Below are 112,928 nucleotides of genomic sequence, written 5' to 3'. Positions count from 1 at the left end.
CCTACAGTCACCGGCATTCGGTCACTGCGCGGGTTAGGGCGTTGCTAGAGTTCATCCAGGCGCGGCTGCAGGGGTTCGAAAGCAGTTCAAAGTGAGTGCCAAATCCAGGCGAGTCCTCGAACGGCCAGTACCTGCCTCTCGGTACGGTCGGGGCTTGGTCCGCGTGCCCCGCCGTGTCCCTTCAGCTAGTTGAGATCCTTGGGCAAGTGCGCCCTCATGGCGGCAATGGACCCAACAGGCCGCCAAGGGCGGCCTTTTCGTTGCATCGCACCGCAATCAGCGTTCGACGATGGCCACCACGCCCATGCCGCCGGCGGTGCAGATCGAGACCAGCGCGCGGCCGCCGCCGCGTTCGGCCAGCTGCTTGGCGGCGGTGGCGATCACCCGCGCACCGGTGGCGGCAAACGGGTGGCCGGCGGCCAGCGACGAACCCAGCGGGTTGATTTTGGCCGGGTCGATCCTGCCCAGCGGCGCATCCAGGCCCAGCCGGTTGCGGCAGTAGTCTTCGCTTTCCCACGCGCGCAGCGTGCACAGCACCTGCGCGGCGAAGGCTTCGTGGATTTCGTAGATGTCGAAATCCTGCAGGGTCAGGCCATTGCGCTTGAGCATTTCCGGCACCGCGATGGTGGGGGCCATCAGCAGGCCTTCGCCATGCACGAAATCGACCGCGGCCACCTGCGAGTCGCGCAGGTAGGCCAGCGGCGCATGGCCGTGCGCACGCGCCCACTCCTCGCTGGCCAGCAGCACCGCCGAGGCGCCGTCGGTGAGCGGGGTGGAGTTGGCGGCGGTCAGCGTGCCGCGGCCGGAGACCTTGTCGAAGGCCGGCTTGAGCGTGGCCAGTTTCTCCAGCGAGGTGTCCGCGCGCAGGATGTTGTCGCGTTCCACGCCACGGAACGGAGCGATCAGGTCGGTGAAGAAGCCGCGCTCATAGGCGGCGGCCAGCTTCTTGTGCGACGACACCGCCCATTCGTCCTGCGAATCGCGCGAGATGTTCCATTCCTTGGCCATGTCCTCGCAGTGGTCGCCCATGCTCTTGCCGGTGCGCGGTTCGGCCACGCCGGGGAACTCGGGCTTGAGTTCGCTGAGCTTGAAGCCGCGGGTCAGCGCCTTGAGCTTGTCGCCGGTGGTCTTGGCCCGGTTGGCCGCCAGCAGGCGCGCGCGCAGCTTCTTGCCGTACACGATCGGCACATCGGAGGTGGTGTCCGACCCGCCGCCGATGCCCGATTCGATCTGGCCCAGCGCGATCTTGTTGGCCACCGCGATGATGGTATCCAGCGAGGTGCCGCAGGCGCGCTGCATGGTGATGCCCGGGGTCAGCGCGGACAGCCCGGAGGACAGCGTGGCTTCGCGGCCCAGGTTCCAGTCGCTGGAATGCTTGATCACCGCGCCCATCGCCACTTCGCCCAGCTGCTGGCCGTGCAGGCCGAAGCGTTCGACCAGCGCACCGAGGGTGCGCACCGACATGCCGAGGTTGCCGACGTCCGAATAGGCGGTGTTCTGCCGGCAGAACGGGATGCGGACGCCACCGAGGATGGCGACGGGACGGGCGTTGGGCATGGAGATACCTGGCATGGAAGGGGTGTCTGCAACATGGCCTGCACGAAGGAGCAGGCATAATGGCGGCAAGTGTAGCTGCCGCCCTGTGATGGGCCAACCGTGAAACCATGAGCAAACCCGACCACGGCATGAACGCCCTTGGTGTATTGGCATTGGAACTGGCCGGCGGCGACGCCCCGCGCCACGCCGCCCTGTCCAGCGAACAGGCCGGTGAGCTGGCCGAACGCGTCGGCCGCGACCTGGCCAAGCTGGTCCCGGGGGTCAGCGGACTGGACTTCGTGTTCGCCGCGGCCCATTTCGACCCCGCCGAAGTCCTGCGCCCGGGCTGGCCGATCCACCGGCGCCTGGAAGAACTGCAGATGCGCGCGCCCGGCCGCAGCCAGGGCCCGCGCCTGCTGGCATTCGGCGCCGGGGCCGACGGCGATGTGCCGCTGCCGTTCCAGGCCGATGCTGGGCTGACCGGCGGTGGCCTGCGGGTGGTGCCGTTCCTGCTGACCGGCACCGACGTGGCGCAGACCCAGGCGGTGGCCGAGGCGCTGGAAGAGGTGCTGCTGGCCCAGGGCATGGCCCAGGCCGATACCGCGTTGCAGGCGCAGAACGCGTTTGGCGCGCAGATCGAACACGCGCGCTACTTCACCCTGAACGACCTGGCCGCGATGATGTCGATGCAGTACGACAACCAGGGCCTGGCCGTGCTGTGGCCGCTGATCGAAACCGCCCTGATGGCGCCGCAGGCCGAACAATGGCTGGATGCGGCACCGGAACCGCTGCTTCGATACGCTGACAGCGAAGTGCGTATGGCGCTGTTCGATCCGGCCGGCTGGTGCGCGTTCTACAACCACGGCAGCGGCGACTGCGACCGCCTGCAGGGCATCTACGAGCAGTACCTGATGCGCCAGCGGCAGATGGCCGCGGTGCTGGAAGCCCATGGCCTGCCGGTGCTGTTCGTGCATTGCGAGGCCGGGCAGGATGCGCGCGAGCTGCTGACCCGGTAACGGTAGTGCCGGCCGCTGGCCGGCTCCCCGGGACATCGATATGGCCCATTGCAGCCACGCATGGCGTGGCTCCACCAACGCTCAAAAAAACGCCGGCATTCGCCGGCGTTTTTCGTCCTGCATCGCGTCGGTTACGGGGCGGCCTTGATCACCGCGCACGCCAGGCGTGCGCCGGCGTTGCCGGTCGGCTGGGTCTTGTAGTCGTCCGCGTCGGCGTGGACGATCAGGCCGCGGCCGATGATGTCGAAGTCATCGCCCTTGCCGATGTTGACGTTGGTGGACACATCGGCATCGACCACCGCATTGCCCTGGGCGTCGGCCTTGAGGTTGGGAATATCGCCACCGTGGTGCGGGGTGGTCGCCACGTTGCCATGGTCTTCCTTGGACGGATTGAAGTGGCCGCCGGCGCTGGCGCCGTCCGGCGCGCTGCAGTCGCCCTTCTCGTGGATGTGGAAGCCGTGTTCGCTGTTGGGCTTCAGGCCGCTGACCTGGCCGTTCACATGGACCTTGCCGTCGACCAGGCTGAAGGTGACGTTGCCCTTGACCGCATTGCCCTGGGTGGCGGCCAGTTCGGCCACCGCGCTGGTGTTGGCGTGGGCATCGCTGCTCATCATCGCCGGCGGCGCATCGGCGGCCGGGGCGGTGTCGGCAACCGGCGCGGTATCGGCGGCCGGGGTGGCCGGCGCGGTGGTGTCGGCCGGCTTGTTGCAGGCACTCAGGCCAAGCGCGGCCATGGCGGCAAACAATGTGGTGTGGATCAGACGCATGTGGATCTCCTTGCGGTAGCGGTGGAAGTAGCGGCGTCGGCGTGGCACGCGCTCAGCGCGTGACCCGGATGACGCCGCAGGCGATACGGGCGCCGGCGTTGCCGGCCGGTTGGCTGCGGTAATCGTCGGCGTTGGCATGCACCACCAGGGCACGCCCGGCGATATCGGTGGCTGCGCCGCCGCCCAGGGTAACCCCTGGCAGCCGCACATCGACATTGACCCGGCCCTGCGCATCGGCACGCAGGTTGTCCATGTCGCCGGCATGGTGCGCGCCGGCGCTGGTGCGGCCATGCGGCTGCGCGCCGGGATTGAAGTGCGCACCGGCGCTGCTGGCATCCACCGCGCCGCAGTCGCCGCGCTCATGCACGTGGAAGGCGGCGGTCTGCAGCGGCTGCAGGCCACCGATCATTCCGGTGATATGCACCCCGCGCGCATCGGGCACCAACGCCAGGCGGCCGCTGACGATACTGGCCGAGGCCGAGGCCAGATTGGCTTCGGCCAGCTTGGCGGTACTCACCAGGGCGACCACCGGGGTAGCCGGCCGCGGCGGCGGCGTGGTGCCGCAGGCCGCCAGGGCAAGTGCGGCGGTGGCGGCCAGGACGATATGGGAACTGCGCATGCAAAACTCCTTGGTTGCAAACTAGCGGTGCGGCCGTCCACAGGCCATGAAAACGGCGCGGACAAGGCACACACGCGGTGTGGACGCGCGCTTCATCCGCCGCGACGGCGCCCGGCGCCGAGCTTGCGGGTCAATGTGTTGCGGCCCATGCCCAGCCGTGCGGCGGCTTCGGCGCGGCGGCCGTGGGTGATCTGCAGCGCCGCTTCGAGCAGGGCCTGGTCGACCCGGTCGCGCACCTGCGCATGCAGGCCTTCGGCCCCTTCGGCCAGGCGCTGCCTGGCCCAGGCCGACAGCAGGGTTTCCCATTGGCCCGGGTCGCCGGCCGCGCGCGTGCGCGGGCCACCGCCACGGTGCAGCGCGCCGTCGACATCGGCCACGCCGATGGTGTCCGACGCGGCCAGCGCGGCGATGCGCCAGCACACGTTTTCCAGTTCGCGTACATTGCCCGGCCAGTCGTGTTCGCGCAGCGCCTGCAGGGCCGCCGCGGTCGGCCGCTTGGGCGGCGTATCCAGCTTGCGCGCCGCAGCGGCCAGGAAGGTCTCGGCCAGCTGGGCGATATCGTCGCGGCGTTCGCGCAGCGGCGGCAGGCGCAGCCGCACCACGTCCAGCCGGTGCAGCAGATCGGCACGGAAGCGGCCTTGCGCCACCAGCGACTCCAGGTCCTGGTGGGTGGCGGCGATCACCCGCACATCGACCCGGATCAGCTCGCGCCCACCGACCCGGAAGAATTCGCCTTCGGCCAGCACGCGCAGCAGGCGGGTCTGCAGCGGCAACGGCATGTCGCCGATTTCATCGAGGAACAAGGTACCGCCATGGGCCTGCTCGAAGCGGCCGACGTGGCGGCGCTGGGCGCCGGTGAACGCGCCTGCCTCATGGCCGAACAACTCGCTTTCCAGCAATTCGGACGGAATGGCGGCCGTGTTGAGCGCCACGAACGGGCCCTGCACGCGCGGCGATTCATGGTGCAGCGCATGCGCCACCAGTTCCTTGCCGGTACCGGTTTCGCCATTGATCAGCACCGACAGCGGCGCCTGCGCCAGCCGCCCGATGGCGCGGAACAACGCGCGCATCGCCGGGGTGTCGCCCACCAGCTGCGGGCGCTGGTCCAGGCTGGGTTCGGCGGCCACCGGGGCCGGTGCGCCGGCCAGCGCATCGGCGGCGGGCAGTACCCGCTGCGCCAGGGCCACCGCATCGTCCAGGTCGAACGGCTTGGACAGGAATTCCTGCGCACCGCCGCGGAACGCCCCGGCGGTGCTGGCCACGTCGGTGTAGGCCGACATCACGATCACCGGCAACTGCGGGTGCGCGGCCTTGAGCTTGTCCAGCAGCACCAGGCCATCGTCGCCGGGCATGCGTACATCGGTGAACAGCAGGTCCGGCGGCGCCTGTTCGGCCAGCATCGCCAGTGCCGCCGCTGCCCCGTCGAAACCCTCCACGCGGTAGCCGGCATCGCGCAGCGCGGTGCACAGCACAAAGCGCACCGCACGGTCGTCATCGACCACCCAGACGCGCTGGGCGCCGCGTTCGCTGTCATCGTGCATGGGCGGTCTCCTCGGCAGGCGTGCCGTGGCCGATCGGCACCAGCACCGTGAACACGGTATGCCCCGGGCGCGAACGGTAGGTGAGCGTGCCACGGTGTTCGCGCGCCACCTGCTGGGCCAGCGCCAGGCCCAGCCCGGTGCCTTCGGCGCGGCCGCTGACCAGCGGCAGGAACAGGTGCTCGGCCAGTTCCTCGGGCACGCCGCGGCCGTCGTCGGCGATTTCCAGGCGCAGCGCCAGCGGATGCAGCGCATCGCCGATGCGCACGCCGTGCTCCACCCGGGTGCGCAGGGTGACCATGCCGGCGCCGGCCTGGATCGCATTGCGCACCAGGTTCCACACCGCCTGGGTAAGCCGGTCGGCATCGCCATCGAATTCGGGAATGCTGGGATCGTAATCGCGCTGCAGCCGCACCGCCCAGCCGCCTTCGCTCTCGGCCAGGCGCAGCACGCGCTCCAGCGAGGCGTGGATGTTCAGCGGCGCGTGCGGGGCGGCCGGCGCCGGCGACAGCAGTTGTTCGAGCAGGCCGTTGAGGCGTTCGATCTCCGAGCCGATCAGTTCGATCAGCTCATGTTCGTCCGGATCGCGCGCCTCCGGCCCGCGCTGCGCGCTGCGCCGGGCCAGCAGCTGGGCCGCGCCCTTGAGCCCGGCCAGCGGATTGCGCAGCTCATGGGCCAAGCCCTTGAGCGCGGCACTGAGCGCGCTGGGCAGGGCCTGAGTCGGGTCCAGTCCGGGGAATTCATCGACCGGATGCGCCTCCAGCAGCCAACCGCCGTCGTCCCAGCGGCTCAGCCAGCCCTCGGCGAAGCGCGGCGCATCGCCCGGCAGGGCCAGCGCCAGCCGGTGCAGGCGCAGGGTGTCGCGCTCATCGCGGGCCAGGAAGTGGGCCAACGCGTCGCCCTGTGCCTCCAGCGAGGCCAGCGGCTGGCCCAGCAGGCGGCGCACGCTCACGCCCAACCAGCGGGCGAAAGCGGGATTGCAGCCCACCACACGGCCGCTGGCGTCGGCCCAAGCGACCGGGGTGCCGAGGGCGTCGAGGGCGGGGGGCAGGAGCGCAGTGGTCATTGCACCAATGTAGTGCAAAACGGGGGTGGGTTGAGCGTGGGAACACGGTGAACGGAGGCCATCGCCGAAAGACTCGGGTCCGATCAAACGGTGCTGGAGTGCTGCTTCAGCGCGTCCACCAGTGCCGCATCCATCCCGGCAACTGTTCCGTAGATCCCATTGGCCAAGAGCACCAACTCGTCATCGAGGCCATCGAACGCGTAGTAGACGTCCTCCGGGAGCTGAGTGGCACGCGCCACCTGCATGGCAGAGCGGGTCGTGTCCAGCGCCGAGCGTTGACCGGACTGGAACTGCGCCAGTAACTCCTCCAGAAGCCAGCGGCCGGCGGCTTGCCAATCCGCATGGGCCGTGACGGCCTGCAGTGCTTCCAGAGCTGCATTGCGGTCACGCGCGGTGGCGATCTCGATGATCTCGATGGCCGGCGTATCGCGCGCTTCGATCCTGGCGTACGCCCACTCCCTGCTGGCGTCCTCTCGCAGCACGCCCACCGCCAGTCCGACCCAGAAAAAAGCGCAGGCCGTTGCGTCGTCTGCGATATCCAGGGATGTTGTGTGCATGGTGACCTCTGTACCTAAACGTGCTGCAGGATGTTAACCATCCGCCCCAAGGGATCGCGGACATAGAACCGCCGCACGCCCCATGGTTCGCTGGCTGGGCCATACGCGATCGGTAAGTTGGCCGCCTGCACCCGTCGGAGCGCCTCGTCCAGATCGTCGACCTCGATGGAGAGATGGGGCACCTCGGTGCCGGACCCACCTTCGGCCGCGACACTCACCTGGACGTTCATTTCGGCTGACCCGGCGTACGTACGGATCCAGCCGTGATCCATGACCAGCTCCAGGCCAAGAATGTCCAGGTAGAAGCTGTCCGCGGAGGCAGGATCGGGCGCGGCGATGTTGGCGATGATGCATTTGACTTTCATGAGTCCTCCCGGCAATCGATCGCTATTGCCGACCTTCAGCCCAGTTGAGAAATATGCCCAACAACTCGGTCAAGTTCCCGGCGCCACCGCACGCTACAAACTGCGACTGCTCAAGCTTGCAGTTGATCCAATCCTCATCGTCTTCCGAGTGTCCACGGCTGACCGGTGCAAAAGGTCTGTGCTCAAGCTCGGTCTCGATGAGATCGATGCTGACGTGCCAGCCGGGGTTATCAAGGGTCTCGATAGTGATCCCAAACGTATGCTCCCAGTCCTCGTTGCACTGCATTCGATACCACTGCTGGAGTCGCTGAAGTTCATCCATCGGTGTCACTCACTCTTGTCGGGCGCCTTCGGCAATGCCACGCCCTTGGGCCACAGCATCCAGATGTTGCCCTTCTGCTTCATGTCCCCGGCCAGCTTGCCGGCGGCATCGCCGGTGCCCCAGAACAGGTCGGCGCGCACTTCGCCGGCGATGGCGCCACCGGTATCCTGCGCGGCCACCGGGCGCACCACCGCAGTGCCGTCCGGGCGCGTGGTGGACAGCCACAGCAGGCTGCCCAGCGGCACCACGGTGCGGTCCACCGCGACGCTGTAGCCGGCGGTGAGCGGCACGTTCAACGACCCGCGGGGGCCTTCGTCGCCGTCCGGGCCCTTGGCGAAGAACACGTAGCTGGGGTTGCTGGCCAGCAGCTCGGGGATGCGCGCCGGATGCGCGTTGGCCCAGGCGCGGATGGCGTCCATGGTGACGTCTTCCTTCTTCAATTCGCCCTGCGCCACCAACCAGCGCCCGATCGGGCGGTAGGGGTGGCCGTTCTGGTCGGCATAGGCGATGCGCAGGTGGCGGCCATCGGCCAGCGCGATGCGGCCCGAGCCCTGGATCTGCAGGAACTGCAGGTCCATCGGGTGGGTCAGCCAGGCCAGCACGGGCGCTTTGACGCCGCGGGCGGCAATGGTGGCGGCATCGTCGTAGGGCCTGAGCACGCGGCCGTCGACACGGCCCCGCAGGCGCTTGCCCTTGAGTTCGGGATAGAGGCTGTCCAGCTGCACGCTGACCATGTCGCCGGGCACGCCGTACACCGGCACGGTTGCCGTGGCGGTGCGGGTCAGGCTGCCGGGGTAGATGGGTTCGTAGTAGCCGGTGATCAGGCCGTCGGCGCGGTTGCCGGCCGCGCGCAGTGCGTAGACGTCGAGGCTGTTCTGCAGGAACTGCCGGATCGCATTGGGTGTGGCGGCGACATTGGCCGCGGCACTGCAGGTGGGCGCCCAGTTGGCGTCGGTCTTCAGGCGCGGGCAGGCGCTGCGCCAGGCGGCGAAGCCGGCCTGCAGGTCGGCGTCAGTGACGGCCGGGAGAGCCTTCCAGTCGGCTTTGAGGTAAGGGTTGACCGGCGCCGCGCTAGGGCGCTTGGGGGCGACGGCGCAGCCGCTCAGCAGGGCCAGCCCGAGCAGGAGCAGCGCGTGAGATGGGCGGGCGGCGGTGGGACGCGTGACCTTCATGGGCAATGTTCTGGTGGCGGCTGCAATGCTTGATTGTAGGGCCGGCGGCGTAACGTCGACTGTCAGCCCTCTGCAGGCATGCCGCGTGATGCTCCACGGCGAATGCCGCCAAGCAACGCCGCCGAGCATGGCTCGGCTCTACCGGGTCATGGGGCTTGCGCCGCTTACCTGGCCTGCTGCAGCAACGAATGCAGGATGCGCGCGTCTTCGGCGTCCAGCGTGGCCGGCAGGTCGTCGCGGCCGCGGAAGCGGCGGTGGAAGGCGCCGACGGCGGCATCGCGGTCGTCCAAGGGGTAGCCGAAGGCCTGCAGGGCCAGCCACGGGTCGAAGCCGGCCGGCGGGAGGCCGTCGCTGTCGCGCGGCCATACGCCGAACCCGGCCTGGGCCAGTTGCCGCCATGGGAAGAAGCGGCTGGGGTCCTGCTTGCGGGTGGGCGCCAGGTCGGCATGGCCGATGATCTGGCTGCGCGGGATGCCCAGGCGGGTGCAGAGGTCGTCGAGCAGGCGGATCAGCGCGTCGATCTGCGCCGGTGCGAACGGGGTATCGCCGTCGTTGTCGATCTCGATGCCGATCGAGGCCGAGTTGAGATCGGTGATGCGGCCCCAGCGGCCGGGGCCGGCGTGCCAGGCGCGGCGGTCGTCGCCGACCAGCTGGTAGATGTGCCCATCGGCACCGACCAGGTAGTGCGAGCTGACCTTGCCCCCGCTGTTGGCGCTGCGCAGGGTGTCCAGGCTCTGCTGGACGCTGTGCTGGTCGGTGTGGTGCAGCACGATGATCACCGGGCCGCGCGCGTTGTGGTTGGGCGAGGGCACCCAGGTGGCCAGCGGGCTGCGGATCGTGGTGCTGGCGCAGGCGGCGAGCATGAGGACGGCAAACAGCAGGGGCAGGCGGAAGAGGCGCATGCCGGGATTGTGCTTCATCGCGGTGGCTGGCGCGATGGCAGCAAAAAGGCCGGCGGCCCTTTCAAGGCCGCCGACCAAGCGTGTTGCGCTCTCTCTCTCGTTTCTTATCTCTGTCGTTGCCGGGCCACGCCCGGCGCTAGGCAGTTGCGGCGGTCAGGCCTCGTACGCAGATTCGCCGTGCGAGGTAACGTCCAGGCCGGTACGTTCGGCTTCTTCGGTGACCCGCAGGCCGAACACCAGGCGCACCACCAGCAGGATCGCCACGGTGACCACGGCGCACCAGACGATGGTGAAGCCGACACTGACCAGCTGAACCCAGACCTGGTGGCCGATGTCCAGATCGGCCTTGGTGCCACCCAGCGACTGGGCACTGAACACGCCGGTGAGGATGGCACCGACGATGCCACCGATGCCATGCACGCCGAACACGTCGGCGGTGTCGTCCACGCGCAACAGGCGCTTGAGCCCGGTGACGCCCCACACGCAGACCACGCCGGCGACCAGGCCGATCACGATCGCACCGAGCGGGCCGACGGTGCCGCAGGCCGGGGTGATGCCGACCAGGCCGGCGACCGCGCCGGAGGCGGCGCCCAGGGCGGACGGCTTGCCCTTGCTGACCGCTTCGACCAGGGTCCAGCCCAGTACTGCCGCGGCGGTGGCCAACAGGGTGTTGATGAAGGCCAGCGAGGCCACCGTATCGGCAGCGGCGGCCGAGCCGGCGTTGAAGCCGAACCAGCCCACCCACAGCAGCATCGCGCCGATATAGGTGAACGGTACGTTGTGCGGCTTCAGTGCGGTCTGGCCGTAACCGATGCGCTTGCCGACGAAGTACGCCCCGACCAGGCCGGCCACGCCGGCATTGATATGCACCACGGTGCCGCCGGCGAAATCGATCGCGCCGAGCGTGCCGAGGTAGCCACCACCCCAGACGATGTGCGCCATCGGGATGTAGCTCAGGGTGAACCACAGCGCCGAGAACAGCAGCACCGCCTTGAACTTGATGCGCTCGGCGAACGCGCCGACGATCAGCGCGGTGGTGATGCCGGCGAAGGTGGACTGGAAGGCGACGAACAGATAATCGGGCAGGCCGGCGATCGGGGTGTTGCCGACCGAATCGGGCGCAAAGCCCTTGAGGAAGGCGAACTGGGTGAACGAGCCGAAGAAGGCGTTGCCTTCACTGAACACCGCGCTGTAGCCGTAGGCCACCCACAGGATCAGGACCAGCGAGAACACCACCAGGATCTGGCTGAGGATGGACAGCACGTTCTTGGAGCGCACCAGGCCGCCGTAGAACAGGGCCAGGCCGGGTACCACCATCAACAGCACCAGCAGGGTGGAGGTGAGCATCCAGGCCACGTCGCCATGGTCGAAGCTGGGTGCGGCCGCAGCTTCGGCGACCGGTGCAGCCGCCGTTGCCGGCAGCGGTTCGACCGCGACCGTTTCCGAGCTTACCGGAGTGACCTGGGCCTGCGCCCGGGCCGTGTTGGAGAACGCACCGACGGCCAGCGCACTGAACAGCATCAACAGGCACACGGCATGGAACCGGGCTTGCCACCCGGTGAACAAAGAGGTCTTCATTGTGGGCTCCGAGTGGGGTTAGAGCGCGTCGGCGCCGATTTCGCCGGTGCGGATGCGGACGACCTGCTCGACCGCGGTGACGAAGATCTTGCCGTCGCCGATCTTGCCGGTGCCGGCCGCGTTCTGGATCGCTTCGACCACCGCGTCCAGGCGGTCGTCGGTGACCACGGTTTCGATCTTGATCTTGGGCAGGAAATCCACGACGTACTCCGCGCCGCGATACAACTCGGTATGGCCCTTCTGGCGGCCGAAGCCTTTCACTTCGGTCACGGTGATGCCCGATACGCCCGCATCGGAGAGGGCCTCGCGGACCTCGTCGAGCTTGAACGGCCGGATGATGGCGGAGATCAATTTCATGCGCATGTCCCGATGGTGGATGGAACCGGCTCGTGCGTGCTGGCCGGTGTCAGGTCAGTACGCGGCCACTTGCACATGGCCACGCACTGGTGCGCCGAACGTTGCATGGGCCTCGCCATTACCGTGGCCTTGCGGGCAACGGCAGTGGTGACGCGGGAGGGAGGAAGGGCCCATGGCGCGCGTCCGGTCTCTCTTGCCCCTGGTGTTGCAGGTATTGCCTTGCGCCCTGGCGGCTCCCCAGCCGACAAAGCGGTGACGATGACGAAGGTGGGAGGGGTTGCCTTCGTCATCGTCACCTGTTGCTCAGTTGGCGTAGTACATCTGGTACTCGAGCGGATGGGTGGCGGCACGGAAGCGGGTCACTTCCTGCATCTTCAGCGCGATGTAGCCGTCGATGAAGTCGTCGGTCATCACGCCACCGGCCTTGAGGAACTCGCGGTCCTTGTCCAGCGCTTCCAGCGCCTGGTCCAGCGAGGAGCAGACCTGCGGGATCAGCTTCTCTTCTTCCGGCGGCAGGTCGTACAGGTCCTTGTCGCTCGGCGCGCCCGGGTCGATCTGGTTCTTGATGCCGTCCAGGCCGGCCATCATCAGCACGGTGAAGGTCAGGTAGCCGGACTGGATCGGGTCGGGGAAGCGCATTTCGATGCGGCGCGCCTTGGGGTTGGACACCCACGGAATGCGGCACGAGGCCGAGCGGTTGCGCGCCGAATAGGCCAGCATCACCGGCGCTTCGAAGCCCGGGACCAGGCGCTTGTAGCTGTTGGTGCCGGAGTTGGCGAAGGCGTTGATCGCCTTGGCGTGCTTGAAGATGCCGCCGATGTACCACAGCGCCATCTGGCTCAGGCCGCCGTAGCCGTCGCCGGAGAACAGGTTGACCCCGCCCTTGGACAGCGACTGGTGCACGTGCATGCCGCTGCCGTTGTCGCCGACGATCGGCTTGGGCATGAAGGTGGCGGTCTTGCCGTTGCGGTGGGCGACGTTCTTGATCACGTGCTTCATGCGCAGCAGTTCATCGGCCTTCTGCACCAGGGTGCTGAACTTGGTGCCGATTTCGCACTGGCCGGCGGTGGCCACTTCGTGGTGCTGCACTTCCACTTCGATGCCGACCTGTTCCAGGGTCTTGCACATTTCCGCGCGCAGGTCGTGCAGCGAATCGGTCGGCGGGACCGGGAAGTAGCCGCCCTTGACCGCCGGACGGTAGCCGCTGTTGGCGCCGTCGTACTTGTCGCCGGTGCTCCAGGCCGCCTCTTCCGAATCGATCTTGAAGAAGGTGTGGCCCATGTCGTTGGAGAAGCGGACCGAATCGAAGATGAAGAACTCCGGCTCCGGGCCGAAGAACGCCTGCTCGGCGATGCCGGAGGACTTCAGGTAGGCCTCGGCGCGCTTGGCGATGCCGCGCGGGCAGCGGCCGTAGGGCTGCATGGTGGCCGGGTCGAGGATGTCGCAGCTGATCACCAGGGTCGGGTCGGCGTAGAACGGGTCGACGTAGGCGCTGGCCGGGTCGGGAAGCAGCACCATGTCCGATTCGTTGATGCCCTTCCAGCCGGCGATCGAACTGCCATCGAACATCTTGCCTTCTTCGAACAGGGCCGGCTCGATGATGCTCGCCGGGAAGGTGACGTGCTGTTCGATACCGCGCATGTCGACGAAACGCAGGTCGATGAACTCGATCTGGTTGTCCTTGATCAGCTTCTCAACGTTTTCCACGGACATCGGTGAAACCCTCGGATGGAATGATTGCGTGAGTAGCTAGAGCAATCCCCGTGCCAACTTTCCGGACTTCACAAGTCCTTGATTCCACTGACCGTGCACCCGACTGGATGCTGAACCGCGCGCACCAAAGCGGTGCATCGGCCGCACCATGCACACATTTGGTGCGGCGTTTGATGTTTTATGCTTGACCCGCGTTCACCCTCTGCCGAGCCCCGATCCCCCGATGTCCGACCTGCTCTCCGCCCTCCTGCTGGGCATCCTCGAAGGCCTCACCGAATTCCTCCCGATCTCCAGCACCGGCCACCTGCTGATCGCCCAGCACTGGCTGGGCGCGCGCTCGGACTTCTTCAACATCGTGATCCAGGCCGGCGCGATCCTGGCCATCACCCTGGTGTTCCGGCAGCGGCTGTGGACGCTGGCCACCGGCCTGCACGAGCGCGCCAACCGCGACTACGTGCTCAAGCTGGGCACGGCCTTCCTGGTCACCGCGGTAGTCGGCCTGCCGGTGCGGCTGGCCGGCTGGGAGCTGCCCGAAACGGTCACGCCGGTGGCCTGGGCGCTGATCATCGGCGGTATCTGGATGATCCTGGTGGAGGCCTACAGCGCGCGCCTGCCCGACCGCGACGAGGTGACCTGGAAGGTGGCCATCCTGGTCGGCCTGGCGCAGGTGGTGGCCGGGGTGTTCCCGGGCACCTCGCGCTCGGCGGCGGCGATCTTCATCGCCATGCTGTTCGGCCTGAGCCGGCGCGCGGCGGCCACCGAGTTCGTGTTCCTGGTCGGCATCCCGACCATGTTCGCCGCCAGCGGCTATGCCTTCCTGGAGCTGGCCAAGGACGGCCGGCTGGCCAGCGAGAACTGGACCGATGTGGCCGTGGCCTTCGTTGCCGCGGTCGTCACCGGCTTCGTCGTAGTGAAGTGGCTGCTGGGCTATATCAAGGCGCATAAGTTCACCGCGTTCGCGTTCTACCGGATCGCGCTGGGCGCGGCACTGCTGCTGTGGTTGCCGGCCGGCAACTGAAGCGCGTTGCCGCGCACCAACCCCGTTTGCGCCGCTCAGGCGTTTTTCCCCGGGTTCCCAAGGAGATGTGCATGAACCGCACCCGCAATCTGATGCTGATCCTGCCGCTGGCCCTGCTGGCCGCGTGCAGCAACCCCACCACCAGCACGGCCCCGGCCGGCACCGGCACCGATGAGCTGGCCCCCGCCGCGACCGCCGCAGCCGACCAGAAGGCCGTCGCGCAGCTGGACCTGCTGCGCCTGCAGGGCCACCACTGGCTGCTGGACACGGCCACCGACGCGGCCGGCAAGCGCGTGGACGCGCTGTTCGCCCGCGCCGACAAGCCGGTCACGCTGGACTTCAAGGACGGCCGGCTGTCGGTGGGCAACACCTGCAACCGCATGGGCGGCAGCTACACGCTCGACGCCGGCACGCTGACCGTCTCGCCGATGGCCTCGACCATGATGGCCTGCACCGACAAGGCGCTGATGGCGCTGGACCAGGCCGTGGGCGCGCGCCTGGAAGGCGCGCTCAAGGCCGAACTGGCCGACCAGGGCCCGCTGACCCTGCGCACCGCCACCGGCGATGTGCTGGTGTTCAAGCCCGAGCCGACCGCAGAGACCCGCTACGGCGGCGAAGGCGAAACGGTGTTCATCGAAGTGGCCGCGCAGACCAAGCCGTGCTCGCACCCGCTGATCCCGAACATGCAGTGCCTGCAGACCCGCGAAGTGAAGTACGACGACAAGGGCCTCAAGCAGGGCACGCCGGGCGCGTTCGAAAACTTCTACGGCAGCATCGAGGGCTACACCCACGAAGCAGGCGTGCGCAACGTGGTGCGCGTGAAGCGCTACAAGATCGCCAACCCGCCGGCCGACGCGCCGTCCAGCGCCTACGTGCTGGACATGGTGGTGGAATCGGCGGTGGAGAAGAAATAGCCCGCAGCAGGGCGGCCAATGGCCGCCCTGCTTCGTTCTGGTAGGTACCCGCCGTTGGCGGGTACGCAACCCGCACGGATTCCAACGCCAAGGAGAACGGCATGAAGATTGCGCGCATCCTCGCCCTGCTGCTGGCATGGCTGACCTTTCCCTACCTGGCGCAGGCGCACCAGGCGCCCAGCCAGATGCACCTGGAAGCCCATTTCTGGCACCTGTCGACGGCCACCGATGCCGGCGGCAAACGCATGGAGGCTCTGTTCGTCCCGGGCCGGCGCCCGATCGGCCTGCAGTTCTCGCACGGATACTTCAATCTGTTGAACCTGTGCAATGCCGTCAGCTCACGCTACCGCCTGCTGGGCAACCAGCTCATCATCGGCGATGGGCAGCAGACACTGATCGGCTGCATGGGGGCAGTGGCGGAGCAGGAAGCACTGGCGACCCGGGCGTTGGCCGGCACAGCGACACTGGAGTTGACCGCTGATGGCACGCTGGTCGTGCGCAATGCCAGCGGCGCGGAGCTGGCGTTCACCCCCGAACCCACCCCGGAAACGCGCTATGGCAGCCCGGGCGAGGTGCTATATCTGGAAATCGCATCGCGCACGGTGCCGTGCCCGCAATCTGCGCCGACGGCCACACCCTGCCTGCAGGTCCGGGAGGTGCACTACGACGATCATGGCATCCAACAGGGACTGCCGGGCCCCTACGTGCCGTTCCAGGGCGCCATCGAAGGATTCACCCACCAGCCGGGCATGCGCAGCGTGCTGAGGGTGAAGCGGTTCCGCATTCCCCCCACGCGCGCCGACGCCGCCGCATGGGCCTACGTTTCGCAGGGAGCGATCCGCACCGAAGCGGTTGCAGAGTGAGAGGACGGCTGGGGCCGCCTTCTCATTGACCGGCAGCGCGCGACCACGCGCGATCAGGCGCGACCACCAACGGTGGCCGCCTACCAGGGGGTGCCGGCCGGAGGCCGGCACGCGCGGTCAAGCCAGCGCCGGGTTCAACGTGTAGGTGCCGTGCAATGCCGCTTCGGCCAGCACGTGGCCTTGCATGGCGCGCAGCACATCGGCGGCGGTGAACGGCGTGGGCAGGTCCAGCTGCGCCACGTCCAGGGCGAACACCCGGAAGAAGTAGCGGTGCACGCGTTCGTCGTTGAACGGCGGGTACGGGCCGTCGTAGCCCAGGTACTGGCCGGCCATGTCCGGATTGCCGGCGAACCAGCCGGTGAAGTCGTTCAGGCCCTGGCGCGCGCCGGCCGGGCCGGCCGGTGCGGTCTTGCCCTTTACGCTGAAGCCATCGCTGCAGCTGCCGGCGGCGATGGCCTGCACGTCGGCCGGGATATCGGCCATCGCCCAATGGGTGAAGTCGCCACGCGGCTGGTCGCGCGGCACCGTGCAGTCGCTGCGGCCGACCGTTGCGGCAACGGTCGGCACGTCCGGGTCGATGCACAGCAGGGCGAACGAACGGGTGCCGGCGGGCACCTCGCTCCAGGCCAGCTGCGGGTTGCGGTTGGGGGCGAAGCCGGCGGTATCGCCGGCGGCGAATTCGGCCGGCATCGGCTGGCCGTTGTGGAAGCTGGTACTGGTCAGACGCATGGGGGGGTCCTCACTCTTCCGGATAGCCAAGCCGCGCCGCGACCGGAGCCAGCAGCGCGAACGCCGGACCCATCACCTCGCGGTACTGGCGCCAGTGCCCGGCCGGCATGCGCGCCGGGCCCAGCGAGGGCGCCGGCGGGAAACGCATGCCGAACAGGCGGCCAAGGTGCTCGGCCATCACCGCCGGGTCGTTGCCGATGCCGTCGATGTTCACCAGCGCGTGCGGGTACAGGTCCTGCTCGTGCAGGGTGGCCACCTGCGCCAGCGAGCGCGCCAGCCATTCGGCGGCCTCGTTGACCGAGGTCACCGCGAACGGGGCCGGCGCGCCGTAGGCCAGCCAGTGCAGCAGCATGTCGCGCGGGTCGCGCAGCACCACCAGCAGGCGGCCTTCGGGCAGCTGCGGGCGCAGCGCCCACAACAGCGCGTTGTCCCACCACAGCAGCCAGTCGATCACGTTGGCATCGGCCAGGCCCCGTGCCGGCAGCTGCGCGCGCCATTGCGCCACCAGCTGTTCGGGGCTGAGCGTGCCGTTGGAGAGGTTCTGCAGGGTGTGGTAGCTCTGGAACGCATCGTCGGGCGGGGTGGGGCCGAAACGGTCGCCGCGTAGCACCGTGCTGGCCGCGGCGATCGCGGCGATCACCCGCTCCACGCCCGAACCCGGCGGGCCCCAGACGAACATCGGGCGGGCGGTGCTGTCCTCGCCGATGGCGGCCATCTCCGGCCAGCTCGGCGGCGCCTTGGCCTGCGGCGGCAGCGGCAGGCGCTGCGGGGCCTGGGCAATGTGCAGGTCAACCCAGGTGTGCAGCGCATCGGCGCGCAGGCCGGCCTGGTCCTGGACCGAGCCCAGCCAGGCGCGCAGCTCCGGCTTGGCGGCGTCCTCGGCCTGGTCGTGGATGCCGTGCACATGCGCGACCGCGGCGGCCGGGTCGCGCACCAGCAGGGCCTCCACGATGCGGGTCTCGGCGCTGGCGCGGCCCGGCTCGATGGCGGCGATGCGGCGCGCCACCGCTTCGGCGGCATCGCCTTCCTCGGCCATGTCATGCAGGCGCATGCGCGCTTCCAGCGCGGGCAGGTAGTCCGGCATGGCCAGCAGCCAGCGCTCGACCACGGCCACCGCCTCGGCACTGCCTACGGCTTCGACCGACAGCCGCGCCATCCACAGGTCGTGCACCTGCGGGTGGGTTTCCAGGGCGGCATCGAGGGTATCGCGGGCCTGCTGCTCGCGGCCCAGGCGCTGCCAGGCCATCAGCAGCAGTTGCAGGGTCTGGCGGTCGGCCGGCCACTGCTCCAGCACCGGCAGCAGCTGTTCCAGCGCCTGCAGCGGTTGCCCGGACTGCAGTTCCAGCTCGCCGGCCAGGCGGCGCATGGCCGGGGTATCGCCGTCCGGGCGGGCCAGCACCTGGCGCATCGTCGCCGCGGCGCCTTCGGTATCGCCCTGGCGCAGGGCCAGTTGCACCAGCAGGCCCTGCAGCGAGACCACCGCCGGGCTGAGCTCGAGCACGCGGCGCAATGCCTGTTCGGCGAAGGCCAGCATGTTCTTGCCCAGGTAGGCAAAGCCCAGCGCGTAGAGCACGCGCGGGTCGTCGGGCAGCGCCTGCGCGGCGGCCGACAGCAGCGCCAGCGCCCGATCGCCGTCGCCACGGCGCAGCGCGATCATGCCGTTCAACGCGGCCAGCTCGGGGTGGTCTTCGGCCACGCGGCTGGCGATACGGGTGACCCGCTCGGCCTCGTCGACGTCGTTGCGGGCCAGCGCCATGTGCGCCTGCATCAGGTAGGCCGACAGTTCGTTGGGATTGAGCGCGGCGGTGCGGCCCAGCGCCGAATCGGCGGCCTCGAACTGGCGCAGCGCCAACAGCAGGCCGGCATGCTGCAGGTGCAGGTCGGCATTGTCCGGGGCCAGCACCAGGGCCTGCTGCAGGCTGTCCAGCGCAGCCTCGTACTGGCCCTGCTGCTGCAGCGACAGGGCCAGCCAGCGGTGCGCCTGCGGCTGCTCCGGCTCGGCGCTGGTCCATTGGCGGGCGAGCTGCACCGCATCGTCGGCCGCGTTGCGGCGCAGGGCTTGGAGAATGTTGTCTTGCATGACGGTCCAGCGTGGGATCAAACCCCGATTGTAGGGTTGTGCGGGGCGGGATGCAGGAATCGGCCACGATGGCAGGCCAACCGCAGGGCGGCGCGGGCCCTGCCCTGGTCGAGGCGGGGCGGCGACGGCCGTCGACCCGGACGGGGTCAGCGCAGCGCTTCGATCCGCAGGCGCTGGGCGACCCAGCGTTCGGAGAAGCCGTCGCCACGCCAGTTCTCCAGGAAGCCGCAGTGGCCGCCCCAGGGCGCGATTTCCAGGTGGGCGTGGGCCGGCAGCCGCCAGCCGTCGAAGGTGGCGAACGGGATCACCGGGTCGTCCTTGGCCATCAGGATATCGGCCGGCACCTGCAGCCCGGCCAGGCGGTCGCCGGCGATCGAATAGCCGTCGAAGTAGGCCTGCAGCGAGCCGAAATCGGTGTGGTGCTCGACCAGCCAGGCGGTCAGCGCGCGGATGTCCAGCTTCAGCACGTGGTCATCCCAGTCGCTCAGCTCGGGGAACAGGTCGCGCTTGCGGCGCAGCGAAACCGCCCATTTGCGCCGGAAGTACCAGTCGTACATGGCCGGGCCGTTCTCGATGCTCTCCATGGTGACCGCCGGATCCAGCACCGGGCACACCGAGGCGACCCGGCACAGCGGCACCCCGGCGGCGGGCGCGCACAGCGCCAGGCGCAGCACGAAGTTGCCGCCCAGCGAGTAGCCGGCCGCCACCAGCGGCAGCTGCGGCCAGCGCCGCGCGATATCGCCGGCGGCCTGCACCACTTCGTCGATGCGGTTGGAGTGGAAGATGCCCGGATTGAGGTGGTGGGTATTGCCGTGGTCGCGGAAATTCAGCCGCACCACATCGAAGCCTTCGTCGAGCATGCGCGCGGCGGTCATGCGCATGTAGCTCGATTCGGCGCTGCCTTCCCAGCCATGCAACAGCAACGCCATGCCGATCGGCGCACGGCCCTGGACATGGCTGTGCCAGCCCTGCAGACGCACGCCCTGGCCCCCGTCCAAGATCAGCTCTTCGGTGACCGCGCCGGTGGCGGCCAGCAGGGTCAGCCCGCGCTGCATGCGCATGCGGCTGGAGCTGAGCATCGACTGCAGGTGCGGATTGCGCAGCCAACGCGGCGGCTGGTAGTCGGCAGCGGTCAACATGGGCCGCAGCCTGCTCCGGCCACCGACGCTGGCGCGTGAAGGGACGCCATCGACCTACTCGGCCGTCATGGCCGCCAGGATGCGCGCACGCGAGGTTTCGGCGATGCGGCGACGGCCTTCCAGATCGTGGGTGCCAATGGGTTCGAGGAAGTGCACCTCGGCCCGTCGTGCCGGTTCTCCCAGCAGGCGCAGGAAGTTGGCGAAGAAGCTTTCCCCCGGGCCGAACGCCACGATGGTCTGCGCGTCGCCGCGGCAGCCGTAGCGCAGCGCCACCGGCTGCACCGGCACCTGGGTTTCGACCGCGGCCTGGAAGATGCGTGCATGGAACGGGCCGACCTCGTGGCCGCCGCGGGTGCGGCCTTCGGGGAACACCCCGACCGCCTTGCCCTCGCGCAGCCGCTGCACCATCACCTGCATGACCCCGCCGAGCGACTCGGTGTTGCCACGCTGGTGGAAGATGGTCTGGCCACGCCCGGCCAGCCAGCCCACCACCGGCCAGCTGGCGATCTCGCGCTTGGCCACAAAGCCCATCATGCGCTGGCTGTGCAGCATGTTGATATCGACCCAGCTGACGTGATTGGCAACGAACAGCACCGCGCCCGGCAGCGGCGTGCCGATGCGGTGCAGGCGGAAACCGAAGATCCACATCAGTCCGGCCGACCAGGTATTCACCGCGGCGTGTTCGAACAGACGCTCGCCCACGCGCATGCGTCCCCACGGCGGCAACATGGCGATCAGCAACATCGGCAGGAACAGCAGCAGGTGGACCAGCAGCAGCGGTACGCGGTACAGATAACGGCACACACGCGCCACGCCGCCACGGGAGGCCGGAATGGGGGAAGTCATCCGCGAACGATACCCGAGCGCCGCGGGGTCTGCCAGCGTGAACCGGTCAAATCGATGGCATGGGCGGGCCAGCCGCCGCAAGCGGTCAGGCCGATGCACCGCCCGGGCACAATGCCGCCGCCTTCAATGCGCCGGCGCACTGTGCCGGCCGGTGCAACACAGCATCCATGCACCGGGCCGGACGCGGGCATCACTCCGCCCTGCACCCGCCCGGGCGCCACTCGCGGCAATGCGACGGCACCAGCTGCAGGTCGGGCATGCGCGCATGGATATCGCGCAGATGCGCCAGCGTCTGCCGGTACACCCGCGTGTTGCCGAGCAGGGAGGTGACCAGCGAAGGCGGCGGCACGCCGTCGCGGATCGCCTGGCTCGACCAGACCGCGTCGGCCAGCAGGAACACCGGCCGGCCGTCGCTGCCATGGAACAGCAGGCCGTACTGCCCGATGGCGTGACCGGGCAGGGCGACGGCCAGCAGGCTGCCATCGCCCAGCACGTCACCGCCGCTGCCAAGCGCTTCCATGCCGGCGGGCAACGCGGCCGCCGGCAATTCCTCGATCCAGCGCATCCGGGCCTGCGCCGCGCGCGTCAACGCCGGCAACATGCCCATCCGCAACGCCCCCAGCCGGCTGCGGCCGGCCTGGTCGTCCCAGGCTGCGCGCGAACAGAGCAGCCGGGTATCGGGGAAGTCGACGACCCCGCCGACGTGGTCGCCGTGCAGGTGCGACAGGAAGATCAGCGCGATGTCGCTGGGCTGCAGGCCGCGCTGCCGCAACTGCTGGCGCAGGCTGGCGCCCGCGGGCAGGTGGACCGGCGTGAGCAGCCGGTACAGGCGCTCGGGAAAGCGCGCGGTGGCCGCGAAGAAGGCCTCGGCGTAGCCGGTATCGAACAGGATCGGGCCGTGCCGGGGGTGGTGGAGCAAACCGACCAGGGCCGGGAACTGGCACGGCGACAGGCGCCCGCCACGGCGCACCGCGCGCTCGGGATGGGAGCAATGCCCGACCTCCAGCAGTTCCCACTGCAAGGTGATCATGATGACCGTCCGGCATGCCAGGCCTGGGCGAAGCGGGCCAGCGCCGCGTCGATGGAGAGCGCCGGCGCATAGCCCAGGTCGCGTCGGGCGGCACGGATGTCCAGTGTCTGCGAATAGCCCAGCACGCCTACGCCGTAGCGGGTCAGGCGCGGTTCGGGCCGGCCCGGCCTGCAGTGCGCGGCCAGTTCGGCGGCACCGGCCAGGGCGACTGCCAAGGCGCGCGGCACCGGAACCAGGCGGACCTGCATCTGCAACTGCTCAAACAGCGACTGGACCAGCGCACGTACCTGCACCGGCGTGCCGTTGCTGATGTTGTAGGCCCGCCCCCGACTGGCCGGGCCGGCCTGCAATGCCTGGCCGATGGCGTGCACCACACTTTCCACCGGGGTGATGTCGATACGCGCGCGGCCGGCGTGGATCAACGGGAACCGACCGGACCCGGCAACGGCCAGCAGCCGCGGCAGGATCGCCTGGTCGCCGTCGCCGAACACCGCGCGCGGACGCAGGATCACCGTGTGCAGGCGTCCGCCATCTGCGCCGCGCACCAACTGTTCGGACTGCCATTTGCTGCGTGCGTAGGCGGTTATCCAGCGCCGCGGCGACTGGAAGCTTTCGTCCAGGTCGTATTGGTCGGCAAAACGGAAATAGATGCTCGGCGAGCCCAGGTGCACGAAACGCGCCGCGCCGGTCCGCGCGGCCGCCGCCAGCAGGCGCGCGGTGGCCTCCACGTTGGCCAGCGCGAATGCCTCCGCCCTGCCCCACGGGCTGGACAGCGCCGCGCAATGGACTACCGCCGTGCAACCGTCGACCAGCGCATCCAGCGGATCGGTGGCCAGATCCGCGCGCACGGTCTGCGCATACCGGCCCAGCACCGCCAGCCGGCCGGCATCGCGGCCGGTGGCGCGCACCGCATACCCGTCGCGGGACAGCTGCATGACCACGTGCCGGCCGATGAACCCGGACGCGCCGGTGACAAGGACGCGGGCCATGTCAGTAGCGCAGCACCATGCCGCCGAAGGACATGCCCGCCCCGGAGCCGATCAGCAGCACGGTGTCGCCACGGGCAAGGCCCTGATGCTGGATGGCATGGTGCAGGGCGGCGGGGATCGAGGCGGCCATCTGGTTGCCATGGTCGTGCAGGATGCCGGTCATGCGCGCGGCTGGCAGCGCCAGCGCGCGTTGCAGGTGGGCCAGCGCCTTGCCGCTGGCCTGGTGCGGAACGATGCGGTCGATCGCCGCCAACGGCAGGCCGGCCAGGCCGAGCAGGCGGTCGAGGAAGCCGGGCAGGCGCGCCGCGGCCTGCCGATACACCGCCTTGCCGTCCATCTCGAAGCGGGTACCGGCGATGAAGGCATCGGCCCCATCCTCGATGCGCAGGCGGGTACCGCAGGCGCGTACCTGGCAGGCCGCGGCGGCCTCGGCATAGGTTTCCATGCGCGCGGCCAGCACGCTGGAGCCGCTGTGAGGGTCGGCCGGCTCCACCAGGACCGCGGCCGCGCCATCGCCGAACAGCGGGGCGGTGGCCGGGTCGTCCGGGTTGACCCCGGCGGAGGGAAGCTCGCTGGACACGATCAACACGCATCGATAGCGCCCGCTGGCCAGCAACGTGGAGACCAGGTCCAGCGCCACCACGAAACTCAGGCAGGTGGCATTGACGTCGAACGCGGGCACACCGCTTGCACCCAGGCCCAGCTCGCGTTGCAGCAGCGCGGCCGAACAGGGAATGGGCTGCTCCATGACGCTGCAGGCCGAGATGATGCAGTCGATGTCCGCCAGGCTGCGGCCTGCGGCAGCCAGGGCCGCCCGCGCCGCGGCCGCCCCCATCGCCGAGGCGTACTCGTCGGCACCGGCAACCGCGCGCCAGGCCACGCCGCTGTGCCGCTCGGTCCAGCCTTGCGGCTTGTTCCAGCGCGCATCGAACGCGCTGGAGGGCACCTTCCGGCGCGGGCAGTACTCGCCGGTGCCGACGATGCGAAGCGGTAGGGCGGGTGGAGGGGCAACCTGCATATCATCGGCTCGCTGGGAACAGGGGTGGAACGCACGCGTGGACAACCATTCGGGGCAGCAAGAATGGGTGCCCGGCCGGGGCGCGGCAAGGCCGACGCCGACGCCGACACCGGGGCGGGCCTGCGGCCATCCCTGCCGCGCGAACCCGTGCTCAGCCCGGGCGGACGGCCGGCACTACCGCCAGGGTCAGCCGCGAGGTGCAGACCAGGCGGCCGGCGTCGTCTTCGATGCGGATGTCCCAGACGTGGGTGCTGCGGCCGACGTGCACCGCGCGCGCGGTGCCGGTGACCTGGCCGCCGCGCGTGGCGCGGATATGGTTGGCGTTGATCTCCAGCCCCACGCAGACCTGCGCGCTGGTATCCACGCACAGGTTGCCGGCGCTGCTGCCGAGGGTTTCGGCCAGCACCACCGAAGCGCCGCCGTGCAGGATGCCGTAAGGCTGGCGGGTGCGCTCGTCGACCGGCATGGTGGCGCTGATCCAGTCATCGCCGGCTGCGGTGAACACGATGCCCAGGTGCTCGATCAGGGTGTTGCGGCTCATTGCGTTGAGTGCCTCGATCGACACCGCATCGCGGAATACCTGGGACATGCAGCGTCTCCGTCAGCGCAGAAGAATCAAAGAATGGGCACCAGCCCCGCGCCGAAGGCGGTGAGCATGCGCACCAGCAGCCACTTCGGCCCGACGTTGACTTCGGGGAAGTCGCCCACGGCGGTATAGCAGTGGTGGAAGTTCTCGTCCTGCCGGCGCAGCGGCGCCGGGCAGTCCGGACCGGGCTGGAATTCGTAATCGGTGGCGTAGCGCCAGGGCCAGAAATCCAGCACCGGCAGCGCCTCGGAGGCCTTGCCCACGCTGTAGTTCAGGCCCGACAGCACCGGCGGCTTGATCCGCGGCGCCACCACCCAGGAATTCTGCGGGTGGATGTCGCGCAGGATGCTCTGGGCCAGGGCCTCGGCGAACACCGGGTCGTCGATGATCACCGCGCCTTCGGTGTTGTAGTTTTCGCTGCGCGGATCGAAGTTGTGGGTACCGATCACGCCGATGCGGCGGTCGACCACCAGTGACTTGGCATGCAGGCCCATGCGCGCGCCGGTGCGGGTGACCGGCAGCGGCTTGTTGACCGCCTTGGTGCCCAGGAACGAGGGCCGGGTTTCGGCACGCAGCAGGCGGCGCTCGACCACGCTGCCGTCGGTCCGGCGGCGTGCGGCCGGGCCCGGGCTGGGCGTGCGCGGGGCGGGGCCGTCGGTGGCGTCGCCATCGCCGCGGTTGCCGCCGCTGCCGCTGCCGCGCGCGTTGCTGCCTGCCGCGCTGCCGCCGAGCAGGCTGTTGCGCTTGCCCGGCGAAGGGTCGGCGGTACCGAGCGGGGCCGGCAGCAGGTTGCGGTAGTCCACCGGTGCATCCAGCGGGAACGGTTTGAACTCGTAGACGTTGAACCCCAGTTCGCGCAGGTTGCGGCGCTTGTACTTGTAGGACAGCGCATACACCACCGGGTTGTCGGTGGCGGCCAGGCTGTTGCTGGACACCACCACGCGCGGCGGCTGCGCGCGCCTGCGCAGGTCGCGGAACAGCTTGCGGGCCGGCTTGGACAGCACCAGGTACGGGGTCTGCAGCAGCACTTCGGTCTGCGCGCCGCTGATCAGCCCGTCCAGCTGCGGTTCGGTGACGTGCTGGCCGTTGGCCGGGCGGTTGGCGCGTTCGCGGCGGTGCTTGCGCGGCAGGTCGGCCACGTAGCGCACCGAGGCCACCGACAGCGCGGTGTCGACGAAGGTGCGTTCGATGTAGGCCGGGTCATCGGCTTCGGCGCTGACCCGCTCGACCCGCTCCGGGCGCCGGTAGGCCGCCGCCGGCATCGCCGGTGCGCCCTGCCTGAGCAGGGTCCGCCCGACATCGTTGAGGCGTTCGGCCGGTACGCTGCGCGGGGCGTTCCAGAACGCATCGAAATTGACGGCCATTTCCCGCACTTCCGGGCCGGCGATCAGCACGTCGCGGTCGCGGAAGTTGTATTCGCTGTCCCAGTCGTAATAGTCGTCCTGGTAGTTGCGCCCGCCGACCACGCCCAGCGCGTCGTCGATCACCAGCAGCTTGTTGTGCATGCGCTGGTTCAGGCGGCGGAAGCAGCACAGCACGCTGGCGGCGTAGTCGTAGTAGTTCAGCCGCGCCTTGCCGAAGGTGGGGTTGTACACGCGCAGCTCGAAGTTCTGGTGGCTGCTGGCCAGCGCGCCAAGGATTTCCAGGTCGGAGATCGCCGAGAGCTGGTCGATCAGCAGGCGTACCTTGACCCCGCGCCGCGCCGCGGCCAGCAGTTCGTCCAGGATCAGCCGGGCGCTGTCGTCCTTGTCGAAGATGTAGGTCTGCAGGTCGATGCTGCGGGTGGCGCTGCGGATCAGGTTCAGGCGCGCGACCAGCGACACCTCGCCTTCGTCGATGATGGTGGCGTAGTGGCGCGGGCTGGCCTCGGTGGATTCGCTGAAGGCCCTGCCGCCCAGCGCGCGCAGCGGCGACTCCAGCGCGCAGCGGTCGGCCTGGGTGCACTCGACCACGCTCGAACGCGCCTGCACGGCAATGCCGGCCGCGCGTTCGCGCTGCGCACTGGACAGCGACGCACAGCCGGTGCCCAGCAACAGGATTGCCAGCACAACCACCCGCAGCAATGGATTCACGGTTTCGGCGCCTCGTTCAGACGCGCACGCAGGACAAAGGTCACTCGATCACTCAAGGCAAGCTGCCAGCTATCCATCCCATACCGGCCACGCTGCACGGTACCGCGGCTGACAACGTCGCAATCATACCCGGCCCGTGGGCATTGCGCCGGTTCCACCTGCAGCGTCTCGGGGTGGCTGACCCCCCGCAGGATCAACCGGCCCTGGACCCCGCCGCCGTGGTCGACCACGTTCGGCCAGTACGGGACGGAATCGAACTCGACCACCGGGTAGCGGTCCGAGTCGAAGAACTCCTCCCCGCGCATCCAGCCGGTATAGCGCCCCTTGCCGGGAATCTCGACATAGCGGGTGAACATCCGCAGGTGCACCTGGTGGCGGCCGTCGGGCAGCACCTCGATATGCCCCTCGAAACGGGGGAACACCCCCTCGATGCGTTGCCCGAGCCGGGTGCGGATCTCGAAACCGAAGCGCGAACGCGCGGTATCGAACTCCAGCACCTGGCGCGGGGGGGCGGCCGGCGGTTCAGCGCAGGCCGCTCCGGCCGCCAGTGCCAGCAGGCAACCCAGCAGCGCGCGCACTACTGCCACAGGCTACGGCCACCAGAAGGCGGTCAGGGTGGCCACACCGGGCTCGATGCTGGCTTCGCGGTCGAAGGCCAGCACCGCGATACCGGCCGGCGGCATGCCGCGGTAATCGCTGCTGGTGCCTTCGCTCATCAACGCCACCAGCTGCTCCAGGCCCGGGTTGTGCCCGACCACCAGCAACCGGTCGACGTCGCTGCGGGCCTCGATCAGGCCCATCAAGGTGCCCGGCGTAGCGTCGTAGGCAGCATCTTCGAGCCGCTTTTCGACAAAGCCGGTGATGCCCAGCACCGCTTCCAGGGTTTCCCGGGTACGCCGCGCCGGCGAGCACAGCACGCAGTCGGGCAGCAGGTTGTTTTCCTTCAGCCAGCGGCCGGCCGCTTCGGCCTCGGCCAGCCCCACCGGCGACAGTGGGCGGTCCAGGTCGGCCTGGCCGGTACTGGCCGGTTCGGCGTGGGCATGGCGCAGCAGTATCAGTTCTCGCATCGGGACTCCTTCAAGCTCAGGCTTTCTTCAGCCACTTCAACAGTGGCTCCCAGTCACTCTGGTGCTCGCGCACCTGCGCGGAGCGGTAATCGAACAGGCTGCGTCCCAGCCCCACCATCACCACGTAGCTCTGGCTGTCGCGCAGCTGCGCGACCACCTCGTAAGGCCAGTCTGCCAACATCTGGATGGCCTGCTGGGAGGTCTGGGTCCAGGGCTTGGTGCGGTTGAGCACCAGCCCGACCGGCAGCGCCCGGCGGTGCACGCGGGGCACCTTGGACAGGCTGTTGAGGAAGCCGACGATGGCCTCGATATCCAGCGCCGAGGGCAGCACCGGCACCACCACGGCATCGGCAATGTCCAGAAAGTGGCCCAGATCGTCGGCCAATGCGCCGGCCGGGGCGTCGATGATGACGTCATCGGTGCCGTCCGGGATCAACCGCTCCCAGGCCTTCTTGCGATACACGTCGATGGGCAGCACGGCGCTTTCCAGCACCGCACGGCGCTGCGCCCAGCGGGTGCTGGAGCCCTGCGGGTCGGCGTCGGCCAGTACCGTCCGCCTGCCTTCCAGGGCGGCATGGGCCGCCAGATGGGTGGCCACGGTGGTCTTGCCCACCCCACCCTTGGAACCGGCCACCAGGATCGTCTTCATGCCAGCCTCGCTTCCGGGGAACGTCGTCGCAGCCTACACCGGCATGGGTGACGGAGATAGTCGCCGTGCTGAACCACCTGCGGGCAGCGGCGCTTTGCTATCGTGCGCGATCCAATGGACTGCAAGCCGGCATGAGCGAGTTACAGGACCTGAGCGCGCTGATCCGCGCCAACACCCCGCTGATCGTGATCGAGACCCAGGACGAGGGCCGCATCGTCGACCTGTTCCGGGAGACCCTGATGCACGTGTGGCGCGCGCTGCACCGCTGGTCGATCACCGAAGGCCTGCGCCGGATCGACATGGACCGCGAGGACGACCCGGTCGGCCCGCCCGACGCCAGCTCGGCCCTGCAGATGATCCGCCAGGCCGAACAGCGCGGGATCTACCTGCTGCTCGATTTCCACCCCTACCTGGGCTACGCCAGCCACCAGCGCGCGCTGCGCGACCTGATCCAGCGCCGCCATTGCCAGGCCCACGTGCTGGTGCTGATCGGGGCCAAGGTGGAACTGCCGGCCGAACTGGAAGCCCTGGCCACCCGTTTCAACCCGCGCCTGCCCGACCCCAACGCGCTGCTGAAGATGTTGCGCGAGGAAGCGGAGGCCTATGCCCGCGAGAACGGCGGACGCCGGGTCGAGGTGGACAGCGAGGCGGTGCAGAAAATCCTGCACAACCTGCGCGGACTGAGCATGGTCGATGCGCGGCGGATCGCCCGCCAGCTGATCTTCGCCGACGGCGCGCTCAGCCAGGACGACCTGCCGCAACTGGCCCGGCTCAAGTTCGAACTGCTCAACCGCGCCGGCCACCTGCACTACGAGTACGACACCACCCGCTTTGCCGACGTGGCCGGCGCCAACCGGCTCAAACGCTGGGTCAACCAGCGCCGGCCGGTGTTCCTGGGCGGCCAGGGCCCGGCCGGGCTGGACCCGCCCAAGGGCATGCTGCTGCTGGGCGTGCAGGGCTGCGGCAAGTCGATGCTGGCCAAGGCCACCGCGGCCGGCTTCGGGGTGCCGCTGCTGCGCCTGGATTTCGGCAGCCTGTACGACAAGTACCACGGCGAGACCGAGAAGAACCTGCGCGAGGCGCTGGCCTCAGCCGAGCAGCTGGCGCCGTGCGTGCTGTGGATCGACGAGATCGAGAAGGGCCTGGCCAGTGGCGGCGAGGACGGCGGGGTATCGCGGCGGGTGCTGGGCCACCTGCTGACCTGGCTGGCCGAGCGCAAGAGCACGGTGTTCATCGTCGCCACCGCCAACCAGGTGCATGAGTTGCCGGCCGAACTGCTGCGCAAGGGCCGCTTCGACGAGATCTTCTTCGTCGACCTGCCCGACGCCAACACCCGGGTGGAACTGCTGCGCCTGCACCTGGGCCGGCGCCAGCTCAATGCCGACGATTTCGCCCTGCCGGCACTGGCCGCGGCAAGCGACGGGTTCTCCGGCGCGGAGATCGAACAGGCGGTGGTGGCCGGGCTGTATGCCGCGCACGCCGAGCAGCGCGGCCTGGACACCGACCTGCTGATGCAGGAGATCCGCAGCAGCCGGCCGTTGTCGGTATTGATGGCCGAACAGGTCAACGCGCTGCGCGAATGGGCGCGCGGGCGCACGGTCAGCGCCGACGAATAACCCCGGGCATCTGCGCCGGCGCGTGATGCGCGGTGCCTGCACCTGCGCGATGGAACGTGGCGCTACGTGGCTCAACGGGTGAGGCCCCAGGCGACTTCAAGCGACGTCAGCCCACCGTAACCGTGCAACTTGGGCAGCCTTTGGAGGGCTGCCATTCGCCGCTGCCCCATCCGCCGCCCGCACCTCCACCACTCCAACCGCCACTTTCCCCGCCGCCACCAGCGCCGGGACCTCCACCTGCCGGACCGCCAGGATCAGACTGGGTGCCCGGCACAGGAGTTACGCAAACCGAACCGGTGATGCACACAACCTGGGCCTGCTCCTTGCTGCCGTCTTGCCACGTCACCGCAATCACATCGCCGATGGCGACGCTGCCCTGCCCATACGTTGCGCGATACATGGCTGCCAGTGCCGTCAACGCGTTGATGCGCACCTCCACAATATCGGCAATTCCTACGTCTTTCGCGGCAGGAACGGCGGAAAACACACCCGATCCGGCGTTGATGCCGACCGTCTTGGCCACGACGACAAATCAGACAGCAATAAATTCCAGCACCAACAAGTGACGTTCCAGCGCTTTTCCGTTCACAGTAAACTCCTTTCTGATCCGGCCAGAATCTCGCCTACTTTTTCGATATTTCGCTCCAGCAAGGTCCTATCGTCCTTGCCGACAAGATGCTCTTTCACAAATGACTCGAAATTATCGCTTGAACACCCTCCTGTATTGAGGCAGATCGAATTCATGAGGTCCGAGCCTGCAGCACAGTCGAGTCCCCTGCGGCATGCGGCAATGCTCCACGCGTATCCCGCCACCGGACCCGACGCCAGTTCGCCGTAGTCGTCCAAGCCACTGGAATCACTATTGCCGGCAAGCAATTGCCCCAGTTCAAACACCGCCAGCGGGTCATTTCCCTCTGCCATCCGGTCCATGAAATCACGCAACTCCTGGCCTTGCAGGCGCTTGGCCGATGCCATCTGCAACCGCGCCTGCGCGACCAGATCACCGCCTTTTTCGGCCTGTTCCAGCCATAGGCTCCTTGCCTCAAGGGGTACAACGGCACCCTCGTCCACAACGGCGCATTGCGCTACGTAGGCTTGCGCGACACGCAACAAACCGGCTGCGTTTTCGGACGATGCCGCCTGTGCTGCGATGGCATCGTAAGTGGAGAGAAACTTCTGTGGATTTCCGTTCACCGCCATGCAGCGCCCATATGCCTCGGCAAGATCTCTCTGCGCCGCTGCGTCGCCCTGGTTTGCGCGCGACTTTATCTCGAGAAAGGCCTGGAGCAGCTCCGCTTGCCTATCAACACCTCCACCAGAATCAACTTCAACCCGGACAGGATGGGTTGAGCCACTGGGCACGTCCCGCTGACCTGCCGATACCCCCACCGATGAACCAGGTTGCTGCGCAACCTCCTGCCAAGGCCCCAGCCGGAGTACCGCCAACAATGCGGCTGCAGCCCCCATTATTGAAAGCAATGCGAGCTTTCTGTTCATGTCGGCTCATATCGAAAGGGTGATGTTGTGAACAGATCATCAGCATGGAATCTTGCTTACGCATGCTGGGATGCAGGGCTTCCGGCGTCAATTCCAAATATTCTATTGGTGCGCCACGACCCATTGACCGGCATTTACCATGCAGTCGCAGCAGTGTGCTTGAGGACGTTTGCGATAAGCACGACGGCAGCATTGGAAGGTGCCCGTGCAACTTTCTCCAGATTACCTACGTCGCTTCATCGGCATGCCAATTGACGGCCCGCGGGCGCACGGCCAGCACCGACGACGCGATGCGCGTCGCGTCGTCGTGTCGGTAGGTGGCCGGCGCATGGCGATGTGGTCCCCACCATGGCGCCCCAAATTCCCGGGGCGCGATGGAACCCGGTGCTACGTATGCAATGCCGTGGCCGGGCCTTACGGCCAGGCCGGGGGCTTGGCCGCCCAGGCCTGTTGTACTTCGGCCAGGGTGGCGCGCTCGCTGTCGCGCCAGCCTGGCAGCAACTGGGCATGGCGGCTGCTGTCGTTCCACAGGCCCGGTTCGGTGCGCACCGCTGCGGCATACCAGCGCACCGCCTCGTCCTTGCGGCCCAGCGTCCACAACGCCAGCGCATAGGTCGGTGGCGCCCATGACGGGTTGCCGCGCATGCCGCCCACGGCCGCGTTCCATTGCGCCAGCGCGGCCTCGGCCTGGCCCAGCCGGAACAGGTCCCATCCGTAGTTCCAGCGCACGGTCCGGCCCGGCACGGTAGTCGCCGGCGCGGTGGCCAACGCCTCCTGGTACAGCGTACGGCCCAGCTCCGGCCGGCCCTGCGCCATCGCCACGCCGGCCAGCTGCACGGTCGCCTCCAGCGCCTTGCGGCCGCGCTCGCGCTGCTTCATCAGCTGGTCGACCAGGTCGTCGTCGCTGCCGTGGATCAGCACCATCGGTGCGGCGGCAGCATCCTTGTCGAAGTAGAACTCCTGCAGCGCCGGCAGCGATTGCGCCGCCGCCCCGAATGCCATCAACGCCACCGTCAATCCTGCGGCCAGCATCATGCCGGCCCGCTTGTGTCTTGCCATTGCCATGCAAACTCCCCCGGGTTGTCACAACAACCTCCCCTCACGATCCTAACCGCTGGGCGCGGCCTGGCGCGAGTGCCGGCTGGAAGATCCAGCCCAGATTGCCGGTCGGCGGCTGACCAACAGCCGGCCCTACGGCCCGCGTTGCCACAGCCGCAGCCGGTTGTTGGCCGGCATCGCCACGTCGTCGACCAGGCGCAGGCCCTGCGCGGCGGCCAGGGCATCCACCGCTTCGGCATCGCGGATGCCTGCGGCAGGGTCGCGCGCCTTCAGCCATGCATCGAACTGCCGGTTGCTGTCGCTGCTGAACGCACCGGCATGATTGAACGGCCCGTAGATGCACAGCAGGGCATCGTCGGCCATCACCGCCGGCAACCCGGAAAACAGGGCCTGCACGTGCGCCCAGCTCATGATGTGCAGGGTGTTGGCACTGAACACCGCATCGAACCCCAGCGGCGCCTGCGGCAACGGGCCCAGCCCCGGCACCGGCGACAACACCGCCTGCAGCGGCCAGGGCGCCGGGGCATTGGGCAAGGCCGCCGCGGCCAGGCGCTGGGCGATGCCGGGCAGATGGTCGGGATGGTCGCTGGCCTGCCAGTGCAGCTGCGGCAGCTCGGCGGCGAAGTACGCGGCGTGCTGGCCGGTACCGCTGCCGATCTCCAGCACCCGCCGGCGCTGGCCCAGGTGCTGGCGCAGCACCGCCAGGATCGGCGCGCGGTTGCGTTCACAGGCTTCGGACCACCGCTGCTGGCTCATGGCATGCTCAAGATGAATTCGACAACGCCCATCCAACCATGACTGCAGTCACTTGTGCCACCGGCGGGCGCCACCGAAAGTCGGGGACTTGTCCACTGCAGCGGTCTTCGGGCCTGCTGCCGTACCCGGGGAACCGCAAGCTGTGCAACGCCGTGAGTTTTTGACGCTGTCTGGGATGGGCCTGGCGGGCCTGATGTTGCCGCACTCGCGCCTGATCGCTGCCGAGCAGTTGCTCGAACCGGGTGACGTGGGCCGCAGGAAGGCATTGGCCGAGGCTGCCCTGGGCGCAGCCAGGCGGCTGGGCGCCAGCTACTGCGATGTGCGCATCGGCCGTTACCTCAACCAGGCGGTGATCACCCGCGAGGCGCAGGTGCAGAACGTCACCAATAGTGAATCCTCGGGCATCGGCATCCGGGTGATCGTCAACGGCGCCTGGGGCTTTGCCGCCACCCACCAGCAGACCCCGGCGGCGGTGAAGGCCACCGTCGAGCAGGCCGCGGCCATCGCCCGTGCCAATGCCGGCATCCAGACCCGCCCGGTGCAACTGGCCCCGGTGACCGGGGTCGGCGAAGTGAGCTGGAAGACCCCGATCCGCAAGAACGCGATGGCCGTGCCGATCCAGGACAAGGTCGACCTGCTGCTGAGTTTGAACGCCGCCGCGCTCAATGCCGGGGCCGACTTCATCAACTCCACCCTGTTCCTGGTCAACGAACAGAAGTACTTCGCCTCCAGCGACGGCTCGTTCATCGACCAGGACGTGCACCGGATCTGGCTGCCGTTCACCGCGACCGCGATCGACAAGGCCAGTGGCAAGTTCCGCACCCGCGCCGGGCTGTCCTCGCCGATGGGCATGGGCTACGAGTTCCTCGATGGCGATGCCAGCGGCAAGGTCGCCCTGCCCGGCGGGGTGGTCGCCTACCGCGATTCGTACGACCCGGTCGAGGACGCCATCGCCGCGGCGCGGCAGGCGCGCGAGAAACTCAAGGCGCCGTCGGTGAAGCCGGGCAAGTACGACCTGGTGCTGGACCCGTCCAACCTGTTCCTGACCATCCACGAGAACGTCGGCCACCCGCTGGAGCTGGACCGCGTGCTGGGCTATGAAGCCAACTACGCCGGTACCAGCTTCGCCACCCTGGACAAGCGTGACGCCGGCTACCGCTGGGGCAGCGAGCGGGTCAACTTCTTCGCCGACAAGACCGCCCCGGGCAGCCTGGGCGCGGTGGGCTACGACGATGAAGGCGTCAAGACCAAGCGCTGGGACCTGGTCAAGGACGGCATCCTGGTCAACTACCAGGCCACCCGCGATGAGGTGCATCTGCTTGGCGAGACCCAATCGCATGGCTGCAGCTACGCCGACTCGTGGTCCAGCGTGCAGTTCCAGCGCATGGCCAACGTGTCGCTGGCCCCGGGCAAGGCGCCGCTGAGCGTGGCCGAGATGATCAAGGACGTGGAGAACGGCATCTACATCCACGGCCGCGGCTCGTACTCGATCGACCAGCAACGCTTCAACGCGCAGTTCGGCGGGCAGCTGTACTACCAGATCAGGAACGGCCAGATCGCCGGCATGGTCGAGGACGCGGCGTACCAGATCCGTACCCCGGAGTTCTGGAACGCCTGCAGCGCGATCTGCGATGAGCGCGACTTCCGCTTCGGTGGCTCGTTCTTCGACGGCAAGGGCCAGCCCGGCCAGGTCTCGGCGGTGTCGCACGGGTCCTCGACCGCGCGCTTCGATGGCATCAGCATCATCAACACTGCGCGCAGCCTGGGATGAGCACACCCTGCCAGACCCGCGATGGCTGTCCTGTTTTCCGCTACACCCCACCGCCGGCAGCGGCCTGATCGTGCCTGCGGTGGCGCCAATCCAGACGTTTCCCTGCCACCCCCACACCGACGTGGAGAGCTGCCTTGCAAAGACGTGACTTCCTGGCCCTGACCGGGCTTACCGCTGGCGGTCTGATCGTGCCGTCGTTCTTCGGCAAGGCGATCGCCGCCGAACAGCTGCACAGCACCCTGGACCTGGGCCTGAAGAAGCGCCTGGCCGATGCGGCGCTGGCCGCCGCCCGCCAGGCCGGCGCCACCTACTGCGATGTGCGCATCGGGCGCTACCTGCGCCAGTTCGTGATCACCCGCGAGGACAAGGTGCAGAACGTGGTCAACACCGAGTCCACCGGTGTGGGCATCCGGGTGATCGTCAATGGCGCCTGGGGCTTTGCCGCCACCAACCAGCTCGGCACCGCCGACGTGGCCCGCGCCGCGCAGCAGGCCGCGGCGATCGCCAAGGCCAACGCTGGCGTGCAGACCGCGCCGGTGCGCCTGGCCGCCACCCCGGGCGTCGGCGAGGTGAGCTGGAAGACCCCGATCCGCAAGAACGCGATGGACGTACCGATCAAGGAGAAGGTCGAGCTGCTGCTGGACGTCAATGCCGCCGCCCTCGGCGCCGGCGCCAGCTTCGTCAACTCGATGCTGTTCCTGGTCAACGAGCAGAAGTACTTCGCCTCCACCGATGGTTCCTACATCGACCAGGACGTGCACCGCATCTGGGCGCCGATGACGGTCACCGCGATCGACAAGGCCAGCGGCAAGTTCCGCACCCGCGAGGGCCTGTCCGCGCCGATGGGCATGGGCTACGAGTACATGGACGGCGCCGCCGCGGGCAAGGTGCTCACCCCCAATGGGGTGGTCAACTACAGCTCCTCCTACGACATGAAGGAAGATGCGATCGCTGCGGCCAGGCAGGCACAGGAAAAGCTCAAGGCGCCCTCGGTGAAGCCGGGCAAGTACGACCTGGTGCTGGACCCGTCGCATACCTGGCTGACCATCCACGAATCGGTCGGCCACCCGCTGGAACTGGACCGCGTGCTCGGCTATGAAGCCAACTACGCCGGCACCAGCTTTGCCACCCTGGACAAGCGCGAACAGCGTTTCCAGTACGGCAGCGACAAGGTCAACATCTTCGCCGACAAGACCCAGCCGGGCAGCCTCGGCGCGGTGGCCTACGACGACGAAGGCGTGCAGACCAAGCGCTGGGACCTGATCAGCGACGGCAAGCTGGTCGACTACCAGACCATCCGCGACCAGGCCCATATCCTGGGCAAGACCGCCTCCGATGGCTGCTGCTATGCCGATTCCTGGTCCAGCGTGCAGTTCCAGCGCATGGCCAACGTGTCGCTGGCGCCGGGCAAGACCCCGCTGAGCGTGGCCGACCTGGTCAAGGACGTCGAGAACGGCATCTACATCATCGGCGACGGCTCGTTCTCGATCGACCAGCAGCGCTACAACGCGCAGTTCGGCGGCCAGCTGTTCTACGAAATCAAGAACGGCAAGATCACCCGCATGCTCGAGGACGTGGCCTACCAGATCCGCACGCCGGAGTTCTGGAACGCCTGCAGCGCCGTGGCCGATGAGCGCGACTACCGCCTGGGCGGTTCGTTCTTCGACGGCAAGGGCCAGCCGGGCCAGGTCTCGGCGGTCTCGCACGGCTCGTCCACCGCGCGCTTCAACGGCATCAACGTCATCAACACCGCGCGCAGCCTCGGCTGACCGGTCAGGAGCCTACCAACCATGAGTATCTTCACCGAAGCACAGGCCAAGGCCATCCTCGACAAGGTCATCGCGCTGTCCAAGGCCGATGAGTGCACCGCCGTGCTGGGCGGCTCGATCAATGGCAACATCCGTTTCGCCCTGAACAACGTGTCCACCAGCGGCATCGTGGACAACACCGAGCTGGCGGTCACCGTGGCCTTCGGCAAGCGCGTGGGCACCGCCTCGATCAACGAGTTCGACGATGCCGCGCTGGAACGGGTGGTGCGCCGCGCCGAAGACCTGGCCCGGCTGGCCCCGGAGAACCCGGAATTCCTGCCGGCCATCGGCAAGCAGACCTACACCCCCAGCCCGACCTTCAGCGCCTCCACCGCCGCCATCGACCCGGCATTCCGCGCCAAGGTCGCCGCCGACTCGATCGCCCCGTGCCGCGGCAACGGCCTGATCGCCGCCGGCTTCCTGGAGGACGGCCAGGGTTTCTACGCCACCGCCAACAGCAACGGCAACTTCGCCTACCAGCGCAGCACCAGCTTCGACTACACCTGCACCGTGCGCACCGAAGACGGCCGCGGATCGGGCTGGGTCGGCCGCAACCTCAAGGATGCCGCCGACTTCAAGGCCGACCAGGACATCCGCATCGCGATGCGCAAGGCCACCGAATCGCAGGAAGCCAAAGCGCTGGAACCGGGCAAGTACACGGTGATCCTGGAACCGGCCGCCGCCGCCGGCCTGATCAGCTTCATGATGAACTTCTTCAGCGCCCGCTCGGCCGACGAAGGGCGCAGCTTCCTGTCCAAGAAGGGCGGCGGCAACAAGCTCGGCGAGCAGGTCTTCGACCCGCGGGTGAACATGCATGCCGACCCGTGGCACCCCGAGGCCCCGGTGCTGCCGTGGGACGGCGAAGGCCTGCCACGCACCAAGCTGCCGATCATCGAGAACGGCAAGATCGCCAACCTGGAGTACTCGCGCTTCTGGGCGCAGAAGCAGGGCAAGACCGCCAATGCCACTCCGGGCAACCTGCTGATGAGCGGCGGCGACAAGAGCACCGCCGAGCTGGTCCGCGGCACCCAGAAGGGCATCCTGGTCACCCGTACCTGGTACATCCGCATGGTCGATCCGCAGACCGTGCTGCTGACCGGCCTGACCCGCGACGGCACCTTCTACATCGAAAACGGCCAGATCAAGTACCCGGTGAAGAACTTCCGCTTCAACGAATCGCCGGTGATCATGCTCAACAACATCGAAGAACTGGGCAAGCCGGTGCGCGTGGCCGGCGACGAGTCCAGCTTCGTGATGATGATTCCGCCGATGAAGCTGCGCGATTTCACCTTCACCTCGCTGTCCGACGCGGTGTAGGCGGGAGACGGAACGGCGCATGCGATCAATGACCACGGCCGCTCCGTTCCTGCAAGGCCTGCGCGCGTGAACCGCGCCCGGTTCCTGCGGCTGATGCTGGGCAGTGCCGCCTTCGCGGCACTGCCCACCGGCGCGCGCGCCCAGGCCGGGCGCTACGACTTCTGGTTCACCCGCCTGAAGTACGACTCCGGCGACTGGGACGTGGACGCGCGCATGCCGTCCAACCTGATCACCTCGCTGATCGACTACACCTCCCTGCGGGTGGACCCGAACGAGCATGTGCTCGCACTGTCCGATCCACGCATGCTGCAAGCGCCGTTCTGCTACCTGGCCGGGCACAAGCTGGTCGAGTTCAATGCCGCCGAGCGGCAGAACTTCGTGCGTTACGTGCGCAACGGCGGCTTTGTGTTCGTCGATGACTGCAACCACGACATCGACGGTCTGTTCGCCAAGTCCTTCGAAGCGCAGATGGGCAAGCTGTTCGGCGCCGGCGCGCTGAAGAAGCTGCCCAACTCCCATGCGCTGTACCGCAGCTTCTTCCGCTTTCCCGACGGCCCGCCGGCGACCGGCTTCGAGCTCAACGGCTGGGGCGACGACCTGGTCCACGACTACCTCAAGGGCATCGAGGTGGACGGCCGGCTGGGCCTGCTCTACAGCAACAAGGACTACGGTTGCGAATGGGATTACGACTGGCGCAACAAGCGCTTCCTGGCCGAAGACAACACCCGCTTCGGGGTCAACATCGTGATGTATGCGTTGAACAACTAGGTTCCTTCCCGCTTCTTCAGCCACGCATGGCGTGGCTCTACGCCGATTTTCCGCGAGTGCCCTATGAATACCGACAGCCTTGACGCCCTCCTTCCCAAACTGCAGCAGCTGCGCGCCGCGCTGGGCCAGGCCGTGATCGGGCAGCACGCCGTCGTCGAACAGTTGCTGATCGGCCTGCTGGCCGGCGGCCACTGCCTGCTCGAAGGCGCGCCCGGGCTGGGCAAGACCCTGCTGGTACGCTCGCTGGGCCAGGCCCTGGAGCTGCAGTTCCGGCGCGTGCAGTTCACCCCCGACCTGATGCCCAGCGACATCCTCGGCACCGAACTGCTGGAAGAAGACCACGGCACCGGCCACCGCCATTTCCGTTTCCAGCAGGGCCCGATCTTCACCAACCTGCTGCTGGCCGACGAACTCAACCGCACCCCCCCCAAGACCCAGGCCGCGCTGCTGGAAGCGATGCAGGAGCGCACCGTGAGCTATGCCGGCACCACCTACGCGCTGCCGGCGCCGTTCTTCGTATTGGCCACGCAGAACCCGATCGAACAGGCCGGCACTTACCCGCTGCCCGAAGCGCAGCTGGACCGCTTCCTGCTGCACGTGCGGGTGGACTACCCCACCGAGCAGGAAGAGCGCGACATCCTGCTGCAGACCACCGGCAGCAGCAGTGGCACGGTGCCGCAGGTGATGCATGCCGATGACGTGCTGGCGCTGCAGGCCGCGGTGCGCCAGGTGCATGTCAGCGATGACGTGCTGACCTGGATTACCCGGCTGGTGCGCGCCAGCCGACCCGGCAGTGGCGCACCGGAGGCGGTCAACCACTGGATCAAATGGGGCGCCGGCCCGCGCGCCGGGCAGTCGCTGGTGCTGGCGGCCAAGGCGCGGGCGTTGCTGCAGGGCCGTTTCGCCGCCACCCGCGAGGACGTGCAGGCCCTGGTCGCCCCGGTGATGCGCCACCGCCTGCTGCTGTCCTTCGCCGCCGAAGCCGAACAGAAGGGCGCCGATGATGTGATCGCCGCGCTGCTGCAGGCTGTGCCGTTCCCGGCCTGATCCGCACGCCCGTGAACCGCCACGCCCCCATCGCCATCCCCGCCGATGTCCGCAACCGCCTGAAGGCGCTGCGGCTGGCGCCGCGGCGCGCGTCCGGGGCGCATGGCATCGGCCAGCATGCCAGCCGCAGCCGCGGTGCCGGGCTGGAGTTCGCGCAGTACCGCGCCTACGAGCCCGGCGACGAACTGCGCCAGATCGACTGGAAACTGTACGCGCGCTCGGACCGCTTCTTCGTGCGCGAATCCGAACGCGAGAGCCCGGTCACCGCATGGGTGCTGGTCGACGCCAGCGCATCGGCGCGCCAGCACGACCGCGCGCGCCCGGACTGGTCGCGGCTGGACCATGCCTGCGCCACCGCCGCCTGCCTGGTCGAACTGGCCCTGCAGCAGGGCGACCGCTTCGGCGTGATCGCGCTCAACGGCGATGGCGTGCAGCTGCTGCCCTCCGGCAGCGGCCTGCGCCAACGCGACCGCGCGCACCTGCTGCTGCGCCAGCTGCGCGCGCAGGGCGGCTGGCCGGACGTGGCCGCGCTGCGCCCGGTCTGGGAACGCGTGCACGCCGGCGACATGCTGGTCGCGCTGGGCGATGGTTTCGATGAAGCCTGCACCGCGCTGCTTGAACGCCTGGCCGGCGCACGCCGCGATGTGTACCAGGTGCAGCTGCTCAGCGCCGAGGAACGCGATTTTCCGTTCACCGACGGCCATCGCTTCCGCGACCCGGAAACCGGCGAGGAGCTGCTCGGCGACGGCCGCGCGCTGCGCGCCGACTACCTGGCCCGCTTCGCGCAGGCCCAGCGCGCATTGCAGGCGCGGCTGCAGGCCGGTGGCATCGCCCACGCGACCGGCTACCTGGACCAGCCGCTGGACGCGCCGCTGCGCGCCCTGTTCGGCAGCGGCGGCATGCGATGAGCCTGGGCCTGCTGTTCCCGCTGGGGTTGCTGGCGCTGGCCGCCTGGCTGGTGCCGCTGTTGATCCACCTTGCCCGCCGGCAGCACGACACACCGCTGGAGTTCGCCGCGCTGCGCTGGCTGCGGGCCAAGGCCCGCCCGCGCCAGCGCATCCGTTTCGACCAATGGCCGCTGCTGCTGGTGCGCTTGCTGCTGCTGGCCGCGCTGGCACTGCTGCTGGCACGCCCGCTGCTGCATGGCGGTGCGGCCGACACCCACCCGGTCACGGTGGTCGCCCCCGGGCTGGACGGCGCGGCACTGCGCGGTGACGACCGCGACGGCGACTGGCGCTGGCTGGCGCCCGGCTTCCCTGCGCTGCAGGCAGCATCGCCGGCGGCCACGCAACCGCTGGCCAGCCTGCTGCGCGAACTGGACCAGACCCTGCCGGCCGGCGCGCCGCTGACCGTGTACGTGCCCGACCCGATGCCCGGACTGGATGGGGAGCGCCCGCGCCTGTCGCGCCCGGTCACCTGGCGCACGGTGTCGGCCGCCTTGCCCGCCACGCGGACCAGCAGGCGTGGCGTGCAGCTGCAACCGGGCGGCGCGCCGGCCGATGCACAGGCCCTGCGCGTGCTCGATGCGCTGCAGCGTGCGTGGACCGGCCAACCGCTGGCAGCGCAGCGCGCCGACGGCGCGCCCCCCGATGACGTGCAGACCGGTGTGTGGCTGTCCGATGCGCCCTTGCCGGCAGCCTGGCAGGCGTGGCTGGAGCGCGGCGGCACGGTGCTGACCACGCCGCCCGCCCCCCGTCGCGACGCGGCCTGGTCGGTGCTGCTGCGCGACACCGATGACCTGCCGGTGCTCGAACAACGCACGGTTGGCGCCGGCCGCCTGCTGCGCTTCACCGCCCCGCTGGTGCCTGCCGAACTACCGGTGCTGCGCGAGGCAACGTTCCCGCAACGGCTGCTGGCCATCATCAGGCCGGCCACGGCGCCGCAACTGGCCATGGCCGGCGCGCATACCCCGCTGACCGGCGCAGCCGCGCCCCGCGCACAGCCGCGCGAGCTGGCGCCGTGGTTGCTGTTGGCGATCGTGCTGTTGTTCGCGCTGGAGCGCTGGCTGGCCACCGCTCCGCGCCGCAGGGCCAGCGCATGAGCCCGGCGGTGGAGCAGGCCTGGCAGCGCGCACGCCAGCGCCAGTGGTGGACCGGCATGCTGATCGGCGTGCCGGTTGCGCTGGCGTTGACCGCGCTGGCGCTGCGCCTGGGCGGCTTCAATGCGGCCACGGCGGTACTGCTGCTCGGCCTGCTGGCCACCGCCTGCATCGCCACCTGGCGCGTGCGGCGGCTCGACCGGCGCTGGCTGGTGCGCCAGCTGGACACCCATGCCATCGCGCAGGACAGCGCCGACCTGCTGTTCGCCGCACCGGACACGCTCAACCCGCTGCAACAGCGCCAGCGCGCACATGTCACCAGCGCGCTGCAGGCACGCATGCCCGACCTGCGCGCGACCTGGCCCGGGCGCGCGTTGCTGCTGGCCTGGACCGGCGCGCTGCTGCTGGCGACACTGGCGCTGGGCTGGCCGCACGCCGGCGGCCCATCACCCCTGCTGCCCGCCAGCCGCGCCCCCGCCGCCACCCCGGCGCAGCCGCCGCGGCTGCAGTCCACCCGCCTGCAGATCGACGCACCGGCCTACACCGGCCAGCCCACGCGCGTGCAGAGCACGCTGGATGCCAAGGTGGCGCAAGGCAGCCGGCTGCAATGGGTGCTGCGTTTCAGCGCGCAGCCGAGTGCGGCCGTGCTGCAGTTCCACGATGGCCAACGCGTCGCACTGCAGCGCGACGGCGAGCAGTGGCACGCGCAGTGGGCCGCGGCGCACCCGGCGCTGTACCGCATCGTCACCACCCCCGCACTGCGTGACAGCCGCCTGTACCGGCTGGACGTTGTGCCCGACCAGCCGCCTACCGTGCGCGTAATCACCCCCGACCGCAGCCTCGTGCTGGGCACGCCCGGCCAGCGCCAGTGGGCGCTGGCGTTTGAAGCCAGCGACGACCACGGCGTGGCTGCCAACGCCGAGCTGAAGGTCACCCTGGCCCAGGGCAGCGGCGAGAACATCAGCTTCCGCGAGCAGCGCTTCAGCCTGTCCGGCAGCGGCCCGGCCACCCAGCGCCGCTTCGCGCGCACGCTGGACCTGGCCGCGCTGGGCGCGGCGCCGGGCGACGATGTGATCGCACAGCTGCAGGTGCGCGACAACCACGCCCCGACCGCACAGACCGCGCAAAGCACCAGCCTGATCCTGCGCCTGCCCAGCGCCGAGCAGATCCAGGGCACCGACCTGGAGGGCATGGTCAAGAAGACCCTGCCGGCCTATTTCCGCAGCCAGCGCCAGATCATCATCGACGCCGAAGCACTGATCAAACAGCGCCGCCAGCTGTCGCCCGGGGAATTCACCCGGCGCGCCGATGCAATCGGCGTAGACCAGCGCATCCTGCGCCTGCGCTATGGCCAGTTCCTCGGCGAGGAAAGCGAGGGCGCCCCCCAGCCCCCGCCTCCGACCAGCGACGCATTGCCGACCAGCGACACGCCCGCCGCGGCGCATGACGACAACGACCACGCGCATGACGATGGCCACGACCATGCGCAGGCCGGCCACGACGACCACGGCCATGGCCCGGCCAAGGGCGAGGCCACGCCGGTATTCGGCAGCGCCACCGACGTGCTGTCCGAGTATGGCCACACCCATGACCACGCCGAAGCGGCCACCCTGCTCGATCCCAAGACCCGCGCCACCTTGAAGGCCGCGCTGGACCAGATGTGGTCGTCCGAAGGTGAACTGCGCCAGGGCCATCCCGAACGTGCCCTGCCATTCGCCTACAAGGCGCTGGGCTTCATCAAGGAAGTGCAGCAGGCCGAACGCATCTACCTGGCGCGGGTAGGACCGGAACTGCCGCCGATCGACGAAGGTCGCCGGCTCAGCGGCGACCGTACCGACCTGGCCAGCCGCACGTTGACCGTCACCGCCGTGGCAGCGCCGGATCCGTCGATCGTGGCGGTCTGGCAGCAGCTGGCCGACAGCGCTGCCGCGCCGGACCTGGATGCGTTGACCCGGTGGTTGCACGGCAACCAGACGCGCCTGCCCGACCCGCTCAGCCTGGCGGCGGCGGTCGAGGAACTGCGCGCGGCGCCGGACTGCGTCCACTGCCGCCAGGCCCTGCGTGCGCAGCTGTGGCGCGCCCTGCTGCGGCCGCTGCCACAGGTGTCGCGGCGCACCGCGCCCGGGCGCATGGGACAGACCTACCTGGATGCACTGGAGGACAGCCGATGAGCATGCCGCACGGGATCGCCCTCGCGCTGGCCGTGATCGTGCTGCTCGGCAGCACCCGCCTGCTGTGGCCGCCGCGGCCAGGATCGCGCCTGCGCTTGGCTGCCCTGCTGGTGCTGCAGGCCGCCAGCGCGGCGCTGCTGTATCTCTCGCTGGTGCCGCCGTCGGTCACCGCCGTCGCCCACCGGTTGACGGTGCTGACCGCCAACGCCGCTGCGTTGCAGGCAAGGACGACGGTTGGCGACACCGTCATCGCCCTGCCCGAAGCAAGGCCCGGCGCCGGCAGCGCGCGCGCGCCCGATCTGGCCACCGCGCTGCGCCAGCACCCGGGCACCCGGTCGTTGCGCGTCATCGGCGATGGCCTGCCCGCGCGTGATCGCGATACCGCGCTGCCGGCGCAGGTCAGTTGGCTTGCCTCCGCGCCGCCGCGCGGTTGGGTGGCGCTGCAGCCACCGGCGCCCACCGCACCGGGCGCGGTGTTCGTCGCGCGCGCGCGTGCGCAGGGCGTGACCACCGCCAGTGCCGAGCTGTTGGACCCGGCCGGCGTGGTGGTAGATCGCGCGCGCATCGCCGACGACGGCCGCGTGCGCCTGCAGGGCGTGGCGCGCGCCGGCGGGCGCAGTGAGTTCAGCCTGCGCCTGCTCGATGCCGGGCAGCACGTGGTGGACACCGTGGTGGTCCCGCTGCAGACCGTGGCCCAGCCCGCACCGCGCGTGCTGATCGTGGCCGGTGCACCGGGACCGGAACTCAAGTACCTGCGCCGCTGGGCCACCGACACCGGTCTGGCCGTGCAGGCACAGGCCAGCGCCGGTGGCGGGGTCATGCTGGGCGATGCCCCAGTCGCGCTCAACGCCGCGCGCCTGGCGGCCAGCGACGTGCTGATCCTCGACGAACGCAGCCTGGCCGCCCTCGATGGCGCGCAACGTAGCGCCGTGCAGCAGGCATTGCGCAGCGGCCTGGGGGTGTTGGTGCGTACCTCCGGGCCGCTTTCCGACGGCGCGCGCCAGGCGCTGCGCCGCTGGGGCCTGGCGGTAGGCGGCAGCAACCAGAGCACGCCGTTGACCCTGCCGGCCGATCCCGATCCGGCGCTGCTGCAGGCACGACGCGGCCCGCAGCGCCCGGCCAGCCAGCGCACCGCCCATACCGACGAGGCCGACACCGCATCACGCAGTGCCACCGCCCCGGCGCTGGAACAACTCACCCTGCGCGCGGCCGATGCCGGCGCGCTGCTGCACGATGCCAAGGGTGCGGCGATCGGTGGTTGGCGCAGCATCGGCCAGGGCCGGTTGGCGCTGCTGCCGGTCACCGACAGTTATCGGCTGGTACTGGCCGGCCGCGATGACCGCCATGCCGAACTGTGGAGCAGCATACTGACCACGCTGGCCCGCCCGCTGCCAGCCAGCGCCACGGTCCGCCCAGGCAGCGAAACACCCTGGGCCGGCGAACGCATCGCGCTGTGCAACCTGCGGGGCCCCACCCAGGTGCGCGCCCCGGACGGCAGTGGCACCGCCCTGGCCATCGACCCGTCCAGCGGTGCCGAGCACTGCGCCGGCTACTGGCCGCAGCAGCCGGGCTGGCACCAGCTGCAGCACGGCGATGCCATCCAGGCGTTCTACGTCTACGATCCCGCCGGCGCGCAGGCGCTGTACCGCCAACAGCTGCGCGACGCCAACGCCGTGCACCTGGGTGGTGCCGGACATGCCCCGGCGGCCACCCACCGCGTGCCCGGCCCACGCTGGCCGTGGCTGCTGGCCTTCGTGCTGGTCAGCGGCCTGCTGTGGTGGCTGGAGCGGCAGCGGCCGCGCGCGGATTCAACGCCGGCCTAGTTTCCGGGCGGCGCCGCGCAATCCCCCTGCGCGCACAACTGCTGCGCGCGACGTCGCTGGTCGGCGCTCAGCTCCGGCGGCGGACGGGCGATGGCCGGCTGGATCTGGTCCGGGCCGCCGCTCAGCTTGTGCAGGCCCTGCGCCGCCTTGGACAGCCCGTAGTTGATGCCCATCATCAGGTAGCCGCCGCTCAGGCTGACCTGCTCGGGCGTGGGCGGTTCGCTCCAGCTACGGCTGAAGCGATTGGGCGGTGGCTGCACCGGATTCCGGAAGCGGTACAGATCCAGTGGCTGGTCGTCCTCGGGCTTGAGCGCGCGGACTTCGCCCAGGGTGGTGACATCGGCAGGCACAGCGGCCGGCGCTGCAACCTCCGCCGCGGGCTGGGTCTGCGGCGGTGGCGGCGCTGCGGTCTGCGCGCCGGCCGTACCTGCCATGAGCAGCGCGCTCAGTACCACTGCCTGGGATCCACGTCGTACCACGGCCGATCATCCCTGCGCGTTGAATGCTGCGCCCAAGGATACGGATGCAGGCTTCAGATTTCGTTGGTTGCCTTGGCGGTCACGGCGCCGGGTGCTTGCCGGCCTGGCGCCGGTACACGCCGTTGAAGCGCACGTTCATGCCGCCGCAACCACTGTTGTCGGACACGATCAGATAGCCGCCCAGCAGCCGTGCCTGCAGTTGGCAGCCCTCGTCATCGCTGTCGACGAAATCCACCACCGCGCCGCGCGGGCGCGCGACCGCGTCGATCTGGCCCAGGTTGGGCCCGTAGGGCCGCTGCGGGGTAGGCTTGGCCGAGGGCCAGAAGGCCTCGCCGGTGACGGCCAGTTGGCCGTCACGCACGCGCAATACCAGGCTGTCGTCGCCATTGCTCCAGTGGCCGGCCCAGTCGCGCAGGGCGGGCGCGGCCTGCACGGGCAGCGGCTGCAGGCGGGCGGCATCCACCCAGCCGGCACTGCCGCCCACCGCGTTGGGGAAGAACGCGCAGCGGTAGCTGCCGTGCGTGCGCCCGGTGATCACGGTATCGCCGGCCACCACGTAGCTGCGCTGGCGGCACGCCGGTTCGCCCTTGGCCGGGCAGCCGTCGAGGTCGCCCAGCAGGTACAGCCGCGCCCCGCCGGTCACCCTGGCCACGGCGAAGTCGCCCTGTTCGGTGGGGAAGGCACCGTTGCGGCAGGTGCCGCCGTCGGCGCTGTGCTGCGCCAGCGCAACGCCTGGCAGGGCGGACAGGGCCATGAGGAAGAACAGACGCTGCATGCGCGATGGAACTCCGGTCGGGAAAGACTGCCGGTGCGCCCCGGACATGGATCGGAGGCGCAGGGCACCTGCCTATACTGCCGCTTTCCAGACCAGGGCGCGTCCGCGACGCGTTCGACGACGCGGTCAAGAGGCCAGGCGCGGCCGACGCACCACCGCGCTGAACCATTCACGCGTCGATCCGGCCGTTCTCAAACATTGAGACGTCGTTGTGCTTCCATGGCGTCCTTTGCAGACCGTTGTTCCCATGGCCTACGAACTTGCCAAGCGCACCGAAGACGCCGAGCGCCGCCTTGCCACCACCGACGGGCTGCCCTCGCGCAACGGCGCACTGCTGACCGCACGGCTGCAGCAGCGTTACGCCGACCGCATCACCGGCAGCTTCACCATTCCCGGGCGCGACGGCCGCTATGCGCCGATGCCCGCCGACGTGCCGGCGGCATTGGCGGCCGCCTTGAAGGCCCGTGGCATCGAGCAGCTCTACAGCCACCAGGCGCAGGCCTGGGAGGCCAGCCAGCGCGGCGAGCACGTGGCCATCGTCACCCCCACCGCCAGCGGCAAGTCACTGTGCTACACCCTCCCGGTGGTCAGCGCGGCGATGCAGGGCAAGGCCAAGGCGCTGTACCTGTTCCCGACCAAGGCGCTGGCCCAGGACCAGGTGGCCGAGCTGCTGGAACTCAACCGCGCCGGCGATCTGGGCGTGAAAGCCTTCACCTTCGATGGGGATACGCCGGGTGATGCGCGCCAGGCGATCCGGCTGCACGGCGACATCGTGGTCTCCAACCCGGACATGCTGCACCAGGCGATCCTGCCGCATCACACCAAGTGGGCGCAGTTCTTCGAGAACCTGCGCTACGTGGTCATCGATGAAGTGCACACCTACCGCGGCGTGTTCGGCAGCCACGTCACCAACGTGCTGCGCCGGCTCAAGCGGATCTGCGCGTTCTACGGGGTGGAGCCGCAGTTCATTCTGTGCTCGGCCACCATCGGCAACCCGCAGGCGCATGCACAGGCGCTGATCGAAGCGCCGGTCACCGCAATCACCGAATCGGGTGCGCCCAGCGGCCCGAAGCATGTGCTGCTGTGGAACCCGCCGGTGGTCAATGCCGACCTCGGCCTGCGCGCCTCGGCGCGCTCGCAGAGCAACCGCATCGCCCGCATCGCGATCAAGTCCGGGCTGAAGACGCTGATCTTCGCGCAGAGCCGGCTGATGGTCGAAGTGCTGACCAAGTACCTCAAGGACATCTTCGACCACGACCCGCGCAAGCCCGCGCGCATCCGCGCCTACCGTGGCGGCTACCTGCCCACCGAACGCCGCGAGACCGAACGGGCGATGCGCGCCGGGCAGATCGACGGCATCGTCAGCACCTCGGCGCTGGAGCTGGGCGTGGATATCGGCAGCCTGGACGTGGTGGTGCTCAACGGTTACCCGGGCAGCGTGGCCGCCACCTGGCAACGTTTCGGCCGCGCCGGGCGCCGCCAACAGCCGGCGCTGGGGGTGCTGGTGGCCAGCTCGCAGCCGCTGGACCAGTACGTGGTGCGGCATCCGGATTTCTTCGCCGAGGCCTCGCCCGAGCATGCGCGCATCGCGCCGGACCAGCCGCTGATCCTGTTCGACCATATCCGCTGCGCCGCCTTCGAGCTGCCGTTCCTGGCCGGCGACCCGTTCGGCCCGATCGACCCGCTGGTGTTCCTGGAAGCCCTCGCCGAAACCGAGGTGATCCACCGCGAGGGCGAGCGCTGGGAATGGATCGCCGACAGCTACCCGGCCAACGCGGTCAGCCTGCGCTCGGTGGCCGACGGCAACTTCGTGGTGGTGGACCGCAGCGACGGCAAGCAGCAGATCATCGCCGAGGTGGACTATTCGGCCGCCGCGCTGACCCTGTACGAAGGCGCCATCCACATGGTGCAGTCCACGCCCTACCAGGTGGAACGGCTGGACTGGGACGGCCGCAAGGCCTATGTCACCCGCACCCACGTGGACTACTACACCGACAGCATCGACTTCACCAAGCTCAAGGTGCTGGACCGCTTCGACGGCTGCATCGCCGGTCGTGGCGATGCGCATCACGGCGAGGTGCACGTGGTGCGCCGGGTGGCCGGCTACAAGAAGATCCGCTATTACACCCATGAGAACATCGGCTACGGCCCGGTCAACCTGCCCGACCAGGAGCTGCACACCACCGCAGTGTGGTGGCAGTTGCCGCAGGCGCTGCTGCTGACCGCGTTCGACAGCAAGCAGGAGGCGCTGGACGGCTTCCTCGGCGCCGCCTACGCGCTGCACATCGTCGCCACCGTGGCGGTGATGGCCGATGCGCGCGACCTGCAGAAGGCGGTCGGCAATGGCGATGGCGCCTGGTTCGCGGTGGCCGACCAGAGCGGCCGCGGCCAGCTGCGCGGCGCCGAGTTCGATGCCAGCGCGATCGAACTGCAGCAGCAGTTCGTGCCCACGGTATATCTGTACGACAACTTCCCCGGCGGCGTGGGGCTGAGCGAACCGCTGTGGCTGCGCCAGGCCGAGCTGCTGCTGCGCGCGCGCGAACTGGTGCAGGGTTGCGACTGCAAGGGCGGTTGCCCGGCCTGCGTCGGCCCGGTGCTGGCCGGCCAGGAAGACGATGCCACCACGCCGCGGGCGCTGGCGTTGAAGGTGCTGGACCTGTTCGACAGCGCAGCGTTGGCGTCCGCGGCCGAACGCGAGCGCCAGGGCGCCGAGGTGGTCGGCCCGTGAGCCTGAGCCTGGACAAGTTGCGCCTACTGCGCCGGCAGGCCGGCGATGCGACGGCGGCGGCGCCTGAAAACCCGGTAGGTGCCGACCGTTGGTCGGCACACCCCACCGAACCCGCAGCCCCCCTTCCGGCCGCCGCCAACGACGCGCGCGTGCGCAAGCCCGCACCCGCATCGGTGTTCGGCTGGGTCGAACAGGAAATCCGCCACAAACCGACCGGCGCAGCCGCATGCGGTCCCGCATCGGCGGCTTCCGCCACCCCGGTACCGGCGCTGCGCAAACCCGAGATCGGCGGCCTGCGCCGTCTGCTCGGGCTGCGCGAACGCGGCAGCAGCGCGGCCGCACCGCGCGAGAACGCCAAGGACCGCCACGTGCCCGGCGAGGAAATCGCACCGGGCCTGTTCCTGATCGAATCGTTCGTCGCCCAGGCCATCCCCACCGAACCGCTGTCGCTGGCTTTCGCCAAGCGCGAGGGCGAGCAGGTGCAGCCGCGGGACCTGCTGTTCTTCGATACCGAGACCACCGGCCTGGCCGGCGGCACCGGCACCCGCGCCTTCATGATCGGCGCCGCGGACTGGCACACCCATCCCGGGCGCGGTGACGGCCTGCGCATCCGCCAACTGCTGATGACCACGATGGCGGCCGAAACCGCGATGCTGCGCGAGTTCGCCAGCTGGCTACAGCCCACCACGGTGTTCTCCAGCTACAACGGCCGCTGCTACGACGCCCCGCTGCTCAAGACCCGTTATCGGCTGGCACGGCAGCGCTGCCCGATCACGCCGCTGGATCACGTCGACCTGCTGTTCCCCACCCGCCGCCGCTACCGTGGTACCTGGGAGAACTGCCGGCTGGCCACCATCGAGCGCCAACTGCTGCAGATCGTGCGCGAGGACGACCTGCCCGGCTCGGAAGCGCCGGCGGCGTGGCTGAACTACCTGCGCGGCGGCAGTGCGGTGAACCTGCGCCGCGTGGCCGAGCACAACCACCAGGATGTGGTCACCCTGTCGCTGCTGATGCTTCGGCTGGTGGCCGAGCAGCAGCGCGAGCGCGAAACGCTCGCGCTGCAGCCGCAGTAGGGCCGCTCAGGGATCGCGACGGAAGGTGAACCAGTGTTCGCCCGGCCCGATCGCCTTTTCCACCTTGACCAGGAAGGTGGCGCTGGGTACCGCATCGTCGCCCGGCATGCCCGGCTGGCGGTAGACCCGGCACAGCGCATGGAAGGTCGCCGCAGTCGTGGCGGCCGGTGCGATGTCCAGCTTGGTCCAGCGCAGCCAGTGGCGGCCATGTTCCTCGTAGACCAGCCCGTCGCCGGCCACGCCGGGCACGCTGATATCGCGGTCGTTGGCCGCCGCATAGCCCGGCGGCAGGGCAGGGAAGTTCAATGCGACACACACCGAGTCGGCCAGTTCATCGCCGGCCGGGTCGGCCAGCGCCGGGGCCGTGCCGGCGGCCAGCGCCAGCAGTACGGGGATCAGCACGGTTTTCATGGGCAGCCTTGTTGGAGGTGGACCTGTGTTGTAGCCGGCCCGGCGCGGCCAATCCATCGGAATCCATGCAATTGCCGTCCCGCATCCGGCGTTGACGCCGGCCGACGGCGCCATCGGCCACACTGTAGGCCTACACCCGTCGGAGTCCCTGCCATGCGCTTGAATATCCTGCTTGCCCTGGGCTGTGCGCTGCCGTTGGCGGCCTGCAGCCAGCCACACAAGAGCACCGCAACGCCCACCGTTTCCGCCGACCCGGTGGCCGCCGGTGCCGATGCCGGCGCACGCTGCGACCCGGAAAAGCTCACCGGCCTGGCCGGCCAGACCGCCACCGAGGCGGTGATCAAGAAGGCCGTGCAGGACAGCGGCGCGCGCCACGCGCGGGTGTTGAAGCCGGGCATGGCGATGACCATGGATTTCCGCGAAGACCGCCTCAGCATCGAAGTGGATGCGCAGAACAAGATCGTGCGCGCCAACTGCGGTTGATCCTATCGTGATGGTGACCTGCGGTTCGCCGCAGGCCACCTATCGACGCCGGATGCTCAGTCCAGGCGCTGCGCCTTGCCGCTGGACAGCGCCTGGTCGATCGCCACGCGCACCGCACGTGCGGCACGCGCCGAGGCGACCGCCTGCTGCCGTGCCAGGCGCGCCTGCTCCATGCCCAGCTCGGCCTGCTGGCGGGCAATCCGCGCGATCTCGCGCTGATCCAGCGCGCGGCGCGAGTCCTGGCGTGCCTGCTGCGCGGCCCGGTTGGCGATCTCGGCGACGTCGACCGAGGCCATGACATCGGCGGTCACATCGACCGACATCGCTGCGATGCGCTCGCCCAGCGCGCCCTGGCGCTCGCCGATCTGCCCCTGCCGGGTGCCGAGCGCGCCGACCTCGGCATAGGCCTGGGACAGCTGCTGCAGCACTGCCCGGTCGCGGATCAGGTAACGCTGCTGGCCGCGGCGCACCCACAGCGCCGGGTCGCCGTCGCCGGCATCGCGCCGGGCCTGCTTGAGGTCGGCCAGCGAGGCATCGACGAAATTGTCGCCATCGCCCATCAGCACGAACGCCTGCGCCGGCTGCCGTGACAGGTCCAGGCGACCGTGGGTGACCAAGCCATCACCGCTGTCGGCATGTTCCTCGTGCTGCTCATGTTCCTCATGCGCATCGGGCTCGACCGGCTCGGCTGGGTCAGCCGCTTCGGCCACTTCCGCTGCTCCAGCCGGTGCGGCGGGCGCAGCCGGTGCAGCGGGCGCCGGCCGTGCGGCCGCTGCCCTGGGCGGGGCCGGCGGGGCCGGCGGCGATGGCGGTAGCGGCGCGCGCGGCACCGGCGGCGGCGGTGGCACCGCCGCGACCAGCCGCAGCGGCGCCACTCCGACCAGCACGAACACCGCCGTAATCGCCAACGCAGCCACGCGTGGGAAGCGGCGGGTGTGCTGCAGGCTCAACAGGCGCCGCTTCAGGCTGCGGAAGTTCGGCGACGCGCTGGCCACCCCCAGCGCAGGGCGCGGTGCCACCCCCAGCTGCAGCAGCAGCCGGCCGTAGTCGTGGCGGCAATGCGCATGGCCGGCCACTACCGCGCCGTCGCAGGCTTCTTCGCGCGCCAGTGCATATTCGCGCCCCGCCAGGTGCACCAGCGGGTGGAAGAAGAATAGATGCTGCGCCAGCGTGGGCAGCAGGCCCCACCACAGGTCGCGGCGCTGCAGGTGGACCAGTTCATGGGTCAGCGCCATGTCCAGCGCATCGGCGCTCATCGCCGGCAGTTCACGGGCGGGCAGCAACAGCACCGGTTGCCACGGGCCGATCAGCTGCGGCGAATGAATCTGTGCGGAAATCTTCAGCCGTGGCGCATGGCGCAGGCCGTGCGCTTCGGCTGCCAGTTGCAGTGCCTGCTGCAGGGTGGCATCGGTGCAGTCCACGGCGCTGCGCAGCAGCGCGCGGCTGTGCCGGTACTGCCGCAGGGTGTGCAACAGCATCAGCAGCACCCCGGCCGCCCAAGCCGCCAGCAGCAGGGCCGGCCACGACCACAGTGCGGACGGCGGCGCGACGGGGCTGGCCGCATCGAGCGCGGCCGGGGCCACCGTCAGTGCGCCCTGCACCGCCGGCAGTGCCAGCGGGTGGATGGCATACGCCGCCGGTGCCGGCAACACGGCCAGTTCCAGCGGGCTGCTCCAAACCAGGCCGAGCACGGCCTGCGCGGCCACCAGCCACCACAGCCGGCAGCGGGTGGCCGCCGGCAACGCCGGCAGCACCCGGCAGACGGCCCAGACCAGGGCCACCAGCAGCACGCTCTGCACGCTGGTCCAGCCCAGCCGCGCCAACGCTTCGGCAATCATGGTGTGCATGCCTCAGCCCTCCCGCTTGCGCGATTGCAGTTGTGCCACCAGGGCTTCCAGCTCGGCCAGTTCCTGGTCGCTGACTTCGGCCTTGTGCGACAGGAAGGCCACGAACGGCGATACCGAACCCTGCAGGGTCTTTTCCACGAAGCTGGCCACCGCCCCCTGCACCACGCTGTCCTGGCCGCGGGTAGCGGCGTAGCGGTACAGGCCGGCGACCTGGCTGCGCTGCAGATACCCCTTGCTGCGCAAGCGTTCCATCATGGTCAGCACGGTCGATCGGGCCAGCCCGCGTTCCTCGCCAAAGCCGGCCGCCACCTCGCCGACGCTGGCACTGTCGTGTTCCGCTACGTACTGCAGCAGGGCCAGTTCCTGGTCCCCGATGGTCTTGCCGCGCATGACGCTCTCCGATGACTACACGTGTCGCTACCGTGCCCGTGACTACACCTGTCGTCAAGTGCCGGACGGTAGCGCGCCGACGAACGGTCATTGCGCCGGCAACCGTCCTGCCGTCCGCCTCCCGGTGCCGTCCGTCGCGCCACGTGCAGCGAACCAATGGCACCGCCGGTGCGGCGCCCCGGCGGCCGTACCGGTGCCACGACATGCTCCCGGGGCGGTAGCCGGATCGTGTCCGGCAGGACGTCATTCCGAAGATCGCCGCCTTCCATGGCGACCGCCCCACCCTCAACCGTGCGGCCCGCCCATCACCGGCAGGATCACCCCGCTGATGTAGCTGGCGGTGATCGGCGAGGCCAGGAACACATAGGCCGGGGACAGTTCCTCCGGCTGCGCCGGGCGGCCCATGTCGCTGTCCCTGCCGAACTCGGCCACATCGGCGGCCTGCTTGTCGGCCGGGTTGAGCGGCGTCCAGACCGGGCCGGGGGCCACCGCATTGACCCGGATCCCACGCGGCAGCAACTGGCTGGCCAACGCCTTGGTAAACGCATGGATGGCGCCCTTGGTGGCCGAATAATCGATCAGCGCCTTGCTGCCGAACAGGCCGGTCTCCGAACCGGTGTTGATGATGCAGTCGCCCTCCTGCAGGTGCGGCAACACCGCACGCGCCATCTGGATGTAGCCGGCGATGTTGGTCTGCAGGGTTTCCTGCAGATGCGCGTCCTCCAGGTCTTCCAGGCGCTGGCAATGCAACTGGAAGGCGGCGTTGTTGACCAGGATGTCGATCCCGCCGAACGCCTTGGCGACCTGCTTCACCGCCTTGTCGCAGAATTTCGGATCGCGTACGTCGCCGGCAATCACCACGCAGCGGCCGCCTTCGGCTTCCACGTGCCTGCGGGTGAGCTGCGCATCGGCGTCTTCATCCAGGTGCAGTACCGCCACATCGGCGCCTTCGCGCGCGAACAGCACCGCCACCGCGCGGCCGATGCCCGAATCGGCGCCGGTGATGATCGCGCGCTTGCCCTGCAGCTTGCCGCTGCCCTGGTAGTCGGGGGCAAGGAACTGCGGTGCCAGCCGCAGGTCGTGTTCGTTGCCCGGTTTGGCCAGGTGCTGGGCGGGCATCTTCTCCGGTTGCCGGCGGCTGCCGGCCTGGGTGGCCTTCTTGCCGGCCTTGTTCGACGCGGCGCGTGCGTCCTTGGCTTTTTCCTGGTCCTGCAGGCGTCGCTGGCGCGCGGCGACGCGGCCGGCACGCGGATCGCCGGCGGCTGTCTTGCCGGTGGCGGCCTTGGTCACCGGGGTGCGTGCCGTCTTGGCGGCCTTGGCGGCCGTGGCGGGGCGTTTACGGGTCTTGTTGGCAGTGGCCATCGTCGGCTCCTTCAGGCGGGGGGCATCAGGCGCGATCGGCCACGCCCTGGACACCGGCGTGGCTGGCGCAGTGCGCGCAGCAATAGATGGCCCCATTGCCCTCGCTGCCGTGACCGATGACAGCGCACTGGCAGTGTGCGCAACGGGGCGCAAAGGCATGGATGGCGCATTCGAAGGAATCGTAGGTGCCGCTGCGTTCCCCCTGGGTCAGGGTGAAACTCTTGTCGTAATCGTTGCCGCAGACATCGCAGATGGCCATGGGTGTTCTCCACGCATGATGGTTGCCTACAGTGTGGTCAGGCGCCGGCGCGCACCCGGTGAATGCAGTGTGGGTGCGGTGTAAACGACATTCATCCGCTGCATACGCCGGCCGCTGCACCCTGAGTGCCAGAACCCCGTTGGAGTCATCCCATGTATCGCCCCCTCTTCGCGGTTGCCGCGATCGCCAGCCTGGCCGCCTGCAGCAGTACCCCGGTCGCCCAGGTGCAGCCGATCGACGGCGTCATTTCCGGCCAGTGCCATGTCGACAAGGTGCGCGGCGCGGTCGGCCTGGCGGCTTCGGCCGCCACCATCGAACGCGCGCGGGTGGACAGCGACAGCCTGCAGGTAGCGGTGGTGCGCGGCCAGCGCCGCGAGAGCGGGCCGACCGCCAGCGGCGCGGCCGACCCCAGCCCCGGCGCGCAGGACGGTGGCGAGCGGCTGACCATCGAAACCGGCGCCACCAACAACATCACCGCGATCTACTGCGGCTGATTGCCGCGCCGGCTCAGCGCGCGCGCCGGCGCGCGCTGCGCAGGAAGCGCAGCGCCGCCTGTTCCCACTGGCGCTCGCCGCGCAGCCCGGCCAGGCTGACCAATGCGCCGGCCCGCCAGCCCTCGAACACGCACGGGTCGATATAGGCCTTGCGGCACACCGCCGGGGTATTGCCGAGCACCTTGGCCACCTCGCACACCGCCTCCTTCTGCAGCGCCGCCAGCGCACGTTCGCTTGGCGGTTCGGGCAGTGCGGTGGCCGCCAACTGGCGCAGCGCCGCCACCGTGCCGCCCCAGGTCCGGAAATCCTTGGCGCTAAAATCGCCCCCCATCGCCGCATGCAGGTAGTCGTTGACCTGGCCCGAATCGACCGGCTGTACCGTGCCGTCATCGTCGCGGTACTGGAACAGCGCCTGGCCGGGCAGCTGCTGGCAACGCCGGATCAGCTGCACCAGGCGGCGGTCGTCCACGTCCACTTCCTGGGCCTGCCCGGATTTGCCGCGGAAACGCATGCGCGCCCGGCCGCCCTTGAGCAGGGCCAGGTGGTGGTTGCGCAGCGTGGTCAGCCCGTAGGAACGGTTGTCGCGGGCGTAGGCGCTGTTGCCGATGCGCACCAGGGTGCCGGCCAACAGGGCGACCACGATCGCCAGCACCTTGTCGCGCGGCAGGCCGGGCAGCTTGAGGTCGCGCCGCAGGCGCCGGCGCAACGCCGGCAGCGCCTTGCCGAAGGCGATCACGCGGTCGAACTTGCCCTCCCCGCGCACCCGCGCCCAGTCGGCGTGGTAGCGGTACTGCTTGCGCCCGCGCGCGTCGCGGCCGGTGGCCTGCAGGTGGCCGTTGGGCAGCGCGCAGATCCACACATCGGTGTAGGCCGGTGGAATCGCCAGGGCGCGGATCCGCGCCAGCGTGGCCGCATCGCGCACCGCCGCGCCATCGACATCGCGGTAGGCAAAGCCCTTGCCGGCGCGGCGGCGGGTGATGCCGGGCTGGTCGTCGCTGACGTAGCGCAGACCGGCCTGGCGGGCGGCGGCGGCTTCGGGGCTTGCTGGGCTAGCGGGGCGGGGTGCTGTCATGGGCGGCGCAGGTCGGAAGTGACCGGCAGTGTGGTCGCTGCCACTGCGGCAGCGCGTCAATAACGCAAGACAAACACCTCGGCGGCCACCAGCGGATATGCTCCATCGTTTCCTGGTTGGAATGTCTGGAGTTCCGATGTCGTCATTGTCGTTCCGCCGCATGCGGCGTTCCATGGGGCTGATGGCCCTGTTCCCCGCCCTGCTGGTCCTGTCGGCCTGCCAGGCGCCGCCGATGGACGAGCAGGAAGCCGTCGCCAGCCATGCCCAGAAGGCTGCCGAAGCGGCCGCTGCGCCCACCGACGAAACCGGCAAGGCGACCGAAGCGCCGCCGGTGGGCAGCTGCGATGCAACCCAGGTGCAGAGCCTGGTCGGCCAGCCCTACACCGACGCGATCGGCGGCCAGGCCCAGCAGGATGCCGGTGCCAAGGAAAAGCGGGTGCTGCGTCCCAGCGATATCACCACCATGGAGTTCGTCGGTGAACGGCTGAACATCGAAGTGGACGAAAAAGAGACGATCAGCGGCCTGCGCTGCGGCTGAATCGGGGCGGCGGGAGGCAGGATCTGCAGGGGGTTGGTTGCGCCTGCAACCGTGTATTGCGGCGTTGCAGCAACTATGCTCTAGTCGAGTCATCCGGTGCCTCCAGATGCGCTCAACGGATTGAGCGGGGACGAGTGTCGCCGCTCACCCGACATTGAGGCAGAGATGGCCCCCCGCAACCGCCAAGGGCTTTACGACCCGCAAGATGAGCGCGATGCCTGTGGTTTCGGCATGGTCGCCCAGCTCGACGACCAGCCGTCCCGACTGCTGGTCGACACGGCTATCGCCGCACTTTCGCGCATGACCCACCGCGGCGGCGTTGCCGCCGACGGTGTCACCGGCGACGGCTGCGGCCTGCTGCTGCGCCGTCCGGATGTATTCCTCAAGGCACTGGCCGCCGAAGCCGGCATCGCCCTGGGCATGCGCTTCGCCGCCGGCGTGGTGTTCCTGCCGCACGAGGACGCCGCTGCGCAGGCCTGCCGCGACACCCTGGAACAGCAGTTGCACGATGCCGGCTGCCAGCCCGTGGGGTGGCGCCTGGTGCCGACCGATCCCAGCGTCTGCGGCCAGCTCGCACGCGACACCCTGCCGCGGATCGAGCAGGTGTTCGTCGATGCCGGCGCCGGCCAGGACGAGGCCGCCTTCACCCTGGCCCTGTTCCTGGCCCGCCGCCGCAGCGAGCAGCAGCTGCGCGCGCACGCCGACTACTACGTCACCACGCTCAGCCCGAACGCGATCAGCTACAAGGGCATGGTGCTGCCGGACAAGCTGAGCCGCTTCTACGTCGACCTGCAGCGCAACGACCTGGCCTCCAGCGCGGTGGTGTTCCACCAGCGCTTCTCGACCAACACGCTGCCGCGCTGGCCGCTGGCGCACCCGTTCCGGATGCTCGCCCACAACGGCGAGATCAACACCATCGAAGGCAACCGGCGCTGGGCGCAGGCGCGCAGCAAGGTGTGGAAGACGCCGCATTTCGACATCGGCCAGTTCGACCCGGTGATCTCCATGCATGGCTCGGATTCGCAGAGCCTGGACAACATGCTCGAGCTGATGGTCAGCGCCGGCATGGAACTGATCCAGGCGCTGCGCATCCTGGTGCCGCCGGCGACCCAGTCGCTGGAGTTCAAGGATCCGGACCTGGCCGCGTTCTACGAGTTCTACGGGCTCAACAGCGAGCCCTGGGACGGCCCGGCCGGCATCGTTGCCTGCGACGGCCGCTATGCCGCCTGCACGCTGGACCGCAACGGCCTGCGCCCGGCGCGCTGGATGCTCACTTCCGACCGCCACTTCCTGGTCGCCTCCGAAGCCGGGGTGTGGGAAGTGCCGGCCGAGCGCGTGGTGCGCAAGGGCAAGCTCGGCCCGGGCGAGATGATGGCCATCGACCTCAAGCGCGGCGACCTGCTCGATTCGGATGCCATCGACCGCATCAACCGCGGCCGCGCGCCGTACAAGCAGTGGCTGCAGCAGGGCGTGACTTACCTGCAGACCGAACTGATCGATCCGTCGCTGGTCGAGGAGCCGTTCGACGAGCGCACCCTGCGCAGCTACCACAAGCTGTTCCAGCTCAGCACCGAGGAAGTCGAACAGATCCTGCGCCCGCTGGCCGAAACCGAGCAGGAAGCCACCGGCTCGATGGGCGATGACACGCCGATGGCGGTGCTGAGCCAGCACAGCCGCCCGCTCTACGATTATTTCCGCCAGGCGTTCGCGCAGGTCACCAACCCGCCGATCGACCCGCTGCGCGAAGACTGCGTCATGTCGCTGACCACCCAGCTCGGCAAGGAGACCAACATCTTCCATGCCGGCGCGGAGACGGTGAACCACGTCATCCTCAACTCGCCCGTGCTCAGCCAGCGCAAGCTGCGCCAGCTGATCAAGATGGAGCAGTACGCCGACAGGAACCGGCTGATCGACCTGTCCTACAGCCTGGACGAAGGCCTGAAGGCCGGCATCGAGCGCATTTGCGCCGAGGCCGAGGCGGCCGCGCGCGAAGGCATCGTGATGCTGCTGCTGAGCGACCGCTACCCGGTGGCCGACCGCCCGATGGTGCATGCGCTGCTGGCCACCAGCGCGGTGCACCACCACCTGTCCAACGCCGGGCTGCGCTGCGAGGTCAACCTGATCCTGGAAACCGGCACCGCGCGCGATGCGCACCACATGGCCTGCCTGCTCGGCTTCGGTGCCACCGCGGTGTACCCGTACCTGGCCTACCAGACCCTGTTCGACCTGGGCCGGCGCGGCATCCTGCAGCTGAGCAAGGGCGGCGAGCAGTCGCAGATCGGCCGCCGCTATCGCAAGGGCATCTACAAGGGCCTGTCCAAGATCATCTCCAAGATGGGCATCTGTACCGTGGCCAGCTACCGCGGCGCGCAGTTGTTCGAGATCGTCGGGCTCGACGATGAGGTGGTCGACCTGTGCTTCCCCGATACCGCCTCGCGCGTGGCCGGGGTCGGCTTCGAGCGGTTGGACCATGAAGCGCGCGAACTGACCGTGCGCGCCTGGAACGACCTGCTGCGCCCGGACGTGGGCGGCGTGCTCAAGTACGTGCACGGCGGCGAATACCACATGTACAACCCGGACGTGGTCATGACCCTGCAGCGTGCCGCGCGCAGTGGCGAGGCCGCGGACTGGCAGCGTTACTGCGAGGCCGTGCACGGCCGCCCGGTGTCGGCGCTGCGCGACCTGCTGCAGCTCAAGGCCGCGCCCACGCCGACCCCGCTGGAGGAAGTGGCCCCGGCCGAAGACCTGTTCCGCCGCTTCGACACCGCCGCGATCAGCCTGGGCGCGTTGTCGCCCGAGGCGCACGAAGCGCTGGCGATCGCCATGAACCGTCTCGGCGGGCGCAGCAACTCCGGCGAAGGCGGCGAAGACCCGGTGCGCTATGGCACCGAGAAGCGCAGCAAGATCAAGCAGGTGGCCTCGGGCCGCTTCGGCGTCACCGCCGAATACCTGGTCAACGCCGAAGTGCTGCAGATCAAGGTGGCCCAGGGCGCCAAGCCCGGCGAAGGCGGCCAGCTGCCCGGGCACAAGGTCAACGAACTGATCGCGCGGCTGCGCTATGCCAAGCCGGGCATCGGCCTGATTTCGCCGCCACCGCACCACGACATCTATTCCATCGAAGACCTGGCCCAGCTGATCTATGACCTCAAGCAGGTCAATCCGACCGCGCTGGTCTCGGTGAAGCTGGTCAGCCATGCCGGTGTCGGCACCATCGCCGCCGGCGTGGTCAAGGCCGGCGCCGACCTGATCACCGTATCCGGCCATGACGGCGGTACCGGCGCCAGCCCGGTCAGCTCGATCCGCTATGCCGGCGTGCCGTGGGAACTGGGCGTGGCCGAATCGCACCAGGCGCTGGTGGCCAACGACCTGCGCGGGCGCACCCTGCTGCAGACCGACGGCGGGCTGAAGACCGGCCTGGACGTGATCAAGGCCGCACTGCTCGGCGCGGACAGCTTCGGCTTCGGCACCGCGCCGATGATCGTGCTGGGCTGCAAGTACCTGCGCATCTGCCATCTCAACAACTGCGCCACCGGCGTGGCCACCCAGGATGAGCGCCTGCGCGCGCAGTACTTCACCGGCCTGCCCGAGCGCGTGGAGAACTTCTTCCGGCTGCTGGCCGAGGAAGTGCGCGGCTGGCTGTCCTATCTTGGCGTGCGCTCGCTGGACGAGATCGTCGGCCGCACCGACCTGCTGCAGCAGCTGGAGGTGTCCCCGCGTCCGGGCGTCAAGGTCGACCTGTCGCGCCTGCTCAACCCGGCCCGGTATGACGGCAGCCACTGCGCCGCGCAGCGCCTGTACGAATCGCCGGACAGCCTGGCCACGCAGATGGACGGCCTGCTGGCGCCGGCCATCGCCGGCAAGCTGGGCGGTGAACACCGCTTCCTGATCCACAACACCGACCGCTCGATCGGCACCCGCCTGTCCGGCGAGATCGCGCGCACCCATGGCAACCAGGGCATGAGCGATGCACCGCTGACCCTGCGCTTCCGCGGCACCGCCGGGCAGAGCTTCGGCGCGTTCAACGTCGGCGGCCTGCAGCTGGAAGTGGAAGGCGAAGCCAACGACTATGTCGGCAAGGGCATGGCCGGCGGCCGGCTGGTGGTGCGTCCGCCGCGCGGCGCGCGCTTCGAGGCGCGCAACACCGCGATCATCGGCAACACCTGCCTGTACGGCGCCACCGGCGGCGAGCTGTTTGCCGCCGGCCGTGCCGGCGAACGCTTCGGGGTGCGCAACTCCGGCGCGCTGGCGGTGATCGAAGGTGCCGGCGACCACTGCTGCGAATACATGACCGACGGCATCGTGCTGGTACTGGGCAAGGTCGGGCTGAACTTCGGCGCCGGCTTCACCGGCGGGCTGGCCTATGTGCTGGATATCGACCGCGACTTCGTGGACCGCTACAACCACGAGCTGATCGACATCCACCGCATTTCGGCCGAGGGCTTCGAAAACCATCGCCAGCACCTGCATACGCTGATCAGCCGCCACCGCGAACTGACCGGCAGCATCTGGGCGCAGCAGATCCTCGACGAGTTCCGCGACTACGTCGGCAAGTTCTGGCTGGTCAAACCCAAGGCGGCCAGCATCGAATCGCTGACCGACTCGCTGCGCCGCGCCGCCTGACCGGCACCACACGTTCCCACCGCTGTAGTGCCGGCCGCTGGCCGGCAAATCACCATTCCAGGGCCCACCCATGAGCCGCAAGCAAGCCTTCCAGTTCCTCGACCTGCCCCGGACCATGCCGCAGCGCATCCCGGTCGAACTGCGCACCTCCGGCGACTGGGGCGAGCTGTACGGCAAGTTCGGCAAGGAAGAGGCGCAGTTCCAGGCCGGCCGCTGCCTGGACTGCGGCAACCCGTACTGCAGCTGGAAATGCCCGGTGCACAACGCCATCCCGCAGTGGCTGCAGCTGGTACAGGAAAACCGCATCCACGAAGCGGCCACGCTGTGCCATTCGACCAATCCGCTGCCGGAAGTATGCGGCCGGGTGTGTCCGCAGGACCGCCTGTGCGAAGGCAGCTGCACGCTGGAGGAGTTCGGCGCGGTCACCATCGGCGCGGTCGAGAAGTACATCGTCGACACCGCGCTGGCCACCGGCTGGCGCCCGGACATGACCGCGGTGGAGCCCACCGGCAAGCGCGTGGCGGTGATCGGTGCCGGCCCGGCCGGGCTGGCCTGCGCCGACCAATTGGCCCATGCAGGCATCCAGGCGGTGGTCTATGACCGCTATGAACAGATCGGCGGGCTGCTGCAGTTCGGCATTCCCAGTTTCAAGCTGGACAAGGCGGTGATCAGCCGCCGCCGCAACGTGCTCGAAGGCATGGGCGTGCAGTTCCGGCTCGGCGTGGAAATCGGCCGCGATGTCAGCGTGGACCAGCTGCTGGCCGAGTACGACGCGGTATTCGTCGGCACCGGTGCCTACCGCTACACCGACGGCGGCCTGCTCGGCCAGGACCTCAAGGGCGTGCTGCCGGCGCTGCCGTTCCTGGTGCAGAACAGCCGCATCGTCGGCGGCAGCGACGCGCACGGCCGGCCGATCGCCGGCTGGGAAGACCAGATCGCCCTGCCCGACCTGGACGGCAAGCGGGTGGTGGTGCTGGGCGGTGGCGATACCGGCATGGACTGCGTGCGCAGCGCGGTACGGCTGGGCGCGGCCAAGGTCACCTGCGCCTACCGCCGCGACGAAGCCAGCATGCCCGGCTCGGCGCGCGAGGTGGCCAATGCGCGCGAAGAAGGCGTGCGCTTCCTGTTCAACCGCCAGCCGCTGTCGATCGAAGCCGGCGCCGACGACGAGGTGATCGGGGTGATGGTGGTGGAAACACAACTTGGCGCGCCCGACGCCAGCGGCCGCCGCAACGCGGTACCGGTGGAAGGCAGCGAATCGCTGCTGGAAGCGGACGTGGTGATCATCGCCTTCGGGTTCTCGCCGTCGACGCCGGCGTGGCTGACCGAGCGCGGCGTGGAGGCCGGCCACAACGGCCGGATCATCGCCGGCGGCCAGGGCCGGCTGCCGTTCCAGACCGCCCACCCGCGCCTGTTCGCCGGCGGTGATGCGGTGCGCGGTGCCGACCTGGTGGTGACCGCGGTGGCCGAAGGCCGCGATGCCGCCGCCAGCATCGCCCAGCTGTTGTCGGCCTAGCGCGCGCCCCGGATACCCCACGGCGGGGGAGTGATGGGCGCGTCGCCACGCGTCCGGCCGGTGAAGGACCCGCTGTGCATGTCCGGCTGTTTCACGCCACGTTGGACAGCAACGGCGCGGTCCGCATCCCGGCGCGCTCGATCTCCAGCGCCAGCAACAGCTCGATATCATCCAGCTGGGCGCGGATGCTGGCATTGCTGGCACGGTCTTCATGGCCACGGTCGATATGCGCATCGAGCATGCGCGCCAGCCCGGCCAACAGCACGTCGGCATCGCCGTGGGCGGCATGCCGCAGCAGGCGGCCCAGCGCCTGGATACGGGCGCTGCGCTCTTCAACGGTGGGGGCGGTGCAGGCAGGCGTTGCCATGGAGATTCCTTGGTGGACGAACGGCCTCTACTGTCGGTTACGGCCTTGAAACCTGCCATGCAAAAAATACGAAAAATTGTGAAGGCGATGTGTAGGGCCAGCCGCCGCGCTGCAACCCGAGCGGCTTACACTGGCGGCCGGACCGCCTCCTTACCGCCCTTACGGAACCCTGCCCATGCGCATCGGCCTGGCCGCCAACCGCCTGCACCACCACGACAAGCACGCCGCGCTGTTCCGCTGGCTGCGCGCCTGCGATGCCGGGCTGCGCGAGCTGGGGGTGGAACTGCATGCGGTGGGCCGTACCTTCGATGCGATCCAGCGGCTCGGTTTCCTGCCGGACTTCGCGCCGTTGCAACGCTATCCCAACGGGCGCCAGGGCGGGCTGATGAAGCTGGTCGCCGAAGTGGTCGGGATGGGCACGCCCGAGCGTACCCTGGACGGGGCGATCTACCTGATGGATCCGGTCGACCCTTCCTCGATCTTCCCCGAGGCCACCGCGCTCAAGCGCCAGTGCGTGATCCACGGCAAGCCGTTCATTTCCACCGTGGCCACCGCGCGCGACTGGATCGAGGTGGAACGGGTGCACGCCGGCCTGGCCGCCGATCCCGGCGCCGATGACCTGCATGCCTTCGGTGCGCAGACCCTGGCCCTGATCGCCCACGATGCGATGAAGCCGGCGATGCTGGCCTTCGCCGATGAACACTTCGACCTGCTGTCGCGGTTCGGCCACCGGGTCGGCACCGGCACCACCGGCCAGCGCCTCAACGAACTGGCCTGGAGCCGTGGCTGGGCACGGGACCAGGAATGGGTGACGCGCTACCAGAGCGGCCCGATGGGCGGCGATGCGCAGATCGCCGACCGCGTGCTGGAAGGCCATTGCCAGCGCGCGATCTTCTTCGAAGACCCGCATGTGGCCCGCCAGCACGAAGCGGACATCCAGCTGCTGGAGCGCGCGGTCACCACCGTCACCGACCAGGCGGTGTGCATCACCGCCCCGCGCGTGGCCGAGCGCTGGGCGCAGGCGGCGGCGTTGCGGATGGGGAACTGACGGAAACATCGCCGGAGCACGTCGCACGTCGCGTAGATCCACACCATGCGTGGATACCGCGCGCCAGCGCGGCACATCTCTCCGGAACCGGATCATCGACCCGTTGGCCGAGCGACCGACGTTGAAACCCGACCGAAGACCTGCATCCAGCGTCCATGGCGCCCGGGCGGAACCCAGCCACGCATAGCGTGGCGTTACCCCGCCGGGGTCAGCATCTGCCGCAGCATTGCCTTGAGGCGCCGCCCTTCGAGCTGGAAGTAATCGCGCTCGGCGCGCCATGCCGGGAAGCGCTGCTCCACCTCGGCCCAGAACGCCGGCGAGTGGTTGGCCTGGATCAGGTGGCAGAGCTCATGCACCAGCACGTACTCGAACGCCGACGGTCGCCCCAGCACCAACGCCAGGTCCAGCGCCATGCTGCCGTCAGGGGCCAGCGAGCCCCATTGCGAGGACATCACCTTCAGCCGCAGCCGCGCCGGTGCGCGCGGCAGGCCCGGCAGGTAGCGCGGCAGCCAGCGGCCCACGTCGGCGCGGGTCTGCGCTTCGTAGAACTCGCGCAGGGTGCGCCGCAAGGTGGCCTCGGTGCCGCGCGCCGGCCAGTGCAGGCAGGCGCCGTCGGCATCGATCTCCATGTGCGCATAGCGCCCGGTTTCCCAGCGCAGCGGCAGCAGTTCACCGCGCAGCGGCAACAGCCCGGGTGCACCGATCACCAGCGGCGGCGGCAGGTTCTGCGCCTGGTAGCTGCGCAGCTGCAGCGACAGCCAGTCGCGGTGCAGCTGCAGGAAACGTTCGCCCATCACCAGGCTGGCCCGCGGCGGCAGGGTCAGGCGCACGCCGCGCTCGTCGACGCTGAGCTTGATCCGGCGCGCACGCGGATCGCGCACGCGCAGGACGTCGATCTCGGTGTCGTCCAGGCGCAGTCGTACCGTGTCGCGCTGCAGGGTGGGGGCAGCCGGCGAAATCAGGCGGCGGAGGAATCCGGACATGGGTACAGCATAGCGCCGGCCGTGACCGGCGCATGACTGGGGACCAATCGGACCCGATCAGTCCGCCTTGCTGAGCTTGAAGGCCTCTTCCAGCAGCAGGAACAGGCGCCGCACTTCGCCGCTCTGCAGCGCGAAGCGGGCGTCCAGCTCGGCGCGGCGGCCATCGTCGTCGGCGTGTTCGAGCTGGTCCAGCGCTCCGTCCAGGAACTTCAGCTTGCGCACGATCAGGTCATCGCCAAGCACGAAGGACAGGTTGTCCTCGAACACCAGGGCCAGCTTGGTGACCTGCTTGCCGGCATCCAGGTGCTTGTCGATCTCGTCGCAGCGCAGTTCCTGGTGCTGGCACTTGACCACCGCGCCGCCCTCGGCCGGGTCCTTCATCTCGCACTCTTCGCCCAGGCTCAGCCCGGTCGGCAGCGTTTCGCCGGCGATCCAGCCGGTCAGGATCGAGCGCGGCGCCACTTCGGCGTTGAGCGGCATCGCCGGGAAGCTGCCGAGCAGGCCGCGGATGTCGGACATCATGTTCTCGCCCTTCTTGCTGCTCGAGCAGTCCACCGCGACGTAGCCGTGGGTCAGGTCGATCAGCGCGTCGGTACGCGAGCTCTTCACGAAGGCGCGCGGCATCAGTTCGTGCAGCAGGTCGTCCTTCATCCGCTTGCGCTCGCGGCCGCCGGGCTTGCGCCCTTCCTTCTCCTCGATTTCCTCCAGCTTGCGCGCCAGCAGGTCGTTGACCACCGCGCCCGGCAGGATCTTGTCCTCACCGCCCACGGTCAGCCACAGCGCATCGCCGACGCGGTGCGAGAACACGGCCTTTTCCTCGCGGCCGAACGGGGAGATGAAGCCTCGCGAATTCATTTCGAGCGGGCCGACCGGCTTGAGCAGCACCTGCGGCAGCAGGGTATCCACCTCGGAGAAATCGGTGGCGGTCGGGAAACGGAACAGGGTCAGGTTGCGAAAGAACATGGAAGTCCGAAGTAGGTCGTGAAGGGAAGGCGGGGCGTTGGCCGGCTCAGGCCGGCGCGGACGCGCCGCCGCTGTCGGGGGTGACCTCGGTCCAGGCCGAGGGCGTGGGCGGCGCCGCGCTGGCGTCGGCGCGGCCCAGCGCCATGAAATCGAACAGGGCCGGGTCGGCCAGCTGCGAGGGGTGGATGTTGCCCAGCGCGCGCGCGATCTGGTCGATCCGGCCCGGATGCTGCTGTTCCCACTGCTGCAGCATCTGTTCGATCTGGCGCCGCTGCAGGTTGTCCTGGCTGCCACACAGATTGCACGGAATGATCGGGAACGCGCGTGCCTGCGCATAGGCGGCGATGTCGGCCTCGGCCGCGTAGGCCAGCGGGCGGATCACCACGTGGCGGCCGTCGTCGCTGCGCAGCTTGGGCGGCATCGCCGACAGCTTGGCGTGGTGGAACAGGTTGAGGAAGAAAGTGGCCACGCTGTCGTCGCGGTGGTGGCCCAGCGCGATCTTGCTGAAGCCGTGTTCGGCGGCATGGCGGTACAGCGCGCCACGGCGCAGCCGCGAGCACAGCGAACACATCGTGCGGCCTTCGGGGATCACCCGGCTGACCACCGAATAGGTGTCCTGCTCGATGATCTGGTAGGCCACGCCAATCGATGCCAGGTACTGCGGCAGCACGTGTGCGGGAAAACCCGGCTGCTTCTGGTCCAGGTTGACCGCGACCAGCTCGAACCGCACCGGGGCCTTTTTCTGCAGCTGCAGCAGCAGGTCCAGCAGGGTGTAGCTGTCCTTGCCACCGGACAGGCAGACCATCACCCGGTCGCCGTCCTCGATCATGCCGAAGTCGGCAATGGCCTGGCCAACCTGCCGGCGCAGGCGCCGCGCCAGCCTGTCCTGCCCAGCGTCGGCCGCGCGCGCGGCGCAGGCACGCGGGACGGGATCGGGCAGGTGGATGACGGCGGCGCTCATCCACGCATTCTACCGGCTGCCACGCCCCCTCACAGGGCCGAAGTAGTGACTGCGTTCACTCCCGGGGGCCGGTGCGGATGTGTATGCTCACAGGCTGTGGATACCCTTACGCCCGAACAGATCAGTGCCCGCCTTGCCGAGTTCCGGCAGGAACACCGCGCCCTGGACGAACAGATCCAGCGCATGGCTGCCAATGGCGAGGACGAGCTGGAAGCCAAGCGCCTGAAACGGCGCAAGCTGCAGTTGAAGGACTGCATCGCCAAGCTTGCGGACATGCTGATTCCCGACGAGCCGGCTTAGCCGGTGTACCGACCAACGGTCGGTACCTACCGACCGTGGTCGTCAATCCTGGGCAACCGGTTCCTCGGGCTTGGCCGCTTCCGGGCTGACCCGTTCGATGGTGTGGCGCAGTTCGCGGCCGAGAATGAACTTGGCGTCCTTGGCCCAGGCATCGAGGCGGTCGTCGAACAACAGCTTGCTGTTTTCGTCCGGCCATACCAGGCGCAGCTCGCGCAGCTTCTGGATGAAGCCACGGAACAGGGTGCGGTCGAAGAATTCCGGCGCGGCCGGCGCATAGAGCAGGCTCAGGCGCTGGGCGGCCTGCTGGCACAGGCTTTCCAGCTCGGCCGCACCCAGGATGCCCGGGCCGTTCTTGACCAGCACCGAAATGGCGATGTAGTACCGCTCGAACGCCTGCTGCAGCGAATGGCCGATCGCACGCAGGCGGAACACCTCGTCGGTCTGCCCGGTATTGCGCGCCAGGATGCCGCCGTCGTCGTCGTTGACGTTCTGCAGCAGCCCTTCGCGCACGAACACGTTGATGGTCTGCTCGATGCGCTGGGCGAACTCGTCCTCGGTCCATGGCAGGAACAGCTCGGCCTGCAGGAACGGGTACACCGTGCGGCCCAGCTGAACCAGCCCGGTGCGGCTCATGCGGCGGTTGTTCTGGAAACAGCACGCCACCCACGAGGAGGCGGTGAACAGGTGGATGACGTTGTTGCGGAAGTAGCTGAGCAGCACCGCGGTATCGCCGCTGACGCTGAGCACATCGCCCAGCGGGTGCTTGATGCGGGTCAGGACGTTGATTTCCTCGGCGTGGGCGATGATCCGCTCCGGCGAGTGCGGGGTCACCGTGACCCGGTCCGAATACGGCATTTCCACCAGCAGGGTCTTGCACAGCTCGATCTGCGCGATCAGGTCGGCCTCGCCCATCGCGTGCTTGGGCGTGGACAGCAGCGCCAGCGCCAGCAGGTTGATCGGGTTGACGTCGGCGGCGCCGTTGATGTGCACCTGGATGCGTTCGGCCAGATGGTCGACCGTGCCGGACAGCCACGACGGCTTTTCGTCCTCGCCCACCGGCTGCCCGTTCCATTCCGGCGCCTGCCGGGCCAGCACGTCGTTGAGCGCGATCGGCTCGCCGAAGTTGACCACCACCTGGCCGTAGTTCTGCTTAAGCACCTTGGGGATGGACCACAGCAGCGACCAGATCGATTCCTTTTCCTTGGGCCGGCCGGACAGTTCGTCCAGGTAGCTGCCGCCTTCCATCAGCTTTTCATAGCCGATGTAGACCGGCTGGAACAGCACCGGCTTGCGCGGCTGGCGCAGGAACGCGCGCAGCGTCATCGAGATCATGCCGCCCTTGGGTTGCAGCAGGCGCCCGGTGCGCGAGCGGCCGCCTTCGACGAAGTACTCGATCGAATAACCGCCGGCCACCAGCTGCGCCACGTACTCGCTGAGCACCGCCGAATACAGCGCGTTGCCGCGGATCGAGCGGCGGATGAAGAACGCCCCGCCCTTGCGCAGCAAGGTGCCCACCACCGGCAGGTTGAGGTTGATGCCAGCCACGATGTGCGGCGGCACGATGCCGCGGTCGTACAGCAGGTAGGACAGCAGCAGGTAATCCATGTGGCTGCGGTGGCTGGGCACGTAGACCACTTCGTGCCCGGGCGCGGCGGCCTTGAACTTGTCCAGGTGGTGCACCAGCACGCCGGCGTAGATCCGGTTCCAGACATGGCTGAGCATGAAGCTGGCCGAACGCACCGTCGGGCTGGAATAGTCCGCGGCGATCTCCCAGGCGTAGGCATGCGCCTTCTTCCAGGCATCGGCCGGCTTGGAGTTGTCGCGCTTGGCCTGCGAGGCGATCGCTTCGCGCACGGTGTCCGCGTCCAGCACCTTGTCCACCAGCAGGCGGCGGGTGGACAGGTCCGGGCCGATCACCGATTCGCGGATGCGGCGGAAATGGGTGCGCAGGACGCGCTGCAGCTTGCGCACGGTGCGCTCGGGGTCCAGCCCCTCGTCGATCGTGCTGCGCAGCGAGATCGGCGGGGCGAACCGCACGATGGTGCTGCGGCCGTTGAGCAGCACCGCCAGCAGGCGGCGGAAACGGCCGACCAGCGCCCAGTTTTCCGAGAACAGCACCGCGAACCAGCCGCTCTGCTTGTCCGGCGCCCGGCCGACGAAGATCGACACCGGCACCAGGTGCACGTCCAGCTCATCGCGGGCGCGATGGGCCTGCAGCACCTTGGCCAGCGAATCGGAGTGGGTCTTGGCCCCACGCTGCTCGGGGATCAGCGAGTTGCTGCTGCTCCGTCGCGACAGCGCCACGTAGGCGCGCCGGCGTCCGGTCGGGTCGCCGGCGATCGGCACCAGTGGCGAGGGCAGGCCGGCTTCGCGGCAGGCCTTGTCCAGGATCAGCGCATTGGACAGGCCGTAGTCTTCCAGCACGTACACCACCGGCCGGCCATCGTTGTACTGGCCGGGGTGTTCGGGTTCGATCTTCAGCGACAGCCACGGCTCGACCAGCCGGCCCAGCAGGCGCGCCCACCACGGGCGGCGGCCCACCGGCGCACGCATGCCCGGCACGATCGCCGCCGGCGCAGCGGCGGCCGGTTCGGGGCTGGCAGGCGCGCTGTCGACGGCCTGGCCGGCCACCGGCGGCGCCTCGGCCGGGGTGCCGGCCACGGCCGCGGTGTCAGGCGCAGTGTTGGGCGACGCGGACGGTGCGTCCGGCGTCTTGGGCGGCTCTTCGCCGGGGAAAGGCAGGGGATTCTGGTTCGGCATCGGCTTCATTATGGCTTAGCCGGTGCAGGAGCAGCGTCCTTGACCTCGACGGCGGCCTCTGCTTCAGCCGCCTGCCGGGCGTCGTGTTCAGCTTGCGCGGCGTCGGCCGCCTGCAGCAGCGCGTCGGTGTCTTCCAGGGTGCGGGCCACATACCAGCGGCCATCACGGCGGGTCATGCGCACCTGCGCCTCGATCTGCTCGCCGGCCAGCGGGTACTGCACCCGTACCACCGCGTCATTGCCCAGCTCGGACACCACTTCGCCGCGCAGGTCGGCCAGAGCGGCATCCACCGACAGCCCGTAGCTGGCCAGCGCGGTCTTGAAGGCTTTGAAGAACGGGCCCAGCCGGCGCAGCGATTCCTCCATGCCGGCCTCCTGCAGCTGGGTATCGGTGGACAGCCCGGTGGTGCGCGCGGTGGCGGTCAGCAGGGTGATGGTGGTCCTGGCCCGCTGTTTGTCGGTCAGCGGCGCGGCGGCGGCCCAGCGGCTGAGCGCATTGACCACCTGGGTGTAGTGGGCACGCTCGCTGTCGCTGTACCCGTTCTGGTTGCGCAGGTACTGCGCGCCGAACACCCCGATGAAGTTCGCGGCCTGGCGCATCCCGCTGGCCTGGCCGGCAAGCTGGGTATCGAACGCGCGTTGCAGGCGCTGCGGCGCATCCGGCTGCGACAGCGCGGCCAGCATCGGCAGCCACTGGTCCTGCAGCGGCAGCTCGGTCAACGGCCAGCGGCTGTGGCCCTGCGCCCACGCCACCTGCAGCCGCTCGTACTGCGCCGGCGGCACCGAGGCACGGGCATAACCGAGCAGGTCGTTGTCGGCCGCATGGCGGGCCAGCTGCCGCAGCGCGGCGACCGGTTCGGGGGCCGGCGCATCCGGATCGATCCGGTCGCGCTGGCAGCCGCCCAGCAGCACCAGGCCACACAGCGACAGCGACAACACCCACTGGCGGCTACGCCCTGTCATCAACGGCATGCACATGAATTCGGACTCCCCGGGCCGGTCCGCATCTTGCGGCCTGCACCGGGAAGCGGCAAGCGGACCCCGGCCGCGCACGCCCCGTATCCATTCAACACATTGAAATATATGGAAACATCACCTCACCACCGGGATGACGCTCCAGCCCGGCACACCGCTAACGGCGGCCGTGCAGCGGCCGCATGGCCTCCAGGGTCAAGACCACCGCGCGCTGTTCGGCTACCGCCCTGCCCCCACCACCACTCAAAGCCAGCGGGGTCAGGATGTGGGGGCGGCCTGGACACGCCAGACACGGCCGGCGGTGCGCCTGCGCCACCGGCGGGGAACGGCACGCCGCCGGCAGCGCGGGCCCGCCTGGCCGGCCAGGCCGGGTCAGTCGCGCGTCCAGGTCGTGCCGATGAAATCGCGGATATAGCCATCGGACAGCCGCGCATACACGCCCGGGTAGCCGGCCTGCGCGCATCCGATCCCCCAGCTGACCACCCCCAGCACGATCCACTGGCCACGCCGCTGCACCATCAACGGGCCGCCCGAATCGCCCTGGCAGCTGTCGATGCCCTCCTCGCCGGCGCAGAACATGTTGCCCTGTTGCAGGTCGGGGTAGGCCTGTCGGCACGCCCGGAACGCGACGAACGGGGTCTGCACGGTCTGCAGCCGGGTCGGGTAGGTGGGGTCGCCCACCGCGCTGGTATTGCCCCAACCGGCCACCGTGAAGCGGCGCCCGGGGCGCAGCCACGCCCCATCCCCACCCTCGAGCAACGCGATCGTGGCCACATCGGCAATCGGCTCAGCCAACTGGATCAGCGCCACGTCATAGCCGTACCCGATGGAGGTATAGGCCGGGTGCACGTGGATCGCCTTTATGTTGGACGCGCGCGGGCCAGCCGTGGTGCTCAGCGTGGTCACCCCGCTGAGCACGGCATAGCCCTCCGGGCGGGCACCGTCCACGCAATGCGCCGCCGTCAGCACCCAGGACGCCGACAGCAGGCTGCCGCCGCACCAGTGGCGGCCGTGGTCGGAATCACCCAGGTTCAATCGCTGCAGGCTGATGATGAATGGATATTGCCCCGGCATGGCATTGATGCCGCCGATGATGCGGGGGGTTTGCCCATCCAATGGGGGCGGTATTGGCGCAGCGTCGGTCCGCGCGGACAGTGTCAGCGCCACCAGGACGGCGGCCAGGGTTTTCCAGATGACAGACATGTTGCACCTCGCTTGGCGTGATGGGAGTCGGGCCGGCGTCATGACCTTCCAGGTCGGATGCTCGGCCCGCCAATTCCATCGCGACGGGGCAACAGGTACTGCTTGCCAACGCACACTTCCAGTGCAATTGGGAGTTTCCCGATACGCAGACGCGGCGTAGACGCCGCTTCCTGCCATCGCCCCGCCGGGGCGGGGCCAATGCTCAGCGCGCGTGCAGCGCCGCGGCGATTTCCTGCTGGATCGCCTGGGCGGCGGCGCGTGGGTCGGCGGCCAGGCGGATCGGGCGGCCGACCACGATGGCGTCGGCGCCATCGGCAAAGGCCTGCGCCACCCCGACGGTGCGCTTCTGGTCATCGCCAACCGGGCCGCCCGGGCGAATCCCCGGGCACACGATCGAGAAGCCGGCGCCGGTGGCGGCGCGGATCGGCGCCGCCTCCTGGCCGGAGGCGATCACCCCGTCGATGCCGGCGGCCTGGGCGGCCAGCGCGCGCTCGACCACCACCTCCACCGGTGCGCGGTCGATGCCCATGCCACGCAGGTCGTCCTGGCCCATCGAGGTCAGCACGGTCACCGCCAGCAGGCGCATGTCGCTGCCGTTGGCAGCCGCGCAGGCCTCCATCATCGCCGGGTGCCAGCCATGGATGGTGGCGTAGCTGACCGGCCACTGCGACAGGCGCCTGATCACCGCCGCGGCGGTGGCCGGGATGTCGAAGAACTTCAGGTCGACAAACACGCGCTTGTCGCGCGCGGCCAGGGCATCGAGCACGTGGAAGTAATCGCCCGACGCCAGCAGCTCCATGCCGATCTTGTAGAACGACACCGCATCGCCGAGCCGGTCCACCCAGGCCAGGGCGTCTTCGCGCGCGGGTACGTCGAGCGCGAAGATCAGCCGCTCGTCATCGCGCAGCGGCAGCGGCAGCGGCGCGCGGCTCACGGTGCGTAGTCCAGCGCGGCACGCTTGGCATCGTGGCGGGCCTGGCGCGACTGGCTGTAGTCGTTGTTGAACTGGGCCGGCTCGAAGCCGCCGTAGGTCGGGTTGGGCAGCATCCACCAGCGTTCGCCGAACCAGTCGTGATACTGCTGCAGCAGCGCGTCACGGCCATCGTTGGTGTTGGCGGTGACTTCCACGAAGTCGCCCAGCTGGTCGCCGAACTGCATCAGTACGCGGTACTTCTGCCCGGCCAGGCGACGGCGGCAGTTCTTCTCGCTGCCGGCCTGCTCGCAGCCTTCCACTACCGTGCCCAGGCCCAGGAACACGCTGTCATCGGCCACCGGCAGGCCTTCGGCGCGCAGGTTGGCCAGGGTGGCCTCCTTCAGGTGCACGGCGCGGTTGGAGATGTACAGCAGGGTCACGCCACGGGCGTTGGCGGCCTTGGCGAAGTCGACCACGCCGGGGATCGCCCTGGCCTTCTTTTCGGCCACCCACTGGTCCCAGGTCATCTCGTCGTATTCCTTGCCGTCGCGCACCAGGCGCGCCTGGTAGGGCGAGTTGTCCAGCACCGTCTCATCCACGTCCAGCACCACCGCCGGCTTCAGGCCCTTGGCGGCGTTGCCGCGCTCTTCGGGCACCAGCGCATCCCAGTTGGCTTCCTTCAGCGCCTTGTCCAGGTGATCGGCGGCCGCGCGGTAGGTCTGCTCGGTGATCGCCCTGTATTCCTGCGAGCGCTGCACCCACAGCACCGCATTGAGGTTGTCATTGGCCGCTACGGCGGCGTCGCCGGTGGCCGCCGGGGCGCTGGCAGCGGCAGCGGCCGCCGGCGGGGCCGCTGCGGCCGGGGTTTCGGTGCGCTTGCAGGCACTGAGCGCCAGCACGGCGCAGGCAAGCACGGACAGGGAAACAGCACTACGACGCATGGTATTCACCGGCAACAGATTCGCGCCAGTTTACCGGCTTGGCCCGCGGCATTCATGCGGCAGGCGGGGCTCGGCTATGCTGCACGCCCCTGAAACACCCCGGAGCGCCCCATGACCGACGACACCCAGACCCCTGCCCTGCCCGTGCTCAGCGCGGCCCAGGCCCGCGCGTTGGGCTGCCTGATCGAAAAGGAGGCAACCACCCCCGACGCCTACCCGCTGACGGTCAACGCCGCCCAGGTGGCGGCCAACCAGAAGACCGCGCGCGAGCCGGTGATGGCGCTGTCCACCGGCGATGTGCACCATGCGCTGCGCCAGCTGGAGACCCTGGGCCTGGCCCGCCAGCAGTTCTCCTCGCGCGCCGAACGCTACGAACACCGCGCCGGCGCCGCGCTGGACCTGACCCGGCAGCAGCTGGCGCTGCTTGGCCTGTTGCTGCTGCGCGGCCCGCAGACCCTGGGTGAACTGCTGACCCGCAGCGAGCGCCTGGTCAGCTTCCAGGACACCGAGGAACTGCGCCACCACCTGGAGCGGATGATCCAGCGCGGGCTGGCGGTGCAGCTGCCGCGCGCCAGCGGCCAGCGCGAAGACCGCTACATGCACCTGCTGGCCGGCCCGGTGGATGTGCAGGCCCTGGCCGAGCAGTACCGGTCGGCTCCCTCCGGCGGCGGCGGGGCTGGCAACCCGGCGCTGGAGGCACGGGTGCAGCAGTTGGAAGCCACGGTGGCCGACCTGCAGGAACAGCTGGCCGAGCTGCGCGCGCAATTGGGCGGGTGAAGCAGCAGCCGAGCATGGCTCGGCGCTACCTTCAGGGCGCCGGCGCGCCCGGCGTGGCAAACAGCAGCACCACGTCCTCGCGCGGCGGCGGCAGGCGCAGGTCGCCGCGGTCTTCCATGCCCAGCTTGCGCAGCAGCGCGGCCGAACGCAGGTTGTCCGGCGAAACGATGCCGTACAGGTCGGTGTAGCCCAGCACATCGCGGGCGTAATGCAGCACCCCGCGCGCGGCTTCGAACGCGTAGCCGTTGCCTTCGTACTGCGCCAGCAGCGCATAGCCGATATCCGGCGCGGGCAGGCCCTCGCGGCGCACCAGCCCGGCATTGCCCAGCCAGGCCCCGTCCTCGCGGCGGATGATGGCGTACATGCCAAAGCCGTTGAGCGTGTAACTGCCCAGTACGCGCTCGGCAGTGTAGTCGCGGGCCTGGGCCAGGGTGCGCACGCCGCGGTCGGCGATATTGCGGATGAAGCCCGGCTCGTTGAGCAGGGCCAGCATGTCGGCCGCATCGTGGTCGGGGTCGATCAGGCGCAGGTGCAGGCGGTCGGTCTGGATCAGGGCGGACATGCGGGTACCGGTGGGTGGCGATACCGCGATTGTGCCGCAACGGCGATGGGTAGGTCCGACCCATGGTCGGATATTGCCGGTGGGCATCCGACCATGGGTCGGATCTACCGATGCTCAGTCGAACAATGCCTGGATCGCCGCCAGCCCGGCGCTGGCACGCTCTTTCTTGCGCGCCGCATCGGCGACCGGGTCGGCGCCGTCGCGCTGCATTTCCTCGGCCGGGATCTCATCGAAGAAGCGGCTGGGCTTGAGCCGCACGTGCTCGCCGAACTTGCGGGTGAGTTTGCTGTAGCTCATCCACAGCTGCACCTTGGCGCGGGTGATGCCCACGTACAGCAGGCGGCGTTCTTCCTGCAGGTTGCCCTCGTCCAGGCTGACCTGGTGCGGCAGCACGCCGTCCTCGCAGCCGATGATGAACACATAGGGGAATTCCAGGCCCTTGGAAGCGTGCATGGTCATCATCCGCACCTGGTTGCCGCCATCGTCCTTGTCGTTGCGCGACAACAACGCCAGCTGCGCGGCCAGGTCGGCGGTGGAGGCGCCGCGCGGGCCGCCTTCGAACCACTGCGCCAGTTCTTCCAGGTTGCCCAGCCGGCGCTGGTACACCGATTCTTCCTTGCACGACGCGCGCAGGTCCGAGACCAGCCCGGAATCCTTGACCAGCCGGCGCACCAGGTCGCCGGAGCTGAGTTTGGGCATCTCCGCGCGCAGGTCGCGCAGGATGTCGGTGAAGCGGCTCAGGCCATTGGCCGCACGCGGCGGCAGCTGCGACAGCGCGCCGATCGCTTCGGCCGCATGCGCCATCGGCAGCTCTTTTTCCGACGCCAGTTCGGCCAGCTTGGCCAGGGTGCCGGCGCCGACTTCGCGCTTGGGCGACTGCACCGCACGCATGAACGCGGTGTCATCGTCCGGGTTCACCAGCAGGCGCAGCCACGACAGCGTGTCCTTGACCTCCTGGCGTTCCAGGAAGGCGGTGCCGCCGGTGATGTGGTACGGCACGCGCACCAGCTGCAGGGCCTTTTCCAGCGGCCGCGACTGGAAGTTGCCGCGGAACAGGATGCAGAAATCGCTCCACGGAATCTGCTTGGAGGTGGCCAGGTAGGCGATCTCGGCGGCCACCTTCTCCGCCTCGTGCTCGCTGTTGCGGCACTCCCAGACGCGGATACGCTCGCCGTCGGCCTGGTCGCTCCACAGCTTCTTCAGGTGCTCGTGCGGGTTGTTGGCGATCAGCGCGTTGGCCGCGCGCAGCACGCGGTTGGAGCAGCGGTAGTTCTGCTCCAGCTTGATGATCTCCAGCGCCGGGTAATCGCGCGCCATCTGCTGCAGGTTTTCCGGGTTGGCGCCGCGCCAGGCATAGATCGACTGGTCATCGTCGCCCACGCAGGTGAAGTTGCCCTTGCTGCCGGCCAGCTGCTTGAGCAGGCGGTACTGCGCGTCATTGGTGTCCTGGCATTCGTCGACCAGCAGGTAGCCGATGCGCTCGCGCCAGGCCACGGCGATCTCCGGATTTTCTTCCAGCACCTGCACCGGCAGCCGGATCAGATCGTCGAAGTCGACCGCGTTGAACGCGGTCAGGCGCAGCTGGTAGCGCTCGTAGACGCTGGCCGCTTCCTTCTCGCGGTTGCTGCGCGCCGCCGCCATCGCCTGCTCCGGCGAAAGGCCGGCGTTCTTGGCGCGCGAGATCAGGTTCTTCACGTCCTCGATGTCATCGGGCTTGGCGCCGTACATCAGGTCCTTGACCTGCGCGGTGGAATCGTCGGCATCGAAAATCGAGAAACCGCGCTTGAGCCCCACGGCCGCGTGCTCGATCTGCAGGAACTTCAGGCCCAGCGCATGGAAGGTGCAGATGGTCACCTCGTCGGCGTCTTCCCCGCGCAGGCGCTTGGCCACGCGCTCGCGCATTTCCTTGGCCGACTTGTTGGTGAAGGTGATCGCCGCGATGCGCCGCGCCGGGTAGCGCTTGCTGGCGATCAGCTGGCCGATCTTCTCCACGATCACGCGCGTCTTGCCGCTGCCGGCGCCCGCGAGCACCAGCAGAGGACCTTCGCAGTGCATCACTGCCGCGTGTTGGGGGGGATTGAGACCGTGCATGCCATCTCCGGGGGAGGGGCATTGTAGCCGGCCGCCCGGCCGGGCCACAGGGTCGCCCGTGGACGGACAGCGCTGTCCGCCGCGAGCGGCCGCCAGCGACGGAAGCCGGCCGGGCGTCTAGAATTGGCCGATGGCCAAGCTCTATTTCTATTATTCGGCGATGAACGCCGGCAAGACCACCACCCTGCTGCAGTCGGCGCACAACTACCGCGAGCGCGGCATGCGCGTGGCCATCCTGACCCCGCGCCTGGACGACCGCGCCGGGCGCGGCGTGGTTGCCTCGCGGATCGGGCTGAAGGCCGACGGGGTGGCCTTCGACCGCGATACCGACCTGCAGCGGCTGATCGCCGGGGACCTCGATGCCCACGGCAAGCTCGGCTGCGTGCTGGTCGACGAGGCGCAGTTCCTGAGCCGCAGCCAGGTCTGGCAGCTCAGCGAGGTGGTCGACCAGCTGCGCATCCCGGTGCTGTGCTACGGCCTGCGCACCGACTTCCGCGGCGAACTGTTCGAAGGCAGCCAGTACCTGCTGGCCTGGGCCGACGAGATGCAGGAGATCAAGACCATCTGCCACAGCGGCAAGAAGGCCACCATGACCGTGCGCGTGGACGAACACGGCCACGCGGTACAGGACGGCCCGCAGGTGGAGATCGGCGGCAACGAGCGCTATGTGTCGGTCAGCCGCGCCGAGTTCAAGAAGATTACCCGCGGGGAAGGCAAGATCGAGCCGGCACAAGCGGTTTGAACCCGCATTCGCGTGTTCACCCCACGATTTGCGTTGCAAATCGTGGGCCCCGCCTCACCATCATCCTTATCCCCGCGCCTGTCGGCGCGCCCCCTTGAACAACAAGGGGGCTTGTTCCATCCGGAGGATGTCAGCCCGGATAATATGAGTCGGCGGTTGCCAGCGCCTTAATACAACGTGCGTTCCGGCGCGCCCTTCGGCGGCGGGCTGTACTGGTACAGCCAGGTTTCGGTAAGGGTCTTGCCGCCACTGCGCAGGTACAGGCGGATGTCGATCTGCTCGGTGGAATCGTCCGGCGGCACCAGGTCGAACATGGCGCGGTAGCCCTTGATCTCGCGCAGCGGGCGCGCCGAGACGATCTCGACCCGGCCGCGGCTGGCCTGCACCACCGCTTCCACCTCGCCCTTGTCGATCAGCGCGGCCAGTTCGCCGCCTTCGAAGTCGACCGCAAAGCGCCAGGAGAAATACCCGCGCTTCTTGCCGATCACCCCGCCCAGGCCGGTGCGGCTGGCCACGCAGTGCGCCAGCGGCGGGCGCGCCGGGGGCTGCGCGCCCCAGTACAGGCGATAGCCGAGCAGCACTTCCTGGCCCGGTTGCGGCTTGGCCTCGGGGTTCCAGAACGCCACGATGTTGTCGAAGGTCTCATCCACAGTGGGAATCTCGACCAGCTGCACCGAGCCCTTGCCCCACTGCCCCTTCGGTTCCACCCACAGGCACGGGCGCTTCTCGTAGAACACGCCATCGTCCTGGTAGTGGTCGAAGTTGCGGTCACGCTGCAGCAGGCCGAAGCCGCGCGGGTTGTTGTCCACGAACATGTTGAAGCGCAGGTTGTGCGGGTTGCACAACGGGCGCCAGATCCATTCGCCGCTGCCGGTCCACATCGACAGGCCGTCGGTGTCGTGGATTTCCGGGCGCCAGTCCCAGGCCATGCGGCGGTCGTTCTCGCCGACCTGGTACATGCTGGTGCACGGGGCGATGCCCAGCCGTTCGATCGCCTTGCGCGGGTAAAGCGCGCAGTCGATGTCCATCAGCAGCACATCGCCGTTGGTGATGGCGAACCGGTAGGCGCCGGCCACGCTGGGCGAGTCGAGCAGCGCATACACCACCAGGGTGTTGGAATCGGCCGCCGGCTGTTCCAGGTAATAGGCGATGAAGTCCGGGAATTCCTCCGGGCGGCCCATCCCGGTGTCGATCGCCAGGCCGCGCGCGGACTGGCCGTACTGGCCCTCCTTGCCGACCGCGCGGAAATAGCTGGCGCCCAGGAACGCGGCGAAATCGCGGTTGGTGTCCTGGCGGGTGTTGAGGCGGAACCCGGCAAAGCCCAGGTCGGCCGGCAGGTGGCTGCCCTTCAGGCCGCTCTTGCCGTAGTCGAAGGCGGCCGGGTCGTAGGCCAGTTCCTGCGCGGTGCCGTCGACCACGTCGTACATGCGCACCGGGGAATGGAAGTACAGCCCCAGGTGGAAGAACTTGGCCTGGTACTTGCCGGGCTTGTCGGCCCACAGCGCGTGGTCCTGGCGGTACCCGATGGATTGGTACTGGTCCCAGTCCAATGCCTCCAGCGGACCGGGCAGGGTGCGCTTGTGGCTCTGGTAGGCAGCCTGCGACAGCGCGCGCGCCTGGCCCTTGAGGGTGGCGAAATCGAACGGCTGCGGTTGGCCGAGCCGGCGCAGGCCGACCTGGGTGCCCTGTGCGGCACAGGCCGGCAAGGCCGGCAGGCCGATCGCGGCCAGGGCCAGGGAAGCAGTGCGGATGAAGTCGCGTCGTTGCATGCAGGCGGCGGTGGCAGGAAAGGGCCGGCCATCATAGGCAGGTCAACGTTAAATCGCCGAGGTGACGGCGGCGCGTCGTTCAGAAAGGCGCCGGCTGCGCCTCGCGGTAGGCCCTGTCGACCTCGGCGATCCGGCGGTCGGCCTGCTGCACCGCCGGATCCTGGTCGCCGCGCTGCGCGGCCTGCCACTGGCGCCCTTCGTGCAAGGCCGCCAGCGCCTCCTGCCAGCGCCCTTGCTGTGCCAGCGCGTTGCCGTAGTCGTACAGGCCCTGCGGCAGCAGGCCGATGCAGTCCGGCTGCCGCCAGATCGCCACGGCGCGCTGGAAGTCGGCCACGGCCTGGTGGCTGTCGCCACGCTGCAGCGCCAGCCGGCCCAGCGCATGCCAGCTGGAACCGGTGTCGCGGTGCTGCTCGCCCAGGGCTTGGCGGGTGCGCTGGTGGACCTGGTGCAGCATCGTCCCGGCCTGGGCCAGTTCGCCGCGCTGCAGGGCCAGTACGCCGCGCAGGCGCTGGATCGTTACGGTCTCCGGATGGTCCGGGCCATACAGGCGCTCGGCATCGGCCCAGGCGCTGTGCAGGGCCTGCCCGGCCCCCACCAGGTCGCCGTGCGCGGCCAGGGCCTGGCCCAGCTGGCGGTGCAGCGCGATGCGCTGCGGGCGGTACTCGGCGGCGCGGCCCTGCAGCAGCTGCAGGGCCTGCCGGTAGGCGGCCAGCGCGGCCTGCGGGCGGCCATCGTCGCTGTCCAGCGCGGCCAGATCGGCCAGGCTTTCGGCGGTGCCGGGCAGGTCGTGGATGAGGTCGCGGCGCAGCGCCAGGGCCAGCGCGAACGCCGCGCGCGCGTCACTGCGGTAGCCCAGTGCCTGCTGGCAACGGCCGAGCTGGGCCTGGTATTGGGCCACCAAGCCGGGCAAGGCCCGCTGTTGCCGGCCGGCCAGGGCCTGCATCGGCGCCATGTGGGCCACGCAGTCGCGCGAGCGGCCCAGCATGCGCAGCGCGCGGCCGCGCTGGGCGACCGCCTCCAGCTGCAACGCGGGCGGCACCTGGCCCACCTGTTCGAGCAGCGCACGCTGGTGGTCCAGGGTCTGCAGCGCCAGCTGGTAGTCGCCCATGCCGATCCGCAGCCGCCCGATCACGCCTTCCAGTTCGGCCAGCGCCAGCGGCTGGTCGGCCAGTTCGGCTTCGCCACGCTGCTGACCGGTGGCCAACAGCTGGCGCATGTCGAAGCTGCCATGGCGTACCCCGGCAGCGCGATCGAACAGCCCCACGGTGAAATCCTGCATGGCCTGCGCGCGCGCGACCTCGCGCCGCGCCTGTTGCATCTGCCACAGCGCCACCGCTGCCAGCGCGGCCAGGGCCAGTACCGCCAGTGCGCCCAGCGCCACGCCCCAGCGATGCCGGCCGATGTAGCAGCGCAGGCGGTACAGGCTGTGCTGCGGCCGGGCCTGGATCGGGCGTCCTTCGAGGAAACGCTGCAGGTCCTGGGACAGTGCCTCGACCGAGGCGTAGCGCTGCGCCGGCGGCTTCTCCAGCGCCTTGCGCAGCACGATGTCCAGGTCGCCGCGCAGCCGTCGCGCCAGCCGCCGGGTGGCCGCGTCGGGTGCCGCCGCCGGGCCGTCGGCGCGCAGCACCGCGGCGGACGCGCGCGGCACCTCGGCCTCCTGCACCGCACGTTCCCATTCGGCATCGCTGTCGCGGCGCAGGCGGTACGGCTTGCGGCCGGTCACCACTTCAAACAGCACCACGCCCAGCGAATACACATCGGTCAAGGTGGTGACCGGTTCGCCGCGCACCTGTTCCGGAGCGGCGTAGTGCAGGGTGAAGGCACGCACATCCGCCGGCGGATGCAACGGGCTGCCCTGTGCGGTGTCGTCGTCGAGCAGCTTGGCGATGCCGAAATCCAGCAGCTTCACCTCGCCCTGCGCGGTGACCAGGATGTTGGACGGCTTCAGATCACGGTGCACGACCAGGTTGGCATGGGCGTGGCTGACCACCGCGCATACCTGCCGCATCAACTGCAGGCGCCGCTCCAGCGGCAGTTGCAGGCGTTGGCAGTAGGCGGTGATCGGCTCGCCTTCGACATAGGCCAGGGCCAGGTAGGGCTGGCCCTGCTGGTCCACCCCGGCATCCAGCAGCTGGGCCAGGTGGGGATGCTCCAGCCGCGCCAGGATCTCGCGTTCGCGGCTGAAACGCTGGCGCAGCCCCGGGTCGGCGTAGCCGCTGCGCAGCAGCTTCAGCGCGACCTGGCGCTGGTACAGGCCATCGGCGCGTTCGGCCAGCCAGACCTCGCCCATGCCGCCTTCGCCCAGCGCGCGCAGCAGCCGGTAAGGGCCGACCACGCTGCCGACCCGGCTGTCCTGCGGTGCGGCGGTCCACAGCGGTTGGGCGAGGAACTCCTCGCTGGCGCGCTCCTGCGCGAGCAGCCGCTGCACCTGCCCGGCCAGGTCCGGATCGGCGGCGCGCAGCTGCGCCAACCGCAGCTCGCGCTGCGCTGCCGGCAGTTCCAGCATCTGGTCCAGCAGCCGGGACAACTGCTGCCAGCGCACTGCTTCCATCGACCCGCTCCCCGAACGATGTGCCGCCGCCCACGCCGCCACGCAGGGCCCTTGAACCGCCCCCGGATCAGTCCTCGCGCACCGACGCCAGCAGGAACATGCGTGCCTTCTGCCAGTCGCGGCGGATGCTGCGCTCGGAGCGATGGCACAACTCGGCGATTTCCTGCTCGGACAACCCGGCGAAATAACGCAGTTCGACCACCTTGGCCAGGTGCCCGTCCACGGCCTGCAGCCGCGCCAGCGCGGTATCCAGCGCCAGCAGGTCTTCGTCCAGACGTACCCCGCTGCTGCTGTTCTCCGGAATCTCGGCGACCCGCTTGAGATCACCGCCGCGCTTGCGCGCCAGCCGGTTGCGCGCGTAATCCACCACCACGCTGCGCATCGCCGAGGCGGCGTAGGCGAAGAAGTGGGCGCGGTCTTCGAAGCGGGCGCTACCGCGGGCACCGAGCAGTTTCAGATAGGACTCGTGCACCAGCGAGGTGGCATCCAGGGTGCGGCCCTGCTGCCCGGCCAGCTGACGCCGGGCCATGCTGTGCAGTTCCTGGTAAAGCAGGGTCAGCACCCGGTCCAGCGCGGCGCGGTCGCCCGCACGGGCCGAATCCAGCCATACGGTGATATCCGGGCCATCGTCCATCGCACACCCCTGCCGGTGACGTTGGGCGGACTATACCGCCGGCAGGGCGACGGGCGTGCGACGGTTCAGCGCTGGCAGTGCCCGCACCAGACGCTGGCACGCTGGCCGATGGTGGCGTGCCGCAGTGGCCGGCCGCATTGCCGGCAGGGCTGGTCTTCACGCCCGTAGACCAGCAGTTCCTGCTCGAAGTAGCCCGGCGCCCCGTCGGGACTGATGAAATCGCGCAGGGTGGTGCCGCCGCGGGTGATGGCGTGGCCGAGGATCTGCTTCACCGCCGCGGCCAGCCGCAGGTACCGCCCACGCGAGATCCTGCCGGCCTCGCGCAGCGGGTTGATCCCGGCCATGAACAGGCTTTCGGCCGCATAGATGTTGCCCACCCCGACCACGATGCCCTGGTCCATCAGGAAGGTCTTCACCGAGGCGCTGCGGCCGCGGCTGCGGGCGAACAGGTAGTCGCCGTCGAAATCGTCATCCAGCGGCTCCGGGCCCAGCCCGGCCAGCAGCTCATGGGTTTCCCCGGCCGGCTGCCAGAGCAGGCTGCCGAACCGGCGCGGATCGTTGAAGCGCAGCAGGCGGCCGTTGTCCAGGCTGATGTCGACGTGGTCGTGGGCGCGTACCGGGGTATCGCCAGGCAATACCCGCAGGCTGCCGGACATGCCCAGGTGCAGCAGTGCACTGCCGATGGCGGTATCCAGCAGCAGGTACTTGGCGCGGCGGCGCACGCCCTGAATCGCCTGGCCGGGCAGCAGCGCGCCGATCTCATCGGGAATCGGCCAGCGCAGGTCCGGCCGGCGCAGGATCACGCCATGCACGCGGCGGCCTTCCAGGTGCGGGGCCAGGCCACGGCGGGTGGTTTCTACTTCGGGGAGTTCGGGCATGGGGGGATTCTAAGGCGTCGCCTGATGAACTGCGGTAGAGCGGGGCTCGGCCCCGCTGCACGTCCAGACGAGGAACTCAGCGCGGCGGTGCCGCCAGTTCCTTCGCGCTCAGATACCCATCGCCGTTGGCATCCTGCTTGTGGAACCGCTGGGTCAGGGTCTGCCGCTGCTGTTCGCGGGTGATCGCCGGGCCCTTGCCGCCGGGCAGTTCATCGGCGCTGAGCACGCCATCGCCATTACGGTCCATGCGCTCGAACGCGTACAGCATCCACTGCAGGTATTCCTCCACGCTGACCCGGCCATCGCCGTCGCTGTCCATGCGCTGCAGGTAGCTGCCGGTGTCGGCCACCTGGGCCTGCGCGACAGTGCCGACGAGCAGCAGGACCAGGCAGGAAAAACGCCGCGCAAGGCGGCGTTTTCCGGAGGCGTTGGCCGCTTGCCGGCGCACCGCTCAGTGCGCCGTCAGTGCGTAGCCCTTGAGGCGTGCAGCGTAGGCCTGCAGCGCGGCGATGCCGCTGGCTTCGGCCTCGTGGCACCAGGCCTGGAGCAGCTTCAGGCGTTCGGCGGCATCGTTGCCGCGGGCCTCCAGCAGCGCGGCCAGGCGCGCGCGGTGTTCGACCAGCACGCGGATGCGCGGGCGCTGTTCCACCCAGGTGCTGAGCTGGGCGCGGCAATCGGGCTGGAGCCAGCGGCCGTCGTTGACCAGGCCACGGCGCATCCGCCGCGGCAGCAGCTTGCGCAGCTTGGCGCCGGCCATCGCGGCCTCTTCGCGCAGGGCCGGCACGAACACATTGCGCTGGTAGTCGGTCATCGCCTGGAAGCGGTGCGACAGCAACGCCTTGAGGGTTTCGGCATCGGGCACGGCGATGTTCGGGCGCACGTCCATGCTCGGCGCCACGCGCAGCACCTTGGCCAGGCGCAGCGCCTGCAGGCCGCGGATGGCCGCCCAACCGATGTCGAACTCCCAGCGGCGCATCGAGAACCGCGCCGAACTCGGGAAGGCGTGGTGGTTGTTGTGCAGTTCTTCACCGCCCACCCAGAACGCCCACGGGGTCAGGTTGGTGGAGGTGTCGGCCGACTCGAAGTTGCGGTAGCCCCACCAGTGGCCCAGGCCATTGATGACACCAGCCGCCCAGAACGGGATCCACGCCATCTGGATCGCCCACAGGGCCACGCCGGGCAGGCCGAACAGCACGCTGTTGATGGCCAGCAGCGCGACCGGGCCGAGGTTGGCGTGCGGGGTGTACAGGTGCCGCTCGATCCAGTCGTCCGGGGCGCCGCGGCCGTACTGCTCGATGTCCGCACGCATCGCGCGGGCTTCGCGGTACAGCTCCACGCCGCGCCAGAACACCATGCCGATGCCCTTGGTGACCGGGCTGTGCGGGTCTTCGTCGGTTTCCACCTTGGCGTGGTGCTTGCGATGGATCGCCACCCACTCCTTGGTGATCATCGAGGTGGTCAGCCAGGTCCAGAAGCGGAAGAAGTGCGCGATCACCGGATGGAAATCCACCCCGCGGTGTGCCTGGCTGCGATGCAGGTACAAGGTGACGGCGAAGATGGTGGCCTGGGTGAACACCAGCAGCACCAGCGCCATGCCCCACCAGCCGAGGCCGACAACACCACCGGACAGGAAGTTGAGGAGCGTATCGAACATCGCAGGACTCCGGGCCGTGGTCGGCCAGCAAGGAAACAGGAACACCTGGGGCCATGATGAGGCCTGACGTTGCAAACTTCACCCATCTGGTGCGATTTTTGCCAGGTCGTTCAGTTGATTCCCCCCTTCGTGAGCATGCCACCGCATTCATGACAGTTGCCGCCTCCCTGCCGGCCACGGCCGCCACCGCTCCCCTGATCGAGCTCGACCGCGCCTGCGTCATCCGCGGCCAGGTGCGGGTCCTGCACAACCTCAGCCTGCGCATCGCCCAGGGCCAGCACACCGCGCTGCTGGGGCCCAATGGCTGCGGCAAATCCTCCTTCATCAAGCTGATCACCCGTGAGCTCTATCCGCTGGCGCATGCCGACGGCAGCGTGGCGGTGCGCGTGCTCGGGCAGAACCGCTGGCAGGTGGACCGGCTGCGCGCGCAGCTGGGCATCGTCACCGGCGACCTCAGCAGCAACCTGGCCGACATGCCCGGGCTGACCGTGGAAGAGGCGGTGCTGTCGGGCTTCTTCGCCAGCTTCGTGGTGCCGGCCTTCCGCGAAGTGACCGCGGACATGCGCGCGCGGGTACGTGAAACCCTGGCCATGACCGGCGCCCTGCCGCTGCTGTCGCGTGGCTATGCCGAGCTGTCGGCCGGCGAGACCCGCCGCGTGCTGATCGCCCGCGCCCTGGTCAACCGCCCACAGGCACTGCTGCTGGATGAACCTTCCACCGGGCTGGACCTGGTCGCACGCCAGCACCTGATCGCCACCATGCGTGCGCTGGCCGCCCAGGGCATCACCTTGGTGCTGGTCACCCACCACATCGAGGAGATCATTCCGGAGATCGAGCGGGTGGTGCTGCTGCGCGCCGGAAAGATCGTCGCCGATGGTAGCCGCGCCGAGCTGCTGCGCGATGGGCCGCTGTCGGAGGTGTTCGGCGGGCCGATCCAGGTGCTGGAACAGGACGGGCGCCTGAGCGCCTTCGCCGGCTAGGCAACGCGCAGGGACGGAGGCCATGGCCTCCGCCCCTGCCTGGCTCAGAACGTCAGCGCCAGCGCACGCGATTCGATCGGCGCCATCCGGCTCTGGTCCTGCAGTTGCAGGTCGCGCAGCTCGAACGGTGCGGCATAGCCGCGCGGCAGTGCCACGCCGGCGAACCGCAGCGGCAGTTCACCGGCGCCGGCACGCTCGAACCACGCCGCGCTGTGCGCCTGGGCCACCGGCCGCAGCCGGCCGTCCGGGCCGGTGGCATACAGCGTGCCACGCACTTCATAACGCCCGGCCGCGCCGATCTGCAGCGGCAGGCGGACCGTGCGGCTGGCCGCATCGACCTCGGCCTGGCCAGCCAGGCGGGCGGTCGGCCGGGCCACCGCGAAGGCCACCTTGGCATCGCGCTGCACGCCGTTGGCACTGACGAAGGCCTGCAGTTCCCACAGGCCCTGCACCGTGCCGACATCGGTGGGAATGGCCACCTGCGCGCGCAACCCGTCCTTGCCGGCCACCAGCGGTACCGGCCAGCTGCGGCCGTCCGGGGCCACCAGCAGCGCCTCGCCGCCGGCCGGCAACGCACGCGCCACCGATCGGCCCGCCGCCAGCGCCGCGCGGCCGCCGTCGTCCTGCAGGCGGGCCTGCAGCACCACGCTGCCACCGGCCAGTACCTGCTGGCGGTCGGCCTGCAGGCGCAATGCGATCGAGCTGTTGGGCTCCAGCACCTGCACCACATAACGGCCCTGTGCCTGCGTGCTTTGCAGCCGGTAGGTACCGGCCGTCGCCGCCGCCCCGGTACGCACCATCGCCGTGCCCGGCCCGACCGTCATCCCGGCCGCACGCAGCTGCTGGGCATCCACCACTTTGTCCACCGCCAGCGCGCCGGCCGGGTCGCGCACCTGCCACTGTTGCGGGGACAGCGCCCGGGCGCCCTGCACCGGGCTGACCTGGATCACCGCATCGGGGGCGGTCAGCGGCAGGTCCATGCCGCGCTGCAGGGTGGCCGCGTCCACGGTGTCCCAGTAGCTGCGGCTGATGGCCGCCTGCGGGGCCGGTGCCGCCAGGGCCTGGTCCGGGTCCAGCGCCCAGGCGAAACTCAACGGCGCCCGTTCACCGGGCGTGGCCGGCAGCGGTGCGCGTTCCACCCGCGGCGCCACCTGGTCGGTGGCGCGGGCCGACAGCAACGGCTGCGCAGCCTGCAGCGGAAGCGCCATCACGGCGGTGGCCACGGCCACCGCAATCGTCAGTCTTGAAGTCATGGCGTGTTCCTCACAGGGTCAGGTCGTTGCGCAGGAGCGTGCCCAGGCCGAAGCATTCGCGCCGGCTCTGGTTGTGGCTGAGCGGTTCGGCGCCCTTGGTGCGCGCCTTGTCGGTGAACCACAGGGTGCCGGCCGCCTTCTGGCTGCTGCACTCCAGGAAACCGTCCGAGCAGCTGTCCAACCAGTTCTGGGTGAACTCCAGGCCGACGTTCTGCGCATAGCCGCCGCAGTAGCTGTTGCTGTCCCACACCGCCGATTCCACGTCCGAACCGACCACCACGCGGAACGGCCGCGGCAAAGCCGGGCGCCCCACCGTGCCGTACAGGTTCTGCGCGTTGTAGGTAGCCATGTGCCCCACCTGCTGCTGGCGCACTGCATCGCTCTTGTAGCCCAGCAGCCAGCCCACCGAAGATTCGAAGGCATTGCCGTTGAGCGCCGCATCGGCCAGCGGCGTGCCGGCCGAGGACGGGGCCAGCGCGGTGACCTTGCTGATGGTCTGGATCAACCGCGGATAACGGCTGTCATAGGTGGGATTGGACAGGATCCAGCGCAGCACGTTGCCGCCGTTGGAATGGGTGATCACCACCAGTTTGGTGATGCCACGGCTGTCGATGAAACCGGTCAACTGCCCGGCCAGGCAGCCGGCGGTCTCCGGCTTCCACATGTACTGCTCGAAATCGCAGTTGATGACCGTGTAGTTGCTGCTGTTGGGCAAGCCGGCGCGCACCGTATCGATGATCCCCGGTTGCCAGTAGTCGGTACGTGCATCGGTCTGTTTGCCGGTGCCGTGCACGAACGCCACCCCCACCACGTCGGCGGCGTGCGCGCTTCCACACGCCAGCATCATCACGCCCAGGGCCAGACCCCGGCCCGTCCTTCCCGCATTGCTTCGCATCCGCTGTCTCCATTGCAGGTGATCCCCCTGATGACCGGCGCTGCCGCATAGCCGTGGATGACATCCTTCCCCATCCCCATGACAGGAAGCCGCGCCTGCACAGAAGCTATGTCGGTTGTACATTGCATTCCGTGAACCAGTAGATGGTTTTGGCCACCAAGCGTGCCTTTTGCGTCGCACCATGCCGGATATGGCCACATGACCAACGGCCACCGCCGGTCCCCGGGAAGCTGCGATCATCGGTTTTTCCGTCCAGAGAGCCGCCGATGCCGTCCTTCACCGCCCCTGACGCCCTGCGCCCGTTGTTGAGCGCCGCCCTGCTGGCGGCCCTGGCCGGTTGCTCCACGGCGGCCGCTCCGCCTGCCACGGCGGTGGAAGCTTCGGTCACCGCCAAGGCGGTCGGTTATCTGGCCGCCGACGCCGTGCCGGCCAGCCTGGTCCTGGTACCGGCCCCGCCAGCGGCCGAATCGGCCGGCTTCGCGCTGGACGAGCAGGTCAGCCGTGAAGCCCGCAGCCTGCGCGGCAGCCCGCGTTTCGCCCAGGCGCACCGGGACGCCGAACTGGGCTTCCCGGCCGGCGCCAACCAGTTTTCCTGCGCGATCGACGTGGACGTGGACGCGGTGCAGACGCCGGCGCTGTACCGCCTGCTCGAACGCAGCCGGGCCGATGCCAGCGCGGCCACGCGCACCGCCAAGAAGCACTACCAGCGCGCGCGTCCGTTCATGGTCAACGGCGAACCGACCTGCTCGCCGGAAGACGAGCAGGAGCTGCGCGGCAACGGCTCCTACCCCTCCGGCCACACCTCGATCGGCTGGGCCTGGGCGCTGATCCTGGCCGAAATCGCCCCCGACCGCGCCGACGCGATCCAGGCACGCGGCCGCAACTACGGCGAAAGTCGCCTGGTCTGCAATGTGCACTGGCAGAGCGACATCCTCGAAGGCCGCTTCATGGGCGCGGCCGCCGTGGCGCGGTTGCATGACAATGCCGCCTTCAACAAGGACCTGCTGGCCGCGCGCAGGGAAATCGCCGCGGCACGCAAGGCCGGGCGGCATTCCAGCCGCGACTGCGCGGCCGAAGAAGCGGTATTGAAGGTGCGTCCGGCGAGCGCGCTGTAAGCCGAGCGTGGCGCGGCAGTGCCGGCCGCTGGCCGGCTCTGCATCCTGTTGACCGGTATCGTGAGGAGCATGCCAGCGGCCGGCATTACCGATACAGCGGCGACGGCAGCCGGGCAGAGGCCGGCGCCACGATGGAGGCATATATAGGAACGGCGCGGATTTCTCCGCGCCGTTCCATGTGGGTTCCGTGCACCCACCAACGGTGGGTGCCTACCGCATGACATGCATCAGAACTTGGCGGTGAACTCCACCCCGAACGTACGCGGCTCGTTGAGGAAGCCGGTCAGGTTGTTGAAGTCGATCGCACCGACCACCCGCACCTGGTCGGTCAGGTTGCGCCCGTACACGGCCACATCGTACTGGCCGTAATCCCAGTTGTAGCCCAGCCGCAGGCCGCCTTCCAGCGACGAACGGCTGCGGAACTCCGGCGATTCGTACAGGAAGAAGTTGACTGCACTGCGATAGGCCCAGTCGGTGTACACGTACAGCTCGCTGCCGTCGGTGACCGGGAAGCCGGCACGCAGGGTCAGGTTGTGGATCCACTTGGGCGCCTGCGGCAGCGCATTGCCGTTGACCAGCGCATAGGTGGCCCCATCGATCACCGTGGTCGGGTCGGTGATGGTGCAGCCGCCGCCACAGATCGCCACCGCCAGATCCTTGTCCTTGATCTCGGTGTCGTTGTAGCTGCTGCCCAGGGTCAGCAGCACGTGGTCGGTCAGGTAGGCCTCGAAGTCCAGCTCGGCGCCCTGGCCGATGCTCTTGTCGGCGTTGAGCAGGGTGGCGGTGTTGTTGCTGCCCCCCACCGCGATCAGCTGCTGGCCGTCGACGTTGTAGCGGAACACGTTGAAGCCCAGGCGTGCGCGACGGTCGAACAGGTCCGCCTTGATGCCGGCCTCATAGGAGATCACCTTCTCCGAATCGGCCTGCGATACGCCACCGAAGGCCAGCCGGCCCTGGATCGACGGGGCGCGGAAGCCCTTGGCCACGCGCGCGTACGCGTTGAGGTTGTCGGTGATCTGGTACACACCGCTCAGGTCCCAGCTGACGTCGTTGACATCGGTCTTGGCCACGTACGGACCGCTGACCGGGGTACCGAACGGCACCGCCTGCAGCACGCTGGCGCTGAAGTCCTTCTTGTCCTGGGTGTAACGCACGCCACCGCGCAGCTTGAAGCGTTCGGTCACGTCGAAATCGCCGGAGGCGAACGCGGCCCAGGCCTTGTTGCGCTGCTGCTGGACCGCATGGCCGGTCTGCGGGTTGCCCGGGGTCAGCGAGTCGTAGTTGAAGCTGTCGATGGTGACGTCTTCATCGAAGTAGAACACCCCGGCCTGCCAGTCGAAACGGCCCCATTCGTTGGATTCCACGCGGAATTCCTGGGTCCACTGGCGATGGTGCGGCAGGCCGTCGGCCGACTCGGAGGCGAACGGGATGAAACCCGGGCCGGAGTTGCCGGCGCCCAGGAAGCTGGCGCCGTAGCCGCCGTCGATGTCGCCATGGTTGAGCGATTCGGCGGTTTCATAGCCGGTGATCGAGTGCAGGGTGACCCGGCCCAGGTTCCACTGCAGGCGCGCGCTGCCGCCCCAGGTTTCCAGCTCGGAGAAGTTCTGGCCGTCGACCGAAACCTCGTCGCGGTCGAAGTTCTCGACCAGCTGGTTGGTGCCCGGCTTGAGGATGTTGGCGCGGAACAGACGCGCGGTGCCGTTGAGCTTGCGCTTGTGCAGGTTGAACAGGGCTTCGAAGTCGTCGCCTTCGTACAGGAACTGCACGCGCCCGGCCGCTTCGTCATAGCCCTCAAAACCCTGGGCCGGCGCATTGGCGCGGGTATTGGTGACCCAGTTGTCGCGGCGCTGGTACAGCGCCGACACGCGTGCCGACCAGCGGTCGGTCAGTGGGCCACCGTAGGCGGCCTGGGTGTTCCAGGTGTCGTAGCTGCCGTAGGCGACCTTGATGTAACCGTCGGCATCCTGCGAGGGACGCGCCGAATCGAACTTGACCACGCCGGCCGGGGTGTTGCGCCCGAACAGGGTGCCCTGCGGGCCGCGCAGCACTTCCACGCCGGCCAGGTCGAACAGCGGGAAGCCCTTCAGCAGCGGGCTTTCCTGCACCACATCGTCATACACCAGCGAGACCGGCTGCGATGCATTGAGATCGAAGTCGGTATTGCCCAGGCCGCGGATGTAGAAGCGCGGGAAGGCACGACCGTAGGACGATTCGATGTTCAGGCTGGGCACGCGCGCGGACAGGAAGCGGATGTCGTCGCCGGCCGAACCGAGCACATCGAGCTTTTCGCCCTGGATGGCCGAGATCGATACCGGTACGTCCTTGGCGTTTTCTACACGGCGCTGTGCCGTTACCTGCAGGGTGTCCAGGGCAACCGGATCCTTGGCGGCCGGGGCGTCCTGGGCTGCGGCCGTCAGCGGCAGCAGAGCGGCGAGGGCGATGACGAGCGGGTGCACGGACGGAAACCGGCCGTGGGCAGTGCGGTTCGGGAACATGGCGATTAGGCTGTGTTGGGAGGGGTGGTGGACCGGCGCTACCAGACAATTGTTGCAGTACAACAACATGGCCGCAAATTGCGGTCATTCATTAGCAGACTTCGGCCAGGCACGGTGGGACGCGCTTCCCGGTTTCGAGCGCCGCCGGCCCAGCGGCTGAACATCGATCGCCCCGCCCCGCCCTGCCCTGCGGCCGCTTCGGTATGCTGGCGCCCTTCGATGCCCATTCACCTGCAGACACCCTGATGAAACCACTGCGCCGTACCCGCCTGACGCTGTCCGTTGCCCTGCTCGGCCTGCTGGCCGGCTGCGGCGGCGACCCGGTCCGCCCGACCCCGCCGCCGGCGGCCACCCCGGTGGCGCAGGCCAAGCCGGTCAGGATCGGCATCGCCCTGGGCGGCGGCGCGGCCAAGGGCTTTGCCCATATCGGCGTGATCAAGATGCTCGAGGCCAACGGCTTCGAGCCGGTGGTGGTGTCCGGCACCAGCGCCGGCAGCGTAGTCGGGGCGCTGTATGCCAGTGGCATGGATGCCTTCCAGATGCAGTCCAAGGCGGTCGCCCTGGACGAAGCCAGCATCCGCGACGTGCGCCTGTTCTCCGGCGGCCTGGTCCAGGGCCAGAAGCTGCAGGACTACGTCAATGCGCAGGTCGGCAACCGCCCGATCGAGAAGTTCAGCAAGCCGTTCGCCGCAGTGGCCACCCAGCTGGAAACCGGCGACCGCGCGATCTTCGTGCGCGGCAATGCCGGCCAGGCGGTGCGTGCATCCAGCAGCATCCCCGGCGTGTTCGAGCCGGTGAAGATCGGCAAGGGCAACTATATCGACGGCGGCGTGGTCAGCCCGGTGCCGGTGGACGCCGCACGCCAGCTCGGCGCCGACTTCGTGATCGCCGTGGACATCTCCAGCAAGGCCAGCGGCAAGGCACCGACCGGCATGCTGGGCATCGTCAACCAGTCGATCTCGATCATGGGCCAGCGCCTGGGCGAGCAGGAACTGGCGCGCGCGGACATCATCGTCCGGCCCAAGGTGCTGGACATCGGCGCGGCCGATTTCAGCCAGCGCAACAACGCCATCCTGGAAGGCGAGAAGGCCGCGATGGTGGTGATGCCGCAGATCCGCGCCAAGGTGCAGCAGTTGCAGCGGGCCCGCGCCGCCGCCCTGGCCCCGCCGCCCAAACCCAAGTGCGAAGCGCCGTCGCGGGTGGGCAGGCTGATGGGCCGCAAGGAGAAGTGCGAGGGTTGAGCGCCGGGTAGCGCCGACACTCGGTCGGCCCTGCCCCGGCATCCTCAGATGTGCATCGACGGCGCGGCGCGCACAGCGTTGTCCTGCTCGCGCTGCAGCTGCTGGGCCTGCTCGCGCGCGCGCTGCTGATCCACAACCAGCAGTTGCTGGAAGGACTGCTCCGGCGGCGTGGCGGACGCCTGTTCGGTCGGCATGTGTGCGCGCTGATGCGCCGGGTCGCCCGGATCGCCCTGCACCACGAATACCCGCTGGCCGGGCGCGGTGTCGCTGCCCTGCACGCTCAACAGCACATGGTCCACGCGCTCCAGGCCGCTGCTGGCGGCCAGCGTGGTCAGGCTGGCGGCCATGCAGGCGCTGTGCGCGTCCGGTGCCCGGCCCAGGCGTGCATCCAGCACGTGCACGCCCTCGACGCACTGCTGGTACAGCGCGTGCCGTGGATGCCCGGCCTGGGTCGGATCTATTGGCGCTGCGGCGCGGGCCTGCAATGCCTGGTTCGAGCCTTCCTGCGCAGGGCCGGCGTCGGTGAACAGCCACGGGCTGGCCTGGATCGGACGGTCGCGGTACGGGTCGTCCGGGTGGAACTGCGTGCGCAGCTGCTCGCGCTCCTGGCGCAGCGCGCGGCTGTCATTGAGCGCGTCGACCAGCGCCGGGTCGGTCACCGGCACCTTGATCGGTATGCGCGACTCGATCGGTGCCGGCCCGCGCCACGTACCGGACTCGGCGTGGAAACTGTAGGTCTTGCCGTCGCGGTCGATCGTGTCCGGATCGGAATTGGGCGTGGGAAACAGGCCTGCGTTGGTCCGGGCCAGGCCCATCGCCGCCACATATGCGGTGGCGTCCAGTTTTTCATCGTTGTAGCGGTAGGCGAGGTTCTCGGTGGTGCTTGCGCCACGGGCGAGCCCCAGCAACTGGTTGTCCAGCATCATCGACCAGACTTTTTCCGCCTCGGGCTCGCCGCCATGGCGACGGGCGGCTTCGAGCAGCTGGCGTGGCGTCCAGGCGTCGGGGTTGATATTGCGGCCGTCGAAAGCTACATCGTGTGCCGTCTGGACGTCCTTTACCGGCAGGTTAAGAGCCAGATCCGGACGCCTTGCCGCAAATTGAGCCTGACGTAATGCGACGTCATTTCTCATCAGCTCAACTCCAAACTCCTGCCAGTCCCGCTCACCGTAGGCAAGTCCATCCTTACGAGCTTGATCCTGCGCGAAGTGATTGGCGGTCGCGCCAGGTGCGTTGTCATTACGGACGACACCTAAAGCCAGCAAACCGTACCCATCGCTGCCATCCTTCTGAGCGAGATAATTGAAGTACAGCTCGCGGTTACCAGCTCTGGCGTAGTCCGCAAGAATATTCATATCTTGTTGGTTGAGGCCTGCCATGGTTAGGCCTGCTTGCCGGGTTTGATGAAGGAGTCGGCCAACAACTGTCGAGCACGTTGCTCAATCCGCCGCCACTGTGACCTGCCCTCTCTGGGATACTTGATCCTAATGATGGTATCCAGATCAGCAATCATGAAGGTGTGATCACATCGCGCAACACCGATGCCCTTGCTCTTGACCATTTTTCCATCGCGATACTCAACACCCGACGCGGTAATCTCATCTGGCGTGCATTTGATTACAGTGCTCACCTCACCTTTTTCGTCGCGGGCAATGAACCAATCAGTGTGCCAATTTATGTTCATCACAGGCGCGTTTTCCCGAAATCCCTTCGTGTGATAGTGCGAACGAACTTTGTCCATGTCCACATGGTAGGGGGTCAGCCCACCCACGGCTTTTCCTTGAATTCGCGACTCCAGCGCCTCTTCAGGATCACCCCGCAAGTACTCCATGGGTGTATATGTGCGGCGTAGCACCTCGCGGACGTCTATTCGGTCAATGTAGGTGTAGTCCACCGTAACCGTACGCACGGACACATCTACTTTCAGATTCATCCGCTCACCCGGCTTGAACGGTTGCAGCGACGGGTACTCCAACGCCAGCGCAAAGCTGCCGTCGTGCTCGGTGCCGATCTGGTTGTAGAAGTAGTTCTGCGGGATCTCCAGCAGATGCGGCCCCAGGCAGGCCTGCTTGAGCGGCGCGGGGTCGGCGAACGGATCCTGCGGGCCGATGCTGCGCTGGCGGATGCAGCCCTGCTCATTGGTCTGGGTACGCTCCACCGGCTTGGGTTCCGGCTGCCGCGCACAGGCGGCCAGCGGCAGCAGTACCGCGATGAGCAGGCTGTGTGCAGGTAACGCCATGCGGGGGCATCCTCCGATGATGCGTGGTGCGCACAACTCTAGTCGATCATGGCCTGGACTACCCACGATCGGCGTCGCAGATGCCGATACTGCCGAAGCCCGCAACCTGGAATGGAGCCGATCACGTCAAGCTCATTCCAGCTGCGACAGCGGCAGCGCGCGGAATTCCTTCACCGTGCGCAGCACGAAGCTGGAATTGACGTCGGCCACGCCGGCGGCGTTGAGCAGCTTGTCGAGCAGGAAGCGCGAGAAGTGTTCCAGGTCGCGCACGTAGATCTGCAGCAGGTAGTCCATGTCGCCGGTCAGCGCATGGCAGGCCACCACTTCATCCCATGCCACCACGCTCTGGGCGAACACGCCGATGGCGTGCTGGTCGTGCTTTTCCAGCTGCACGCGGACGAAGGCCTGCAGGCCCAGCCCGATCTGGCGTGGTTCCAACCGCGCGCCGTAACCGGCGATCACCCCTTCGCTTTCCAGCCGTTGCACGCGGCGCAGGCAGGCCGACGGGGACAGGTTCACCCGGCTAGCCAACTCGGCATTGGTGGCGCGGCCATGCTGCTGGATTTCCGCCAGCAGGCGCAGATCCGTGCGGTCGAACTGGGTATCTCCGGCCATTGCTGCCCCGCAACATTAGGTGGACGCAATGATCTTGCGCCAGAAGCGCATATCCGCGCAACTTTGCAAACCTCTTGCGTGCGCCCTGCCCTAGCATCGACAGATGACTTCCCAGGAGACCGCCACGATGGAAACCGCCACCGCCCCCCGCCGCGTCGAACACCAGCAGACCGACAAGGGATACGTGCCGGTGTACACCACCGCGGTGGTGGAACAGCCCTGGGACAGCTACAGCGCCGACGACCATGCCACCTGGAGCACGCTGTACCAGCGCCAGCGCGCGCTGCTGGAAGGCCGGGCCAGCCGGGAGTTCCTGCAGGCGCAGGACGAGATGGGCATGAACGCGCAGATGATTCCGCGCTTCGACCAGCTCAACGAGGTGCTGGGCGCGGCCACCGGCTGGACCCTGGTCGGGGTGGAGGGCCTGCTGCCGGAACTGGACTTCTTCGACCACCTGGCCAACCGGCGCTTCCCGGTCACCTGGTGGATCCGCCGCCCGGACCAGATCGACTACATCGCCGAGCCGGACATGTTCCACGACCTGTTCGGCCACGTCCCGCTGCTGATGAACCCGGTGTTCGCCGACTACATGGCCGCCTACGGCCGCGGCGGCGTCAAGGCGCATGCGATCGGCCCGGAGGCGCTGCAGCACCTGACCCGGCTGTACTGGTACACGGTGGAATTCGGCCTGATCAATACCGATGAAGGCCTGCGCATCTACGGCGCCGGCATCGTTTCGTCCAAGGGCGAATCGCTGTACTCGCTGGAATCGGCCGCGCCGAACCGGATCGACTTCGACCTGGAGCGGATCATGCGCACCCGCTACCGCATCGACACCTTCCAGAAGACCTACTTCGTGATCGACAGCTACGAGCAGCTGATGCAGGCCACCGCACCGGACTTCACCCCGATCTATGCCGCGCTGGAAACGCAGGAACATCTGCCAGCCGGCCAGGTGCAGGACGGCGACCGCGTGTTCCACAAGGGCACCGGCGAAGGCTGGGCAGACGGCGGCGATGTGTGACTAGCGCAGGAGCGCCGTGAATCATCGAAGGCGTCGCACCAACAGTGCGGCGCCTTTTTGCTATGTTCACAGCCTCGCATTCCGCAAGGTTGGACCACATGCCGCTGTCCCTGCTGCGCATCGATACGCTGCACGTCGACGCCACCCACGTCCACCTGCAGCTGGTCAACGGCATGCAGCTCAGCGAATCGTTGAACCGCCATCCCCACCTGCAGAGGGCATCCAGCGCGCAGCGCGCGCAATGGGTGCCGACCGACACCGGCTTCGGTGCCAACTGGCCCGCGCTGCTGCCGGCGGAGGAGGCCGGTGTGGTCTACGCGCTGGACCTGCTGTGGGACGCGCGCTACGACAATGCGGTGAAACGGCTGCATGCACTGGATTGGAACCTGGCGGCGCTGTCGCCGCAGGACCAGCAGCTGGTGGCGCTGTGGCGGATGGAGGCGGACATCAACAACGGGGGCTTCATGCAGTTCCTGTGCAACTGGGGCGACCGGACCTGCCAGCTGGCGCTGCAGGCGCTGCGGGACATCGGCGCGGTGCAGACACATGCGGCGCTGGCGGGCATGCGCAGGCAGCTGGATCGGTTGGAGGACGATCCGTCGATCACCCGGCTGACCGACCTGTATGGCGCGATGACGGACGACGAGGAGCGGGCGCTGGGGGCGTTCGAGGATGCCTACGACGCACGGCCGGAGGACCTGGCCAGGCTGGGGCTGCTGCATTTCGGGCCGGAGCCCGCCGCAGCCGGCGCGTGATGCCTAGCGCGGGTAGGCGAGCAGCACGACCAGGTCCTCAACGCCTACCTGCTGCAACGCATGCGAACTGCCGGTGCGGGTGAGTAGTGCGTCGCCGGCGGCGACGTCGTACTGCTTGCCATCCAGCACATAGCTGCCCCGCCCGCTGACGATGTAATAGATCTCGTCCTTGTGCTGCGGGTGCAGGCCGATGCCGGCGCCCTTGTGCAATACGCGCTTGCGCAGCACGAACGGCAGGTCGGCGTCCTGCGCGAAGAACGGATAGGCGGTGGTCGGGCCCGCGCCGCCATGCGGGCCGGGTTGAGACACGGCGATATCGCGTTCGTGGACCACCTGCGAAGGTTTGCCCGGCCCATCGCCCTGCCCTGCGTTGCGTACCTCGCAATCGATGTCGCGTTTCAGCGCCTGCCTGAGGTCAGGCGTCAGCGCGACCCAATCGCGCATCACCAGGCACGCCACCGCCGTCGCACCGGCCACGCTGAAGTGCGTGCCGTCGGCCTTGTTCTGCTCAGGCACGAACAGGAAATAGGGCTTGGCGCCCTGCTCGCCCAGGGCGCGGATCCAGCGCGTGGAACTGTCGTTGAGGTCGATCAGCGCGACCTGTTCGCGCTGGGCCAGCTGCTTCATCGCCTGGGTGTACAGCGCGTGCGTGTCCAGCAGCGAACCGAAGTCATACAGCAGCCGGGCCACCGGGGTGACCAGTACCGGCGTGGCGCCCTTGTCGCGGGCCAGCTGCACATAGCGCAGCAGGTACTGTGGATAGGCGGTGGCCGGTTCGGTGTAGCGCGTCGGGTCTTCGCGCTTGGCGTCGTTGTGGCCGAACTGGATCAGCAGGACATCGCCGCGCCGGAGTTCGGCGGCGATCGCGTCCAGGCGTTTTTCTTCGATGAAGCTGCGCGTGCTGCGGCCGCCCTTGGCGTGGTTGCGGACTTCCCACGTGGCCGGATCGAGATAGCTCTGCAGCGCCTGGCCCCAGCCGGCCTGCGGTGCGCGCTCAGGGCCGTACTCGGCGGCGGTGGAGTCGCCGGCGATGAAAACGCGATGCGGGGCGCAGAGCGCGCTGGGTGCTGCAATCAGCAGGGACAGGGACAGCAGCAAACGCAGCATGGTCGTGCTCCTGGGTGGAGAGCTGCCGGCCAGCGGCCGGCACTACCGGGGTGCATCTGGGGGAAAGCCCCCTGTGCCAGGGGGCGATCGCGAAGCGGTGGGGGTTTGCAGGTAAAGGTCGCGCGGGCCCCACGGTCTGCAGCGCAAACCGTGGGAGCGCCAGCGCGCAGCGATGGCGTTACCGCGCCAGCCAACCGCCATCGACCGGCAGTACCGCGCCGTTGACGTAGTCCGATGCGCTGGATGCCAGGAACACCGCCGTGCCGCCCAGGTCTTCGGGGGTGCCCCAGCGGGCCGCCGGGATGCGGTCGAGGATGGACTTGTTGCGGTCCTGGTCGGCACGCAGCGCGGCGGTGTTGTCGGTGGCCATGTAGCCCGGGGCGATCGCGTTGACGTTGATGCCCTTGCTGGCCCACTCGTTGGCCAGCAGGCGGGTGATGCCGGCGATGCCGCTCTTGCTGGCGGTGTAGGACGGCACGCGGATACCGCCCTGGAAGGACAGCATCGAGGCGATGTTGATGATCTTGCCGCGGCCCTGGGCGATGAAATGCCGGCCGGCGGCCTGGGAGATGAAGAACGCGGACTTGATGTTGACGTTCATCACGTCGTCCCAGTCCTGCTCGCTGAAGTCCACCGCGTCGGCGCGGCGGATCAGGCCGGCGTTGTTGACCAGGATGTCCAGGCCGCCCAGGCCGTCGATGGTTTCGCGGATGACCCGCTCCACCGGCTCGATGCTGATCAGGTTGGCTTCGATGGCCAGGCAGCGACGGCCCAGCGCGGTGATGGCGGCGATGGTCTCGGTGGGCGGCTGGATGCCGGCCACGGCGACGTCGGCACCGGCCTGCGCCAATGCCACGGCGATGCCCTGCCCCAGGCCGGTATTGCCCCCGGTGACCAGGGCGACCTTGCCTTCCAGACTGAACGGATTAGCCATTGCGTATGTGGTCCTTGTCCAATGCGTAACAGACGCCGCCGGCGCGATGCCGGCGGCGCGTCGGGGTCACTTGAGCTGGCAGATGTCCAGCACGTGCATGTCGGTGTAATCCAGGTTTTCGCCGCCCATCGCCCAGATGAAGGCGTAGTTGCTGGTGCCGGCGCCCATGTGGATCGACCACGGCGGCGACACGACGGCTTCGTTGTTCTGGATGACGATGTGGCGCTGCGCGTCCGGTTCGCCCATGAAGTGGTACACGCGGTCGTTGGCGCCAAGGTCGAAGTAGAAATAGACCTCGCTGCGGCGGTCGTGCAGGTGCGGCGGCATGGTGTTCCAGACGCTGCCCGGCTTGAGCACGGTCAGGCCCAGCAGCAGCTGCGAGGACTGGCAGGTAGCCGGCACGATGTACTGGTAGATGGTGCGCTCGTTGCTGGTTTCCAGCGCGCCACGGTCCAGGGCGACGGCGTCCTTGATCGACAGCTGCTTGGTTTCAAAGCGCGCATGCGCCGGGGTCGAAGCCAGGTAGAACTGGGCCGGGGTGGCCGCGTCATCGGAAGCGAACACGACCTCCACGCTGCCCATGGCGACGTACAGGCCATCCTTCGGGCCCAGCGTGAACACGGTGCCGTCGACGGTGACGGTGCCGCTGCCGGCGCCGACGTTGATGATGCCCAGCTCGCGGCGTTCCAGGAACGGATGGCCGGCGGCCGAGGCCGGCTCGGTCTGCTTCGGGAGCGACAACGGGCCGTTGACCGGGGCCGCGCCCCCGAGCACGAAGCGTTCGTAGTGGGTGTACTTCAGCGTCACCGCATCGGCGTTGAACAGGCCGTCGAGCAGGTACAGCTCGCGCAGGTCGTCATTGCTGGCGCCCTTGATGGCATCGGGATGGGTGGCGTAGTGGGTCTTGCAGTACATGGCGTCTCCAGAGCAGGGGTGGGGCGATGGGGCGGCCCCGGCGCGATTGAAGCGGATTGTAGCCCGCTTGGTAACCGGTGTCATTTTGCAGCGCACGATAGGCAGGGTGGTCCGGGGGCGGGTCAGGACGGAAGGCGGCACGACCGGGGGAGGCGACACCAGAACAAGGGGGACGACCGAAGAAGCGTCATGACCAACGGTCGTGACCTACCGAGGATTGACGCCCGGGGCGTCAATCCTCGGGCGGTTGGCAGGAGTCGCGCACGATCAGGTGCGGGCGCACGCTGGCGATCTGCATCACCGCCTGGCCGTCGGGCTGGATCAGCATGGCCGCCGCGGTGCGGCCGGTGTCGCGGGTATGCCGGCGCACCGAGGTCAGCGACGGCCACAGGCGCGAGGCCAGCGGGCTGTCGTCGTAGCCGATGATCGACAGCTGGCGTGGGATGTTGATGCCAGCGCGCAGGGCCACCTTGTAGATGCCGGCGGCCATTTCATCGTTGCCGGTGAAGATCGCGGTCGGGCGCTGCTTGCCTAGCAGCAGCTTCTCGGCGGCGGCCACGCCCGATTCAAAGGTGTATCCGGCCTCGACGATGCGCGCCGGCGGCAGTTCGATGCCGCGCTGGGCCAGGGCGTCGATGAAGCCGGCGGTGCGCTCGTGCGCCGAGCGGTAGGCGCTGGGCCCGGTGACCAGGGCGATATCGCGGTGGCCCAGCGACAGCAGGTAGTCGGCCGCTTCGGCGGCACCGTCGCGGTCGTGGGTGACCACCATCTGCGAGGTGTCATCCAGCGGCAGCGCGGCGATCCGGGTGAAGCGGCAGCCGATCTCGTCGAGCATGTCCACCAGCGCCTGGTCCTCCGAGGCGCGCGGAACCAGGATCACCCCGTGCAGCTTCTGCTGCTGCACGAAGCGGCGCACGCCCTCGATATAGCCGGGGCTGCGCGAATCGCAGGGATGCACCACCAGCTCGAAACTGGAGCCGCGCAGCGCATCCAGCGCGCCGTACTGCATGTCCACGATGTACTGGGCGGTGGGGTTGTCGTAGACCATCCCGATCAGGAACGAGCGCCGGAACGCCAGCCCGCGGGCCAGCGGATCGGGCGTATAACCCACCTCGCGCATCAGTGCTTCGACCTTCTCGCGCGTGTCCTTGCGCACCAGCGGGGAGTTGTTGATGATCCGCGAGACGGTCTTCTTGGATACCCCGGACAACCGCGCGATGTCGTTGATCGTGGCGGCCTTGCCCTTGGTCAATCCATGCGGAGGCATCGGATCGGATTTGCTGCGCAATGACATGTCGTTCGAACCGGGATGAGTCGGAAGAGTCTACCGGGCCGCTCAGTCGAGGGCGCGGTAGCGGAAGTTGCGGAAACGTACCGTGCCGGTGCCGGCCGCGTACAGGGCCGGCTTGAGGGCAAGGAACTTCCCGGCCACATTGTGATGGTAGCCCGAGACTTCCATCTGAACCGGGTACTTCTGCCAGGTCTGGCCATCGCTGCTGGTGTGCAGGGTGACGATGTGGCGGTTGTTGGTCACCCGCAGCCACAGCGTGCCACCGCTGGCGCTGGGCGCCAGCCGGGTGGGGCGCTCCTCGCCATAGCGGTGCATGATGGTCTTCTCGCCATTGCTGCCCAGGCCCACGTACAGGCGGTCGCTGTAGAACAGCAGCGCCCCGCCCACCGCGCCGGGGGCGATCTCCATCTGCACCTCGAACTGGTAGGCCTGGTCGCCGGCGATGGCGGTCAGCGGCGAGGCGTCGCGAGGGGTGTCGCCCTTGCCCTGCAGCACCAGCCCGTCGCCGCTGAAGTCCAGCCGCCGGTACTCGTCCTGGCCGGGGTTGAAGAACGACCACTGCGCGCCCAGCGTGGGGCCGGCGAAATCATCGGACAGGGCCATGCCGTGCGCGCCGACCGACGCGCCCGCGGGTTTGGCCAGCGGCTGGCCCAGGTCGCCGCCCTTGGCCACGAACCAGCCATCGTCGGTCCATTCGATCGGCTCCAGCAGGGCCTGGCGGCCCAGCGTCCAGTAACCGTTCTCGTAGCCGTGGTAGATCATCCACCAGCGGCCGTCGGTGCCTTCGACCACGGTGGCATGCCCGCGCGACCACCACGGTTCGGTTGCCGAGCGGGTGCGGGTGATCGGGTTGTTCGGGGCGTTCACCCAGGGGCCGTGGATCGAACGCGAGCGCGCGGTGATCACCATGTGCCCGGTGGGCGGGCCGGCGGTACCGCCCACCGCGGTGGTCATGTAGTACCAGCCGTTGCGGAAGTTGATCTTCGGGCCTTCCTGCGCGTAAGCCTCCACGTCCCAGCTTTCCGGGTACTTCCAGCCGTCGTAGACATGCTTGGGGGTACCGACCACGCTCAGGCCGTCGTCGGCCAGCTGCACATAGGCCCCGCCGCTGAGGAACAGATAGCGTTTGCCGTCTTCGCCGACCGCATGGCCCGGATCGATGTAGCCGCCCAGACCGATGTCGATCGGCGCGCTCCACGGGCCGCGGATGTTGTCGGCCCAGACCACGAAGTTGCTGCGGCTTTCAGCGGTGCGGGCCGGGAAGTAGATGTAGTAGCGGCTGCCGTGCTTGACGATGTCCGGGGCCCAGATCGCGCCGACGTTGCGGGTGATCGCATGGCCCAGCGGCTGCCAGTTGACCAGGTCGCGCGAATGCCAGATCGGCAGGCCGGGGTAGGCGTCGAACGAGGACAGGGTCAGGTAGTAGTCCTGGCCGTCCTTGAGCACCGACGGGTCGGGGCGGTCGCCGGCCAGCACCGGGTTGAGGAAGGTGCCGTTGCCGAGGTCGGCCTGGCGCTGGTTCTCGATGCCGCGCTTCCACGGGGTGGGCGGGGCGGCCAGCACCGGGGTGGCCAGCAACAGGCAGGCGGTGGCGATGCCCGCCAGGATCGTGTTCAAGCGCATCGGGTCTCTCCGGAATCCAACGGGGGACGCGCGCGTGCAGGCCGCGTCCCGGCGGTGCGCTGCAGCCAGCGCAGGGGAATCAGGCTCAGGCGCGCAGCAATGCCGGCAGCCACAACGACAGGGCGGGGAAGAAGGTGACCACCAGCAGCACCCCCAGCGCGGCGAACCAGAACGGCCAGATCGAGCGCATGCTCTCGCCGACGCTGATCTTGCCGATCGCCGTGCCGATGAACAGCACCGAGCCCACCGGCGGGGTGACCAGGCCCAGGCCGCCGGTCAGCACCAGCACCAGGCCGAAGTGGATCGGGTCGATGCCATAGGCCTTGGCCACCGGCAGGAAGATCGGCGTGCAGATCAGGATCATCGGCGCCAGGTCCATGAAGGTACCCAGCAGCAGCAACATCACCACGATCATCAGCAACACCATGAACTGGCTGTGCGCGAACGAGCGCAGGAACTCCACCGCCGCGGCCGGCACTTCCAGGTAGGCCAGCAGCCAGCCGAACACCGCCGCGGTGGCGATCACGAACAGGATCACCCCGGTGCTGCGCGCGGCATGGGTGACCGTACCGAGGAACTCGCGCCAGTTGAGCTGGCGGTACAGCACGGTGGTCACCAGCAGGGCGTAGACCACGGCGATCGCCGCGCTTTCCACCGCGGTGAAGATGCCGGCACGGATACCAACGAAGATCAGCGCGACCAGGCCCAGGCCGGGCAGGGCCGAGACCAGCCGCAGCAGCACCGCGCGCCAGCCGGGGAACACTTCCACCCCGTAGCCACGGCGACGGGCGACCACATAGCCGGTGATCATCAGGGCCACGGTCATCAGCAGTGCCGGTACGATGCCGGCGGCGAACAGGTCGGCGATCGACAGCCCGCCACCGGCCGCGGCCGAGAACAGGATCAGGTTGTGCGAGGGCGGTACCAGCAGCGCCACCAGCGCGGCGGTGATGCTGACGTTGACCGCGAAGTCGCGGTCGTAACCGCGCTTGACCATCTGCGGAATCATGGTGCCGCCCACCGCCGAGACATCGGCGATGGCCGAGCCGGACACACCGCCGAAGAACAGCGAGGACAGGATCGAGACCTGGCCCAGGCCGCCGCGCAGGCGACCCACCAGCGAGGAGGCCAGCGAGATCAGGCGTTCGGAGATGCCGCCGCGCATCATGATTTCACCGGCGAAGATGAACAATGGAATGGCGATCAGCGACGCCGAGCCGGTGCCGGCGGAAATCTGCTGCACCAGCACCAGGGTCGGCAGGTCCAGGTACCACAGCGTGGCCAGGGCCGCGGCGGCCAGGGCATAGGCTACCGGCACGCCGAGCAGCAGCAGTACCGCGAAAACGGTAAACAGGATCGTGATACCCATGGTTCAGCGGTCTCCCTCGGCAACGGTTGCGGCGTCGGCGGGTCGCACGGCCTGCACCATCTGGTTCACGGCGAAGATCGCCATCAGCGCGCCGCCAACGGACAGCGGCAGGTAGTTGATGCTCTGCGGCAGGTTGGCGCCGGCGGCCTTGATATCCAGCCCGTCCAGCAACAGCACCGCCGCCCACCAGGCGATCACCCCACCCAGCACGGCCACCACCAGCGCGGAAAAGACCTCCACCGCGCGGCGCAGGCCCGGGCCCATATGCGCGGCCAGCAGGAAAAAGCCGAAGTGGCGGCGGGTGTGCACGCCGGTGGCCGCGCCCAGGCTCATCGCGGTGGCCAGCAGCAGCAGGGTGACCGGCTCGGTCCAGCTGGGCGAATCGTTGATGACGTAGCGGGCGAACACCTGCCAGCCCTGCACCACCACCAGCCCGAGCAGGGCCAGGACAGCGATGTGGATGGCCACCTCGGCGATGCCGTTGAGCAGGCGCTGCGGTGCGTTGGGGGGGCTGACGGTTTCGGAAGTCGGTTCGGACATCGCGGCGGGGCCTCAGGCGAAGTCGCGGATGCGACGGGTCAGGGCGGCCAGCGCCGGCTGCTGCAGGTAGCGCTGCAGGAGCGGATCGGCGGCCTTGCGGAAGGCCGGCATGTCGACCTCGTTGAATGTGATGCCGAAATCGGCGACGGCCTGGCGCGCGGTGCTTTCCGAGGCGTCCCACTGCTGGCGCATCACCTGCACCGATTCGCGCGCGGTCTCGATCACCAGGGTGCGATCGGCCGGGCTCAGCGCATCGAAGCTCTGCCGCGACATCAGCAGCACGTCCGGCGCATAGGAATGCTCGCTCTGCGACCAGTAATGCGCCGCCTCGAAGTGCCGGCTGGAATGGAAGCTGCGCATGTTGTTCTCGGCGCCGTCGATCATGTGGGTTTCCATTCCCGAGAACGTATCGCCCAGCGACATCGGGGTCGGGTTGGCGCCGAGCAGGCGCATCAGCTGGATGAAGATGTCCGAGGACGCCACCCGCAGCTTCAGGCCGTGCAGGTCGCGCGGTTCCACGATCGGGTGCTTGGTGTTGTAGAAGCAGCGCGCGCCGGAGTCGTAGATCGCCAGGCCGACCAGGTCGCGGCTTTCAAAACCCTGCAGGACGGCATCGGCGACACCGCCATCGAGCGCGCGGCGCATGTGCGCCACCGACGCGAACACATACGGCAGGCACAGTGCCTGAGTCAGCGGGAACGCGTTGTTGAGCGCGCCGGAATAGACCCGGGTGATGTCGATCGCGCCGAAGCGCGCCATGTCGATCGCCTCGGACTCGCGGCCAAGCTGGCCGGAGTGGTACTGGCGCAGCTTCAGGCGGCCACCGGTCCTGCGCTCCAGCTGTTGGCCGATCCACTTCACCGCGGTCACGGTGGGGTAGTCGGCAACGTGCACATCGGTGGCGGTCAACAGCCGCGCGTCGGCCGCGGCAACCCCGGCCGCGGGCGCACACGCCGACAGCAGGGGCACGCCAAGCGCGCCCACACCGGTGGCAAGGAAACTTCTGCGGGTAATCATCTGCGCCCTCCCAAGCGTACTCGCCATGTCCGCCAGACTTACCCGGCGGCGATGGCCTTGCAGGTAATGTCGCCGTAACCGGCGAAACGGATCAGTGCCTGTTGGCCTACGGCGATGTCGTGGATGCCGGTGGCGTTGCCGCTGGCGATCAGGTCACCGGCCTTGAGCGGCCGGCCACGCTGCGCCGACCGGCCCAGGGCGAACGCGTACGCGGTACGCAGGCCGCCGGGCAGCGCGGTGGCGCCACCGGTGCCGACCACCGCGCCGTCGATGCGGGTTTCGGCCCGCAGCTGCGCATCGTCCAGCGCGGTCCAGCCGGGGATTTCCGCGCCCAGCACCAGGCCGTTGTTGTTGCCGAAATCGGACACCACCACGCGCGGGCCGAGCTGGTTGATCGTGGCCAGCGGGCTGCTGGCCACTTCCACGCCGATGAACAGCCTGGCCGGCAGGGCTTCGGCTTCTTCGGCGGTCCAGTGCAGCTTGTCGGCCGGCGCATCTTCGCTCAGCTGGATCACGAACTCGGCCTCGACCGCGCCGAAGCCGCCGACGAACACCGGAATGTCCACTGTTCCACCGGTAGCATTCCAGAGCCGGCGCGCGAAAATCGGGCCCAGCAGGCGGTCGTCGCCGGCGCTGTCGCGCTTCTCGGCGGCGATGTAACCGACCTTCCAGCCCACCACCTGGTCGTCCCACAGGCCGATGGCCTGGTCCTGCACGCGGTAGGCGGTGACCAGGTCCGGCGGGATGATGCCGGGGAAATCAGGCAGCGCGCGGCCTTGCTGGCGGGCGCTGACGAAGGCGCGGGCGATCTCGCCCAATCCCTGGTCTGGCAGGTCCTGTATGCCGTGATCGTTGCTCAAGCGGATCTCCCGGAGAAATGTTGCACTGCCAATCGACAGCACGTGGATGAGCTGTATATGGTAAACCGGTGTCATTGGCAATGTGCAGCGCATCAGACCGCTGCGGCCGGGCACCATGACCCTCTGGATGACCCAAAGGACACCGCCGATGCCCCGTGCCGTCTCGTTGCTGCTGCTGGCCTGCCTGCTGGCCTGCCCCCCGTCGTTGTTGCAGGCCGCCGAACGCAGCGTGCCGGCGACCGAGCCCGGGCCGGGCGACCCGGACCGCATCGCGCTGTGGCCGGCCGGCCAGGTGCCGGGCCAGACCGGCGCCCCACGGGTGCCGCGGGTGATCGAGCGCAGCGATGACCCGGCCCTGCCGGACCGCTACATCGACGACGTCGACGCGCCCTACCTGGTCGCCTACCGGCCGGCGCATCCGGACGGCACCGCGTTGCTGGTGATTCCCGGCGGCGGCTACCAGCGCATCGTGCTGGACAAGGAGGGCACCGCCCTGGTGCCGGCCTTTGTCGACCGCGGCGGGGTGACCCTGTTCGTGCTGCGCTACCGGCTGCCCGCCGGGCGCAGCGACCGCCAGGCCGCCCTGGCCGATGCCCAGCGCGCGCTGCGGCTGATCCGCAGCCAGGCCGCGCGCTGGCAGCTGGACCCGGGCCGCATCGGGGTGATCGGCTTTTCCGCCGGCGGCCATGTCGCCGCCCGGCTGAGCACCGGTTTCGACCTGCCGGCCTATCCGGCACGCGATGCCATCGACGCGCACAGCGCGCGGCCGGACTTCGCCCTGCTGCTGTATCCGGTGATCGACATGGGCGCCCACGCGCACAGCGGTTCGCGCGCCCGCCTGCTCGGCGAGCATCCCGATGCGGCGCTGGCCCGGCAGTTCTCGATGCAGGACCAGGTCCGCGCGGACATGCCGCCCACCTTCCTGGTGCATGCGCAGGACGACAGCGTGGTGTCGGTGCACAACAGCCTGGTCTATTACCAGGCGCTGCTGCGCAGCGGCGTGGCCACCGAGATGCACCTGTTCGCGCACGGCGGGCACGGCTTCGGCGTGCGTATCGACCCCGCGCTGACCACCGCGCAATGGCCGGCGCTGGCACTGCGCTGGATCCACGCACAGGCCCGGGAGCCACGCCGATGAGCGGGGCACCGGCCGACCTGCAGCGCCGCCGCTTCCTGCAGGACAGCGCGCGTCATGCGCTGCTGCTGGGAGCGGCCAGCCTGCCGCTGCTGCCGGCCTGGGCCGGCGTGCCCGGGCCGCGGCATACCGCCGCGCCCCTGGCCAAGGTACGCAGCGGCCGCCTGCGCGGCCAGCGCGAGCAGGGCGTGAACGTGTTCCGCGGTATTCCCTACGGCGCCGACACCGCCGCCCGCCGGTTCCAGCCGGCGCTGCCCGAACCGGCCTGGCACGGCGTGCGCGACGCGCTGGAATACGGCAGCGCCGCCCCGCAGACCGGCACGGACGGACCGGGCAGCGAAGACTGCCTGTTCCTCAACGTGTGGACCCCGGCCCTGCGCGATGGCGGCAGGCGGCCGATCGTGTTCTACATCCACGGCGGCGCCTACAACAACGGCTCGGGCAGCGACCCGCTGTACGACGGCGGCGCGCTGTGCCGGCGTGGCGATGTGGTGGTGGTCACCGTCAACCACCGGCTCAACGTGTTCGGCTACCTGTACCTGGCACAGCTGGGCGATGCGCGCTTCGCCGATTCGGGCAACGTCGGCCAGCTCGACCTGGTCCAGGCCCTGCAGTGGGTGCGCCAGCACGCGGCCGAGTTCGGCGGCGATGCGCACAACATCACCGTGGTCGGCCAGTCCGGCGGCGGCGCCAAGATCGCCACGCTGATGGCGATGCCGGCCGCGCGCGGCCTGTTCCAGCGCGCCTGGACCATGAGCGGGCAGCAGGTCACCGCCGCCGGCCCGCGCGCGGCCACCCAGCGCGCGCAGATCGCGATGCAGGCCGTTGCCGCGGCCGACGTGCAGGCATTGCTGGACCTGCCGATGGAGGCGCTGCTGGCGGCAACGCGCGCGCGCGATCCGTCGCGGGTGGAGGACACCGGGCTGTATGTCGGCCCGGTGCTGGACGGCGGGGTCTTGCCGGTGCATCCGTTCTGGCCGGAGGCCCCGGCGCAGTCGGCCGGGATTCCGATGGTGATCGGCAACACCCGCGACGAGACCCGTGCCTTCCTCGGCAACGACCCGGCCAACTTCGCACTGAGCTGGGAGACCCTGCCGGCCAGGCTGGAGAATCAGCAGTACGTGGATCTGCTGCCGGCGGTGGTGATCGCCGAATACCGCCGCCTGTACCCGCACTACACGCCCTCGGAGGTGTTCTTCGCGGCCACCACCGCCGGCCGCTCCTGGCGTGGTGCCGTGGAGGAACTGGAGGCGCGGGCACGCCAGGGCGCACCGACCTGGGCCTACCAGCTGGACTGGGGCTCGCCATTGGATGGCGGCAGGTTCGGTGCCTTCCACACGCTGGACATTCCGCTGGTGCTGGACAACATCCGCCAGCCCGGTTCGCGCACCGGCGACGGCGAACAGGCCGAACGCGTCGCGGCGATGATGAGCGGGGCGCTGATCGCCTTCGCGCGCCACGGCGACCCCAACCATGCCGCGCTGCCGGCGTGGCAGACCTATTCGCTGGCACGCCGCCAGACCCTGCTGTTCGACGTACCGCCGCGCCAGGCCGACGACCCGCGCGGCGGCGAGCGCCGCCTGTACCAGCAGGCACCGTTCATCCAGCGCGGCACGTTCTGAGCGGGATCGGCAGGGACAAGGGCGCGTCTGCATTGATAGTTTTGATCAACCATTCCCGCGATTTTGATTGCTACTTCGCGGATCAGGTCGCGATCCACGTGAATCCCGTCAAACACGGTGTTCACCCTGATCGCCTAAACTGGGCGCATGCAAGAGCACTGCACTCCGTTTCCCCCGTTCCATGGCCGTGACCGACTGATCGCCGCGATCGACCATGCAGTCCAGCACGAGGACACCCACCAGATCGCCGCCACGCTGCGCACGGCGCTGCGCGAGGCGATCGCCGACAGCCGCATCCAGCTGCCGGCCTGCGTACACCACCCGATCAGCGACCACTACGCCCGCCGCGAGCTGTACCGCAGCCCGGCTCATGGCTACAGCATCGTGGCGATGAGCTGGGGCCCGGGGCAGGGCACCCCGCTGCACGACCACAGCGGCCTGTGGTGCGTGGAAGGGGTGTGGCTGGGCCAACTGGAGATCACCCAGTACCAGTTGCTGGAGCGCGACGGCGACCGCTTCCGGTTCCGTGCCGAGCCAGCGATCGTAGGCGACTGCGGCAGCGCCGGCAGCCTGATCCCACCGCACGAGTACCACACCATCCGCAAT

General features: G+C 68.9%; 103 protein-coding genes (2 of these 103 running past the window's edge). 34 read left to right on the top strand and 69 right to left on the bottom strand.

What is annotated here, in order from left to right; all coding sequences use genetic code 11:
• Positions 1-95, top strand: the 3' end of a protein-coding gene (locus tag AC3ITM_RS00770; RefSeq protein WP_489267638.1) for a LysR family transcriptional regulator. The gene continues 823 nt to the left of window position 1, outside the view; only the last 95 of its 918 coding nucleotides appear in the window; its start codon lies off the left edge, out of view; its stop codon occupies positions 93-95.
• A 181-nt stretch (positions 96-276) separates the two neighbouring features.
• On the opposite strand, the gene AC3ITM_RS00765 is transcribed toward AC3ITM_RS00770, so the two are convergent.
• Complete coding sequence (locus tag AC3ITM_RS00765) at positions 277-1,572, bottom strand: acetyl-CoA C-acetyltransferase (protein WP_489267636.1); 1,296 nt, start codon at positions 1,570-1,572, stop codon at positions 277-279.
• Between the two features lie 92 nt (positions 1,573-1,664).
• Between AC3ITM_RS00765 and AC3ITM_RS00760 the strand changes: the two genes are divergently transcribed.
• Positions 1,665-2,552, top strand: a complete 888-nt coding sequence (locus AC3ITM_RS00760) for a hypothetical protein (protein WP_489267634.1) — start codon at positions 1,665-1,667, stop codon at positions 2,550-2,552.
• Positions 2,553-2,683: 131 nt separating this feature from the next.
• Here the strand turns inward: AC3ITM_RS00760 and AC3ITM_RS00755 are convergent, their stop codons facing one another.
• The 12 genes from AC3ITM_RS00755 to glnA all read right to left on the bottom strand — a co-directional run bounded on the left by AC3ITM_RS00755 (position 2,684) and on the right by glnA (position 13,508).
• Positions 2,684-3,319 (bottom strand): superoxide dismutase family protein, encoded by a 636-nt coding sequence (locus AC3ITM_RS00755; protein ID WP_489267632.1) that lies wholly within the window; start codon positions 3,317-3,319, stop codon positions 2,684-2,686.
• Between the two features lie 52 nt (positions 3,320-3,371).
• Positions 3,372-3,938, bottom strand: coding sequence for a superoxide dismutase family protein (locus AC3ITM_RS00750; RefSeq protein WP_489267630.1), 567 nt, complete (start codon positions 3,936-3,938; stop codon positions 3,372-3,374).
• A gap of 92 nt (positions 3,939-4,030) precedes the next feature.
• Complete coding sequence (gene ntrC / locus AC3ITM_RS00745) at positions 4,031-5,479, bottom strand: nitrogen regulation protein NR(I) (RefSeq protein WP_489267628.1); 1,449 nt, start codon at positions 5,477-5,479, stop codon at positions 4,031-4,033.
• Positions 5,469-6,542: a two-component system sensor histidine kinase NtrB gene (locus tag AC3ITM_RS00740; RefSeq protein ID WP_489267626.1), complete on the bottom strand. Its 1,074-nt coding sequence runs from the start codon at positions 6,540-6,542 to the stop codon at positions 5,469-5,471. Before AC3ITM_RS00740 ends, ntrC begins: the two co-directional genes overlap by 11 nt.
• An 83-nt stretch (positions 6,543-6,625) precedes the next feature.
• Positions 6,626-7,099 (bottom strand): hypothetical protein, encoded by a 474-nt coding sequence (locus tag AC3ITM_RS00735; RefSeq protein WP_489267624.1) that lies wholly within the window; start codon positions 7,097-7,099, stop codon positions 6,626-6,628.
• 14 nt (positions 7,100-7,113) lie between these two features.
• Positions 7,114-7,464, bottom strand: a complete 351-nt coding sequence (locus tag AC3ITM_RS00730; protein WP_489267623.1) for a VOC family protein — start codon at positions 7,462-7,464, stop codon at positions 7,114-7,116.
• Between the two features lie 22 nt (positions 7,465-7,486).
• A complete protein-coding gene (locus tag AC3ITM_RS00725) occupies positions 7,487-7,786 on the bottom strand; it encodes an immunity 53 family protein (protein WP_489267621.1) in 300 nt (99 codons plus the stop codon).
• Positions 7,787-7,791: 5 nt separating this feature from the next.
• Positions 7,792-8,958: a murein transglycosylase A gene (gene mltA, locus AC3ITM_RS00720; protein WP_489267619.1), complete on the bottom strand. Its 1,167-nt coding sequence runs from the start codon at positions 8,956-8,958 to the stop codon at positions 7,792-7,794.
• A gap of 164 nt (positions 8,959-9,122) precedes the next feature.
• The gene (locus AC3ITM_RS00715; RefSeq protein WP_489267617.1) at positions 9,123-9,860 is read right to left on the bottom strand and encodes an N-acetylmuramoyl-L-alanine amidase; all 738 of its coding nucleotides are present in this window, start codon (positions 9,858-9,860) and stop codon (positions 9,123-9,125) included.
• 153 nt (positions 9,861-10,013) lie between these two features.
• Complete coding sequence (locus tag AC3ITM_RS00710) at positions 10,014-11,438, bottom strand: ammonium transporter (RefSeq protein ID WP_489267615.1); 1,425 nt, start codon at positions 11,436-11,438, stop codon at positions 10,014-10,016.
• 18 nt (positions 11,439-11,456) lie between these two features.
• A complete protein-coding gene (locus tag AC3ITM_RS00705) occupies positions 11,457-11,795 on the bottom strand; it encodes a P-II family nitrogen regulator (RefSeq protein WP_026070924.1) in 339 nt (112 codons plus the stop codon).
• Positions 11,796-12,098: 303 nt separating this feature from the next.
• Positions 12,099-13,508 (bottom strand): type I glutamate--ammonia ligase, encoded by a 1,410-nt coding sequence (glnA, locus tag AC3ITM_RS00700; RefSeq protein ID WP_489267612.1) that lies wholly within the window; start codon positions 13,506-13,508, stop codon positions 12,099-12,101.
• Positions 13,509-13,731: 223 nt separating this feature from the next.
• On the opposite strand from glnA, the gene AC3ITM_RS00695 reads away from it, so the two are divergent.
• The 3 genes from AC3ITM_RS00695 (at position 13,732) to AC3ITM_RS00685 (ending at position 16,303) form a co-directional block, all read left to right on the top strand.
• A complete protein-coding gene (locus tag AC3ITM_RS00695) occupies positions 13,732-14,526 on the top strand; it encodes an undecaprenyl-diphosphate phosphatase (RefSeq protein WP_489267610.1) in 795 nt (264 codons plus the stop codon).
• Positions 14,527-14,597: 71 nt separating this feature from the next.
• Positions 14,598-15,440 carry an META domain-containing protein gene (locus AC3ITM_RS00690; RefSeq protein WP_489267608.1) on the top strand — a complete coding sequence of 281 codons (843 nt, stop codon included), beginning with the start codon at positions 14,598-14,600 and terminating at the stop codon, positions 15,438-15,440.
• Positions 15,441-15,541: 101 nt separating this feature from the next.
• Positions 15,542-16,303 (top strand): META domain-containing protein, encoded by a 762-nt coding sequence (locus AC3ITM_RS00685; RefSeq protein WP_489267606.1) that lies wholly within the window; start codon positions 15,542-15,544, stop codon positions 16,301-16,303.
• Between the two features lie 117 nt (positions 16,304-16,420).
• Here the strand turns inward: AC3ITM_RS00685 and AC3ITM_RS00680 are convergent, their stop codons facing one another.
• From AC3ITM_RS00680 to AC3ITM_RS00625, 12 genes are all read right to left on the bottom strand, one after another.
• A complete protein-coding gene (locus AC3ITM_RS00680) occupies positions 16,421-17,032 on the bottom strand; it encodes a YbhB/YbcL family Raf kinase inhibitor-like protein (protein WP_489267604.1) in 612 nt (203 codons plus the stop codon).
• Between the two features lie 10 nt (positions 17,033-17,042).
• A complete protein-coding gene (locus AC3ITM_RS00675; RefSeq protein WP_489267602.1) occupies positions 17,043-19,112 on the bottom strand; it encodes a tetratricopeptide repeat protein in 2,070 nt (689 codons plus the stop codon).
• Between the two features lie 146 nt (positions 19,113-19,258).
• Positions 19,259-20,248, bottom strand: a complete 990-nt coding sequence (locus AC3ITM_RS00670; protein ID WP_489270149.1) for a YheT family hydrolase — start codon at positions 20,246-20,248, stop codon at positions 19,259-19,261.
• A gap of 57 nt (positions 20,249-20,305) precedes the next feature.
• Positions 20,306-21,097 carry a lysophospholipid acyltransferase family protein gene (locus tag AC3ITM_RS00665; RefSeq protein ID WP_489267600.1) on the bottom strand — a complete coding sequence of 264 codons (792 nt, stop codon included), beginning with the start codon at positions 21,095-21,097 and terminating at the stop codon, positions 20,306-20,308.
• Between the two features lie 190 nt (positions 21,098-21,287).
• A complete protein-coding gene (locus tag AC3ITM_RS00660) occupies positions 21,288-22,127 on the bottom strand; it encodes an MBL fold metallo-hydrolase (RefSeq protein WP_489267598.1) in 840 nt (279 codons plus the stop codon).
• Positions 22,124-23,116, bottom strand: coding sequence for an NAD-dependent epimerase/dehydratase family protein (locus AC3ITM_RS00655; RefSeq protein ID WP_489267596.1), 993 nt, complete (start codon positions 23,114-23,116; stop codon positions 22,124-22,126). Before AC3ITM_RS00655 ends, AC3ITM_RS00660 begins: the two co-directional genes overlap by 4 nt.
• 1 nt (position 23,117) lies before the next feature.
• The gene (locus AC3ITM_RS00650; RefSeq protein WP_489267594.1) at positions 23,118-24,134 is read right to left on the bottom strand and encodes a 3-oxoacyl-[acyl-carrier-protein] synthase III C-terminal domain-containing protein; all 1,017 of its coding nucleotides are present in this window, start codon (positions 24,132-24,134) and stop codon (positions 23,118-23,120) included.
• A 151-nt stretch (positions 24,135-24,285) separates the two neighbouring features.
• The gene (locus tag AC3ITM_RS00645; RefSeq protein WP_228884713.1) at positions 24,286-24,723 is read right to left on the bottom strand and encodes a hotdog fold thioesterase; all 438 of its coding nucleotides are present in this window, start codon (positions 24,721-24,723) and stop codon (positions 24,286-24,288) included.
• Positions 24,724-24,749: 26 nt separating this feature from the next.
• Positions 24,750-26,792 carry a phospholipase D family protein gene (locus AC3ITM_RS00640; RefSeq protein WP_489267592.1) on the bottom strand — a complete coding sequence of 681 codons (2,043 nt, stop codon included), beginning with the start codon at positions 26,790-26,792 and terminating at the stop codon, positions 24,750-24,752.
• Positions 26,789-27,361, bottom strand: a complete 573-nt coding sequence (locus tag AC3ITM_RS00635; protein WP_489270148.1) for a YceI family protein — start codon at positions 27,359-27,361, stop codon at positions 26,789-26,791. The genes AC3ITM_RS00640 and AC3ITM_RS00635 overlap by 4 nt, the downstream gene beginning before the upstream one ends.
• Positions 27,362-27,382: 21 nt before the next feature.
• Positions 27,383-27,859: a SixA phosphatase family protein gene (locus AC3ITM_RS00630; RefSeq protein ID WP_228884715.1), complete on the bottom strand. Its 477-nt coding sequence runs from the start codon at positions 27,857-27,859 to the stop codon at positions 27,383-27,385.
• 16 nt (positions 27,860-27,875) lie between these two features.
• Entirely contained in the window at positions 27,876-28,508 is a 633-nt protein-coding gene (locus AC3ITM_RS00625; RefSeq protein WP_489267589.1) for a ParA family protein, read from the bottom strand.
• Between the two features lie 131 nt (positions 28,509-28,639).
• Here AC3ITM_RS00625 and AC3ITM_RS00620 point away from each other — a divergent pair, with 131 nt between their 5' ends.
• Complete coding sequence (locus tag AC3ITM_RS00620) at positions 28,640-30,124, top strand: AAA family ATPase (protein ID WP_489267588.1); 1,485 nt, start codon at positions 28,640-28,642, stop codon at positions 30,122-30,124.
• 106 nt (positions 30,125-30,230) lie between these two features.
• Here AC3ITM_RS00620 and AC3ITM_RS00615 read toward each other — a convergent pair whose 3' ends face one another.
• The 4 genes from AC3ITM_RS00615 to AC3ITM_RS00600 form a co-directional block, all read right to left on the bottom strand.
• Entirely contained in the window at positions 30,231-30,647 is a 417-nt protein-coding gene (locus tag AC3ITM_RS00615) for a hypothetical protein (RefSeq protein WP_489267586.1), read from the bottom strand.
• A 62-nt stretch (positions 30,648-30,709) separates the two neighbouring features.
• Complete coding sequence (locus AC3ITM_RS00610; protein WP_489267584.1) at positions 30,710-31,621, bottom strand: hypothetical protein; 912 nt, start codon at positions 31,619-31,621, stop codon at positions 30,710-30,712.
• Positions 31,622-32,035: 414 nt separating this feature from the next.
• Entirely contained in the window at positions 32,036-32,686 is a 651-nt protein-coding gene (locus AC3ITM_RS00605; protein ID WP_489267582.1) for a tetratricopeptide repeat protein, read from the bottom strand.
• A gap of 126 nt (positions 32,687-32,812) precedes the next feature.
• Complete coding sequence (locus tag AC3ITM_RS00600) at positions 32,813-33,436, bottom strand: DUF938 domain-containing protein (RefSeq protein WP_489267580.1); 624 nt, start codon at positions 33,434-33,436, stop codon at positions 32,813-32,815.
• 142 nt (positions 33,437-33,578) lie between these two features.
• Between AC3ITM_RS00600 and AC3ITM_RS00595 the strand changes: the two genes are divergently transcribed.
• From AC3ITM_RS00595 to AC3ITM_RS00555, 9 genes are all read left to right on the top strand, one after another.
• Positions 33,579-35,207, top strand: a complete 1,629-nt coding sequence (locus AC3ITM_RS00595; RefSeq protein ID WP_489267579.1) for a TldD/PmbA family protein — start codon at positions 33,579-33,581, stop codon at positions 35,205-35,207.
• A gap of 134 nt (positions 35,208-35,341) precedes the next feature.
• Positions 35,342-36,976, top strand: coding sequence for a TldD/PmbA family protein (locus AC3ITM_RS00590; protein ID WP_489267577.1), 1,635 nt, complete (start codon positions 35,342-35,344; stop codon positions 36,974-36,976).
• Positions 36,977-36,997: 21 nt separating this feature from the next.
• Positions 36,998-38,332, top strand: coding sequence for a TldD/PmbA family protein (locus AC3ITM_RS00585; protein WP_489267576.1), 1,335 nt, complete (start codon positions 36,998-37,000; stop codon positions 38,330-38,332).
• A gap of 93 nt (positions 38,333-38,425) precedes the next feature.
• On the top strand, positions 38,426-39,100 hold the full coding sequence (locus AC3ITM_RS00580) for a DUF4159 domain-containing protein (RefSeq protein WP_489270147.1): 675 nt from the start codon (positions 38,426-38,428) through the stop codon (positions 39,098-39,100).
• 63 nt (positions 39,101-39,163) lie between these two features.
• Complete coding sequence (locus AC3ITM_RS00575) at positions 39,164-40,147, top strand: AAA family ATPase (RefSeq protein ID WP_489267574.1); 984 nt, start codon at positions 39,164-39,166, stop codon at positions 40,145-40,147.
• 11 nt (positions 40,148-40,158) lie between these two features.
• Positions 40,159-41,055, top strand: a complete 897-nt coding sequence (locus tag AC3ITM_RS00570; RefSeq protein ID WP_489267572.1) for a DUF58 domain-containing protein — start codon at positions 40,159-40,161, stop codon at positions 41,053-41,055.
• A 2-nt stretch (positions 41,056-41,057) separates the two neighbouring features.
• Positions 41,058-42,188: a BatA domain-containing protein gene (locus AC3ITM_RS00565; protein ID WP_489270146.1), complete on the top strand. Its 1,131-nt coding sequence runs from the start codon at positions 41,058-41,060 to the stop codon at positions 42,186-42,188.
• Positions 42,185-44,356 (top strand): hypothetical protein, encoded by a 2,172-nt coding sequence (locus AC3ITM_RS00560; RefSeq protein ID WP_489267570.1) that lies wholly within the window; start codon positions 42,185-42,187, stop codon positions 44,354-44,356. Before AC3ITM_RS00565 ends, AC3ITM_RS00560 begins: the two co-directional genes overlap by 4 nt.
• Positions 44,353-46,179: a hypothetical protein gene (locus AC3ITM_RS00555; RefSeq protein WP_489267568.1), complete on the top strand. Its 1,827-nt coding sequence runs from the start codon at positions 44,353-44,355 to the stop codon at positions 46,177-46,179. The genes AC3ITM_RS00560 and AC3ITM_RS00555 overlap by 4 nt, the downstream gene beginning before the upstream one ends.
• On the opposite strand, the gene AC3ITM_RS00550 is transcribed toward AC3ITM_RS00555, so the two are convergent.
• Both AC3ITM_RS00550 and AC3ITM_RS00545 read right to left on the bottom strand, forming a co-directional pair.
• On the bottom strand, positions 46,176-46,613 hold the full coding sequence (locus tag AC3ITM_RS00550; protein WP_489267566.1) for a hypothetical protein: 438 nt from the start codon (positions 46,611-46,613) through the stop codon (positions 46,176-46,178). The genes AC3ITM_RS00555 and AC3ITM_RS00550 overlap by 4 nt on opposite strands.
• Positions 46,614-46,737: 124 nt before the next feature.
• Positions 46,738-47,433: a hypothetical protein gene (locus AC3ITM_RS00545; RefSeq protein ID WP_489267564.1), complete on the bottom strand. Its 696-nt coding sequence runs from the start codon at positions 47,431-47,433 to the stop codon at positions 46,738-46,740.
• 247 nt (positions 47,434-47,680) lie between these two features.
• On the opposite strand from AC3ITM_RS00545, the gene AC3ITM_RS00540 reads away from it, so the two are divergent.
• Both AC3ITM_RS00540 and AC3ITM_RS00535 read left to right on the top strand, forming a co-directional pair.
• Positions 47,681-50,161 (top strand): DEAD/DEAH box helicase, encoded by a 2,481-nt coding sequence (locus AC3ITM_RS00540; protein WP_489267563.1) that lies wholly within the window; start codon positions 47,681-47,683, stop codon positions 50,159-50,161.
• The gene (locus AC3ITM_RS00535) at positions 50,158-51,234 is read left to right on the top strand and encodes a ribonuclease H-like domain-containing protein (RefSeq protein ID WP_489267561.1); all 1,077 of its coding nucleotides are present in this window, start codon (positions 50,158-50,160) and stop codon (positions 51,232-51,234) included. Before AC3ITM_RS00540 ends, AC3ITM_RS00535 begins: the two co-directional genes overlap by 4 nt.
• A 6-nt stretch (positions 51,235-51,240) precedes the next feature.
• On the opposite strand, the gene AC3ITM_RS00530 is transcribed toward AC3ITM_RS00535, so the two are convergent.
• Positions 51,241-51,645, bottom strand: a complete 405-nt coding sequence (locus AC3ITM_RS00530; RefSeq protein ID WP_489267560.1) for a hypothetical protein — start codon at positions 51,643-51,645, stop codon at positions 51,241-51,243.
• A gap of 153 nt (positions 51,646-51,798) precedes the next feature.
• On the opposite strand from AC3ITM_RS00530, the gene AC3ITM_RS00525 reads away from it, so the two are divergent.
• Complete coding sequence (locus AC3ITM_RS00525; RefSeq protein ID WP_489267558.1) at positions 51,799-52,128, top strand: I78 family peptidase inhibitor; 330 nt, start codon at positions 51,799-51,801, stop codon at positions 52,126-52,128.
• 56 nt (positions 52,129-52,184) lie between these two features.
• Here AC3ITM_RS00525 and AC3ITM_RS00520 read toward each other — a convergent pair whose 3' ends face one another.
• The 4 genes from AC3ITM_RS00520 to AC3ITM_RS00505 form a co-directional block, all read right to left on the bottom strand.
• Complete coding sequence (locus AC3ITM_RS00520; protein WP_489267556.1) at positions 52,185-53,975, bottom strand: M56 family metallopeptidase; 1,791 nt, start codon at positions 53,973-53,975, stop codon at positions 52,185-52,187.
• Between the two features lie 3 nt (positions 53,976-53,978).
• A complete protein-coding gene (locus AC3ITM_RS00515; protein ID WP_228884738.1) occupies positions 53,979-54,365 on the bottom strand; it encodes a BlaI/MecI/CopY family transcriptional regulator in 387 nt (128 codons plus the stop codon).
• A 285-nt stretch (positions 54,366-54,650) separates the two neighbouring features.
• Positions 54,651-55,727 carry an SDR family oxidoreductase gene (locus AC3ITM_RS00510; protein WP_489267554.1) on the bottom strand — a complete coding sequence of 359 codons (1,077 nt, stop codon included), beginning with the start codon at positions 55,725-55,727 and terminating at the stop codon, positions 54,651-54,653.
• A 25-nt stretch (positions 55,728-55,752) separates the two neighbouring features.
• A complete protein-coding gene (locus AC3ITM_RS00505) occupies positions 55,753-55,986 on the bottom strand; it encodes a hypothetical protein (protein WP_489267552.1) in 234 nt (77 codons plus the stop codon).
• Between the two features lie 152 nt (positions 55,987-56,138).
• Between AC3ITM_RS00505 and AC3ITM_RS00500 the strand changes: the two genes are divergently transcribed.
• A complete protein-coding gene (locus AC3ITM_RS00500) occupies positions 56,139-56,480 on the top strand; it encodes a hypothetical protein (RefSeq protein ID WP_489267551.1) in 342 nt (113 codons plus the stop codon).
• A gap of 13 nt (positions 56,481-56,493) precedes the next feature.
• Here the strand turns inward: AC3ITM_RS00500 and AC3ITM_RS00495 are convergent, their stop codons facing one another.
• Positions 56,494-57,552, bottom strand: coding sequence for a DNA topoisomerase IB (locus AC3ITM_RS00495; RefSeq protein ID WP_489267550.1), 1,059 nt, complete (start codon positions 57,550-57,552; stop codon positions 56,494-56,496).
• Positions 57,553-57,712: 160 nt separating this feature from the next.
• Here AC3ITM_RS00495 and AC3ITM_RS00490 point away from each other — a divergent pair, with 160 nt between their 5' ends.
• From AC3ITM_RS00490 to AC3ITM_RS00480, 3 genes are all read left to right on the top strand, one after another.
• Entirely contained in the window at positions 57,713-58,090 is a 378-nt protein-coding gene (locus tag AC3ITM_RS00490; RefSeq protein ID WP_489270145.1) for an I78 family peptidase inhibitor, read from the top strand.
• Positions 58,091-58,255: 165 nt separating this feature from the next.
• Positions 58,256-62,710, top strand: coding sequence for a glutamate synthase large subunit (gene gltB, locus AC3ITM_RS00485; protein ID WP_489267548.1), 4,455 nt, complete (start codon positions 58,256-58,258; stop codon positions 62,708-62,710).
• A gap of 70 nt (positions 62,711-62,780) precedes the next feature.
• Positions 62,781-64,226: an FAD-dependent oxidoreductase gene (locus tag AC3ITM_RS00480; RefSeq protein WP_489267546.1), complete on the top strand. Its 1,446-nt coding sequence runs from the start codon at positions 62,781-62,783 to the stop codon at positions 64,224-64,226.
• Between the two features lie 91 nt (positions 64,227-64,317).
• Here the strand turns inward: AC3ITM_RS00480 and AC3ITM_RS00475 are convergent, their stop codons facing one another.
• A complete protein-coding gene (locus tag AC3ITM_RS00475) occupies positions 64,318-64,593 on the bottom strand; it encodes a hypothetical protein (protein ID WP_489267544.1) in 276 nt (91 codons plus the stop codon).
• 175 nt (positions 64,594-64,768) lie between these two features.
• On the opposite strand from AC3ITM_RS00475, the gene AC3ITM_RS00470 reads away from it, so the two are divergent.
• Entirely contained in the window at positions 64,769-65,641 is an 873-nt protein-coding gene (locus tag AC3ITM_RS00470; protein ID WP_489267542.1) for a methylglyoxal synthase, read from the top strand.
• A 194-nt stretch (positions 65,642-65,835) separates the two neighbouring features.
• Here AC3ITM_RS00470 and AC3ITM_RS00465 read toward each other — a convergent pair whose 3' ends face one another.
• Genes AC3ITM_RS00465 through ttcA form a run of 3 tightly spaced genes read right to left on the bottom strand, consistent with a single transcriptional unit; the run spans position 65,836 to position 68,548 of the window.
• Entirely contained in the window at positions 65,836-66,624 is a 789-nt protein-coding gene (locus tag AC3ITM_RS00465; RefSeq protein ID WP_489267540.1) for a M48 family metallopeptidase, read from the bottom strand.
• A 57-nt stretch (positions 66,625-66,681) separates the two neighbouring features.
• Entirely contained in the window at positions 66,682-67,587 is a 906-nt protein-coding gene (locus AC3ITM_RS00460; protein ID WP_313211178.1) for a recombination-associated protein RdgC, read from the bottom strand.
• A 46-nt stretch (positions 67,588-67,633) separates the two neighbouring features.
• On the bottom strand, positions 67,634-68,548 hold the full coding sequence (gene ttcA, locus AC3ITM_RS00455; protein WP_489267538.1) for a tRNA 2-thiocytidine(32) synthetase TtcA: 915 nt from the start codon (positions 68,546-68,548) through the stop codon (positions 67,634-67,636).
• Between the two features lie 96 nt (positions 68,549-68,644).
• Between ttcA and AC3ITM_RS00450 the strand changes: the two genes are divergently transcribed.
• Positions 68,645-68,848 carry a YdcH family protein gene (locus AC3ITM_RS00450; RefSeq protein WP_489267536.1) on the top strand — a complete coding sequence of 68 codons (204 nt, stop codon included), beginning with the start codon at positions 68,645-68,647 and terminating at the stop codon, positions 68,846-68,848.
• A 42-nt stretch (positions 68,849-68,890) separates the two neighbouring features.
• Here AC3ITM_RS00450 and plsB read toward each other — a convergent pair whose 3' ends face one another.
• The 5 genes from plsB to AC3ITM_RS00425 form a co-directional block, all read right to left on the bottom strand.
• Positions 68,891-71,617, bottom strand: a complete 2,727-nt coding sequence (gene plsB, locus AC3ITM_RS00445; RefSeq protein WP_489267534.1) for a glycerol-3-phosphate 1-O-acyltransferase PlsB — start codon at positions 71,615-71,617, stop codon at positions 68,891-68,893.
• Entirely contained in the window at positions 71,617-72,579 is a 963-nt protein-coding gene (locus tag AC3ITM_RS00440; RefSeq protein WP_489267532.1) for a hypothetical protein, read from the bottom strand. The genes plsB and AC3ITM_RS00440 overlap by 1 nt, the downstream gene beginning before the upstream one ends.
• A 375-nt stretch (positions 72,580-72,954) precedes the next feature.
• Entirely contained in the window at positions 72,955-73,785 is an 831-nt protein-coding gene (locus AC3ITM_RS00435) for a S1 family peptidase (RefSeq protein WP_489267530.1), read from the bottom strand.
• A 202-nt stretch (positions 73,786-73,987) separates the two neighbouring features.
• Positions 73,988-74,719 carry an orotidine-5'-phosphate decarboxylase gene (gene pyrF, locus AC3ITM_RS00430; protein ID WP_489267528.1) on the bottom strand — a complete coding sequence of 244 codons (732 nt, stop codon included), beginning with the start codon at positions 74,717-74,719 and terminating at the stop codon, positions 73,988-73,990.
• Positions 74,716-75,639 (bottom strand): 5'-nucleotidase, lipoprotein e(P4) family, encoded by a 924-nt coding sequence (locus tag AC3ITM_RS00425; RefSeq protein WP_489267526.1) that lies wholly within the window; start codon positions 75,637-75,639, stop codon positions 74,716-74,718. Before AC3ITM_RS00425 ends, pyrF begins: the two co-directional genes overlap by 4 nt.
• Positions 75,640-75,750: 111 nt before the next feature.
• On the opposite strand from AC3ITM_RS00425, the gene AC3ITM_RS00420 reads away from it, so the two are divergent.
• A complete protein-coding gene (locus tag AC3ITM_RS00420; protein WP_489267524.1) occupies positions 75,751-76,416 on the top strand; it encodes a YceH family protein in 666 nt (221 codons plus the stop codon).
• A 31-nt stretch (positions 76,417-76,447) separates the two neighbouring features.
• Here the strand turns inward: AC3ITM_RS00420 and AC3ITM_RS00415 are convergent, their stop codons facing one another.
• Positions 76,448-76,978: a GNAT family N-acetyltransferase gene (locus AC3ITM_RS00415; protein WP_489267522.1), complete on the bottom strand. Its 531-nt coding sequence runs from the start codon at positions 76,976-76,978 to the stop codon at positions 76,448-76,450.
• Between the two features lie 114 nt (positions 76,979-77,092).
• Positions 77,093-79,069 carry a UvrD-helicase domain-containing protein gene (locus AC3ITM_RS00410; RefSeq protein ID WP_489267520.1) on the bottom strand — a complete coding sequence of 659 codons (1,977 nt, stop codon included), beginning with the start codon at positions 79,067-79,069 and terminating at the stop codon, positions 77,093-77,095.
• A 130-nt stretch (positions 79,070-79,199) separates the two neighbouring features.
• Between AC3ITM_RS00410 and AC3ITM_RS00405 the strand changes: the two genes are divergently transcribed.
• Positions 79,200-79,811: a thymidine kinase gene (locus AC3ITM_RS00405; protein WP_489267518.1), complete on the top strand. Its 612-nt coding sequence runs from the start codon at positions 79,200-79,202 to the stop codon at positions 79,809-79,811.
• A 167-nt stretch (positions 79,812-79,978) separates the two neighbouring features.
• Here AC3ITM_RS00405 and AC3ITM_RS00400 read toward each other — a convergent pair whose 3' ends face one another.
• From AC3ITM_RS00400 to AC3ITM_RS00375, 6 genes are all read right to left on the bottom strand, one after another.
• A complete protein-coding gene (locus AC3ITM_RS00400) occupies positions 79,979-81,580 on the bottom strand; it encodes an OpgD/OpgG family glucan biosynthesis protein (RefSeq protein ID WP_489267516.1) in 1,602 nt (533 codons plus the stop codon).
• A 79-nt stretch (positions 81,581-81,659) separates the two neighbouring features.
• Positions 81,660-84,131: a protein kinase domain-containing protein gene (locus AC3ITM_RS00395; protein ID WP_489267514.1), complete on the bottom strand. Its 2,472-nt coding sequence runs from the start codon at positions 84,129-84,131 to the stop codon at positions 81,660-81,662.
• A 67-nt stretch (positions 84,132-84,198) separates the two neighbouring features.
• Positions 84,199-84,765 (bottom strand): ECF-type sigma factor, encoded by a 567-nt coding sequence (locus AC3ITM_RS00390; RefSeq protein WP_489267512.1) that lies wholly within the window; start codon positions 84,763-84,765, stop codon positions 84,199-84,201.
• A 65-nt stretch (positions 84,766-84,830) separates the two neighbouring features.
• Positions 84,831-85,643 carry a bifunctional DNA-formamidopyrimidine glycosylase/DNA-(apurinic or apyrimidinic site) lyase gene (mutM, locus tag AC3ITM_RS00385; RefSeq protein ID WP_489267510.1) on the bottom strand — a complete coding sequence of 271 codons (813 nt, stop codon included), beginning with the start codon at positions 85,641-85,643 and terminating at the stop codon, positions 84,831-84,833.
• A 76-nt stretch (positions 85,644-85,719) separates the two neighbouring features.
• On the bottom strand, positions 85,720-86,031 hold the full coding sequence (locus AC3ITM_RS00380; RefSeq protein ID WP_228884898.1) for an EF-hand domain-containing protein: 312 nt from the start codon (positions 86,029-86,031) through the stop codon (positions 85,720-85,722).
• A gap of 63 nt (positions 86,032-86,094) precedes the next feature.
• Complete coding sequence (locus tag AC3ITM_RS00375; protein WP_228884773.1) at positions 86,095-87,297, bottom strand: DesA family fatty acid desaturase; 1,203 nt, start codon at positions 87,295-87,297, stop codon at positions 86,095-86,097.
• Positions 87,298-87,446: 149 nt separating this feature from the next.
• On the opposite strand from AC3ITM_RS00375, the gene AC3ITM_RS00370 reads away from it, so the two are divergent.
• Positions 87,447-88,277 (top strand): ABC transporter ATP-binding protein, encoded by an 831-nt coding sequence (locus tag AC3ITM_RS00370; RefSeq protein WP_489267508.1) that lies wholly within the window; start codon positions 87,447-87,449, stop codon positions 88,275-88,277.
• A 44-nt stretch (positions 88,278-88,321) separates the two neighbouring features.
• Here the strand turns inward: AC3ITM_RS00370 and AC3ITM_RS00365 are convergent, their stop codons facing one another.
• Both AC3ITM_RS00365 and AC3ITM_RS00360 read right to left on the bottom strand, forming a co-directional pair.
• Entirely contained in the window at positions 88,322-89,530 is a 1,209-nt protein-coding gene (locus AC3ITM_RS00365; protein ID WP_489267506.1) for a DUF4785 domain-containing protein, read from the bottom strand.
• 10 nt (positions 89,531-89,540) lie between these two features.
• Positions 89,541-90,425: a hypothetical protein gene (locus tag AC3ITM_RS00360; protein ID WP_489267504.1), complete on the bottom strand. Its 885-nt coding sequence runs from the start codon at positions 90,423-90,425 to the stop codon at positions 89,541-89,543.
• Between the two features lie 266 nt (positions 90,426-90,691).
• Between AC3ITM_RS00360 and AC3ITM_RS00355 the strand changes: the two genes are divergently transcribed.
• A complete protein-coding gene (locus AC3ITM_RS00355) occupies positions 90,692-91,540 on the top strand; it encodes an acid phosphatase (protein ID WP_489267502.1) in 849 nt (282 codons plus the stop codon).
• Positions 91,541-91,767: 227 nt separating this feature from the next.
• On the opposite strand, the gene AC3ITM_RS00350 is transcribed toward AC3ITM_RS00355, so the two are convergent.
• Entirely contained in the window at positions 91,768-94,035 is a 2,268-nt protein-coding gene (locus AC3ITM_RS00350; RefSeq protein ID WP_489267500.1) for a TonB-dependent receptor, read from the bottom strand.
• Positions 94,036-94,280: 245 nt separating this feature from the next.
• On the opposite strand from AC3ITM_RS00350, the gene AC3ITM_RS00345 reads away from it, so the two are divergent.
• Positions 94,281-95,276: a patatin-like phospholipase family protein gene (locus AC3ITM_RS00345; protein ID WP_489267498.1), complete on the top strand. Its 996-nt coding sequence runs from the start codon at positions 94,281-94,283 to the stop codon at positions 95,274-95,276.
• Between the two features lie 44 nt (positions 95,277-95,320).
• Here AC3ITM_RS00345 and AC3ITM_RS00340 read toward each other — a convergent pair whose 3' ends face one another.
• From AC3ITM_RS00340 to AC3ITM_RS00330, 3 genes are all read right to left on the bottom strand, one after another.
• Positions 95,321-96,655, bottom strand: a complete 1,335-nt coding sequence (locus AC3ITM_RS00340) for an XVIPCD domain-containing protein (protein ID WP_489267496.1) — start codon at positions 96,653-96,655, stop codon at positions 95,321-95,323.
• 2 nt (positions 96,656-96,657) lie between these two features.
• Complete coding sequence (locus tag AC3ITM_RS00335; protein WP_489267494.1) at positions 96,658-97,515, bottom strand: hypothetical protein; 858 nt, start codon at positions 97,513-97,515, stop codon at positions 96,658-96,660.
• 132 nt (positions 97,516-97,647) lie between these two features.
• The gene (locus tag AC3ITM_RS00330) at positions 97,648-98,130 is read right to left on the bottom strand and encodes an Lrp/AsnC family transcriptional regulator (RefSeq protein WP_489267492.1); all 483 of its coding nucleotides are present in this window, start codon (positions 98,128-98,130) and stop codon (positions 97,648-97,650) included.
• Between the two features lie 127 nt (positions 98,131-98,257).
• Here AC3ITM_RS00330 and phhA point away from each other — a divergent pair, with 127 nt between their 5' ends.
• Positions 98,258-99,154 (top strand): phenylalanine 4-monooxygenase, encoded by an 897-nt coding sequence (phhA, locus tag AC3ITM_RS00325; RefSeq protein ID WP_489270144.1) that lies wholly within the window; start codon positions 98,258-98,260, stop codon positions 99,152-99,154.
• A 98-nt stretch (positions 99,155-99,252) separates the two neighbouring features.
• Entirely contained in the window at positions 99,253-99,909 is a 657-nt protein-coding gene (locus AC3ITM_RS00320; protein ID WP_489267490.1) for a DMP19 family protein, read from the top strand.
• A 3-nt stretch (positions 99,910-99,912) separates the two neighbouring features.
• Here the strand turns inward: AC3ITM_RS00320 and AC3ITM_RS00315 are convergent, their stop codons facing one another.
• The 9 genes from AC3ITM_RS00315 to AC3ITM_RS00275 form a co-directional block, all read right to left on the bottom strand.
• Positions 99,913-101,016: a GDSL-type esterase/lipase family protein gene (locus AC3ITM_RS00315; RefSeq protein WP_489267488.1), complete on the bottom strand. Its 1,104-nt coding sequence runs from the start codon at positions 101,014-101,016 to the stop codon at positions 99,913-99,915.
• 178 nt (positions 101,017-101,194) lie between these two features.
• The gene (kduD, locus tag AC3ITM_RS00310; RefSeq protein ID WP_228884785.1) at positions 101,195-101,950 is read right to left on the bottom strand and encodes a 2-dehydro-3-deoxy-D-gluconate 5-dehydrogenase KduD; all 756 of its coding nucleotides are present in this window, start codon (positions 101,948-101,950) and stop codon (positions 101,195-101,197) included.
• A 66-nt stretch (positions 101,951-102,016) separates the two neighbouring features.
• Positions 102,017-102,865, bottom strand: coding sequence for a 5-dehydro-4-deoxy-D-glucuronate isomerase (gene kduI / locus AC3ITM_RS00305; RefSeq protein ID WP_489267486.1), 849 nt, complete (start codon positions 102,863-102,865; stop codon positions 102,017-102,019).
• A gap of 232 nt (positions 102,866-103,097) precedes the next feature.
• Positions 103,098-104,159: a LacI family DNA-binding transcriptional regulator gene (locus AC3ITM_RS00300; protein ID WP_489267484.1), complete on the bottom strand. Its 1,062-nt coding sequence runs from the start codon at positions 104,157-104,159 to the stop codon at positions 103,098-103,100.
• A gap of 42 nt (positions 104,160-104,201) precedes the next feature.
• Entirely contained in the window at positions 104,202-105,779 is a 1,578-nt protein-coding gene (locus tag AC3ITM_RS00295) for a family 43 glycosylhydrolase (RefSeq protein WP_489267482.1), read from the bottom strand.
• Between the two features lie 85 nt (positions 105,780-105,864).
• Entirely contained in the window at positions 105,865-107,148 is a 1,284-nt protein-coding gene (locus tag AC3ITM_RS00290) for a TRAP transporter large permease (RefSeq protein WP_489267480.1), read from the bottom strand.
• Between the two features lie 3 nt (positions 107,149-107,151).
• A complete protein-coding gene (locus AC3ITM_RS00285) occupies positions 107,152-107,688 on the bottom strand; it encodes a TRAP transporter small permease (RefSeq protein WP_489267478.1) in 537 nt (178 codons plus the stop codon).
• Between the two features lie 12 nt (positions 107,689-107,700).
• Positions 107,701-108,705, bottom strand: coding sequence for a TRAP transporter substrate-binding protein (locus AC3ITM_RS00280; protein ID WP_489267476.1), 1,005 nt, complete (start codon positions 108,703-108,705; stop codon positions 107,701-107,703).
• Positions 108,706-108,743: 38 nt separating this feature from the next.
• The gene (locus AC3ITM_RS00275) at positions 108,744-109,565 is read right to left on the bottom strand and encodes a 2-keto-4-pentenoate hydratase (protein WP_228884791.1); all 822 of its coding nucleotides are present in this window, start codon (positions 109,563-109,565) and stop codon (positions 108,744-108,746) included.
• A gap of 148 nt (positions 109,566-109,713) precedes the next feature.
• Between AC3ITM_RS00275 and AC3ITM_RS00270 the strand changes: the two genes are divergently transcribed.
• The 3 genes from AC3ITM_RS00270 to AC3ITM_RS00260 all read left to right on the top strand — a co-directional run.
• Complete coding sequence (locus AC3ITM_RS00270; RefSeq protein ID WP_489267474.1) at positions 109,714-110,703, top strand: alpha/beta hydrolase; 990 nt, start codon at positions 109,714-109,716, stop codon at positions 110,701-110,703.
• The gene (locus AC3ITM_RS00265; RefSeq protein WP_489267472.1) at positions 110,700-112,322 is read left to right on the top strand and encodes a carboxylesterase/lipase family protein; all 1,623 of its coding nucleotides are present in this window, start codon (positions 110,700-110,702) and stop codon (positions 112,320-112,322) included. Before AC3ITM_RS00270 ends, AC3ITM_RS00265 begins: the two co-directional genes overlap by 4 nt.
• A 147-nt stretch (positions 112,323-112,469) precedes the next feature.
• Positions 112,470-112,928: the 5' portion of a cysteine dioxygenase family protein gene (locus AC3ITM_RS00260; protein ID WP_489267470.1), read on the top strand. 135 nt of this gene lie beyond the right edge of the window; 459 of the gene's 594 nt are visible here — the first part of the coding sequence; the start codon lies at positions 112,470-112,472; its stop codon lies beyond the right edge, outside the window.

This window comes from Stenotrophomonas sp. KH_029, from assembly GCF_057839765.1.
Note: the sequence above shows the minus strand (reverse complement) of the source record. Positions and strands in the feature narration are given on the sequence as shown.

Bases quoted from the DNA above. Each gene is read 5' to 3' on its own strand.
- AC3ITM_RS00765 (WP_489267636.1), bottom strand. From the start codon at position 1,572: ATGCCAGGTATCTCCATGCCCAACGCCCGTCCCGTCGCCATCCTCGGT.
- AC3ITM_RS00760 (WP_489267634.1), top strand. From the start codon at position 1,665: ATGAGCAAACCCGACCACGGCATGAACGCCCTTGGTGTATTGGCATTG.
- AC3ITM_RS00755 (WP_489267632.1), bottom strand. From the start codon at position 3,319: ATGCGTCTGATCCACACCACATTGTTTGCCGCCATGGCCGCGCTTGGC.
- AC3ITM_RS00750 (WP_489267630.1), bottom strand. From the start codon at position 3,938: ATGCGCAGTTCCCATATCGTCCTGGCCGCCACCGCCGCACTTGCCCTG.
- ntrC (WP_489267628.1), bottom strand. From the start codon at position 5,479: ATGCACGATGACAGCGAACGCGGCGCCCAGCGCGTCTGGGTGGTCGAT.
- AC3ITM_RS00740 (WP_489267626.1), bottom strand. From the start codon at position 6,542: ATGACCACTGCGCTCCTGCCCCCCGCCCTCGACGCCCTCGGCACCCCG.
- AC3ITM_RS00735 (WP_489267624.1), bottom strand. From the start codon at position 7,099: ATGCACACAACATCCCTGGATATCGCAGACGACGCAACGGCCTGCGCT.
- AC3ITM_RS00730 (WP_489267623.1), bottom strand. From the start codon at position 7,464: ATGAAAGTCAAATGCATCATCGCCAACATCGCCGCGCCCGATCCTGCC.
- AC3ITM_RS00725 (WP_489267621.1), bottom strand. From the start codon at position 7,786: ATGGATGAACTTCAGCGACTCCAGCAGTGGTATCGAATGCAGTGCAAC.
- mltA (WP_489267619.1), bottom strand. From the start codon at position 8,958: ATGAAGGTCACGCGTCCCACCGCCGCCCGCCCATCTCACGCGCTGCTC.
- AC3ITM_RS00715 (WP_489267617.1), bottom strand. From the start codon at position 9,860: ATGCGCCTCTTCCGCCTGCCCCTGCTGTTTGCCGTCCTCATGCTCGCC.
- AC3ITM_RS00710 (WP_489267615.1), bottom strand. From the start codon at position 11,438: ATGAAGACCTCTTTGTTCACCGGGTGGCAAGCCCGGTTCCATGCCGTG.
- AC3ITM_RS00705 (WP_026070924.1), bottom strand. From the start codon at position 11,795: ATGAAATTGATCTCCGCCATCATCCGGCCGTTCAAGCTCGACGAGGTC.
- glnA (WP_489267612.1), bottom strand. From the start codon at position 13,508: ATGTCCGTGGAAAACGTTGAGAAGCTGATCAAGGACAACCAGATCGAG.
- AC3ITM_RS00695 (WP_489267610.1), top strand. From the start codon at position 13,732: ATGTCCGACCTGCTCTCCGCCCTCCTGCTGGGCATCCTCGAAGGCCTC.
- AC3ITM_RS00690 (WP_489267608.1), top strand. From the start codon at position 14,598: ATGAACCGCACCCGCAATCTGATGCTGATCCTGCCGCTGGCCCTGCTG.
- AC3ITM_RS00685 (WP_489267606.1), top strand. From the start codon at position 15,542: ATGAAGATTGCGCGCATCCTCGCCCTGCTGCTGGCATGGCTGACCTTT.
- AC3ITM_RS00680 (WP_489267604.1), bottom strand. From the start codon at position 17,032: ATGCGTCTGACCAGTACCAGCTTCCACAACGGCCAGCCGATGCCGGCC.
- AC3ITM_RS00675 (WP_489267602.1), bottom strand. From the start codon at position 19,112: ATGCAAGACAACATTCTCCAAGCCCTGCGCCGCAACGCGGCCGACGAT.
- AC3ITM_RS00665 (WP_489267600.1), bottom strand. From the start codon at position 21,097: ATGACTTCCCCCATTCCGGCCTCCCGTGGCGGCGTGGCGCGTGTGTGC.
- AC3ITM_RS00660 (WP_489267598.1), bottom strand. From the start codon at position 22,127: ATGATCACCTTGCAGTGGGAACTGCTGGAGGTCGGGCATTGCTCCCAT.
- AC3ITM_RS00655 (WP_489267596.1), bottom strand. From the start codon at position 23,116: ATGGCCCGCGTCCTTGTCACCGGCGCGTCCGGGTTCATCGGCCGGCAC.
- AC3ITM_RS00650 (WP_489267594.1), bottom strand. From the start codon at position 24,134: ATGCAGGTTGCCCCTCCACCCGCCCTACCGCTTCGCATCGTCGGCACC.
- AC3ITM_RS00645 (WP_228884713.1), bottom strand. From the start codon at position 24,723: ATGTCCCAGGTATTCCGCGATGCGGTGTCGATCGAGGCACTCAACGCA.
- AC3ITM_RS00630 (WP_228884715.1), bottom strand. From the start codon at position 27,859: ATGCGAGAACTGATACTGCTGCGCCATGCCCACGCCGAACCGGCCAGT.
- AC3ITM_RS00625 (WP_489267589.1), bottom strand. From the start codon at position 28,508: ATGAAGACGATCCTGGTGGCCGGTTCCAAGGGTGGGGTGGGCAAGACC.
- AC3ITM_RS00620 (WP_489267588.1), top strand. From the start codon at position 28,640: ATGAGCGAGTTACAGGACCTGAGCGCGCTGATCCGCGCCAACACCCCG.
- AC3ITM_RS00610 (WP_489267584.1), bottom strand. From the start codon at position 31,621: ATGAACAGAAAGCTCGCATTGCTTTCAATAATGGGGGCTGCAGCCGCA.
- AC3ITM_RS00605 (WP_489267582.1), bottom strand. From the start codon at position 32,686: ATGGCAATGGCAAGACACAAGCGGGCCGGCATGATGCTGGCCGCAGGA.
- AC3ITM_RS00600 (WP_489267580.1), bottom strand. From the start codon at position 33,436: ATGAGCCAGCAGCGGTGGTCCGAAGCCTGTGAACGCAACCGCGCGCCG.
- AC3ITM_RS00585 (WP_489267576.1), top strand. From the start codon at position 36,998: ATGAGTATCTTCACCGAAGCACAGGCCAAGGCCATCCTCGACAAGGTC.
- AC3ITM_RS00580 (WP_489270147.1), top strand. From the start codon at position 38,426: ATGCTGGGCAGTGCCGCCTTCGCGGCACTGCCCACCGGCGCGCGCGCC.
- AC3ITM_RS00575 (WP_489267574.1), top strand. From the start codon at position 39,164: ATGAATACCGACAGCCTTGACGCCCTCCTTCCCAAACTGCAGCAGCTG.
- AC3ITM_RS00560 (WP_489267570.1), top strand. From the start codon at position 42,185: ATGAGCCCGGCGGTGGAGCAGGCCTGGCAGCGCGCACGCCAGCGCCAG.
- AC3ITM_RS00555 (WP_489267568.1), top strand. From the start codon at position 44,353: ATGAGCATGCCGCACGGGATCGCCCTCGCGCTGGCCGTGATCGTGCTG.
- AC3ITM_RS00550 (WP_489267566.1), bottom strand. From the start codon at position 46,613: ATGGCAGGTACGGCCGGCGCGCAGACCGCAGCGCCGCCACCGCCGCAG.
- AC3ITM_RS00545 (WP_489267564.1), bottom strand. From the start codon at position 47,433: ATGCAGCGTCTGTTCTTCCTCATGGCCCTGTCCGCCCTGCCAGGCGTT.
- AC3ITM_RS00540 (WP_489267563.1), top strand. From the start codon at position 47,681: ATGGCCTACGAACTTGCCAAGCGCACCGAAGACGCCGAGCGCCGCCTT.
- AC3ITM_RS00530 (WP_489267560.1), bottom strand. From the start codon at position 51,645: ATGAAAACCGTGCTGATCCCCGTACTGCTGGCGCTGGCCGCCGGCACG.
- AC3ITM_RS00525 (WP_489267558.1), top strand. From the start codon at position 51,799: ATGCGCTTGAATATCCTGCTTGCCCTGGGCTGTGCGCTGCCGTTGGCG.
- AC3ITM_RS00520 (WP_489267556.1), bottom strand. From the start codon at position 53,975: ATGCACACCATGATTGCCGAAGCGTTGGCGCGGCTGGGCTGGACCAGC.
- AC3ITM_RS00515 (WP_228884738.1), bottom strand. From the start codon at position 54,365: ATGCGCGGCAAGACCATCGGGGACCAGGAACTGGCCCTGCTGCAGTAC.
- AC3ITM_RS00510 (WP_489267554.1), bottom strand. From the start codon at position 55,727: ATGGCCACTGCCAACAAGACCCGTAAACGCCCCGCCACGGCCGCCAAG.
- AC3ITM_RS00505 (WP_489267552.1), bottom strand. From the start codon at position 55,986: ATGGCCATCTGCGATGTCTGCGGCAACGATTACGACAAGAGTTTCACC.
- AC3ITM_RS00500 (WP_489267551.1), top strand. From the start codon at position 56,139: ATGTATCGCCCCCTCTTCGCGGTTGCCGCGATCGCCAGCCTGGCCGCC.
- AC3ITM_RS00495 (WP_489267550.1), bottom strand. From the start codon at position 57,552: ATGACAGCACCCCGCCCCGCTAGCCCAGCAAGCCCCGAAGCCGCCGCC.
- AC3ITM_RS00490 (WP_489270145.1), top strand. From the start codon at position 57,713: ATGCGGCGTTCCATGGGGCTGATGGCCCTGTTCCCCGCCCTGCTGGTC.
- gltB (WP_489267548.1), top strand. From the start codon at position 58,256: ATGGCCCCCCGCAACCGCCAAGGGCTTTACGACCCGCAAGATGAGCGC.
- AC3ITM_RS00480 (WP_489267546.1), top strand. From the start codon at position 62,781: ATGAGCCGCAAGCAAGCCTTCCAGTTCCTCGACCTGCCCCGGACCATG.
- AC3ITM_RS00475 (WP_489267544.1), bottom strand. From the start codon at position 64,593: ATGGCAACGCCTGCCTGCACCGCCCCCACCGTTGAAGAGCGCAGCGCC.
- AC3ITM_RS00470 (WP_489267542.1), top strand. From the start codon at position 64,769: ATGCGCATCGGCCTGGCCGCCAACCGCCTGCACCACCACGACAAGCAC.
- AC3ITM_RS00465 (WP_489267540.1), bottom strand. From the start codon at position 66,624: ATGTCCGGATTCCTCCGCCGCCTGATTTCGCCGGCTGCCCCCACCCTG.
- AC3ITM_RS00460 (WP_313211178.1), bottom strand. From the start codon at position 67,587: ATGTTCTTTCGCAACCTGACCCTGTTCCGTTTCCCGACCGCCACCGAT.
- ttcA (WP_489267538.1), bottom strand. From the start codon at position 68,548: ATGAGCGCCGCCGTCATCCACCTGCCCGATCCCGTCCCGCGTGCCTGC.
- plsB (WP_489267534.1), bottom strand. From the start codon at position 71,617: ATGAAGCCGATGCCGAACCAGAATCCCCTGCCTTTCCCCGGCGAAGAG.
- AC3ITM_RS00440 (WP_489267532.1), bottom strand. From the start codon at position 72,579: ATGCCGTTGATGACAGGGCGTAGCCGCCAGTGGGTGTTGTCGCTGTCG.
- AC3ITM_RS00435 (WP_489267530.1), bottom strand. From the start codon at position 73,785: ATGTCTGTCATCTGGAAAACCCTGGCCGCCGTCCTGGTGGCGCTGACA.
- AC3ITM_RS00425 (WP_489267526.1), bottom strand. From the start codon at position 75,639: ATGCGTCGTAGTGCTGTTTCCCTGTCCGTGCTTGCCTGCGCCGTGCTG.
- AC3ITM_RS00420 (WP_489267524.1), top strand. From the start codon at position 75,751: ATGACCGACGACACCCAGACCCCTGCCCTGCCCGTGCTCAGCGCGGCC.
- AC3ITM_RS00415 (WP_489267522.1), bottom strand. From the start codon at position 76,978: ATGTCCGCCCTGATCCAGACCGACCGCCTGCACCTGCGCCTGATCGAC.
- AC3ITM_RS00410 (WP_489267520.1), bottom strand. From the start codon at position 79,069: ATGCACGGTCTCAATCCCCCCCAACACGCGGCAGTGATGCACTGCGAA.
- AC3ITM_RS00405 (WP_489267518.1), top strand. From the start codon at position 79,200: ATGGCCAAGCTCTATTTCTATTATTCGGCGATGAACGCCGGCAAGACC.
- AC3ITM_RS00400 (WP_489267516.1), bottom strand. From the start codon at position 81,580: ATGCAACGACGCGACTTCATCCGCACTGCTTCCCTGGCCCTGGCCGCG.
- AC3ITM_RS00395 (WP_489267514.1), bottom strand. From the start codon at position 84,131: ATGGAAGCAGTGCGCTGGCAGCAGTTGTCCCGGCTGCTGGACCAGATG.
- AC3ITM_RS00390 (WP_489267512.1), bottom strand. From the start codon at position 84,765: ATGGACGATGGCCCGGATATCACCGTATGGCTGGATTCGGCCCGTGCG.
- mutM (WP_489267510.1), bottom strand. From the start codon at position 85,643: ATGCCCGAACTCCCCGAAGTAGAAACCACCCGCCGTGGCCTGGCCCCG.
- AC3ITM_RS00375 (WP_228884773.1), bottom strand. From the start codon at position 87,297: ATGTTCGATACGCTCCTCAACTTCCTGTCCGGTGGTGTTGTCGGCCTC.
- AC3ITM_RS00370 (WP_489267508.1), top strand. From the start codon at position 87,447: ATGACAGTTGCCGCCTCCCTGCCGGCCACGGCCGCCACCGCTCCCCTG.
- AC3ITM_RS00365 (WP_489267506.1), bottom strand. From the start codon at position 89,530: ATGACTTCAAGACTGACGATTGCGGTGGCCGTGGCCACCGCCGTGATG.
- AC3ITM_RS00360 (WP_489267504.1), bottom strand. From the start codon at position 90,425: ATGCGAAGCAATGCGGGAAGGACGGGCCGGGGTCTGGCCCTGGGCGTG.
- AC3ITM_RS00355 (WP_489267502.1), top strand. From the start codon at position 90,692: ATGCCGTCCTTCACCGCCCCTGACGCCCTGCGCCCGTTGTTGAGCGCC.
- AC3ITM_RS00350 (WP_489267500.1), bottom strand. From the start codon at position 94,035: ATGTTCCCGAACCGCACTGCCCACGGCCGGTTTCCGTCCGTGCACCCG.
- AC3ITM_RS00345 (WP_489267498.1), top strand. From the start codon at position 94,281: ATGAAACCACTGCGCCGTACCCGCCTGACGCTGTCCGTTGCCCTGCTC.
- AC3ITM_RS00340 (WP_489267496.1), bottom strand. From the start codon at position 96,655: ATGGCAGGCCTCAACCAACAAGATATGAATATTCTTGCGGACTACGCC.
- AC3ITM_RS00335 (WP_489267494.1), bottom strand. From the start codon at position 97,515: ATGGCGTTACCTGCACACAGCCTGCTCATCGCGGTACTGCTGCCGCTG.
- AC3ITM_RS00330 (WP_489267492.1), bottom strand. From the start codon at position 98,130: ATGGCCGGAGATACCCAGTTCGACCGCACGGATCTGCGCCTGCTGGCG.
- phhA (WP_489270144.1), top strand. From the start codon at position 98,258: ATGGAAACCGCCACCGCCCCCCGCCGCGTCGAACACCAGCAGACCGAC.
- AC3ITM_RS00320 (WP_489267490.1), top strand. From the start codon at position 99,253: ATGCCGCTGTCCCTGCTGCGCATCGATACGCTGCACGTCGACGCCACC.
- AC3ITM_RS00315 (WP_489267488.1), bottom strand. From the start codon at position 101,016: ATGCTGCGTTTGCTGCTGTCCCTGTCCCTGCTGATTGCAGCACCCAGC.
- kduD (WP_228884785.1), bottom strand. From the start codon at position 101,950: ATGGCTAATCCGTTCAGTCTGGAAGGCAAGGTCGCCCTGGTCACCGGG.
- kduI (WP_489267486.1), bottom strand. From the start codon at position 102,865: ATGTACTGCAAGACCCACTACGCCACCCATCCCGATGCCATCAAGGGC.
- AC3ITM_RS00300 (WP_489267484.1), bottom strand. From the start codon at position 104,159: ATGTCATTGCGCAGCAAATCCGATCCGATGCCTCCGCATGGATTGACC.
- AC3ITM_RS00295 (WP_489267482.1), bottom strand. From the start codon at position 105,779: ATGCGCTTGAACACGATCCTGGCGGGCATCGCCACCGCCTGCCTGTTG.
- AC3ITM_RS00290 (WP_489267480.1), bottom strand. From the start codon at position 107,148: ATGGGTATCACGATCCTGTTTACCGTTTTCGCGGTACTGCTGCTGCTC.
- AC3ITM_RS00285 (WP_489267478.1), bottom strand. From the start codon at position 107,688: ATGTCCGAACCGACTTCCGAAACCGTCAGCCCCCCCAACGCACCGCAG.
- AC3ITM_RS00280 (WP_489267476.1), bottom strand. From the start codon at position 108,705: ATGATTACCCGCAGAAGTTTCCTTGCCACCGGTGTGGGCGCGCTTGGC.
- AC3ITM_RS00270 (WP_489267474.1), top strand. From the start codon at position 109,714: ATGCCCCGTGCCGTCTCGTTGCTGCTGCTGGCCTGCCTGCTGGCCTGC.
- AC3ITM_RS00265 (WP_489267472.1), top strand. From the start codon at position 110,700: ATGAGCGGGGCACCGGCCGACCTGCAGCGCCGCCGCTTCCTGCAGGAC.